The following is a 102,221-nucleotide window of genomic DNA, read 5'->3' as shown; positions in this document are numbered from 1 at the left end:
CGCGATGACCCTGGCCCCGATGGCGGCCTGGATCGGCACCTCGAACTGCTGCCGCGGGATCAGCTCGCGCAGCTTCTTGGCCATGTCGACGCCGTAGGCGTAGGCCTTGTCCTTGTGGACGATGGCGCTGAAGGCGTCGACCGGCTCGCCCTGCAGCAGGATGTCCACCTTGACCAGCTCGGCCTCCTGCTCGCCGGCGGGCTCGTAGTCGAGCGAGGCGTAGCCCCTGGTGCGCGACTTGAGCTGGTCGAAGAAGTCGAAGATGATCTCGCCGAGCGGCAGCGTGTAGCGGATCTCGACCCGGTCTTCCGACAGGTAGTCCATGCCCAGGAGCTGGCCGCGCCGCCCCTGGCAGATCTCCATGATCGCGCCGATGAACTCGGCCGGCGCCAGGATCGTGGACTTGGTGACCGGTTCGAAGACCTGCGCGATCTTGCCCCCGGTCGGGAACTCCGACGGGTTGGTGACCGTGAGCTCCTTGCCGTCCTCCATGACCACGCGGTAGACCACGTTGGGCGCGGTCGAGATCAGCGACAGCCCGAACTCCCGCTCCAGCCGCTCGCGCACGATCTCCATGTGGAGCAGCCCGAGGAAGCCGACGCGGAAGCCGAACCCGAGCGCGGCCGAGGTCTCCGGCTCGTAGACCAGCGCGGCGTCGTTGAGCTGGAGCTTGTCGAGCGCCTCGCGCAGCTCGGGGTATTCGTCGCCGTCGATCGGATAGAGCCCGGAGAACACCATCGGCTTCGGGTGCTCGTAACCGGCCAGCGCCTGCTGGGCGGACTTGACGACGGAGGTGACCGTGTCACCGACCCGCGACTGCCGCACGTCCTTCACGCCGGTGATCAGATAGCCCACCTCGCCGACGCCCAGGCCCCGCTCGGAGATCTTCGGCTCGGGCGAGATGACGCCGATCTCCAGCGTCTCGTGGGTGGCGCTGGTGGACATCATCAGGATGCGCTCGCGCTTGCCCAGGTGGCCGTCCACGACCCGGACGTAGGTCACCACGCCGCGGTAGGTGTCGTAGACGGAGTCGAAGATCAGCGCCCGGGCGGGGGCGTCGGCGACGCCGACCGGCGGGGGCACCGAGGCCACCACGTGGTCGAGCAGCTCGCGGACGCCGTCGCCGGTCTTGCCCGACACCCTGAGCACGTCGGACGGGTCGCACCCGATCAGCCCCGCCAGCTCTTCGGCGAACTTCTCCGGCTGCGCCGCCGGCAGGTCGATCTTGTTGAGGACCGGGATGATGTGCAGGTCGGCGCTCATGGCCAGATAGAGATTGGCCAGCGTCTGCGCCTCGATGCCCTGGGCCGCGTCGACCAGCAGGATCGCGCCCTCGCACGCCTGCAGCGACCTGGAGACCTCGTAGGTGAAGTCGACGTGCCCGGGGGTGTCGATCATGTTGAGCACATGGCCGTCCCACGGCAGCCGCACGGCCTGCGACTTGATCGTGATGCCGCGCTCGCGCTCGATGTCCATCCTGTCGAGGTATTGGGCGCGCATGGAGCGGTCGTCGACCACGCCGGTGATCTGCAGCATCCGGTCGGCAAGGGTCGACTTGCCATGGTCGATGTGCGCGATGATGCAGAAGTTGCGGATCAACGCGGGGTCGGTCTGGCCAGGCTGAGTGCGCACCGAAGTCCGTTTCGACAGGGTTGAGGTCGAGCAGTCTTTCATGGTGACATGCCCGGGTGATTGCCCGAACCGTCATCCGCCGCGGCTTACGCCTGCTCGCGCTTGCCTTGGCCGTCGTGGTGGCGCTGGTCGGCCTTCTCGCCGCCGCGCTCCGCCTTCAGTTTACCGGTGCCCCGGCGGCCTGGGCGAAGAGCACGGGCAGCGACGCCCTCTGGATGGGCCACGCCTGGGTGGACGGCCGCCGTACGGAGCGCGATGTCGAACGGCTCGCGGTGCGGCTGCGGAGCACCGGAATCAAGGACGTGTACGTCCACTCCGGACCTTTCGAGTGGGACGGCCGCCTGGATCCCGCCAAATACCCCAACGCCGGAAATTTCATCCAATGGATGCGCAAGCACCTGCCCGGCATCCGCGTCTCCGCCTGGCTCGGCCAGGCCGTCAAGGACGGGCTCGACCTCGACGACCCGAAATCCCGCGAGAACGTCCTGGCCGGCGTCGCCGCCATCATGAAGACCGGCTACGACGGCATCCACTACAACTTCGAGCCGATCGGCGACGGCGACACGGAGTTCCTCGACCTGCTCGAGCGGACCAGGCGGCACACCAGGCTCCTGTCGGCCTCCAGCCCGCAGATCGAGCCGTACCCCGCCATGCGCCTGACCGCGCGGGCGATCCTGGGCCACGACAAATACTGGTCCCCCGGCTACTTCCGGCAGGTCGTCAACCGCCTGGACCAGGTCGCCATCATGACCTACGACTCCTTCGCCCCGCTCCAGTCCCTGTACGGCGGCTACGTGGCCCGCCAGGCCGGCCTGGCACTCGACCTGGTCCCGCCCGCCAAGGCCCTCTACATCGGCGCGCCCGCCTACCACGACCACGGAGTACCCTGGCTCGACAACGCCGAGAGCGTCGCGATGGCGGCAGAGGGCACCCGGCTGGCCCTGACCGCCCACGGCCGTCGCGCATTCTTCGGCCTCGCGCTCTACGTGGACTTCGCCGCGACGGAAGAAGATTGGCGCGAGTACATGACTCGGTGGCGTTGATTTGAGCAGCCGCCTGAGTTATTGGTACCCTGAGCAACTGCGTGTGGCGCGCCCTCTCTCGAGCCCGCGCGCCCCATCCATCACTCAGACTTTCACCGAGGCTTCTTCGTGGCGAACATCAAGTCCCAGATCAAGCGCAACAAGCAGAACGAGAAGGCCCGCCTGCGCAACAAGGCGGTCAAGTCCTCCCTGAAGACGGCCGTTCGCAAGTTCCGCGAGGCCGCCGAGCAGGGCGACGTCGAGCAGGCCGTCGCCGCGCAGCGCGTCGCCGCCCGTCAGCTCGACAAGGCCGTCAGCAAGGGCGTCATCCACAAGAACCAGGCCGCCAACCGCAAGTCCGCGATCGCCAAGCAGGCCGCGGCTCTCGCCGCCAAGTAAAGCCTGGTCACAGATCCGGCCACAGATGCGCCGCACTCCGCTGGGAGTGCGGCGTTTCTCGTTTTCGTAGCGCTTCTGTCACGGTTTCGATATCACACTGCCGTATCGGGTCCGTCACCGTTGCAAAGATCGCCTTGCCCCTGCCCGGAACTCTGCCCGAAGGTGCACTAAACGGGCGAAGGGGGACACATGCGGGGGCCGTTGGTCGTCAAAAGGGCGTTCAGCGAGCCGCTGCTCCTCCTGGCGGCGTTCGGCTCGATCCTGCTGGCCACCACCACGCTGGTGGCGCTGACCATGTACGCCTCCTCCATCGCCGAAGCGGGTGTCCGCAGGACGATGGAGACAGCCTCGTACCAGCAGACCGCCGCGACCGTCAGCGCGCCCGTCACGGCCGAGACCTTCCCCCGCTACGACCAGGCCGTACGCGCCGAGCTGGGCCGGGCCTACACCCGGCCGCCCGCCGTCACCACCAGCCTGCGCTCCGACTCCTACACCATGCCGGGCCAGGAGCGGCAGAAGCTGCCCGAGCTGCTCAGGTTCGGCAGCTACGACGGTCTCGACCGGCAGGCCAGGCTCGTCTCCGGCGCCTGGCCGAAGCCCGGCGAGGCGCCGGTCGAGGCGGCGATCTCGCTGTCGGCGGCCTCGGCGACCGGGTTCAAGGTCGGGCAGGAGTTCATCACCCGGGGACGGCTCGACCCCCGCCCGGTCACGGTGCGCGTCTCCGGGATCTTCCAGCTCAACGACCCCTTCGGCGCGCGCTGGGCCGGCGAGACGCTGCTCAGCCGGGGTGTCGAGCGCGGCGAGTTCACCACGTACGGGCCGCTGATGGTGCCGCGTGAGACGTTCATCGCCCGCTTCGCGACCAGCGTGAACGCCACCTGGACCGCCGTGCCGGACCTGCGCGCGCTGACGCCGGAGCAGCTCAGGCCGCTGGCCGGGGCGGTCGCGGAGGTGGGCCGGCGGCTGAAGGCGGACGGGTGCCCCGGCTGCGTGGCCGCCAGCCGCCTGCCCGAGATGCTCACCCAGCTCGACACCGCCTCGCTGGTGGCACGCTCCACCATGCTGATCCCGGTGCTGCAGTTGCTGCTGCTGGCCGCGTACGCGCTGATGCTCACCGCGCGGCTGCTCGCCGACCACCGCCGGATGGAGGTGGCGCTGCTGCGCTCGCGCGGCGCGGGCACCACGCGGCTGGCGGCGCTGGCGGGCGGGGAGGCGCTGCTGGTGGCGCTGCCGTGCGCGATCGTGGCGCCCTTCCTGGGGCCGCCGCTACTCGCGCTGGTCAACCAGATCCCCTGGATCAGGGCGTCCGGGGTGCGGCTGGCTCCGGAGGCGGACCTGGGCACGTTCCTCGTCTCGTTCGGGGTGGCGCTGGCCGCGGCCGTGCTGCTGATGTCACCGGCCCTGGCGGGGGCGCGGCGGACGTACGTGGAGGAGCAGTCGGCGCGGGGCCGCAGCGGCGGGCGGGGGCTCATCGAGCGGGCCGGCGCCGACCTGGCGCTGCTCGTCGTGGCCGGCCTGGCGATCTGGCAGCTCCAGCGCTACGGCGCGCCCGTCACCGCCACCGCCGCGGGCGGGCTCGGCATCGACCCGCTCATCATCTCCGGGCCCGCGCTGGCCCTGCTCACCGGCGGCATGCTGGGGCTGCGGCTGGTGCCGCGGGTCTCGAGGCTGGCCGAGCGGGTGACCTCCAGGCGGCCCACGCTGGCCCCCGCGCTCGGGGCGTGGCAGGTGAGCCGGCGACCGCTCAAGTACGCCGGGCCCGCGCTGCTGCTGACCATGGCGATCGCGATCGGCATCGTGTCGATGGCCACCGCCTCCACCTGGCGGACCTCACAGCTCGACCAGGCCCGCCACCAGGCCGGAGCCGACCTGCGGCTGTCGGGCCCGCCGGACGGGCCCGAGCTGGGGGCTCTCGGCCGCGGCACGGTGTTCGCGGCGCTGCCCGGCGTCACCGCGGCCTCCCCCGTCTACCGCGGGCAGAGCGAGGTGAGCGGCGAGCTCTCGGTGCTGCTCGCGGTCGACGCGGGCAAGCTGGGCGAGCTGTTCCAGCTCCGTCCCGACCTGTCGGCCCAGTCGATCGGCGAGATGTCGCGGGGGCTGGCGGGCGACCAGGCGGGCAAGCTGGACCTGCCGGGCCGGCCGGACCGGCTCGAACTGCGGGCCAGGGTCAGCGCCGACCTGCCGCTGCGGCTGGTGCTGTCCGACGCGCTGGGGGTCTGGCGCGACGTGCCGCTCGGCGTGCTGCGCGAGGGCGAGAACCGGGTCGAGGTGGACCTGCGGTCGCTGGCCGGGCGGACGGGCGCGATCACGTACCCGGTGGCGCTGCGCGGCCTGGTCGCGGGCGCGCCGGAGGGCACCGCCGACCTGACCCTGACCGGGCTGAGCGCGGGCGGCCAGGAGGTGGCGGCACCACGGCTCACGATGAAGGTGAGCGGGACGCGGCCGACCATGGCCTCCTTCGCCCCCCAGGCCGAGCCGGGGCCGCTGCCCGTCGTGCTCACCGCCGACCTGGCCGCCTCGCTCAAGCTGGGCGTGGGGCAGACCGGACGGGCCAGCGTCGATCGCCGGGTGCTGCCGGTCAAGGTCGTGGGCGTGGTGGACACGATGCCGACGACCTCGGCGGGGCAGAAGGCGGTGCTCGTCGACTGGGGGACGCTGCAGGCGTACGAGCTGGGCGCGGCGCAGTTGCCCAGGCCCGCGACCGAGTGGTGGCTCGCCACCGGCGGCGGCTCGGCCGCGACGGCGGCGCTCAAGGGCCGTCCCGAGTGGGACGTCACCGCGCTCGACCAGCGCGAGCTGGCCGCCGGGCTGCGGGACGACCCGCTGGCCAGCGGGCTGCAGGGCGCGCTGATGCTGGGGTTCCTGGCGGCGCTGGTGTTCGCGGTGCTCGGGTTCCTGGTGAACGCGGCCGTGGCCACCAGGGAGCGGACGGCCGAGTTCGCGATCCTGCGGGCGCTCGGGGTGAGCTCCGGACAGGTGTTCAAGCTGCTGGCGATGGAGCAGGCGTTCGTCATCGGGCTGTCGCTGGTGGCCGGCACCGGGCTCGCGGTGGTCGTCGGCGTGCTGGTGGTGCCGCACATCGTCCTGACCGGGCAGGCCTCGGCCGTCACGCCGGGCGTGGTGCTCGACATTCCGTGGGCGGCCACCGGCGCGATGCTGGTGCTGGTGGCCGGGGTGCTGTTCGCGATCGTCGCGGGGCTGGCCCGCAACCTGCGCGGGCAGGGGCTCGCGCTTCGGGAGGAACAGTGAGGATCTGGCTGCTCGCCCGGGTGCACCTGGGCACGGTGGCCGTGCTCTTCGTGCTGACGTTGAGCGCCTGCCTGCTGGTCTCGGGCCTGCCCAGGGCGATGCAGGCGTCGTACGACGAGGCGCTGCGCCGCGCGCTGGCCGCCGCGCCCGCCGTGCAGGCCGACCTGACGGTGACCGTGGAGTCCCGCTCGCAGGAGGAGGACCTGCACGAACGCGGCCAGTTCGACTCCCGCGACCGCAACTGGCGCGAGATCGTGCCCCCGGCGCTGCGCCCGCTCGTGGCGCGCACGGGCCACATGTCGGCCAAGACCACCCTGACGCCGATCACCGGCACCGGCGGCCAGTCGTACCTCAACCTGGGCTGGCTCTCCGACGCCGACCGGCGCGTGGAGTGGATCCGGGGACGTCCGCCCGGCGCGCCGTCCACGGCACGGTACGAGGGCGAGACCATCCCCCTGTTCGAGGTGGGGGTCCCCGAAGAGGCCCTGCGCGAGATGAGCCTGAAAGTCGGCGAGACGAAGACGATCGGCGAGAACGACTACGCCGCCGTGAAGATCGTCGGCACCTACGAGGCCAGGAACGCCGCCGACCGCTACTGGTCGCACAACTCCGACCTCCTGCACGTCTTCAAGGTGCAGCCGCCCGGCTCGCTGGAGATGGAGAAGCACATCACGGCGCTGATCTCCGACGCCGGCCTGACCGCGCTCAGCGGCGAGGGGCGCAACCTGTCCTACCGCTGGGTCCTGCCGCTCGAGGCGACGGCGGCGACCGCTCTGGGCACGTCCGGCCTGCGGGCGGGGGTCGCCGAGTTCGACCGGCTCGTGGCGTTGCAGTCCACGGGCTCGGCCAGCCCGTACCACCTCGAAACCGGGCTGCCCAAGCTGCTCGACGACTTCATGGCCGCGCTGTCCACCGCGCAGACCGTGATGTACCTGGTGCTCGGCGGGCTGCTGACGGTGGCGCTCGGCGTGATCGTGCTGGCCGTGCAGTTGCTGGCCGACCGGCTGGACCACACGCTGACCCTCACGCGGGCGCGCGGCGGCGGGCTGCGGCAGGTGGCAGGAGCGACGGCGGCGCTGGCCGGGCTCGCGGTGGCGCCGGCCGCCCTGGCCGGGTACGCGCTCTCCTATCTCGTGCCGGGGCCCGTGCTGCCGATCGTGCACGCGGGGCCGGTGCTCGTGCTGCTCGTCGCCGTCGGGTACGCCGCCGCGCGCACGGCCGTCACCCACCGCACGCCGCTGCACGAGCGCCGCGACGACGTGGCCGCCGCCCGGCCCACCGCCAAGCGGATCACGCTGGAGGCGCTGGTCATCGTGCTCGCGCTGGCGGGGGCGTACCTGCTGCGGGCGCGTGGCCTGAGCGCCTCGGCGGGGCAGGATCCGTTCCTGCTGCTGGTGCCGATCGCCCTGACGCTCGCGGCCGCCCTGATCACGTTGCGGTGTTACCCGTACCCGCTGCGGCTGTTCGTCCGGCTGGCCGCGCGCGGGCGGGCGGCGGTGCCGTTCCTCGGGCTGACCAGGGCGGCCAGGGCCCGCTCCGCCAGCGTGCTGCCGGTGCTGATCCTGCTGCCCGCGCTGGGGGTGTCGGTGTTCGCGGCGGTGGTCACCGACGGGATCGCGAGCACGCAGCGGCTGGCGTCATGGCAGCAGGTGGGCGCGCCGATCAAGCTGACCTCCGACCTCGAGATCCCGGCCGCCGCCATCGACCGGGTGCGGGGGCTCGCCGGGGTGGAGCGGGTGGTGCCCGCCCAGACGGGCCGGGTCCAGGTCGGGTACGGCGCCGAACGGGCCGAGGCCATCGCCGTGGACGTGGCGCAGTGGCTGGCGATCCTGGAGGGCGCGCCCGTCGGCCTGCCCGCCCTGTCCGACGGGGCCCTGGTCTCCCCCGAACTGCAGGGGCGGGGGACGTTCGAGATCGGGTGGCAGTCGCGGGTGAAGCTGGCCACGCGGGGCGTCATCGCCTCGGTGCCCGGCTTCTACAGCAAGGGCAAATTCCTGGTGGTACCGCTCGACGTGCAGACGCGGCCTGCCGTGAACACGTTGCTGATCCAAGGGGACCCGTCCCTGGCCGAGCTGGCACGGCTGGTCCCGTCGGCGGCCGTCGCCTCGCAGGCGCAGACCCTGCGGGGCATCCAGGACGACCCGCTGACGAGCACGGTGCGCTGGACGCTGATGGTGGTGACGGTCGCGCTGGCCGCGTACGCGCTGGCCGCCGTCGTCCTGTCGCTGGTGATCGGGGTGCCCGACCGGGCCAGGGCGCTGTCGTTCCTGCGTACGCTCGGGTTGTCGGACCGGCAGGCGCAGCGGCTGACCGTGCTGGAGATCCTGCCCATGATCCTCGTCACCGCGCTGGTCGGGCTCGGCCTGGGGCTCGTCCTCCCGGCCGCGCTCGGGCCCGGCGTGGACCTGTCCTCGTACGCCGGTGACCTGCCCGTCGGCGACTACGCGCTCGACCCGCTGCTCCCGAGCGCGCTGGCCGCCGGGCTGGCCGCCGTCGCCGTGCTCGGCGCGTACGCGCACATCGCCATCGGCCGCCGCCGCAACCTCGGCGCCGTCCTTCGAGTGGGGGACCTCACATGAACCCGACCCTGTCCGAGCTGGAAGCCAAGGCCACGCGGAAGAAGGCCGCGTTCGGCGGCGACGCGCACATCGTGTGCGACAACCTCGTGCGCATCTACAAGACCGAGGGCGTCGAGGTCGTCGCGTTGCAGGGCCTGGACCTGGCGATCGACAAGGGCGAGCTGGTGGCCATCGTCGGGGCGTCGGGGTCGGGCAAGTCGACGCTGCTGAACGTGCTGTCCGGGCTGGACGTGCCGACGGCCGGGGTGGCCAGGGTGGCGGGGACGGACCTGCTGTCGATGAGCGCCAAGGACCGGCTGCGGTACCGGCGGTCGGTGGTGGGGTTCATCTGGCAGCAGACGGCCAGGAACCTGCTGCCGTACCTGACGGCCAGGGAGAACGTCGAACTGCCGATGAAGCTGGCCGGGGGCGGCGGTCGTCAGGCGGGCGCCGGTGCCGGCGGCCCTCAGGGCCGTGCCGGTGCCGGTGCCGGTGCCGGTGCCGGTGCCGGTGGTGGGCGGGAGCGGCGGGAGCGGGCGGGTGAGTTGCTGGAGTTGCTCGGTGTCGGTTCCTGCGCAAACCGGAAACCTTCCGAAATGTCGGGCGGCGAGCAGCAACGCGTGGCCATCGCCGTCGCCCTCGCCAACTCCCCGCAGCTCATCCTGGCCGACGAGCCCACCGGCGAGCTGGACAGCGAGACGTCGGAGCAGGTCTTCGACGCGCTGCGCAAGGCCAACAGGGAGCTCGGGGTGACCGTGGTCATCGTGACGCACGACCCGCTGGTGTCGGAGCAGGTGGACCGGACCGTGGGCATCCGGGACGGGCGTACCAGTAGCGAGACGCTGCGGCGCGAGGACGCCGAGGGGCAGATCATCGCCGAGGAGTACGCCGTACTGGATCGGGTGGGGCGGCTGCAACTCCCGCGCGACTTCATGAACGCCCTCGAGATGGAGCGGCGGGTACGCCTCGAACTCGAATCCGACCACATCGGCGTGTGGCCCGCCCGAGAGGAGCCCTCAAGTGACTGAATCACCCCTGGTCGTGGTGGAGGGCCTGCGGAAGGTGTACCGGACCGGGCCCAAGGAGGTGGTGGCGCTGCGGGACGTGTCGTTCTCGGTGCGCCCCGGAGAGCTCGTCGCGGTGCGCGGCCGGTCGGGGTCGGGCAAGACGACCCTGCTCAACCAGATCGGCGGCCTGGACAAACCAGACGCCGGGCGCGTGGTGGTGGACGGCCACGAGGTCTCCGCCCTGTCGGAGGACGCCCTGCTGGCGCTGCGCAGAGACGTGGTGGGGTTCGTGTTCCAGTCGTTCGGCCTGATCCCGGTGCTGTCGGCGGCCGAGAACGTGGGGGTGCCCATGCGGCTGCTGCGGATGCCGGTGGAGGAGCGGGAGGCTCGCGTACGGATGCTGCTGTCGCTGGTGGGGCTGGAACAGCACGTGAATCAGCGGCCGTACGAGCTGTCCGGGGGGCAGCGGCAGCGGGTGGCGATCGCCAGGTCATTGGCGAACCGGCCACGGTTGCTGGTGGCGGACGAGCCTACGGGGCAGCTCGACTCGCAGACGGGGCGGCAGATCATGGAGCTGTTGCGGGCCGTCGTACGGAGTGAGGGGGTCACGGCGCTGGTGGCCACGCATGACCCAAGCTTGATAACGCTGGCGGACCGCGTACTGGAGATCAGCGACGGCGTCGTACGCGAAACAGCCCTCACCTGACCTTCCCTCATCCCCTTCACCCCCACCCACCGAGCTCGCCCCACCCACCGAGCTGAAACCTGCCACCACCACCAACCTGACTTCAGCACCACCACCCATGACCGTGACCCGCACGACCGTCACCCGCACGACCGTCACCGCACGACCACCGACCGCTGGGCCCCCGCACCTGCCGATCACCTTTACCCTCCGCGCCCCGCCGCGCCTTTCACTTTCCGCGTCCTGCCGCGCCTTCACTTTCCGCGTCCTGCCGCGCTTTCACCCTCCGCGTCCTGCCGCCGCTGACGCCGGCGATGGCCTTCCGCACCGTAATCGGGTTGAGCCGGACAACCCACCAGTGCTAATCAGGACCGGATCCCCGCTGACCGCCGAAGGAGCCACCGCGTGACCTATTCACCATTCCGCATCGAGCTGACCGACGAGGTCCTCGACGACCTCCAGGCCCGGCTCCGGCGGACCCGCTTCACCACCCGCACCGGAACGGAGCCCTGGAAGGGCGGCGCCGACCCCGGCTACCTGCGGGACCTGGTGAATTACTGGGCCGACGACTTCGATTGGCGAGCCCAAGAAGCCGAACTCAACAAGCTCGCTCATTTCCGAGCACAGGGCATGCACTTCATTCGCATCCCCGGATCCGGCCCCGCCCCCATACCCATCCTGCTCTGCCACGGCTGGCCGAGCACGTTCCTCGAGATGCTCCCCCTGGCGACCCGCCTGGCCGACCCCGCCGGCCATGGAGGCGACCCCGCCGACGCGTTCGACGTCATCATCCCGTCCATGCCCGGCTTCCTGTACTCCGACCTGCCCCCGGAGCCTCTCACCCGGGCGGCCATGGCCCGCACGCTGCACACCCTGATGACCGAAACGCTGGGCTACGACCGCTACGCCGCTTTCGGAGGCGACATCGGCGGCGTGGCGATCCAGTGGCTGAGCACCCTCCACCCCCAAGAGGTCATCGGCCTCCACCTGATCCACCCGCCGTTCCCCGCCTCGTTCGACGATCCGCCGATGTCGCCCGAGGAGGAGGCGTTCGTGGCGGCGGAAGAGGCGTACGACGAGGCCGACGGCGGCTACAGCGCCATCATGGGCACCCGCCCCGACACCATCGCCGCCGCCCTCGTCGACTCACCGGTCGGCCTGGCCGCCTGGATCATCGACAAGTACCGTGACTGGAGCGACTGCGGCGGAGACGTGGAATCCCGCTTCGACCGCGACACCCTGCTGACGGCCGTGACGCTGTACTGGGCGACCGGCTCGATCGGCACCTCGTTCAGGCAGTACTACGACTGGGAGCACAACACCCCGCGCCCCCGCATCACGGTCCCGACAGCCATCACTCTGAGCCACGAGCCCTCGATATCCGGTCTCCCCCGCTCGATAGCTGAACGCGCCTGCACCGACCTCCGCCACTGGAACGAACCCGGCCGAGGCGGCCACTTCCTGGCGTTCGAAGAGCCGGAGCTGATGCACGAGGAGCTGACCACGTTCTTCCGCCCCCTCCGCGCCACCTGACACCGGCCCCGGCCTCGGCGAAGACCCGGATCCTGATCAGCGCGCCCACTGCCCCGGCACAGATCACAGACCAGAAACCGGTAATGCGCACCCGAGCCCGATCACTCTCCTGGCCCAGTTGGCAAGAAGCCAGGCGACGCCGCCGCGGACAAGGGCCAGTGCCAAGAACCGCCGCGAATTCGTGAAGCCACGAGACGCCGTACCTCCGAACCTGCGTGTACGACAGGAGGCCGGCTTCCGTCGTAGGCTGCATCTCCCGTGTGATGACAGGAGGCTGAGGTGGCCGAGACGACGCTGCCCGAGACAACGGTGGCCGAGGTGATGGCCGAGCTGTCCAGGCTCGAGGACCCGAAGGCACGCGAGGTGAACGAGAAGCACGGTGACGATCACGGTGTGAACCTCAGCAAGCTGCGTGCGCTCGCGAAGCGGCTGAAGACACAGCAGGACCTCGCGTACCGGCTCTGGGAGACGGATGACACCGCGGCCAGACTGCTGGCGATGCTGATCTGCCGCCCGAAGGCGTTCCAGCGAGACGAGTTGGACGTCATGGTGCGGGAGGCGCGCACACCCAAGGTGCACGACTGGCTCGTGAACTACGTGGTGAAGAAGAACCCGCACGCCGAAGATCTGCGCCTGACCTGGTTCACCGATCCGGATCCAGCGGTCGCGAGCGCCGGCTGGGCCCTGACCACCGAACGTGTGGCGAAGAAGCCCGAGGGCCTCGACCTCGCAGGACTGCTCGACATCATCGAGGCGGAGATGAAAGACGCTCCGAAACGCCTGCAGTGGGCGATGAACCACTGCCTGGCCCAGATCGGGATCGAGCACGCCGAGCACCGCACCCGCGCCATCGGCATCGGTGAGCGCCTGGAGGTCCTCAAGGACTACCCGACCTCCCCCGGCTGCACGTCTCCGTTCGCGCCGATCTGGATCACCGAAATGGTACGCCGACAGCACGGTTAGCCGCCGAGCCGGGAGTGCCCAATGAGGGCTTCGGCGACGACGACAAAGACCGCCGCGCCCACGAACACACAATCCAACGATCAACCCCAAATGACCCACGTCCTACGGATGAGGCCCCCACCCACAACGCTCCTGCCACCACCACCCGAAGCCGCCCTCACACCCCGAAGCCGCCCCACACCCCGAACAACCTCCACCACCAGCCGCCCGCCACGGCGTGCGACCACCGCGCAAGACCGTCCATCACGACACCTGACTCGCACCAGGGGCTTGGGCACCCCGCCCCAATCTCAGCAGCATCCCCACACCCCCTACCCCGTCACAAGATCGGCCCGCACCACCAGCCACTGACCCAACATGTACGACAACAAACCAACTGACCAACTGACCGCCAGACCGGCCGACCGGCCGACTGACCGGCCCGACCGACCGCTGGCCGACCGGTTGACCGCTGGCCGACTGACCAACCCGACTGGCTGACCGCTTGACTGACCCAACCACCTGACTGGCCAACCGATTGACCGCTGACCAGGTGACCAACCACCTGACTGGCCGACCGACCGGCTGACCGACCGGCTTGCTACTAGCGCCCGGTGCGGCTCGCCACAATGACCTGCACCGTATGCTCCAGCGCGTAAGCCGGGTCGGCTCCCCCACCCTTGACCTGCTCGTCCGCACGGGCCACAGCCTGGATGGCCCTCGACAACCCCTCCGGCCCCCACCCGTTGAGCTGCCGCTTCACCCGATCCACCTTCCACGGCGGCATCCCGACATGGCTGGCCAACTGCCCTCCCCGGAGGTTGCGCGGCGCACTCCCCACTTTGGCCAGCGACCGCAGCCCTCCAGCCAGAGCACTCACCAGCAGCACCGGAGCGACCCCCGTGCCCAACGCCCACCTCACCTGCTCCAGCGCATCGGCCAGCCGCCCCTCGATCGCCGAATCCGCCACGTTGAACCCGGTGACCTCAGCCCGCCCCTTGTGATAGCGAGCCACGGCCGCCACGCTGATGGTCTTCTCATCGGTGTCGAACACGAGCTGATTGCACGCCGCCGCCAACTCCCGAAGATCGTTGCCCACGGCATCGAGCAACGCCACCGCCGCGTCACCCGAGATGTTGCGCCCGGTCCGCTTGACCTCTCCCTTGATGAACTCCAGCCGCTCCCCCGCCTTGGTGACCTTGTTGATCGTGATCACCTTGGCCCCGGCCTTCTTCACCCCGTCGACCAGCGCCTTCCCCTTCACCCCACCCGGATGCGCCAGAACGAGCACGGCGTCGTCAGCGGGCTGCTTGGCGTATGTCACCAGCTCGGTGATGACGTCCTTCCCCAGATCCTGCGCCGACCGGATCACGATCACGGACCGGTCACCGAAGAGCGAGGGGGAAGTCAGCTGCGTCAACTCCCCGACAGCGACCTTGCCCCCCACCAGATCATGCACCTCGGCACCCGAATCACCCGCCCGAGCCGCCGCGACAACACCACTCACCGCCCGCTCGGCCAGCAACTCCTCATCGCCGACGACCAAGGTCACAAGTGCTGGATCGGTTCCCGCCATGTCAGGCAGCATGCCATGCACCACCGACAACCCGGTACTCAACAACCCGACCTCCCCAACCCCTACAGCGCAAACAGAATGCAGACCCCCAAGAGGCCGGCATGCCACTCCCCGTCCACAGACAACCCCGCCCACATCGACCCACCAACAACACGAGCCGGCAAAACGCCGCCCTACTCACCTCCACCGCTCCGACCCACAGACAACGCCCCCACACTGACCCACCAACAGCACGAGGACACAGACGCCGCCCCTACTCACCTCCACCTCCATCACCCCCGCCCCCAGACAACTCCCCCGACATTGAGCCGCCAACGGCATGGGCGTGCAAACGCTGCCCTGCTTGCCTTCCCTGGCGTCCAGCAACCCCGACAGGGACGGCAACACAGCACCCCCCACCGCGTACCGCCCCCGTGGAACCACCGCTTATGGTCCGCGTGGAATCACTGCCATGCCCTTGCCTTCCAGCTCCACCACCGCGAGGTCACCGGACTGGTCGGTTCGGTGGACGGTGAGCCCCAGCCGCCGCAGGAGCCCGAGCGTGGACGTCGCGGGATGGCCGTAGTCGTTGTCGGCCCCCACGCTGATCAGCGCTGCCCGTGCCCCAAGAGAGGCAAGGAAGGCCGGGGACTGCCTATTCGATCCGTGGTGCGGGGTTTTGAGGATGTCGGCCCGCACGGCGAGTCGGCGCGACAGATCGTCCTGCGCCTCCGTTTCCAGATCGCCGCTGAGCAGGGCAGAGCCGGATCGCCAGCGCACGTGCAGGACGACGCTGGAGTTGTTGAGGACGCTGCCCTCGCTCTGCCCGTTCAGCCCGCCCAGAGCCGGATCAGGAGCGAGGACGGTCAACTCCGACGGCCCGAATCGCCAACGCGTCCCCGGGGCGGCCGTCCATTCAGGTATTCGGCGGTGCACCAGTGTGGCCGTGATGCGGGCGCTGGCTCGCCCGCCATCGCTCCGCTGAGGGCTCACGACCACCGCGCCAACGCGCCGGTTCCGCAGAACCCCCGGCAGACCGTCCACGTGATCGGCATGAGGGTGGGTGAGAACGAGCAGCGGTACGTCCTCAACGCCCACTCTTCGGAGGCACCGGTCCATGGCCACCGGATCGGGCCCTGTGTCGACCACCACCCCTCGACCCGGTCCGGCCGAGAGAACGAGACCATCGCCCTGGCCCACGTCGCACATCACCATCAACCATCCCTTGGGCGGCCAAGAACCGGCGATCGGCCGTACCAGCAGGACGGCGACCAAGGCCGCGCCGGCGACCGTCGCCGCCATGGCCCGCCAGGTGCTGCGCCGCAGGATCGGAACCGCCACGACCACGGCGAGCATCAGCAGAGCGAGTCCCGGCATGCCCGCCGGCCACGGCACGGTGGCGAACGGCAGAGTCACCGCCCAGCGAGCCACCGTGATGATCCACCCAACGGCATAACCGGCCGGGACGACCAGCAACTGCGCGCCAGTGGGCCACAGGGGCGCCACCAGAGCGGCACCGAAGCCGAGCAGGGTCGCCGGGGCGACTGCTGGTGCCACGAGGAGATTGGCGGCCACCGCGACGGGGGTCAACTGCCCCGCCATCAGCACCAGCACCGGTGTCACGGCGATCTGCGCGGCCATCGGCACGGCCAGAGCCTCAGCCATCCATCGAGGCAACCTTCGAGAAGACTTCGCGACGCCCTGCCGCACCCCCTCTGCGTTCTGTGCCCTCTCCGTATCCCGCGCCCTCTCCGTATCCCGCGCCCTCTCCGCGTCCCGCACCCCCTCCGTGTCCCGCACCCCCTCCGCGTCCCGCGCCCTCTCCGCGTCCCACATCCCCTCTGCGTTCCGTGCCCCCTCTCCGTTCTCCTCTGCGTTCTGTGCCTCCGAAGGGTTCTCCGCCTTCTCCTCGCCTTCCTCCTCTGCACCCGAGAGTTTGTCTCGCCAGCGTGGAGCGAAGATGAGGATGCCTGCGGTGGCGACGACCGACAGGGCGAAGCCGTAGGAGCGGGCCAGGTCAGGCGAGAACAGCACCAGGAAGAGGACTGTCGCCGACAGAGCGGCCAGGCCGTCCTTGGACCGGCCCGTGCCGAGGGCGACGGCGGCCGCCAGGCCCATCAGCAGAGCCCGGAGAACGCTTGGCGAGGGGCGGGCGACCACGGTGAAAGCGAGCATCGCAAGTGCGGCGAAAACGGCTCGTACGGGCAGAGAAAGGCCTAGCAGGCGAGAGAGTGCGAGAGCCGCGCCAGCCACGATCGCCAGGTTCGCGCCGCTCACCGCGTTGAGATGGCTCAGGCCGGCTTCCCTGAGGTCGGCCGCGACCTGCGGGTCCATGCGAGAGACATCTCCGACGACCAACCCGGGCAGGAGGCCGCGTTGATCTGGAGGGAGGACGTCGGCGGCCGAACGGAGGCCGGACCGGAGGGCACCTGCTGCCGTTTGGAGGCCGGATGGTGGCGTCAGGACTCGCGGCGGGCCTCTGACCAGGAGGATGGCGGCTACGAGTTCGCCCGGGGTCGGCTTCGCCAGACGGCCGGTCACTTCGAGGTGCTGGCTGGGGAGGAGGTCGCCCCAGACCCGTCCGGTGGCGAAGACGGTGATGGGGATATCGACGGTTTGGCGGGTGGCGGGGGTTTGGATGAGTGTGAGTGTGGCGGGGGTGACGTAGCTTTCCTGGTTGAAGTGGCCGCTTCTGTTGGATCTGCGCTTGGGATCGCCGCTCAGGGCGATTTGGACGGTGACTGGGGCGTTCTGATCGGCGAGGCGGGCCACCGGGCCTGTGGTCAGAGCGTGAATTCGGAACGCGACCGATGCCGAGGCCGCTGCTGTGCAGATGAGCGTGGCTATTGCGATGTTGCGCCATGCGGTTCGTGGGATGGCTTCAAGACGTCCTGAGGTTCGTGCTGTGGCCTCAGGGCTTCGAGCCCTCTGTGGGGTGACCTCATGGTTCCCCGCAGCCTGAGGAGCGACCTCAAGGCTCGCTACGGCCTGTGGGGCAACCTCAAGCCCCCCTACGGTCCGTGCGATGACCTCATGATTCTCCGCAACCTGCGCGGCAACTCCAAAGCTCCGTGCGGTCTCTGCGGCGGCCCCAAAGCTCCCCGCCGTTTGTGCAGCGACTCCAGGGTTCCCAACAGTCTGCGCAGCGGCTCCAGGGTTCCCAGCAGTCTGTGCAGCGGCTCCAGGATTCCCAACGGTCTGTGCGGTCGGCGCTTTGCGCCCTTGAGCCTGTGCGGTGGCCTCATCGCCTTTCGCAACCTGTGTGATGGCGTCCTTGCGTCCCGTCGGTCGTGGGGCGACGTCATGGCGCCCTGTCACGGGCTGGGTGGGCGGGCGAGTCAGCCATGCCGTCGCGGAGGCGGCCAGAGCTGCGACTGCGGCGACGATCGTTCCAGTGAAAGCTGAGCAGCCGAGCAGGATGAGAGCGCTCGCCCATGCAGCTATGGCGGGGAGAACAAGGGGCCAGGCGTACTCGCGTCTCTCGGGGCCTGGGTCGACCTGTGATTCATGAGCACGAACTCCCAGACCATCGTCCTCGCCGCTGAGGTGTACATGGTGAGGGTCGGGGTCGGTCCGGGACTCGTGAGCGCTGCCGTCCCAACCGTGGCTCTTGCCCGGACGTGCTGAGTCGGCCCGAGATCCGTGAACGACTCCGTCCCGACCGTAGTCCCCATCAAGACGTGCCGGGCCGGCCCAAGGTTCGTGAACGCTCCCGTACCGACTGTGGCTCTCGCGGAGCCGAGTCGGGTCAGCCCGAGGATCGGGACTCCTCCCGCTTTGGGCTCGACTCTCGCTCAGGCGTGCCGGGTGAGCCCGAGGCTCGTGATTGATCCCGTCCCCAGCGCAACCCTCACCAAGGCGCGCTGGGGGGATGGTGGGGTTCGTTCTGACCTGTGGGATGTACGTACGTGGTGCGTGAGCGCCCTCGGTGAGTTCGTCGGGCATGTCAGACGCGAACCTTTGGCTTGATTTCCTCGAACTTTCTTGGGCCCAAGGCGAAGAGGTGAAATCAAGACAATGCGTGACAACGGACGGAGAGCACCAAACCGCCCGCGCCCTGGTCGGTTACTCCGCTCGCGGCACCACAAAGGTGCCTTTGCCGGAAATCGCCCTCAAATAGCCGTCTTCTTTCAGCTTGCCCAGAACCTTCCGCACCGTGCCCCGGGCGACCCCGAACTCCTGCTCTAGGTGCGTTATTGACGGAATCGGGTTCCGAGGTTGGTAGGCGCCGCTTTCAATGCGTTCGCGCAGGATGTCGTACATCTGCTGCCACACCGTCTCGTCCGGCGCCCACTCGATCATGCGGCCGACCGTAGAAGGGTAGAGCACCACCTGGTTTGCCGAGACAGGGCATGCCAGGGCATGCCCTAGCGTGCCCTGGCTAACGATCGAATATGGAACGGCATCTCAGTCTCTCGGCTCTCCCGCCGCCGGCCGGGCGGCCACGAACGTCCCCACCCCTCGCACCGCATAGGCGTAGCCCTGCTCCTGCAGACGCGTGATCACCTTCTGGGCGGTGTTGGGCGCGACGTCGAACTCGGCCACCAGTTGGTGCTGCGACGGCAGTTGAGTGTCCGGCGGGTAGGTGCCGTTCGCGATCCTCTCCTTCAGGACCTCGGCCACCTGAGCCCACTTCGGCGCATTGGGCCGCCACTCGATCATCACGTGGTTGACCGTACGCAACCATGCTTACCTGCAGAAACTCATGCAGTACCGTGGTAGACCATGGTTAACCATGGTTATCCTGATTACGCTTACGGCCATCAGGCAGAGAACGGGCCCGGCCAACGGCGTTCACGCGCCAGGACGGGCCCTTGATCGGACGGTGGAGGTCCGACCCATGGCACAGCCTATGAGGCGAGCGCTGCGATGAGCAGCCCGAAACCGCCACCAGCAGAGGACGATCTCCCCGAGATTCCCGAGTGCCAAGTCACGCGCGGCGCCGACGGGCTTCTACGCCTCACGCACACCACCGGCCGGACCGCCACCGCCTCAACGGCCCGCGGCGCGATCCTCGTCGGGGTGGCACTGCGCACGCTCGCAACCCTTGGTGACGCTTCCTCGGCCGGCGACGATTCGCCATGAGATCCCGGCCCGCGCCACTCAAGTGGGAGCCGCACATTCCTCGATGCCCAACCCGCGTGCACGACACGTCGTGCTGCGGCGAATACGAATGGGCATCCGAAGGAGGCGAATACCTTGTGCTCCGCTGGACCGGCGACGGCCAGCAGCAAGAGGAGACAGGCCGCGGCCTCTACGCGACGGCACGGGCGGTGTGGGAAGACCTCATCGACCGCCACCGCCACCGCGTACGCAAGGCGCTCTACTGACTCATCGGCTCGCCAGAGAGCGCTGCAGCAATCAGGCTGTAGCCCTTTTGCGCGAGTCACACATCTATGTCCAGAACATCACCTTTTACAGATCTTGCCGACAGTGGGCGGATCGTTAAGCGTGGAGGTCGCCGAGACATGGCTTGACGACGGCGAGGGAGACGAGCCATGGGCAGAGACGACTCCAAGGCAGCCGTGTTGGGCCGCACCGAGGACGTGTGGCCCGAAATCTTCGGCGCGCTCAGGGCCGGCATCGACATCGCCGCCCATCTGCACAGCACCGCCGGTTGGGATCCCCAGGACGACAAGCACCTGTACCAGCACATGATCCGCCGGAAGGCGGTCGAGGCCTTCAAGGGGCTCAGCACGGAGTTCGACGAGGACGACGACCAGAGCGACGCCGCACTATCCATGAGCGGCCTCATGCTCCGCCTCGAACACGACGTAATCCGGATCTGGCACATCACCCCATTGGAGATTCCAAAGCCCGGCAGCAAGACCAAGCGCGAGTTTATCGCCCAACCGCCGAGCGGCCAGACAGCGTTATTCGATGTCCGCGATCTCATGCATAGGCTGCGCCGGGACGACCGGAACCATCTCATCCTGCGGTGGACTATCCAACATCACACCATCACGAGGTTCGATCTTGTCCGGCCATCTGGCGTCAAGAAGGGAAAGGTCGTCGTGGACTGGCAGCACGACCTACGTCCGCTATGTATGCCACCGCCGGTTGGGGCCAGTCCGCCAGCCTGACAGTGCGGAGACGAGTTCGATAGCCGCTTGTGGCGGAATGGAGCCGTGACGCGGCTGTCCTCAACGAGGAGAGCCCTCAACCAGGTCACCGACCTGCTCTGATGACCAGTACTCTCGAAGAGCGGCGATCTTCCGCCCCTCAAAGTCGAGGACGGCGATCTCGCGCATTCGCTTGCGGACCCGCTGGACCACGTCGTCGAACTCGGCTTCCCACTCGGCGATCGCGGTAGTCCCATCCAAATAGAGGTTGAGCAGCTCGCATTTGATATTTGCCTGCGCCGCGACAACCTTGCTTTCCCAATACGCCCGGATTGCCTCGCGGTTTGGGATCGGCGCCTCCAGGACGCGCTCGTGATACGTGGCATCTTCGGTGAAAATTGTGACGATGAGGTCTGGGTCCTGCCCCTCCCATGCGCGGATATAAACATCGAGGACTTCTCGAACGTCGTGCTTGGTCAGCTCCATTAGGACTCCTCTGCGATGTCGGCCAGCGTGAGTGGCGCGTCGTTCTGCGTGTGATCTTCCAGGAGAGCACCGAGGCGAAGTGGGTCACGGAGACGTATCTGGGGCAGATCCGCGTCGGCGATTGACTCCTCACCGAGGCGGACCCATTTCCAGGGGCCTGTGGAGACCTCGATGTCGCTTCCGAAGCCCGAGTAGTAGCCGGCCATGACAGTCTCGCCAGGAAGAACGGCTAACTGGAACATCCCGAAGTACCGAGTGTCATTGCTGTTCCTCCAATGACCGACAAGATGGCGGTTGGCCAACTGGGCTTCGAGCTCGTTACGGAAGGGAGACGCACGCCCCTCACTGCGTGGTGTCGGCGGATGGTTGGAGATCCTCATGAGGCGATCAGATTCCAGCGAGATCTTCGCGATGTCAACATGAGCCTTTCGCGTCGGCCCGGGACCGAATCGGAAACTGGTGACCCAAAGACCGCAGAGCGCCTCGGCCTCGAAGCTGGGAGGTATCGAACTCAGGACGCCCCCGATGTACTGATCTCCGCCGTCTGGGAGCTCAGCCGGCGTGACGGTGCCAGCAGCGACGAGCACGTCTCCTGGCGGAACCGATTCGGTCTCCCAGGCATCAACAGCTTCGCCGCTCACCGGCCAGCCAACGAGCGGCGTCAACATGGTTGCAAATTCCGCGACCGACACATTGAGCGCTCGTCGGGCGGCGATCAGCCGGCGGCGTGCCAGCGTAGCGAAGTCCGGCGGATTCTCTGACCGCGTTCGTAGGTCGACGACCCTGCCCATCTCGGTCACCGGCTCCTCTTGGGGTGACTATGCGCCTGAGTTGCGGCGTCTCGGCTTCATGTCGTTCTTGCTGTGTGGGTACGGCTGGCCCAGTCGGTCGTACAAGTGGCGGAGATCTGCTTGGAGCTTGCCCACCTCGGATCGAAGCTCCTCAATCTTCGTGATCACCTCAGATGGCTGAAGGTCGGCCAGCCGTCCGACTTCCTGGCGAAGCTCGGCGACCTCGGTCGCCACGGCTTTTAGCGTCGCGCGCTCTTCACCAACCCTTTGGGGCGTTGCCCGTACGTAGACGGCCTTGCCAGGTTGACCATAGACAAGACCCTCCTGGCGCAGGAGATCCACCGCATTGCGGACGACGTTGTTCGAAGCGTCGTGAATCTCCATCAGTCTTCGGGTGGACGGCAATGGGTCGCCCACCGTCAACTCGCCCGAGTCAATCTGTGATCGGAGCGCGGCAGCGATCCGCTGATAGATGGGCTGGCCCATTACCTCGGTCAAGTGAGCGCTCCTTGTTGACAAGGTCCAACGATGTGCACTCAGTTCAGCACAGGTCCGAGGTAGCAATCCACTCACCTTCCCAACGAAGCGCCTTGACCACTGTACGCGTATGGTCCATCCTAACGCGTATGGAAGAGATAGAGCCGAGCCAGACGATGACGGCGATGCAGGCGGTCCCGTGCCTCTGTCGGACGAAGCTGTTTATGACCGTCGAAGCAGCCGCGCTGATCCTTGACATGAGCGTCGACTACCTGCATGTCGGCATCCGCGAAGGGCGGATCCCCGCGCATCGCTTCGGCCGTGCCTACCGGCTCCGGCGGGATTTCATCTACGGCTTCGTCACTACGCCGTCCGGCGCAAAGTTCGAAGACTACGCCGCCGCTTGGTTCACCCGTCACAACGCAGAGGTTGCGGTCTGATGTTCGCGATCTCCCTAGACACGCGAAGAGCGGCCCCTATCCGCCAAGACGAGAGCCGCTCTTTCGCTGTCCTCCCAGACAGGTCAACGTTCGGAAGGACCTCCATAATGACACAGCCCGCCCCAGCGACCGTAACGATCTCAGTTGACGAGTTGCTGGCGCTTCAGCAGGACGCCTCCGCCCTGGCTGTTCTGGCCGGCGCCATCCTCGAAGACTGCGGCATCGACCTGACCCGCCCCACGCCCACGCGGATCACACCGCTGGACGAGAAGGTCACCGATCTTGCCGCCTACCGCTCTCGTAGGGCGGTGTCTCGATGACGAACGCTGAGATGCGAGCTCTCGAGGCTGACCTGACCTGGCGGATGACAATCCCGCCGGCTCAGCTCGCCCACACGATCGTCACTGGATGCTGCACTGACCCCCGCTGCACTGATCCCCGCTGCGCTGGATGCGGGAGGCCGCGATGACCGCCCTCCTCACCCACAACCGAGCCGACGAACTCACCTACTGGGACGAGCTTCGCTGGGATGACCGGCAGGCGAACATCGCCGCCTTCTGGTCCGTGTTGGACCCGAGGGTGGCCCGAGCCCGCTTCACGGTCGTGGAGACGCTGCTCGCCGTCGTCGACATTGAGCTCGGCGAGATGCAGGACGGCATCGACCGGCTTCTGGCCGAACAGGACCCCCGCTACGCCGAGGCGCAGCGGTGACCGGGGCCCGGCTGTCTGTCCACAGCCGCTCAGACAGCCGGGCCCTCATATGCCCCCGCCCGTGGACCTGTCGGTCCCGGGCGGGGGCCCACAAGCCTTTGGAGATCGCCATGACCGAGTACGAGGTCCGCTCCATGGACCTGGTAGACGACGAGATCGTCTACGAGCGCAAGACGTTCCCGGCCGCTGTCGCCACCGCACGCCACATCCGCGACGAGCTCGGCACGAAAGCTCATGTGTGGCAGCGCGAGAACGACGGCGAATGGGTCCACGTGTGGCCCAAACGCCGCTGGTGGCTGCCCTGGATCCGCTGAAATCTCACCCCTTCTACTCCCCCGTCCGTGGCGGTCGTGTCCATCAGGAATCCACCGCGCCGCACGGACGGGGGCTCACCACCCAGCCTCCGACTCGAAGGAGATCGACATGTTCAAGTTCTCGCCCGGCGACATGTGGGACCTGCTGATCAAAGAGTGTCCCGCGTGCTTGGCCTCGCCCCTGACCGTGACGCCCGAAGGCGACGGCCACCACATCGTCGACTGCGGCACCTGCAAGTTCCAGTTCAGCGTCACCTCCGAGAACGGCGAAGAGGGGATCGTCTTCGACATCCTCCACGCCGCCACCCAGCGCACCTGCGGGTTCGAGTTCGCGGACGCCTCCGGGTGACCGGTGAACAACGAAGAGCGGCGCCGTAGACGCCTCGACCGGATCATCGCCGAGATTAACCGTCAGGCGCCCGGCATGTACGCCGCCCTGCAGCCCGTGACCGAAGACGACGAAGCCGAGGACGACGAGCCCGGCGCCCCGACCAGGAGTACGACGTGAACATCACTGAGCCGGCCGAGCGGGTCGAGCACGTCAACGGCTCCGCTCTCCAGAAGCCGCCCCGGCCGACGCGCGCCGAACGGAAGACCGCCGCTGCGGCCGAAGAGCTGCGCCGCCTCGACCTGCAAGCCGAGATCGCCCGCAAGCGGGACGAGGCCGCCGAAGCCCAGCAGGACCGCCGAGACCAGCGCGAGCAGCGACGAAAGACCCGCAAGAGCATCGAACGCTCCCAGACGTGGAAGAAGTGGGCCGCACGGCTGAAAGTGTGGCGGCACACCTTCGTCCTCGTGGGCGCGATCGTCGGCGTCAACATCGTCGCCGTCGCCGGCCAGGTCACCGCTTTCCAGGCAGCCCCCTTCGACTGGACTTTGATGGGGGCGCTCGGCGCCGCCGCCGTGGTCGAGTCGATCGCCATCTTCGTCGGCTGGCACGCCCACGTGGCCCTGCGCGAGGGCGACTCGGTGTTCCGGTTGCGTGCCTCGTCTTACGGCATCGCCACCGCGGTGGCCGTCCTCAACTACCACCACTACTCCCCCGACTGGCGACTCGACGACCAGGCCGCCATGTTCGGCGCCGCCTCGCTGCTGTCGCCGTGGCTGTGGGCGATCCACTCCCGGCACCTGCACCGCCAAGACCTGCGCAAGGCCGGGCTGATCGACCCGCGCGCCCCGAAGTTCTCGGCGCTGCGCTGGCTCCTGCACCGCCCGGAGACGTGGCAGGCGCTGAAGTGGGCTGTCCGCCACGGCGAGCAGTCCCCCACCGCCGCGATCCTTGCCGTGCAGGGCGAGAACGGAATGTCAGACGCGACCCTGTTCGTGGACCGCGCTCATATCGCTCTCGCCGCCGGCCGTAACGCTCTCATCGAGGCCCAGGCCGCCGCTCTGGCTGCCACCGAAATGTACGTGACGGTGCTCGAACGCGCCCCCGCCGATGTGTCACCGCAGCCCGCGATCGAAGCGCCCCCCGCGGACCCCGGGCCTGACACCCCCACGGATGATCTCCCTGACACTTCGGATGTCAGCGAAGTGGCAGACGAACCCGAGCGGGAACGCCCCGACGCCGAGGACAACCGCGAAGCCGAACGCTGGATCCGCGAGCGCATGAGGGCCGGCCGCACCCCCAAGCAGGCTGACATCGCCACCAAGTACGGCTTCTCCAACGGCTGGGCGTCGCTCCGTGTCAAAGCCGCCCGCGCTGATCTGTCAGCGAAGGGCTACCGATTCCTGCCCGGCAACGTCGTCCAGCCGCCCACCGACCCTGACACTTCCGCCACCGACGTGGATGTCAGCGACACGGCCGACGAAATGGCCGCCGCACCGACTGGAGACCAGTCATGAGATCCGCCCTCGTCGCATTCCTGTGCTTCCTCAGTTGGACCATCGACCTGGCCATGTGGGCCGGCCTAGCGCTGCTCTGCTGGCACTTCGCGCCCGACCCGCTCGGGCCGTTCCTCGCCGTCTCCGTCTCCGTCGTGTGGGGCGGCATCTGGCTGCTAGACACCGCCCTCCTGGCCATCGACATGGCCGGCGCGGCCCGCCGTCGGAATGACAGGAAGGCGGCACGGTCATGACCATCGCCGAATTCGCGGTCTGGTTCCTGGCCGTTTTCGCCCTCATCCGGGCGTCGATCATCGAGCCTCCCGAGTCCGCCAAGACCGCCCGGGAGTACGTCTCCACCGTGCGGCAGATGAAGCCGTGGCACCCCGTCTACTGGGTGGTCGCCGTCGTGCTGGTCGTCCCCGTGTTCACAGCCTGGAGCGCCTGCCGCTACGCCCTTCATCTGGCCTCACTGTGGCTGGCCAAGGGCCTGGAGAAGGTCTCGGAGATCACCGCGATGAAGCCGCGTGAGTCCGTCGCCGTCTTCCAACCGGTCGTGTGGAGGGAGATTCGTCCGTGACCGAGAACCCGCGCCCTGACCTTCGGCTGGTCCGCCACACCGAGGACGCCCCGCCGCTGCCCGGCGAGCATAAGGCGCTGGAGAAGCGGCCCGACGGTGACGTCGAGGAGGTCGTCTACGAAGGCGAAGTGATCTCCGACAAGCCCGAACGCACCTCGCTGCCGTCCGTGGTCGTCGACAAGGTCACGGTGCTGCGGGACTCCGACAAGGCCATCGTGCTGGCCGGGCACGGCGTGACCGTGCTGCAGGGCTGGCATTCGTGGCTGGTGCGGGCGTGGGACGGCCTCACCGGCGGCGTCTACCGCCGCCAGATCCGCGGCGCCGAAGCGGCAGGGGATCGGGAGGCGCTCGCCCACTGGCTGAGCCTCCGCCGAGACGCCATCAAAGACAGAAGGGAACGGCTCATGGAACTACCCAAGCTTGGTCTGCAGGTGCTCATCTTCACCGGCGGCGGCTGCCTCGCCTTCGTCGTCCTGCTGGTCGTCGTCTCCACGCTGGTCATGGCCACCGGAGCGGGCGAGTTCTTCGACGTGTTCTTGTGGGTGGGCGACGTCCTGCGCTGGCTGTTCGGCGCGGCTGCCTTCCTGTGGATGCCGTCCCTGATCGCGCTGCCGTTCGTGTTGGCCATCGCGGGCTGGCGGGAGGGCCGGCGCAGAGGAGAGACGCCGCGCTGGCTTGCGGTCGGCGGCACTTCTGAAGCCGAGCGGCGTAATGTCGTCCCTGACGAGAGCGCCATCTTGCAGGCGTTGCAGAACCTGGGGATCGCGCCGCTGAACAAGGCGTTCAAGGCGGGCTGGCGTCCCCGTGTCGTGCTGGGGACGGGCCGGGACGGCAAGGGCTACCGCACCCAGTTGGAGTTGCCGCAGGGCGTCACCGTCGACATGATCAACCAGAAGAAGGCGGTGCTCGCCCACAACCTGGTCCGGCTGCCCGTCGAGGTGTGGCCGACCGAGCCGAAGAGCCAGCCCGGCGTGCTGGACCTGTGGGTGGCCGACCAGGGCTCCCTCACCGGGAAGGTGCCCGACTGGCCGCTGCTGAAGGACGGCGTCGGCGACTACTTCGCGGGCGTGCCCGTCTCCATCAACATCCAGGGCCGGACCGTCGTCGGCCTGCTGTTCCAGAAGAACTACGCGCTCGCGGGCACGATGGGCTCCGGCAAATCCACGATGATCATCACGTTGTTGCTGGGCGCCATCCTGGACTACCTGGTCGAAGTCGACGTGTTCGTGTTCGCCACCAACGCCGACTACGACCCGATGAAGCCCCGCCTGCGGACCCTGCTCACCGGCCCCGGCGACGAGGTCGTCCAAGCGTGCCTGTTCCGGCTGCGCGACCTGTACGCCGAGCTCACCATCCGCGGGCAGGCGTTGAAGGAGCACAAGGCGCCGGCCGTGACCCGCGAGCTCGCCGAGAAGGACGAGCGGCTCCGCCCCCGCATCGTCGTCATCGACGAATGCCAGGCCCTCTTCCTGAACGCGGAGCTGGGCGAAGAGGCCGAGGACCTGTGCGTGAAGCTGATGGGCGCGGCCCGCAAGTACGCCATCACGCTGATCTTCGCCACGCCGGAGCCGTCGTCGGACTCGCTGCCGCGCAAGCTCATGGCCGTCATCGCCAACAAGGCGTGCTTCGCCATCGGCGACCAGACCAGCAACGACGCCGTCCTCGGCACCGGCTCCTACAAGAGCGGGGTGTCCGCGGTCAGCCTGGAGCCGAAGACCGAAGAGGGCCCCGGCGACATCGGCACGTGCATGGCGCGCGGCTTCCAGGCCAAGCCCGGCCTGCTGCGCACCTACTACGTGCCCTACGACCAGATGAAGTCCGTGGTCGCGCGGGCGCTGATGCTGCGCGACAAGGCCGGCATGGCACCCGCGGGGGCGCTCACCGCCCCGCGCTCGCGTGACCTTCTGGAAGACCTGGCCGCCGTCATGGGCGGGGAGACGATACGCGCCGCGGACCTGCCCGCCCTGCTGGCCCGGTACGCCCCAACGTGGCAGCCGTACAAGACGCTGACCGGCAAGCAGTTGGTGGAAGACCTGACGGCCCTCGGGGTGAAGGTGCCGACCACCGGCAACCGCTGGCCGGTCAACCCCGACGACGTCCGAGCGGCCCTGACGCGGAGCCAGAACGACGACGAGGAAGCCGAGTAGTTAGGTCGTCCCCCTCCCTCGAAACATGCCCCCGAAGGCCGTTTCGAGGGGCCGACCTAACTCGGTCTAACCACCTAACTCACCTAACTTTCCGCAGGTCAGAGACGAGTTAGGCCCCAGATGGGCGCTGGTTAGAAACCTAACTCGCTTTCGCCGACCTAACTCAAGATCTAACTCACCTCAGCGGTGGTTGCGGAGGCTCTCCCGGACCTTCCGGGAGACGTCCGGAGCACCCGCTCCACACTCACCAAAGGAACCGATCATGAACAAGAAGCAGTTGGTCGCCTCCGTCGCCAAGAACACCGGCCACTCCCAGGCGGTCGTCGCCGAGATCCTCGACGGCATCACCAACACCATCCGGGTAGCCGTCTCCGACGGCGGCGACGTCTCCGTCCAGTACTTCGGCAAGTTCGAGCGGACCCACCGGCCGGCCCGGGTCGGCCGTCACCCGCAGACGGGCGCCGAGCTCCAGATCGAGGAGTCGTGGGGCGTCCGTTTCTCCCCCGCCGCCGGGCTGAAGGACTCGGTTCGTGGCCGTGCCCGCGCCGGCCTGAGCCCTGTGTCCGCGGTGGCCTGACGCGGCTGCTGCGGGTGCACGCCCGGCTGATCCGGTCGGGCGTGTGCCCGGAGGTTCCGCTCCCTTCAACCGGAAGGAGGGTCCGCTGTGGCCCTCACCCTGAAGTTGCTCGCCTTAGGCGCTCTGATCCTGGTCGGGTTCGGGGCCGAACTGTGGCTGGCCATCGTCAACCCGGCGCTCGCCAAGCCTGGCCTGTTCGTGCTCGCGATCGTCGTCATCGCGGCGATCTGGCGGTTCGTCCGCAGCGAGAACTCCCCGACTCGACCACCCGAGTAATCCCCTGAAGCGCCACCCGCTCTACAGCCACACCGCGATACCCGACTATGCCGATCGATAAAGAGGAGAGTCATGTTCGACCGGATGCCGCCCAACAAGCTCGCCCGAGCGAAGGGCCAGACCAACAAGACCAACGAACTCAACGCCCTCGCCCACCTCGCCAACGGCTACGGAGGCAACGGCCAGGGCTGCACCGGCGCAGAGAGCCGCATCGCGCAGGAGCTGCTGATCGACAGGGTCGGCCTGCGCAAGGCGAAGAGGTTAATGGACCAGTCCGTCAAGCGGGTCATCAAGGACACGTTCTGATGCCCGCCACACCGGACACGCGGCAACTGCACGCCGCGGCGAATGAGGCCGCCGAGAAGTTCGCTGCCCGCGGCGAGGCCGACGAGTGGGCGGTCAGCCGGCTCATGGCCGACCGGTACGCCCAACAACTCGACGCCGAGGAGAAGCGATGAGGTCCGACCCGTTTTCGCCCCGCACGCACCTGGTGCGCTGGCGCGGCACCACCCCGACCGTCCCGTACCCGTGCTCGTGCGGCCAGACGGTCGATGTGGAGGGCGTCACCACGATCGACGGCGCGATCGCCGCTCTGGCCCGTTCTGGCCAGCACCAGCACTAGCGGCGGTTGCGGGTGTCCGCCCGGCACTTCCCCGGCCGGGCGGACGCCTGGAGCTTCCGCTCCCCCACCTTCCGAAAGGGATCAGGTCATGCGACTCAACATCAAGAAAGTGATCACGTACGTGGGCGTCGGGTTCGTGGTCTTCTTCCTGTTCACCCGCCCGGCGAAGGCCGCTGACGCCGTCAACGGCATCTTCGACGGGATCCTGCAGGGCGCCGACCAGCTCGCCATCTTCGCGACCCGTCTTCTGTGACGTGGCTGTTGCGGGTGCTCGCCATGTACGGGGGTCGTGGCGGGTGCCCGGAGCAGCCAGCTCCACTACACCGAGAGGGGAAACCCGTCATGGGCTGGTTCAGCAGCAAGACCACGAGCAGCCCCGACCCGTCGCCAGTGCGGCGCAACCAGGTGCGCAATCTACTCAAGCTCGGCATGGAGTGGTACGAGGGCGACCCTGATGGCGACGATTTCGAGGCGAAACGGGACCGGTATTACGCGGCGCAGGAGAAGAGCACGCAAGCGGAGATCGACTTCGTGGAGGCCGCGCTTGAGCGGCACGGCTACCCGCCATGAAGGCCGCCACCCACCATCCGTATCCCCTCCGACTCCACAGGAGATCGCCATGAAGGATGAGATCAAGTTCAAGACCGCTGGCGGCAACACCGTCATCTGGAAGCGCACCGCGGGCGCGAACAGCGCCGACGACCCGTGGGGCTCCTACACGTGCGGAGGCTGCGGCAAGGAGAAGCCCACCTACCTCTCGGCCGCCGACAAGCACGCGCGCGAGTGCCGGGCGCTATGAACTGCCGCCCCCGCTGGCAGGACGAGCGCCGATAAGAGAGGAGAGCTACATGCCCAAGATGACGCACGTCATTCGCGGACTCGACGACGACAGCCCCTTCGCCGGGTCCGGCATCGGCGCGTACGGGGCCGATGACCTCAAGAAGCATCTGGCCCAGGCCGAAGAGGCGGGCTTGAGCGTCCGCGTCTACGAAGTCACCGAGGAGGACTGATGCTCCCCGGCAGCACGCACTGGGAGGACGACAACCCGGCCCCTGCCCCGACTGTCCTGGCGCCGACCACGACTTCTGCGGCGGCCTGGGGATCATCCCTCGCTGGGTCGTCGAGCAGCGGGCGGAGGGGTCGTGAGCGACGACAACACGTGCGGAACCAAGTTCATCGACGAGGAGACGTACGAGACCACCACCTGCAACCGGGAGGGACCGCACATCGTCCACCGCGAGTCCGCCTCCGGCACAAGGTTCGTCCGGGCCCCGGGCGGGGCCGCCTTCAGTAAGCCGAGCCACAAGAAGGAGCAGAGCACGTGAGGAAACCCAAAGCCAGCCAGGAAGCGACGACGACGCTGCCCGCTCGTTCCGTCCGCGTGGGCCACAGATACGTGTCCTCACCCACAGGCGGCCGAGCGCGGCAACGCAACGGCTCCTGGCCCGCCGTGACCAAGGCTTCGTTCCTGCAGAAGGGCGAGGACGACCAGCCCACCGTCTACATCGAGACGTCCGACAAGCCGGGGTGGACGTACTGCCTCTCCCCGGACGAGCAGGTGACCGTCGTCAGCTCGTAGCCGACCGCGCCCCGGTCTCCTGGTGAGGCCGGGGCTCTTCTATGCCCGACCTCTCATCGGCTCTCTCATCCGGTTTCTGCCGGCGCCGGTCACGCTGGACGGAAACCACCGACAGAGGGAGGACGTCATGGAGGACCAGCGCCGATTACCTGCGGATTGGGAGGTGTGGCTGCGTATCGTGGCTGCTGTCGTGGATGTGCTGCGGGCGTTGATCGCTTAGGCCAGCGTGGTGACGTCCCGGCCGCTTCCCCTTCGGGCCGGGACGTCTGGGAACAGGGCAATCGATCCCGCCCCCCATCTACCCGCAGATCCCACTTGTACGCTTTTGTCCGTTTTGCGTACATTCTGGGTGTGACGACATGGCGAGGACCCGGCGGCATCACAGTCGAAATCATCACCCTCAACCAGGCGACGCTCTACCGCGTCAGCCAATGGATCAACAACCGCCGCTACCACATCGCCTACGCGGCCACCATCCACGAGGTCGCACGCCACGTAGACCTGGCCGACCTCGTAGAAGTCCTGGAGTTCCCCGGGAGCCGTCAGGACGCGTCCTGAGAGTCGCCACCCCGGGCAACCTTCTGTACGGCCTGTTCCACCTTCACAGGGTCGCCGCCTATCTTCGCCCGCCCGGCACGCAACACGTGAAGCGCCTCAAGGCGGGCGTCGCGCGCCTGCTGCACCTCCGCCCGCTCTTCGTCGCTGATCTCCGCCTCTCCGGCGGCGACGGCAACGCCGGACGGCAGTCGGTCGACGAGCCGGCGCACCTCAGCATCGGCAGCGTCGAACGCTCGTTGGGCTGCTATCGCTTCGTCTGAGATCTCAATGTCGGCCACGACCCGGATCTTACGGACACTCCTGCGGGCGATCACTGAGCGGGTCCACGATGAGGGCCATGCGCGAGGACGACGTTGACGAGATCGTGGCTCAGGTGCGACTACGGGCCGCCCTGGAGGCTCACATAGAGGCGACGGAGCCGGTACCGCCTGAGGTGGGTCAGGCCGTACGGGAGATGTACCGGGAACGCCCGACGCGCTGACCAGGGAATACCCGACGTCTCAATCTTGCCCTTATAGTTTTCCTCCCTCATTTGAGGGAGGAAAACAAGAAGATCACGAGGACGGGCCACCATCTCGGCGGGTTGAAAAAGTCCCGTTCCCCTCGAAGGGAACGGGACTACGTCTTGGGTGCCACGAAGTCAACGGGGGCGGAACTGGGTCACGTTGTTCTGGGCGGCTGGCAAGGCCAATTCTGGCGACTTCACCTCGGGCGTCGGCGCGATAGACCGGAGTACCGTCGCCGGGATCGCCAGGTCTTCGGCTGCCGCCCGGTATGGGCGCCGCCCGTACCGGCGCGCGAGTAGCTTCCAGAGGAGGAGAGGGTTCTCGCGGCCCACCTCCACCGGCTCGCTCTTCTTCCATCCACGCTGGTTGAGTTGCACGAACAGCGACCGCTTCCGGGTGTCCCCGATGTTGCCGACAGCGGCGCCTCTCATGATGAGGGCTGCGATCGACACGCCCCACGTCGCTTTGAGGCGCGCGAAGTCGTTCGGCGAAAGCCTCTCCGTGAGATCCTCCTCCGCCCGCGACCGGGGTACGAGCAGGGCGCCAGCGAACCGGTGCGCCTCCTTCTCTGGGTCTGCTGCGCGAGGCCTGAAGGTGTGCAACACCAGATGTGCGACTTCGTGCGCCAATGTGAACCTGTCGCGATCACCGGAGCCGCGGAAGAACCCAATGAGGGCCGTCTCTCCGATGCCTCCCCAGTACGACACGCCGAAGTGCTCTCCTGTCGGGGTGTTGACCTCGCCGTCCACGTCCGTCAGCACGAACGGGGCGACTGCAACGCCCGCCCGTTCGAGCACGCGCGTCAGGTGGGGGATCGGTTTGTCCGGCGCCAGGCCGAGCGCTTCCCGGGTCGCCATGGCGAGATCTTCGATGTCGGCTTGGGACAACTCCTCTGCAGTGGTGTACGGCAGAGGTGGCCGCGGATACTTCTCGTGAGTCAGCAGGTCCTCGGTAGCGCGGTAGCTCTCCGAATAGAAGGCGTGGATCCGTTTGGTGGTCTTCTTGCTCGCCGACGCCAGCTTCCGGAAGCGCAGCGAGTCCAGCGGAACCGTCGACGGTCGGACAAAGAAGAACTTCAGGGGCGTGCCGGTGGCGGCGGCAACCGCCTCCAGCCCGTCCTCACTTGCCTCACGCTCGCCGGTCTCGGCCATGGACACCCAGCTCTGGGCAACCCCGGACAGGTCAGCGAGTTGTTTCTGTGTCAACCCGAGAAGCTCGCGGAGGGTTCGCAGGCGCTCACCCGGAGATTCCGCCAGCATCCTCCACACCGCCCTCCTCTGCGGGAAGTTCGAGCTCAAGTTCATCGTCTGCCGGCTCGAAGCGTAGGGCCGCCAGGTCGACGGCCTCCTTCGGAAGAGGGAAGTCCAGGTCGGTTTTTTCCTTGCTGCCGAACTTCCACGCGCCGATGGTCCGCACCACGCGGAACGCAGGGGCGGCTGTCTTCGGGTCGATTCGCCACAGGACGAGCAGCCGGTCATTGTGCGGGCCCCAGATCACGCCTTGCTGCAGGATCGGGATGTTGGCGTAGAAGGCGCGCCTGTTGCCGTTCGTCCCAGGCGGGGGGACCTGCTCATCGTTGAGCCCGTGGAGCACGCGGATGCGGAAGTCATTGTCGGTCAACCACAGTTCTCCGTTTCGGCCGTGGTTGCCGTAGAGCTTCCAGATCCCGAGGTCCATGGTGCTGAGCCCGTGGTGGGCAAGCCCGCGGATCGTGTGGGTGTGAAGCCATCGGTACTGCGGATGATCCAGCATCGGCAATCGTGCGCGGCGCTCTGCCTCCGCCGTGGTGAACACATCGTGGAGCGGTTCACAGAGCGGTAGGAGCGCGTCCCGGACGCGCTCTGCCTCTTCCTCAACCTTTCGCATGGCCGTGATTTTATCACGCTTGATCTTTAGGTTGGCAAGAGGGCGCGCGAGAGACAACACGAAGAAGCCCGCCCCTCCCGAAGGAGGAGCGGGCTTCTCGTTTGCAGGGCGACGGTCCAGTGGAGACCTGGACGCAACGATACGTCTGATCAGTTCGTTTCGGTAGCTGCAGGGCTCATCAACACGTTCGGCAGTGCCGACGTCGGGCAGGTGGTGACGCCCTGCTCTGCGGCCTCGAAGATGGCCAGCAGTTCGTTCGGGTCTTCGTCGTCTTCGTAGAAATCCAGGGCGGTACGCATGTGGGGCTACTCCTCCTGCTTCACGTCCGGGTCGTCGAGCGGGATGTCGAGCAGCTCGGCGACGTGGCGGGAGATCGGCGGCCCTGTGTACTCGTCGCTCACCGCGCCTCCCGCAACTCGGACCAGTCGAGGATCTCTCCACCGCCGGACGTGTCGAACTCTACGGGGCCGCCCTCCCACTGCCAGCGCCGCCGGTCGTCGCGGCCTTTCGGGGTGATCGTGTACTCGAAGTCGGACATCACGCCTCCCTTCGAAGATCCGCGAGCCTCGTACGCAGCGCGTCGAGGTCGTCCATTCGTAGCGGCTGTCTGCTCCGCTCCTCCGCCGGCCAGTATCGCGGCGATGTGGGCGTCCCACCCGGCCCACGCCGTCTCGGGGCGCAGCGACGGCCAGTCCACCGCCAGGATGACGAGCCGTCTAACCCGGTCGACCTCGACGACTGTCCCGTCCCCTCGCAGCGCGGCTTCGGGCTCGTACACGGTGAGCACCTCGCCAACGTGGAGGGTGGCAGGGTCGAGGCCCTCGACGTCCTCGAAGGACGCCAGCGTGTGGCCGCCACGCACGCGGACGTTCGGATCAATCCGGACCCGCACCACGCCTCCAAGATAGTTGGGGGAAACGGCGACGACTGCACATAGAAGAGGCCGAGCGGCCCGTACAACAGCATGAGAAAGGGGCCGAGCGGCCATGCCTGGCGACTCGACCCCGTACAAGGTCAACGGTACCCGGAAACGAGATAGAGGGCCGGGCCACCCGAAGGTGACCCGGCCCCGTACGTGTAGCCGCCAAGGTCCCCTCCGCTGCCCGACACCGTACGGTACGCGTCCCGTACGGCCGACATGCTCAGGTTCGCCGCCTTACTGGCCTGCGCCCGTCGGCGCTGCATTCAGACGACCGGGCCGAAGCCCGCCTCGCGGCGTACCTGCACCAGGACTCGAACCTGGGAAACCTCCACATTATGAGTGTGGCGCTCTCGCCAACTGAGCTATGCAGGCACCCCGACTATCCCAGAACGGAAGAGATGATCTCCACCTCTTATCGCCGAGTTGCGGTCGGAGCCGCATTCCAGACGGCACCCGAGAGCGCCCCTGGCTGGTAGTAGGGAGGTGGTGCGCTGCGGTTTGAGAAGAGGCCCACAGCAGCCTCAGGTGGATCAGGCGGACGTGACCGCCGTCTCCTTCGGCTCCTGATTCTGCCGGAGCATCAACGCCAGGACCGCCGTCAGAGCGGCGATGAGGACGCCCTGCTGCTCCGTGGAGAACGTCAGGCCCGGGATGCCGAACGCCACGATCCCCGTCAGGATGGTCGAAGCCGCACCCGTGATGGCAGCCACCACGAACGGGCGCGTGGTCAGCGCCACAATGAGCGCCATCACACCGTTCGCGACCACCATCGTGTAGTCGGCGACAGCCCCGGAGAACATCCCGAAAGCGACCAGGACCGCCAGCAGGGACTGCAGGCCGTACAGGATGGCCGCAGGGTCACGGCCGAACAGCTTGAACTGCATGACGCCCCCTACGAGACCCAGTAGCCGAAGCTGAAGTTGTAGCTCTTGGACTCGGTGGCGGCGCCGACCTTCACCCACACGGTGTCCCACGGGGCGCGAGAGCTGGAGCCGGGACCGTTGTTGAAGATGTGGCCGTTGTAGCCGCACCTGGTCGGCGAGTCCATGAACACGTCGTGACGGGTGCCGAACACGCGCGGGCTGCCGGCGCCGACGTACACGCGCAGGGTGTGGCCGGCGGGCAGCTCCTCGCCGTCCCGGCCACCGTCAGGGATGGTGGTAACCGTGTACCGGTTACAGCGGCCGGTGTAGCTGTCGGGCTGCCCGTGCCGCCACGCGTCCTCCACGACCAGGCCCTTCACGTTGAGAGCGTCGGTCGCGTGCGTGTTCTTGATGTCGATGTACTCGGCGTTGCGGTTCGCCGCGGTGTCGGCGCCGTAGGCGTTGTAGCCGAACGCGCCCAGCTCCAGGTTCGAGATGTCCGCCGTGCTCGCCGAAGCGGTGCCGGTGGTCAGGGTCGCGGCGATGAGAACGCCGGCGAAGAGAGTCGCGCTCTTGTTGAGACGCATTTCGAGGATGCTCCTTGATGCGGTGACATAGAGAGAGCGCCACCCTCGGGGCAGCGCTCCGGTGAGCCGTCAGGGCTCGTCAGTTGGCCTCGTCGAGGAGGCCAGGGATAGGGCCATCGGCCCACGCGACGCCGACCGAGCGTTCGGCGAACTCCAACAGCTCGCCCTCGTCGATCGCGTCGAACTCCTGCGCAGGCTCGGGAAGCCACGGAGGAGATGTCTGGTACGGCCAACGCCCCAGCCACAGGCCGTCGCTCACGACAGCCGCGACAGGGCACGCCAGGTGTTGGGTCCGATGAGCTCGTCAGCGTCGAGCTTCTTCAGCTTCTGGAAGCCCTTGATCAGCTTGGCGAACTCGTCGTCGTACTTCGTCCGGTCCAGCCACTCCTTCAAGCCCGCCGCGGCGTAGACGGCCTCGGGCAGGTAGCCGCGGGCGTGCAGCAGGCCGCGGGCGGTCTTGACGTCGTAGTTGTCGTCGCCCGGCTTGAGGAGGGGCAGGTCCTTCAACAGCTTCTCCGTCCATGAGGTGTCGGCCGGCGCCGCAGGCTCGCCCTTGAGGAGGGCGGCGACGTCCTTCCGGAACGCGTTCATGTTGATCGAGTGCGGGTCCGGCTTGGAGGAGTTGACCTCCTTGTGGCCCTTCACCGTGGACACGGGTAGGCCGAACTCGCGGCACAGCTCAGCGCACAACTTCTTGTACGAGTCGAGCTGTGCGGCAGGCCACGCCGTTCGTCCGTCGTTCTCCGCCTCGATGCCGATCGACCGGCTGTTCGTGTGGCCCAGCGACAGGCTGGGTGCGTTGTGCCAGCAGCGGCCCGCGGCGACGATGAAGATGTGGCCGTCCCGCCGTAGCCAGATCTGCGACAGCGGCCCGTCCAAACCGGGACGCCCGTCCCGCACCACATGCATGTCGTTCCAGCCCGCTGTGTGGTGACAAACGACACCATCGACCTCCGGCTGGGGGCCGTGGCCGCGCGTCTTCCACCCGGCCACCTCGGTCACCGGATGGCCGGTGCGGCGGGCCACCTTGGCAAGCTGCGTCAGGTACGGCATCACTGGCCCTCCATCATCTGAGGTCGCGCGGGAGAGGTCCGGTACTCGTTGAGGGTCCGCTCCAGCAGATCCAATTGCGCCTGCATGGTGCGGACCTGGTTGCGGAGCGCGTTCGACACGTCCTGCTCCTGCGCCAACTGGGCGTTGACCCGATCAACCGATGTCCGAAACCGCTCGACGTCCTTCTCAAGATTCGCGATCAACTTCTCGTAGTAGACGATGTTGCGGTCGTACGCCTCCATGTCGACCTTGCGGTCGGCCAACTGGTTCGCCTTCGTGCTCGCCCGGTAGGCGAACCACGCCCCGACCACCGCGGCCAAACCGGCCACTATGGCGGCAAGCACAGACGGGTCGCTCACCTTTCACCTCCAGGCTCCGGCCATTGAGAGATGACCTGCACGAACCCGGCGAAAGCGAGCCAGATGGCCGCGGCAACGTAGCCGCGCGGCAGGTCGACGGCTATCCAGCCGATCAGATGGACGAGCCCCCACCCGACCTTGAGCGCGGACGCGCACGCGAACGCCAGCCGGTCCGACCTCATGAACGCCTGCACCAGGCAGACCGCGCCGACGCCCAGCCAGATGGCCCCCCACGTCGGGACGGGCAGCAGTCGGGCAAGGAACACGTACGCCGGCGTGGCGAGCGTCTCCGCGGGCGCGAGGACCATGCTGGCGCCGTACACGAAGTCGAGCAGGCAGAAGAACAACAGCGCGGTGCCGCGGTGCCCGATCGTGCGGCTCGGCACGGACCAGGCGAGGCGGGCTGCCGATCTCAGTCGTTCTCTCACGGCCAGCAGGCGGGATCGCACGCGGCTACCTCCAAGTTCAGGGCTGGTCGCGGGCGTTGGGGTGCCGTCCCGCGCGCATCCTCAAGGGCGGGACGGCACGACGTGGGATGGCCGCCGCGCCTCCCAGAGCGGCGGCCACGATCAGGGTCAGGCCATGAGGTCGACGGCCTGCAGCTCGGCCAGAATGGAGTTGACCGTGCTGACGACGGTGTTCAAGATGTTCTGCTCCAGCGCGGTGTAGGAGGCGCCCGCGGTGCCGAGAAGGATGGAGGCGACGTGTCCGGCCGTCGGGGTGGCCGTCAACGTCACTTCGGTCCCGTTTCCGGCGGGCCTGTACCTCACCAGGCTGCCCCGGCCGTAGAGCTGCAGAGCGCCTGCCGGGAGCGCCGACGTGTCGGGCGCGGCCAGGCTCGGCAGGATCCACCCTTGGCTGGCTGTGGTCCGGCCTGGCTGCGCGCGCACGATCGCTTCCAGGTCGGCGACGCGCTGCTTCAACTCGCGAATCTCCTGCAGGAGGTCTCCGGGGTAGAGGTCAGGCACCGGGCGCCTCCTGTCCTTCGAGCACGAGCTGGGCTTCTTCTTTGCCGCCGTCTCGGCTGGTGGGCGTGACTCGCATGCCGATCACTCGGCGCAGGCGTGACTCGCTGACATGCCATTCGTTGTTGAGCTTGAACATGGCGACATCGCCGAGATGGTTCGGTGTGAGCGTCGGTCGGGCTCCAAGCGCGATCGTCACCTGGTCGACGCGCAGCGCTCCGGGCGCTTTGGCTGCCCAGAAGGCCGCGTATTCGTTCAGAGTGGTCTGGACGGTCGCGGTCGGATAGCTGAGCGTCCGGTCGATGCGCGGCCAGCCTGCGTTCAAATGAGCGGTCGCGGGCGCGATGGTGGACACGAGCGGCGTGGACGTCGTGGAGGCGTCAGTGGAGATGCTCGAGCCTCTCGCCCGCCACCGGGTGGCGCCGCGGCCGGCGTCGATGTCCTCGTGCCACTCCAGGATGTCGCCGCCGTTCGCGGAGTCCACGAACACGTGCTGGTGCTCGGACTCGCCGAGCGTCGGGTACCCCCACCGCCAGGTGCGCTGCAGCACCCCGTCGACCAGGGCGAAGTCGAGCACCCACTCGAAGCCGCCGTCGACCTGCGCCAGTTCGACCAGCCGGCCACCGTACGTGCCGCCCTCGCTGTCGAGGTATGTCCTGTCGCGGGCCACGCCGGAGCTACCCGACTGCAGGGTCAGCCCGATGTTCGCGTTGGCCTGCGCCATCAGGTGATTCAGCAGTTCGCGGGCGATGTCGATCTGGTCGAAGTCGTTGTAGAACAGATCCGTCTGGATCTGTACCTGGTTGAGGTAGAAGTCCAGGGTGGAGCCCCGGAGCTGGATTTGCGGGATCCCTCGCCGTGACCTCGAGATGGACGCTGTTGTGATCCAGTATTCGCCCCAGGGTTCGCCGTCCCGCAGGATCTGGACGGTGATGACGCCGGGGCCGCGGTCCAGCACGCCGTCGTTCAGCGGGATGATGTCCGCGACCCGGCTGCGCTCGTCCCGGTTCGGGATCGGGATCGTCGCGGAGAAACTGCCTGGCTGCAGGATCTTCTTGTCGAAGCTGACGCCCTTCAAATCCAGGTCGCCGAGATACTCCCGGCTCAGCAGCCTGGTGAACACGTACCGGTACTCGGCGGTGCCGGCGCCCGGCGTGAACGGCTGCACAACCGGCGGGTCCGGCACTTCAGCGGTGGACGCCTCGATGACCACGACCAGCGCCGCAGCTCGCTGCAGAGTCGCGTTCGCGAGGTGGAACTGCTGGTTGATCGACGCCGTGGAGACGACCTGACGCGAGATCAGCGAGCCGCCGACCTCGTCCTCGGACTGGAAGTCGGCGAGCTCCGTGTAGCCGACAGGTGTCGACCAGGAGAAGAACACGCCCTCGGACGGGATGCCGGCCGCCCAGCGGAACTCCAGCCCCGACGAGGTGGCCGGCGTGATAGCGGGGCTGATCGCCGCTTGCGAGTTGGTGAAGACGCTGCCGAGCCCGACCTGCGGCCGGGTGGTGACCGCGCCGGAGATGGCGACGACCACGACCGCGCCGTCCGCGCTGCCGGCCTGGTTGACGGTGTACTGGGCGGGCTCGGCGTTCGTGCCGACACGCCACCACACGTCGACCGCGGACAGGATGCTGGTGTCGGATTCGATGTGGCCGATCCGCGTCCACGTGCCGCCGCCCGAGATGGACGCCGTCCCGCCGGAGTCGACCGCGAGGAACGCCAGCAGGCACATCCCGGACCCGACGCCCTGGGGTGCGTTGACGTTGAAGGCTCCGCCGTTGGGTCCGATCGCGCGAGAGAGGGAGCGGATGACGGCGGCCACGTTCACCGCCCCACGTCAGCTACAGGTGTGCGTCCCGCCAGAAGAAGTCCGCGCCCTCAGCGCCACCCGAGGTGGCGGTGTAGAGGATCGTGTTGGGGCCGGGCGCGAGCACGAAGTCCTGCACAGGCGCGCTGCCGCCGGTCAGCGACGGCATCTGCGACTCGTCGTCCATCGTGATCGTGCCCCGGTTGGTGTCGATCACCAGCAGGTCGCCGCTGCCCAGCGTGATGTTGAGCTCAAGCGTCCGGTCTGTCGTCTGGTTCACCAGGACCGGGTCAGTGAGCGGCCCTTCGAGCCTGATCAGTGGATGGCTCGCGACGTTGCCGGCGTTCCCGAGCCCGGTCGGTGAGCCGAGCGGGACGGTGATGCCGTACTGGTCGAGTGAATACCTGCGCGGGTCCGCGCACGCGATCAACAGGCTGACCGTGGGGAGGCCGACGTTGTAGTCCTCGTCCATGTCGATGTCGCGGCCGATGATCTGCCCGTACGCCAGCCTGGGAGCCCCATACGCCTTGATCACCAACGGCAGCGGTGTTTCGGTGTCCGGGATGCCGGTGACGGCGGCGATCTCGTCGAGCATCGTGTCGATCTGCGTCGGGTCGCTCGCGCTGTTCGGCTGGAGCCTGACCGTGACGAGCCGCTGCTGAGCCAGCTTGCGGGCGTCCCAGGAGCCGTGCCGGTTCGGGCGCTCCTCGTTGAGATTGTCGATCGCCGGTGTACCGAGCCAGCCGTCCACCGGGATCCGCACGGCGATGTCCGTCGAGGGACCCCACAGGGTCCCGTTCCATTCGACTTCGCCGTTCGCGCCGGTCAGGCTGTCGCCGGGCACGATCGGGACATCGACGTCGAGCGCCGGCCATTCGCTGCTCGACTCGAACGCGCCGAGCATGAACACCTGGTCGCGTTCGAACGCCAGATCAGGCCACTCGGAGATGGACTCGAAGGCGGGCAGGAAGACGTTCGCGTTCGGGGTGCTGACCTCGAGTTCAGGCCATTCGGAGACGCTCTCGAACGGGGCGAGGGCGAGCATCCGATCCGCCATGCGCGGATGGCGGACGATGACCGTGCGGTTGGCGTATGAGCGTCCCGAGCGGGCCACCAGCTACCCCCTCACCAGGATGAGGCGCGGTGTACGGCGGCCGGCTGCGTCGAGATGCGGGGACGCTGGAACGGCAACGTCGGCACCAACTCCACTGCGATCCACGTCCACGCCGCGGCGGCAGCGCCGGCAGCGTCCAGGTTGAACGTGACCGTCGTCCCGCTCGTCGCCGTGTTCGCCGACTTGGTGATCGACATGGCGGCGATATTGAGCAGCCCGGCCCAGGCACGTTCATCGTCCGTGGACGTCGGGGTGCCGCCGGCGCTGGTGTCGCGGGCGATGGCCAGCCCTCTCGAGCCATCCTTCGTTGAGCTGTAGCCGTTGACGGTCACGTTGTTCGTGGTGGACGTGCCGTTACCGTCGGCACCCACCGGCGCGGACAGCTCCACCCCGGTGAACACGTACACGCTCAGGGCGCCCTGGAACGAGCCGCCGGCCTGCGCCACCGCGGTCACGGTCAGGCCGGTCCGCTCAGCGACGACCGGGGCCGTCCAGACGGACGCCCTGTCGTCGGTCATCACCTTGCGGGACGTCCACGTCAGCGCGGCGTCGCTGTTGCTGATCGTCGGAATCTGGCCGATGATGCTGCACGCCACCACCACCGAGTTGTCCGGAGCGGTGAAACTGGCCGTCGTGAGACTGCTGCCGTTGGTCGTGCTGACGAGCGACGGGGACGACTCGAGAACGATCGCCACGCTAGGCCCTCTCGAAGCCCATCGAGGCCCGCACGTTCACCGTCGCGGGCGCCGTGCATCTGATGACGAACCCCTCGCCGAGCGGGCTGTCGTAGCTCGTGCCGAGCGGCCAGTCGTAGAAGACGGTGCCGCCGTTCGGCGTCAGCCAGAACACGTCAACGACGGAGATCGTTGTTGGCTCCGCCGTCCAGTTCCGGGCCGCGCTGAAGCCGGTGGAGGCGAGCTTCCCGTACGCCTGCACAATGCCGGGCGTGCTCAGCGACGTGCTGTTCGTCCCGGGCGGGTTGGCGCCGAACGTGCACAGGCAGATCTCGACGAGCACGGGCACGGCGGAAGCGGTGACGCCGTCGAAGCTGACCTTGAAGCGGGTCAGATCGACGCCGTGGTTCGCGGTGGTCGCGCCACTCTTGACCCCGAGGATGCTCTTGGCGGTGGCGGCCGACAAGGCGACCGACCCCTCGGTGTGGATCGAATATCCGGACTTGGCCACGAAACGGCCTCCTTACATGCGAAAACCCGCCACATTGGGCGGGCGAGAAGGTCGAATCAGGTCAGGCGGCGTTGCGCAGCACGGTGCGCCAAATGCCCGTTGTGTCCGGAGTTACGGCGAACGTGCCGTCGGTCGAGTCGTAGGTCTGGGTGAACCACCTGAGCAGGAACGCTCTGTTGCTCAGGCCGGGCGCGTACACCAACAACCCGTCGGCGGACATGGTGGCAGACGTCCAGCTCGTGGCGCTGAACCGCCAGCCGACCTTGTTGGCCACGCCGGACAGTTCCGCGAACGACACCACCGTCAAGTCGTTGCCGCCCGCCGTGTAGCCCGGCCCGGACGTCTCGCCGGAGTTCCATGGCGACGACCCGTAGGCGGGGTTCGTCTGCGAGAAGTCGGGCGTGACCGATCCCGTCCACAAGGCGCCCTTGAAGACGCCCGGAGTAGTACTGCCAACATCAATGGTGACGCTCTGGCGAAACACCTTCGTGAAGGTGTCGTTGAACCAGCCGTCCTGCGTGATAGCCATTCAGCGCCCCTTCAGCCCAGGTGGATGGCGACGTGCTTGCGCTGACGGCCGGACGGGGTGGTCTCCTCGGTGACGACGTTGCCGCCCTGGTCGCGGACGGCCTTGAACCGACCGCCGTCCGGGGTGCGCCCCTCCACCACCTGGTCACGGGTGAGATACGTCCTCTCCCCTGTGACCACGTCCGTGGTGCGGCCCTCGCCGAGCGGTTCCCCGCCCCGCATGTACTCGCCGAACGTCTCGGCGCTTGGATCCCAAGGCATGGCGGAGCCCGCCCTCCTCACGTGTTGATGTTGAAAGGGCGGGCTCAGCGGCTGTTCAGAGACAGCGCCGCCTGCTTGAACAGGACATCGGCGTCGGCTTCCTTGGTGATGGTCTGGCCGCCGTAGAAGTTGACGTTCTTCGTCACCGAGTTCCCGCCACCGCCTGTGCTCGTGATCGCGGCGGACACGGCCTCCGTCACCATCTGCTGCAGGCCCGGTGTCGAGGTCATCTGCTGCGGCGCCGACATCTTCGAGTAGTGCGGCGGCACCGCGGCCAGAGAGCTTTCGCCGATCGTCTGCGCCGCCGACACCGCGTCATGCCCAGCGATCAGCCCGCCGGATGTCCCTCCCGACTTCCCGCCAGGCCAGTCCAGGCCCATCTTGTCGAGCAGGCCCTTGGCACCAGACAAGGCCAAACTCGCGGCCGACGACTTCGACGAGCCTTTGGCCTTGCTCCCGGCCTTGCCCTTCGAGCCGCCGCTGAGCAGCTCCTTGATGACTTCCTGGCCGGCGGCGATCGCCTCGGACAACGTGTCGACGCTGCCCGCCATCGCGGTCGTGGAATCTGCGGTGGTCGCGCCGAGCAGCGACACCGTGTCCCCGAGCACCGAAGAGCCGGCCAGCCACGCCTCACCGAGCTGATCCGCGGAGGAGCCGACCTGAGCGATCGACCCCGTCAGCGAACCGGCCTGGCCCATCGTGGCCTCGAGCGAGCCCATGACGCTGGTCAGACCGTCCGCGATCTGCAGGCCCGACTGGTCGATGGTGACCGTCAGGTCCGACAAACCCTGCGCGGCGGCCTGGTTGTTGAGCTGCAGGCCGAAATCGTTCGCGACCTGGCTCAGCAGGCCGATGGCCCGCTCTCTGTACCGGGCCTCATATGGGATGAAGGCTTCCTGGTCAGCACCCTCGCCGTACAAGATCGTCGGCCCGGTCGCCATGTTCGGCGGAGTGGACCGGCCACCGGCGGCGAACTTCTGCAGGCCGCCCGCCTCGTACGCGAAGATGCCGCCCGACCTGGCCTTCATCTCCTGCTTGGCCGTCAACGCGATCGCGAGCGACCGGTCTCCGACCTTCTTCACGAACCGCTCGAAAGCTGCGATCGCCTCGGAGGTGTCCAAGCCCAACTTGATGTAGATGTTCTTGTTCTTGAACTTGTCCAGGACCTCCTGGAAGTCCTTCGCCGACCGCATCGCCTTATCAGCGTCGGCCCGGGAGATCCCGTACGCCTCGGCCAGTTTCAGAACGCGTTCGCGGGCCTCGCCGGACTTGCCGGCCAGCGCGCCGAGTTGGGGAAGCTGCCGGAGGATCGCTTCCTTCGCCTCGTCGCTCTTGGCCGCCGCCTCGCCGGTCTTGCCGGCCATCTCGCCGGCAGCCGTCGCCGCGGCCTGCACCTTTTCGATGTAGCCGATGAACTGCTCGCGGGCTTTGATGACCGCTTCGCGCTGCTTGTCCGTCATCTGCGAGCTGAAGTCGAGCTTTCCGCCCGCGTCAGCGATGGCGTCCTTCGCCTCCTTGAAGGCGTCTCGCAGCTCGAGCGTCAACCTGGCCGTGTCCGTTTTGGCGTTGTACGCGTCGAGTGACTCGTTCAGCGACTGCATGGCCGTGACGGTCGGATCGACCTCGACCTTCAGCGTGGACATGGCCGACGCCATCTCGCCGGTCCGCGGGATCGAGCCGTCCAGGCTCTCGGCGTATTTCGGGAACAGCTCACGCAGCCGATCAACGGGGGTCCCCGCGGCGACCGCCTGGCTGGCAAGCCGGTTGAACGCGCCTGCCGCCTGGTCGCCGTTGCCGCTGGAGGCCATCGCCGCCAGCGCCTGGTCGAGGTTGTTGATCGACTGCTTGCCGTTGTCCAAGGTGATCAGGTCGAAGCTGTCGATGAAGCCGGCCACCTGGTTGCCGAGAACCATGAACGGGTTGTCGGACACGAGCCGGGCAGCGGAATCGCCGAACGTCTCCATCTGCGAGCCGAGGCCGGTCATCTTCGGCCCGAGCTGATCAAGCAGTTCCTCGGCCGGGGCGCCTCCCTTGCCGAAATCGGACAGCCCCTGGGAGAGCTTGTCCAGCGAGGGGTTCAGCCCGTAGATGGCATCGCCCAGCGAATCCATCGCCAGCGCGGTCCCGGCGACAGCGGCGGCGATCAGGCCGCCCTTGCCGAACACGCCGCCCAGCGCGGCCAGCTTGCCCTTGGCTCCGTCTGCGCTCTTGCCCGCCCCGTCGATCGACCCCGACAGGTTCTGGAAGAAGCCGACGGCGCCGCTGACGGCCTGGTAGCCCTTGACTGCGGCGATGGTCAGCCCGATGGCTACAGCCAGCGCCTGGATCTGGCCAGGGCTCATGTCGCCGATCACCTGCGCCAGCAGAACGAGGGCGCCGATCTTCAGTGAAGCTCCGAGTTTCACCGCCGCGAAGATCAAGGCGACGCCCTTGGCGATGGCCTCGATCTGCTGCGGGTCCATGTCCGCGAGCTCCTCGGACAGGATGACCATGAAGTCCAGCACGCCAGAACCGAGGCCGGCCCCCGCTTCGACGATGTTGCCGACGAAGGTGGCGACATTTCCGAAGATTTCAGCGACCTTCGGACCGTTCTCGGCCGCGTATGCCAGGAACTCCTTAAGCTCGGGCGACCCCTTGAGGTTCTCCCCCCAGTTTTCGAACTCTTGGGTGCTGTCCTCGAGGAAGTCCATGATCCGGTCGGTGTACGGCAGGAACGCTTCGATGATGCCGCGCACGCCGGAGGCGATGTTCATCGCCGAGTCCGTCAAGCCGTCGATGGCGCGCGGCGCCTTGTCCGCCAGATCGTCGAAGAACGACGTCCACTGGTCGCCCTTCAGCTCCTTGTTGGCCTGCTTCAGGAAGTCGTCGAACGCGCCCGCGCTCGCCTTGATGATCGGAGTTCCGATCTTCATGCCGGTCGTCATCAGGTCCATGCCGCTGCGGATCACCGGGAACACGTCCGGTTGCAGCGACCGCTGCCAATCGAGGTAGCGGTCCTGGAACTTCTTGATGTCCTCGGCCAGCTCTCGCTCAGCCTTGGACAGTTGGCTCATCTTCGACGCGGCCCCGCCGGCAGCGCCGCCCGCGCTCTCCATGGCGGCCTTCTGCTGCAACTGCAGGACGGTCAGCGCTTTCTGCGCCTCCGCGAGATCGGCCTGCGACTTCAGCAGTTTGTCCTGGGCGGCGCGGACGGCGTCCGACCCTTCAACGCCCTTCTTGTCCGCCTCGGCCTTGTCCTGCTTGAGGCGCTTGGTCCGGACGGTCTGCTCGTCCAGCCGCTGCATGGCCAGCCGGTGGTTGAGCTCGGCCCGCCGAATGTCCAAATCGTCGGAGTCTTCGTCGGCCAACACCTCAGCCAGACGCTGCCCAGCCTCCTCCACGGCCAGAGCGGCGTCCTCTTCGGATAGAGCGGCGCCCTTCACGGACAGGACGTAGTCCTCAAGTGCCCGCTTGGCGTCTCGGCGGGCTCTCGTCAGGTCCTCTTGCGCCTGCCTGACGCCCTTCTGGGCGTCCGAGACTCGGCGTTCGGCTTGCTCGAGCTGGAGGGCTTGGGAAGCGGCTTCGGCAGCAGACTGGCCGGCAGACTTCGTCGCGCCGCCGGCGCTGCCCGCCGCGCTCGCCTGCTCCTTCAGCGCCTCGTTGATCCGCCCCAGGCTCGGCCCGGCAACCGCGGCGAAGCCCGCAGCTCCCGCGCCCGCGGCGGCGAACGCCCCGCCGAGCGCGCCCACGCCGACAGCGATCGACGTCACCGCAGGCAGGCTGGCCAGGGCCGCACCCACGAGCGCGATACTCGCCAGCGCGCTGCCCACGTCCGCGCTCACGCTGACACGCGCGCTGCGGTTGCTCACCGACGACAGAGACGACTCCAGCGCTCGCAGGTCAGCGAGCGCCTTGGTCGTGTCCAACCGGATGTCGATGTCCGTCGACGACGCGTTGAGCTGCTGAAGCTCCCGCTCGATCGCGGCGATCTCCGCCTTCGCGGCGCCGGCGTCGAGGTCAATGCCGATCGTCCGCCCCGACAGTTCCGCCATGCGGGCCTGCAGGTCGGCGAGAGCCTGCCGAGCCGGGTCAATGTCGATCTGCGGTTGGACCGGCTCGCTCAGCTTGTCGATCTCACGCTGCAACACCTGCAGTTCCGCGAGCGCTGCCATCGTGTCGGCTCGGACATCGATGTCGGCGTCGGTGCTCAGCCGGTCCAACTCCATGCGAAGCGTCGCCAGTTGGGTGAGCGCTGATGCGGCGTCGATGTCGACGTTGAACTGCTTGCCTGACAGGGTTTGCAGGCTGGAGCGGACCTCCTGCAGTTTCTGCTGCGCCTCGGAGGCGTCGGTGTCGACCTTCGCCTTGGGCAGGTTCTTGAACGCCGCCTCCAGGCGGCGGGAGAACGCGCGAGCGAAGGCGCCCGCGATCTCGTCGCCTTCCTTTGGCGCCCGCTTGCGGCGCTTCTGCTGCTCCTCATCCCAAGGCTCGAACGGGTCTGGCATGCCCTTGCCGAGCCCGTCGCGGAACTTCTTCGCCGCGGCTTCCGCCTTGGACAGGGCGGTGATGAACGGCTTGACGTCGGCATCGAGGCGAACGGTTACGGAGCGGTCGGCCATGCGGGGCGCCTCCTCGTGGAAGGGGCCCAAAACGGCCGGTATCAGGGATGGATCAGTGGGGGGCGTGGGATCGTGCCAACCGGCACCTCAAGCGGCGCGTCCTACCGCGCCATCTCTTTCTCCTCAGGAGTCCCACATGACGCCTTACGGCCCTCAGGACGGCCAGCCGTACCCGCAGCAGCCACCGAACCCGTACCAGCAGCACGTGCCGCCGCAGCAGCCATACCCGCCGCCCGGCCAGCAGCCCGCGTACGTGCCCGCCTCGCACGCGGCCCCACGGCCGAGTCAGGGGTTAGCGATCGTCACGCTGATACTCGGCCTGTTCGCCGCCGTACTCGCGTTCACCCCGTTGCGGGGCGTCGGGCTCGTGCTCGGGTTCGTCGCCGTGGTACTCGCCATCGTGGTGTTCGTGGCGAAAACCCAGGGCGGCACGCTGTTCGCCGCCGGCGGCCTGGCACTCGGGATGGTGTCGCTGCCGATCGCGTTCTTCATGTGGACGTGGGCCACCGAGTCCGCCAAGACGGACGTGGAGCGGCAGAAGGCCCTGGAGGAGTGCATCACGAAGAACCCGGAGAAGGTTCTCGAGTGCGCCGGCTGGAACTAGGTCTTGGCCAGCGACTTCTTGACTTTCAGGTAGACCCGGAACAGCAGTCCAGGCGGAGATTCGGTGTACTCCGACTTTCTGTGCTCCAGCGGAGTGCAGGCGTGGCACCGCATCGGGGGCGGCGCCTCATATCGGCCCTCGTTGTCTGGGTTCGTCGTCTCGCTCAGTGGCAGACCGCACCCCGGGCACTTGTCCAGCTCGTTACGGTGGTGCGCCTTCGCGTACCCGAGATCTTCCTCTGTCCATTCCGGGTCGTGCGTGACCACCTCGCGCACCAGACGGCCCGCCTCGTCGTACTCCCGCACCGTGACGGACGTGCGCTGCCTGCCGAGTAGCACCGACCGCGGCACCCGGTAGGCCGCGGCCAGCGCTACTTCTTCGGCGAGTTCCGCAGAGCTTCTGAGGCTTTCCTGGATTTTGGGACGTCAGCACCGGTCCGGTTCAGCCCCCACAGCGTGGTGAACAGGTCGTTCCATTGGCCGTGCGACAGGCTGTCGACCAGCTTCCCGGCCTGGTCCTCGCTCATCGCAGGATCGACCGCGCACGACGCGAGCAGGCCCACCCCGAACGTCAGGGAGTTGAACGCGCCGTCGTCGGCGTTGCCCTCCCTTGGAGGGTGCTTGGCCAGCAGGTCCGACCATGCCTTGTGGGTGACGGCGCGCAGCTTCAGCGGGACCGTGTGCTCCGCCATCTCCGCTTCGAGGTCCTGGATGTGGGAGGCGATCTGCCGCACTTCGCTCGAGTTGCCCGCGAGAGAGTCCCGCGACTGCACCTCAGCGCGGGCGAGCTGCTGTTCCGCCTGCTCCCACTCGCCCTGAAGATCGGCCCGTGTGCACAGGTTCCATGTCCGCTCGGGCAGGCGGATCCGCCCGAGCAGGTCGTCGATGCTCGTCACTACGCGGCCACCACGGCGTCCGTGTCGGCAGTCGTGTGGTTGAACAGCTTGGAGACGAACCGCTGGGCCGCGTTCAGCTCGGGCGGCTGCATGTTCGGCCGGCCACACCGGACCGGATACACCTCGACGGACTGGCTGGCCGCGTACGCGGTCTCGTGCGCCATGTTCCGGCGCACGACCAGGTAGCCGAGCTGCCGGTCCGTGAGGGTGTCCCAGCCGACGTCCTCGAGCGCGACCTCCTTGCGCTTGACGGTTAGCTCGATGCTGTACTTGACCGTTCCGGCGTCTTCAGTCTCGTCCCTGCTGGCCAGAGCGGTGTTGTCCACCGCGGCCTGCTCAGGGCTGATGCCCAGGCCGTCCTTGGTGATGTACTCCTGCAGATCCACGCCCGCGTTCAGCTCGGCGGCCGTCGGCGCGGACACATTGGCGATGGTGAGGCAGAACGTCGCCTTGACGTTGCCATCACCGAGAAGGTCGGCAGCCATGGGTCACTCCTTGTCGGGGGTCTTGGCCGCCGTGGTGCGGCTCGTGCTGGGCTTGGGTGTGGCGGACTCGGCGGACGGGGCAGGCTCGACGAACACCGCTTCTGGGGCGTCGATCCGCTCGTAGTCGGGGAAGTGCCGGAGGGCCTGAGGTGCGACCTCGGCGACCTGGCCGTTGATCCGGGACCGGACGAAAACCTTGCGGGCGGCCATCAGATGCGCACCGCCGCGAACGTCACCGACGTGACCGATGAGCAGATGAACGTGACCAGCCGGCCGTCCGCGGGGTCGCCGTACTCGGGGAGCATCGGGATCCACATCTCGGCGCCGGTGCCGATCGTGTACGCCTTGTCGGGGTTGTCCACCAGGTAGGCGGTCTGGCCGGCGCCGGAGATGGTGCAGGTGATGGACCCACCGGAGCCGTTCTTGACGTGGATGAACGTCCGGCTCTTGGCGAGGACCTTGTCTCCGGTGGTCGCCGTCGCGGCGTGGTAAGTGGGCGTGACACCGGCGACGGTGACCGCCTGAGCTGTGCGGGTAGCCATGCGAGGCTCCTCCAGGGCATGCCAAAGAGCCCGCACACCTCAGGTGCCGGGCTAGGTCAGATGAAGGGGGTTAGACCGACTCGGATCGCACCAGGTATTGGGCGGTGGCCAGCCAGAGAGCGGTGGATTCGTCATCCCGGCGAACCGGCTGGGCGGCTTCCTGCCGGATCGGCCGCACCCGGCGTCCTGGCACGCTTGGGGTGCCGGTGAGCAGTGCAGTGTTCGCCTTATCGGCCACGAGGAGGGCCTGTTCGGCGCTCGCCCCTACGGACGTGATTTGGAATCGCAGATCGTTGGGCACGTCATCGGACAGCGCCCTGTCGGTCGTGGACTCCATGCCAATGTCCGGGTACAGCACCGCGAACGGTGGTTGGCGAGTTTGTGGCGCGCCTCCCCAGTAGATGCCGACGTCGTTCGGCAGGGCCGCGTCGAGCATCACGACGAGTGCCAGCACAAGGGGCCTGGACTCCAGTGGTGTCGTGGTCACAGGAGCTTCTCCGACCACTGCTTGACCGCCGACTCCAGCCGTTCAGGCACCGCGACGATGGCCTGTCCCATGTCGTTGTGGGGCGGCTGGTTGACGCTGCCCCACTCGAAACCGGCGCCCATGCCGCCCTGCGGCAGAGCAGAGTCGGGGCCGATCTCCCACGCTGCGTCTCCGACCTTCTCTGCCGTGATCGAGCTCGGGTAGTGCTTGCCATGTGCGCCAGCCGACTGCCTGGCGTTGTCGCGCCAGTCGTTGCGGAACCTGAGTGCCTGGTCTTTGACCACGTCGGAAGACCCAAGATGCGCTTCGATGGCAGCCTTGAGAAGAACCTCGTTCTCGTAGTGTTCGAGCTCGGAGGCGTCCCAGCCGTTGGCCATCAGCCCTCCCGATCTTCGACGAGGACCCTCCGGGCCGTTGCGGTCCCGGCGAGAGAGATGGCGATCACTTCAAGGTTCCGGCCGACCAGCCACACGTCATCGGAGACGGTCACGCGCAGCCGGTCGCCGCGCTGGATTTCCGGTGTGGCGTTCCACGGGAGCACGGCCACGTAGGAGTGCAAGGCGACTTCGCGCTCGCCCCACTCCGTCTCGCTGCTGGAGCGCGGCTTGACCCGGCAGACGCCGGTGTGGACCGCCGCCCAGGGTTGTTCGAGCAGGCCGGTGTCCTCGTTGAGGACCGGTTCGCCGTCCGTGCGCTCCACCACGCACGTGTCACGCATGAGCATGAGCGCTGCCGTACGGCCCGCGGCCAGGATGGCTTCGACGCTCATGCCTGCCTCACCGAGAACGCCCCGATCCGGTAGACGCGGAGCACCTCTTTGTGGTCAGGAGTCAGCGTGGCGCCGCCGACCGTCTCGGTTGCGTAGGTGCGGGAGTAGTCGTCGATGGATTCGCTGCGGAGCCCCTCGACGTTGGTGACGTTCACCGTGGCCAGTTCCAAGACGATGTCCACGATGTCGTCCGGGATGGTGGTGTAGCCGTGGCTGTAGGTGAGCCGCACCTTGGGCGCCCACACTCCGAGGTTGCGGTTCCACGGCCACCCCTGCAGCCGGGTGAGCGGGTAGAAGGGGTAGCCGCGGGTGAGTTCGTTGCCGATCCGCTCGAAGTCCGTTCCCTCAGCCAGGGGCAGGTCGGGCGCTCCGAACTCGCCGACCTCGACCACGGTGAGCGGGTGCGCCGCGTCGACCACGAGTGGCCGTTGTGGCACGCGCAGAATGCGGTCCCCGCCGGGCACCTCGATGGTGTCGTTCGCGCGGAAGGTGATCTGCTGCCGGGTGTAGGAGCGCACCCGGCCGGACGCCCGCCTGATCGCCAACTCTGCGGCGGCAGGCGTGAGCGAGCGGCCCAGATGCGCCTCAAGGTCCGCCGTAGAGGCGAGCGGAGGCAGGGACATGGAGCCCTCCGCTCAGCCCTTGGCGGCGATCTCGTCGAGCGCCTTCAGCAGCGTGGAGCGGGGCTTGTCCTGTCCGGCCTCGGCATCGCGTGCTTCGGCCGCCCTGCCGGGGTCGTCGCCGACCCAGGCCAGGACTTCCTTGGCGGTGCCGGAGATATCGAGCCCGTCGGGTGTGTCGGGCTCTTGCGGCGGCACCGCATCTTCGATGCCGGCCGAGTCGAGTACCCGGACCGGTGCCCCCGCGGCGTAGGCGTGGGCGGCGAGGCTGCCCTTGAATTCGAGGCCCTCCGGGATCCGGAGAAGCCGCATCTCGAAGTACGTCTCGAATGCCTTTTCGGCAATGACGCGCATCGATCGAACTCCTCTCTTCGGTCAAGCCCAGACCTCGCTGTGAGGTCTGGGCGGACGGGGATCCGTCAGGAGGCGGAGTGTTCGATGACCACGCCGCGCTTGAACAGCGCCGCGTCGTTGTTGGCCAGCGAGTCGGAGGGGACGCCGTAGTCGCCGATCCATGACCATGACGTGGACAGGGTCTGCTGGAGGCGGTCCGTCGGCGGGCGGACGATCAGCGCGACGTCCACGCCGGCCGCCGGGCTGACCATGCTGATCTCCGGGACGTCCTCGACGCCGGTGCCGCCGAGCAGCGCGCCCATGTTCTCGAACGGTGCCGCCACGAGAGCGCCGCCGCCGAGAACGATCGCGCGGTGCGTCTCGACCGTGGTTCCGTCGGTGCCGGTCGCCAGGACCGGGCACTCGTTGTTGCGCACCCAGTCGATGCCGCCGAACCGCCCGATGGACAGGTCCCGGTAGATCGTCGAGTCGACGCGGCCCTGCAGCGCGGACTTGAAGTCGGAGTCGTCGAACAACTGCGACTCGGTGTCCGGGTCGATGTGGGCCACGTAGTAGCCGCCGAGCGTCGGCACGTTCATCTTCCGCAGTCTGGCCACGGCCGCCCGGAACAGGGCGAAGGTGGCCTTGTCGCCGGCGCCCAGGTCGAACGCGGAGTCGTTGCCGGTGCCGCCGCGGATGGAGAACGGGGCGTTCGCCGCCACCACGTAGTCGCCCTGCACGTCCACGCGGGTGGTGCCCAGGGTGAGCGTCCGCGTGCCGGTATCGACGCCGGTGACGGTGTTGGCGACGCCTTCGATGGACACCGTCAGCGGGTTCGACGCTGACACCGGCGTGGGGACGCCGTTGACGAGCACGTGGGTGAAGCCGTTGACGGACTGCACCTGCATGCTGGTGTCGGTCGTCGCGCCGGTACGGACCCACGTCCGGCCGCCCGCATAGGCGGCGTACAGCTTGTTGCGGGCGATCTGGTTGAGCGACTGGCCGGCGTTGATGCCGAGCGTCTGGACGTCGGCGATGTACTTGGACTGCAGTGCCATCGCCGAGTACAGCATGTTGGTGTCGACGGCCTGGCCGTACTGGTCCATGACGACGTTCCACTGCTCGATGCCGTACGTGGCAGCGGAGGTGTCCGAACCGGTGATCGCGGTCGTCGCCGGGGCGAGCAGGCCCTTACGGGTGAACGTCTTGGTGTCACCCATGTTCGCCATCCACGGCTCGCTGTCGGCGATGGCCGGGAAGATGAATTCCGGGATGAGGGCGTCAAGGAACGTCCGGTCCAGGATGCCGTTCTGCATCATCGCGCGGATCGGCGCGGGCACGTTCGACCGCACGTCGTGGCGGTCCAGCTTGAACCAGGCCCGCGGCCGGGCGGTCAGCGTGGTCATGTGGTTACTCCTGTGTGATTTCGACGGACATGAGGTCCGGATGCTGTCGGGCGATTTCTTCGAGACCGAGCAGCGCGGTTTGGGTGATGGCCGACACGGCAGCGCACACGCGGCCGTCCAAGACGTGGCCCTCGTGTCCGTCGACCTCGATGGAGGTGTGTCCGTCGCCCAGGCGGGCGCGGATGCGGATCACCTGCGGACCCGCACACCTAGCCGGGTGAGTTCGGCGTCCACGGTGGCCTTGTCTGCGGTCCGGAAGTCCACAGGGCCCGGCTCTTTGCGGGATCCCTGCGAGGGGTCGGGCTTGGGCTTCGGCTTCTTCTGCTCCTCGGCCGCAGGTGCGGCCTTACGCAGGTGCGGCTTGCGCTCCAGCAACGCTTCGAGGTCGGCTCTGATCGACTCGACGTCGACCTCGCCGTCCTCGCTGGCATAGTCGGCTAGGCTGAGGAAGACGTGCGCGTCCTCCGGGTCGGCGAACTGGCCGGCGGCCATGGCCTTCACTTCGGCCTGTACGGCGCGGGCCAGCGCCGCCTTGATTCGCTCCTCGGCCGCTTCGGCGCGCTTGTGGGCTTCGTCGGCACGCTTGGTGAGTTTTTCGGTCTCGGACTTGTCCTTGTCCTCGAACTCCGCGAGCCGCTTCTCTTTTTCGGCCAGAGCCTTGCGTTCCGCGGCGAGAGCCTTCTTCAGGTCCGCCGCTTCCTTCTTGGCCCGGTTGCGTTCGGCCCGGGTCTCAGCGAGCGCCTTCTTGCCAGCGTCGCCAAGGTCGGCCTTGTCGTCGTCCGCGTCGGTCTCGGCCGTGGTGGTCGAGTCGGCTGTGGCGTCGTCGGCCTCCGCGGTGTCGGTGTCGCCGGGCTCCTCGGACGTCGCGTCCTCGTCGTGCCGGAACAGGTCGAACCACGGGTGGAGCATGGTGGACGTCGCGTCCATCGGGGCGGATGCCATCGCGGCGATCCCTCTCGTTGGTGACATGAGAAAGGGCGCGCCGCGTGGCACGCCCGTGTTCCCCTCACGCGTGCGCGCGAGGAAGCTACAGAATGTAGGAGAAGCGCTTGAGCAACTCGATAGCGCGGTCGCGGTCTCCGCCGGCGTCCTTGTAGATCTGCTCGGTGGTGGGCCGCGGGATCTGGGAACGCCGGTAGCGTTCGCCCTTCTGCCTCTTCAGGTTGCCGAGCCGCTTACCTGCGATGCCCCTTACGGTGGTGCCGACCGTCGTCACCGATCGGCCGCCCGCGGTGGACAGGCCCAGCCGGGCGTTGATCACCTGGCCCAGGTCGGCGCCGTCCCTGATGGCTTCGGCCCCCGCGTTGGTGAACGCCTTGTTCTGCTCGGCTGGCGTCATCTGTGCGAACAGTTCTTTTGGGCTCGCCGGCGCGGGCCGGTCGTAGCCCTGGCCCGGCGTGTACACCATCGCGATGTGCTGGCAATCGCAGCGGGGATGGCGTTCGAAGCCGTCCGACCAGGCGTATGTTCTCCCCGCGAGGATGATGCACCGCCCGCACGCGGGCAACGTCACCTGCCGGACGTACATGACGAACGACTTGTTGGCCGCGATGCCTGCCCCAACCGCCGTGCGGCCGGCGTCGGCCGTCTCGGTGGCGAGGATCCTGGTCAGCGACGCGAGACCGGACGCCATCGCCTCCCGCTTGTCGGCCCCGCCCGCGAGCAGGCCGAGCGCCCGCAATGCCGGCTGCATGAGCAGCGAAGTCAAGGTCCGCCCGTCCGCGCCAAGTCCAGCGAACGCCGCAGGGCTGACGATCCCTTCAGGAACCGGTGTGACGCCCTGTTCGCGGGCGAGCGCGTTCACATACGGCTGCGCGAGTCTCGCCGCAGCGATCTGGGCTCCGGTGAGCAGCGCGATGACCGCCTGGAGGAGAGCGAGCCACGAGTCGAGGACCGACGCGGGCTCAACCTCCCGCCACAACGCCTGCCCTTGCACGGCGACCTCTCGGGCGATTGCCTGCTCGGCCTGGTAGTGGGCGGCTGCCACTTGCTCGACGGCCACCCGCTACCCCACCGGGACGGGTTCGCCCGCGGGAACGTCTTCGATCGGCATGTCGTCGGGACGCGGCGGCTTGGGGCCGGCGAAGGCCGCGAGGTCGCCTGCCATGACGCGCTCGAAGGCGGAGGAGGCGACCTTCTCGTCTTCCTCTTCCATGCGCTCGATCTGGACCTGGGTGTAGCCGAGGTCCTCGCGCGTCTGCCGAAGCGGGATGATCTTCGCCGTGTGAAGCTTGACCGCGGCATCGGCCTTCTGGGCGATCGTCGGCGTGGACGCGTCCCGCCACAGCGTTTCGAGGCTCATCGCCTCCCCCGGGACGTCTCCGTCGCGGACGAGCAGCACGAGCCGCATCACCCGCTCCCACGAGCCGCCGAACCCCCGCTGCTTTCGCTCAGAACGCTTCACCAGGCGGGACTCGTCCGACCTGATCGCATCCGCGGACGCCGGATTATCGGTGGCGTGGCCCAGGAACCTGGACGGCAGACCAGCCAGGGAGGCGACTATCATCGCCAGCAGCTTCAGCGTTTCGTGGAAGTTCGACAGCGACGCCTCCTCGAACTGCCCCAGCTCGACGCCGTCGTCCTTCTTGTTCTTCGCGATCGCCCAGATCCGGCCCGCGATCCGCTTCAACGCGGAGATCGGGCGTCCCTGCTCGTCCTCGAAGTCCTCGGGTCCGACACCGATCGCGTACCGGCGCGGGATCGCGTGGAACTCGCCGCTGATCATCATGTCCGTGGCGATCTTGCATGCGGCGTCCGAGATCGGGATGATCGGCTTCAATTCCGAAACGCCCATCCGCTTCAGCCGTGGGCGGTTGACGATCGGCTCGACCAGCACCTCATCGAGATCATGGTCGTCGCGAGGGTTGTCGGGGTCCTCGATCCACTCGCCGTCCCGCTTGACGTACCAGATGGTCGCGTTCGGCAGATACAGCGTCGCGAAGTCGGTCTTGGACTGCTCCTCTTCCTCACACCACCGCTTGACCGCCGCCGCAATCTTCCGCGTGCGCGGGTCCCGCTCGGCGTACACCTCCAGCGGCGACTCCACCGTGATGATCGGTGTCTCGCCGTCATTGTCGTTCGTCCCGACGATCGCGTACGCCCTCTTCATCACCAGAGCATCAACATGGGCCTGCTGGGACTGCTCGTCCATGTCGTTGGCCTGCCAGATCCGCCACAATTCGGCGTCCGCCTCGGCTTGCGACCCGAACCGGAACCCCTCCACGTCGAGGCGCTCCTCCACCGAGTCCACGACCAGCCGCGGCCACTCGATCACAACCTGCCGGACCCGCTCGTCCAACTCCTGAATCAGCTCCGGCGCCATGTACGACAAGGGCTGTTCGCCCTCGTAGTACTCATCCAGCCGGCGGAGTTCCTTCAGCTCCTTGTCGTGGCACTTGATGAGGTGCTTCAGCCACTCCATCTCTGAGCGGGCCATGCTCACCTCATCTCATAACGATCACCTTGGAGGAGCGGTTGCGTTTCTGCGCGCCCGCCGCGATGGCGTCGCGCCGGGCTTCCCAAGACAGGTCGCCCGCCATTGCGGCGTCGATCTTGAATGGGGAGTCGGGACGCTCTTTGCGGATCACCCAGAACGGCTGGCCGCGATCGTCTCGCTGGTTGATGAAGTGCTTACGCGAGTTGCCAATGTGCCGCTTGAACCGGCCATCGCCGTTGTTCGTCACGGCGCCGGACGTCATCGCGCCGGCGTACGCGCGCAGAGAGTGCGCCATCTGCAAGGGCCTGTTCGTCCACCATTCGATGACGACCTTCGACCCGTACTTACCGCGCCACGCGTTGATCGTCCCGTCCCAGTAGGGCGGGTCAGCGTAGACGCGCCACACCTGGAAGCGATCCATAGCTTCCGCGAGAGCGGCATTGACCTCTTCCTCCGGGCACTCCCAGTCGGTGACGTCTGGTGGACACTCCCAGATGCCCAACGGCCACTGAAAGCCCGACTGTACATCGGTGGCAACCAGTGCCGTGGCGTCGTGGAACTGGGACCCATCGAACCCGACGACGATCAACTCGCCGTCTGGGATGACAATCTCCGGCCGGGCCAGCGCTTCCCACCGCTTGACGTCGAAAGCCTGCTTGCCTGCCTGAACCCGTCGATTCAGCCACACGCGCTCCCAGTACGCCTTGTCGGTGTCGGGCTGGTTTCGAAGCGAGACGATCGCCTCTACCTGGCCTTCAAAGTCGGGCCATGTCGCGATCGACGGACCGGAGGCTTCGATCACCGCCGCAGCGGCCTGATCGAAGTCGTCCAGGTCTTCATCTGGCTTCGGAGTCGCATCGCGGTGAAAGAAGAACAGGGTCTTGTCCTTGGACTTGCCCTCGGCGACCAGCTCCGCGTATTCGTGTGTCCCCTCAGCGACGGACGCTTCGCCAGGCGTGTAGGTCGTCGTCGTCTCCAAGGACCACGGATCGGCCATCATTCGCTTCGGGATGTTGGCAAGCATCGTCTGATGCGTTTCCTTCAGCCGCCGCAGCGTGAACCGGTGAGTTTCGTCGAAATGCTGGAATGTCGTCCGGGCGCCGTCGCGAGAATCGGGAGCCGCGGCAAGAGCGACAGCCTTACCGTCGCCGCCGCCGCGCATGATGCGCTCCAGGCCGGCGTCGAACAGGTCGGCGTCTTCGCCCTCGGTCACCATCACGAGCAGAGCCGCGTAGGCGAGGTCTTCGGTCTGCTCTTCGGTGTAGGCGACCATCGGGATGTACGGGTCGGTCACCGGCCTGCCGACCGGCACCCACAAGCCGCTCTCTTTCCGGAAGCCGTCACAGCGGACGGGGCCATCGGGATGGAGCTCGGCGAACGCAACCGCGGCAGCCAGCTCGGTCTTCGCGGTACCCTTCCGGACCGACAGGCCGACCCTCTTGAAGCGGCGCTTACCAGCCCGCGGATGCCCCCTCGGGTACACCTCGTACCAGCGGTAGATCAGGGCCCGCTTCTCATCGTCCAGCGTGTAGTCACGGCCCCGCAGGTCCCCGGGGCCGTGCACGCACCGCTCTTCCAGAAGCTGACAGACCTGCGGGCCAAGCGTCGGCCACTGCTCCGAGTCCGGCGTGGGGACTATGAGGAGCCCCACCGCCTACACCGCGTGCAGAATCGACCTCGGGTCGGCCGGCGGCTCACCCTTGGCTACCGGCTTCGCGCGACGCTTCTTCGTCCGCTCGCTCGCCTCGTCGCCACGCTCTATCTCCCACTGGAGCCGTCGCCGATCGATCGGCGACAAGCCGAACGACTGTCTCTGCAACCGGATCTCGGCCGCGAGCTCTTTCGACGGCGACAACCAGAACTCGTCGATCAGCACCGCCAGCAGGAAGAGGCCGTGCCGGTCGGAGTCGTCATACTCGGGGGCCATCGGCGACGACCACACGTCCTGCCACCAGGCGAGCGTCATCGAATGCCACAGCCGATCAGGCAGTTCAGGGGCCTTCAATTTCGGGTCAGCGACCAGCTTCGCGCTGGTAGAGACCCGGTTCCGTCGCTGCCGCATGTGCGCGGGCTTCGGAGTTGGGGGCATAACGGGTACCTCATCCCATCGCGGGGTGACAGCCCATCGCGGGCAGCGTCACAGAGGGTTGGAGAAAGTGATCAGAAAGTCAGGGGATGCGTACGCGGGAAAATCACCCTCTCCCGCGGTCTCCAATCGGGTGATCATGGGGGGTGGCCCCCACCCTCTGACCTGCGGAAACGCGGACAGGGCCTCTGACCTGCGGAAACGTTGTTTGTTCCGGATGTCCGATTTGGTGAATGTCGACATGGCTCAGAGGACTATGCATTCGCCCTCGATGCCGTGAATCGTTGATCACTACTCGCGTGCTTCGCGTCCATCGAATGAGTGATGCACGAGCATCCATCCCATCGACCCGTCATCCCTCTGCACTGGCCGCACCTCAGGACCGCACGCACAGTCGGGTTGGTCTGTTGAGGTGTCGTGCTCTACCAGGTCTGAGGTGGGGTGGACGTGCAGGGTGTCAGCCATCTGCCGTGCGCACCGCCTCGGGTTGGTGTGCGCCGGCCAGGTGATCCACTGCTTTCGCCCACAGGCTGGGGATGGCCGAGACGTTGGCCACCTCAGGGTCGGGGTAGGCGCTGCCTGTGCGGTCGTAGTAGGCGAGCGGCCTGCCGCCGTCATGGTGGGTGCGGCAGTGGATCCCTACTCCTCCGTCCTCATCGCCCATCAGGTAGAGATCGGGGTGAGTGAGGGCTTCGATGAGGAGATCGACGGCGTTCACGTCTCCTCGCTCAGGCCGAACCGCTGGCGTGCTGCGAGGCCTTCGGGAGAGCCGGGCTCGTGGTTCTCAATGCGTACCCGTGGCCGGGCAAGGTCAGCGAGGAAGTCGCCCATCACCTTGTTGTGCCGGGCGTCAGCGAGGGCGTTGTGTACGCCGTCCGCCTGCTCGGGCATCTGCGGGTCGCCGAGCCTCATCGCTTCCTGCTTGAGGTCGTTGGTCCACATGGGTACGCCCTTGGGCAGGTCGATCATGCGGCCGAAGAGCTGGGCGAGGCAGACGTGGTCGTACGCGCCGTACCAGGCCCACAACTCAGGGTCGGGTACGCCGAGGATGAACTCGCGTACCTCGTTAGCTATCACCCAGTGTGGCTTGACCCTGATATCTCGCAGGTCGAGGTTGATGTCGAACAGCGGCTTGGGGTAACTGTTCGACGGGTGCGCGAGGTAGGTGTCCAGGGATTGTCTGGACGTGAGCGGCAGCGACGGAACAACGTTGCGGACCAGCCAGTCGTTCGCCTTGATCTCGTTCCACGGGGCGTCGCTGTTGACGGCGTAGTACTCGTGGCCGATCTCGGTGACGATGCCGATCGAGATCAGGTCGATCGTGGAGCCGTTCTCCAGGAACTCGCAGTCGTAGTAGATGCGCATCAGCGGTCACCCGCCGACTTGCACTCCACGGCAACGATGTTGCGGCAGGGCAGGATGATCCTGGTGCCGTCCGGCTGGCTGAACGTGATGGTGCTCAGGTCTTGTGCAGCCATGGCAGCGAGATGCTGATGGCATTCGTCGAGGGACCCGAAGTCGCTGGTGCGCTGCTTGTACTGGCCACCAGAGGTCAGCGTGAACGTTAGGTCGATGCCCATAATTTCTCCCGGGTATGGCGAGAGCCCCGAGTCCGGGAGGTCTCGGGGCTCTCTACCTGCGGTGGCGAACCGCAGGATCTTGTACAAGTCAGGTGTTGATCAGGTCTGCGCCCGCGAGGACGACGAAGAACACGCCCGCGCAGAAGAGCGCCGGAACCCACGACTTGTGGATCACGGCGACGACGGAAGCTGCGAAGAAGCAGGCGAGCGCGAGGAGAGTGAACAGGTCGTTGACGCCCATGGTCGGTCTCCGTTTCCTGCGGCGATTACGGACCGTAGGTATCAGGCCCGACGGATCGGCAAGATTGATCTTCGATTCTCACTCTGGGTATTCACCTGGCGTTCCATCCGCCTGGGGTGGCAACGCCGGTCTTGCGGTTGTGGCAGTCGGTACAGACGCCCCTCATCCGCGCGGGGGCATCCGGGTCAGGCACGCCAGCGGCCACGAGATCACGTCGCTCGCTCGGGTAGTGGTCGGCGACCGTGGACGGCGCCCCGCACGGGACTGCGTGGTCGTGAGCGCTATCGGGGCAAACGCAGCGCGGGTCTCTGGTGAGCACCGCCTTGCGTGCTTTGTCCCACGAGGAGCCTCCGTAGCCGCGCTGTGCGGCACTGCCGCGGGCACGCTCAGCCTGGGAACGGCAACCAGGGCAGCGGCCTCGATCGGTCAGCTCCGGGCACCCGGGACGACTACAGACTTTGAGAGCGGGCATCAGGCGTCCGAGATGGACAGCCATCCCGTGATGGCCGTCTCAGTGATCGTCGAAGCGGTGACGCGAACCTTGTAGTACCAGATCGACGGCGACTCGGTGACAGCGGACGGGAAGTCCAGGCGTACCGTGCCCGCCGCAGCGTCCACGATCGTCACGCCAGACCCTTCGGTCAGCGTGTACACGCCTGAGGCGGCGTCGTCCTCGACATGCTGCGAGGCTTTCACCACGGCGAACACGTCAGCAGAGGCGAGCCCGAGAGCGACTCCGGCGGACGTGATCTGGAAGGTGGCCCGGCCGTCGTCGTCCTCCGTGAGCGTCAGGTTGATCGTGTCCGGCATGGCCACCTCCTCACACCTGGCGTCCGCCCAGATCGCTCGTAGAGAGGCTGGATCCGCCCAAGCCCTGCGAGGCGAGGCGGGATCCTCCGAGAACCGCAGCCGACACCAGGGATCCGCCGAGACGGTCCAGAGTCGGCGGAGGCTCGCCCGTGCTGACCGAGGGCGTCGGAATGGACGCCACCGCTGCCACGACGGGTGGCCGTGCGGTGGTGGAGACCAGGGCCGCGGGGATGGTCGCGAACGCCTGTACGGCTGCCGGGGTGGCAGCGACAAGGACCGTAGTCGTCGGTGTAGGGACTGCGGCTGTGGCGAGGACGACGGCGGGTTGAGCGGTGGTGCTGGTGCTCGTGGCCGGCGCCGGGATGCTCGCCGCGGCAGTGACGACAGCGGGTTGCGCTGTGGCGTTGCCGTCCGCCTCGACCGTGGGTGCGGGGATGCTCGCGCTCGCCTGGACGGTGTCCGGGCTGACGGTCGCTCCCGTACTCGTGTTCGGGGCTGGAATCGACGCTGACGCGCTCACGGTGGCGGGTGAGGCTGTGGAGCCTGCCGACACCTGAGGAGCGCCCACAGACGCTGTAGCGACCACCACGGCAGGTGTTGCGGTTGATCCTGCCGTCACGGTCGTGGACGGGATGGAAGCGACGGCGAGAACGGTGTCCGGTGCTGCGGTGCTCGAACTGCCCGTCTGGACCGCGGGGGCGGGAATCGAAGCAACCGCAGCGACCACGGAAGGCGTGGCCGTCGAGTTGGTGGCCACGTCCGGCGTCGGGATCGCGGCCGTCGCGGTGACGGTGGCGGGCTGAGCGACCTGCCCGGTCGCCACAGTCGGCTCTGGGATGGCTGCTACGGCCTGGACCGCGCCAGCCGAGGCCGTAGCACCCGCTGAGATGGCCGGCGCCGGAACAGACGCCAGCGCAGCCACGACGGAAGGGCTCGCGGTGGAGTCAGCCGTGACCGTGGGGCTTGGGATGGTGGTGGCCGCCGGGACCACGCCAGGTGTCGCAGTCGCCCCGGTGGACGTGGTAGGCGCTGGGATCGTGGACGTGGCCCCGACGACGTTCGGGGAAGCTGTCGAGCTCGTGGAGACGGCGGGGGTCGGCACCGTCGTGGTGGCCGTGACCGTCGAGGGTGAGGCGGTGGTGACAGCGGTGACCGACGGAGCGGGCACGCTGGCCGTCGCCTGCACGGTGGCAGGCGATGCGGACGCGCCGGCGCTCACCGACGCGGCGGGAACAGTGGCGGCAGCCTGTACGGCGGCCGGGCTCGCGGTAGAGCCCGCCGCGACGCTCGGGGCGGGGATGGACGCCACGGCGGAAACCGTGGCCGGAGTCGCGGTGGAGCCCGTTCTCGTGGACGGGGCCGGGATCGACGCCGACACCGCCACCACAGCAGGGCTTGCCGTGGAGCCGGTGGAGACGGACGGGGAAGGGACGGTCGTCGTCGCCGGGACGACAGCCGGGGTGGCGTTCGCATCCCCGGAGCTGGTAGCGGAGCCGATGCCGATCGTGTAGCCGGCGCCATACGCCTGGGTGGCGCTCGCCGTGAACGTCTCCGTGCCGGTGGGGTCGCCAGAGGAGAGAGTCCGGACGGCCGCCACCGTGGACGTGTAGTCGGTCGACTGCAGGTCCACCTGCTCGGCCAGCGGCGCCGGGGTGGTCCACGTGGTCGCGCCGGCCACGGCGGGGACGCCGGACGCGAACCGCAACTCCACGCTGCTGCTGGTGGTCGGGGTGATGCCGGGGGTGGGGACGCTGGTGGTGCCGGTGGCCTCGTCGCGGTCGATCGTGGGCGTGCTGGTCGAGGCGTTGCGGTAGGCGACGATCACGGCGACGCCGTCGGCGTTGTCCGCCTGGTCGAAGTCCCATCCAGACGGCTCGGACGCGCCGGCGATCCGCCACCAGAGTTTGACCTGGATGAGGTCGTCGCCCGCCGAATACTCATCCAGCAGCGTCCACGGGTCGCCGCCCGAGGGGGCGCCCATCGAGGCCAGCGTCCCGACGTCGGCCGCGTGGTGGGCGATCAGCAGGTCACCTGCTTGGAGGCCGAGAGGCTGGTCGACGGGGAGCGGGGTGGCGCGGCCTGCGGCGGCGACCAGGTCGACCAGGACCGGTTCGCTGCCGGTGGACACGTCCGGGGTGGGGATGGTCGCGGTGGCGGAGACGACGGCCGGAGCGGCGGTCATCGACGCGTGCACGGTCGGCGCCGGAATCGACGCCGTTGCCGCGACTACACCAGGTGTAGCTGTCGACCCGGTCCGGGTGGTGGGTGCCGGGATGCTGGCCACCGCAGCGACAACTGACGGGGAGGCCGTCGTGACGGCGGTGACGGTCGGACCAGGGATCGACGCGGTAGCCGCGACCACGGACGGGGTCGGGTTCGCGTCCGAACTGCCACCGGCGGGCACGATCTCCAGAGCCGCCCACGCCCAGTCGGTCGTGGTCGCGCCGGGACCGTTGACGTTGAAGCTGACCGCAGTGCCCGACGAGGTTGTGTTGGCGGCCTTGCGGACAGCCGCGCCGCCCCACGTGGTGGCGCCGTTGCTGGCCGTCCACGGGGACGCGTCATCAGTTGACGTGGGGGCGGCGAGGCCGGACTCCAGCGCGGAGAAGAAGCCCCGACTGTCGGCGACGCTGGAGGTATAGCCGGTCGGGGTGATGTTGTTGGCGTTGAGCGTGCCGCCGCCGGACTGCCCGATCGGGTTGGACGCGTGCTGGCCGGTGACGACGTCGATCTTCAGCGCGACCACGCGGAACGTCCCGGTCACCGTGAGCGTCGCCGTCATCGCCGACGACGACGCGACCGGCGCGGTCCACACTTCGGCGTACGACCCGGACCGGATCTGCTGGATCTGCCGGGTCCACGTCAGGCCGCCGCCGCTCACGACGGGGTTGGCGCTGCTGGTGGACATCGCCATCGCTACCAGCAGACTGCCCGCCGGTGGGGTGAACGTAGCGGTGGTGACCGAGGTGACCGCCGAGCCGCCGTTGCTGACGATCGCTGGGGACGAGCCGTCGATCGCGATCGCCACGCCGACCCCCTGACATGAGAAAACCGCCCGGAGGCGGCAGGGTCAGGCGGCGTTGCTGCAGGCTACGGAACGAGGTCGACGTTGAACCAGCCGCTTGCGGAGACGGTGATCAGGAACGTCCCGTTGGAGGTCGAGTAGTCGGCGCCTAGGTTGGATAGGACAACGGCGCTCTTGGGGCTGAGAACGTTGTTGTAGATGAGCGCGCCACGAGCGTTCGTGATCGTGGACGACGACCAGGACGGGTCAGCGGAGTCGAACGTCATCACGCCGGAGCTGCCGGTCAGCGTGGTCGTGGTGATGACCAGGCCGCCCGCACTGTAGCCGGTGCCGCTGACTTCGTTGGCATTGAAGACACCAGCGCCGTAGGCGGCGTTCGCGGTCGAGGCGTCGAAATCCGCTGTGATCGAGTTCGTGAAGAGGGCGACCTTGAGTTCAGTCTCGCTCTCCAGATCCAGATCCAGGTTCGCGGTGCCCAGAGCGGCGATGATGTTGTTGACGAAAATGCCCGCAGCGACAGCCATCGATCAGCCCTCCTCGGGGTTGCTGACGAAGGCGTCGCCGCCGACGGACATGCCCTTGGGGCGGGTCTGGGAGCGCGCCTCGCGCAGCGTTTCGGCGGCTTCCTGGATCGCGGTTCTGTCACCCGACGCCTTCGCGTCGAGCAGTTCCTTTTCGAGTACGGCCTGCCTGCGTAGCGCATCTACCTGCGCTTGCAGTTCGTCAGCGCGGTCATCGCTCGCGGACATCGGTGCTCTCCCTCTTGATCGCTGAGGCTGGGATTTGTGCGGTGACCGTCTGAGGGCGGGCCACAACGGACTGCTGGTCTCGGCCGTGCTGGATCACCCGGTTGCCGAGCTGGTCGGTGGTGTCCTTCACACGCCGGCCGTCTTTGCCCACGTACTCGCGGTGCTGGTCTCGGGTGTGGTGGGTCCATCCGCCGGCGCGGGTGTGGACGCCCTTGTTCTTCAGCCAGTCGGCGTAGGACATGCCGGTGGACTCGTACGACCACTCCGATGGGGACAGCGGCACGCGACCACCTCCGAAACGAGAAAGGCCCGCTCGGGGCGGGCTCGCTGGTCGTAGCCGAACGGGTCTCGGTAGGCGTGTCGATCCTCGGCAAGTACAGACCAGCCGTGCACGCCCGGTTACGTTGCGGTCATGGCGAAGAACGACGACGAAGCCGCCCCGGTCTGCGGCACCTGCCTAGGGGCGCAAGGCGAGTGGATGGAGATGAACGGCGAGGAGAACAAGCAGCGCAAGTGGGTGCCGTGCTCCACGTGCGGCGGGACGGGCCGGACGTGACCGACCCCATCACGTGCCCCGCGTGCCAGGGCCGCAGAGGTGAATGGTTCGTCGACCTGTTCCTCGCCTGCCGGTTCTGTAGCGGTCTCGGCTGGGTCGGTGGCGACAACGAGCCGCTTGAGCGGTGCGAGAAGCCGCCGCCGCCTGAGCCGACCGCGTCCGACCACAAGGTGTGGTCGGATCCGCTGATCGCCGCCGCGTTCCCGTGCCGCCTGTGCCTCGGCTCCCGTCAGGTCGCGCACCTCGACAAGGAGGCGGGGACGCTGGTGACGGTGCCCTGCCAGTGCGTGGCCGACGACGCTGACTGACCGGCTCAAGCGTAAGTGCGTGGCACCCGGGAGTAGTTCTCGCCCTTGACCGGCTCAACGCTCTGGGCGGGGAACCACGTCTGGCGGGGTTCGAGATCGCCGCGATAGCCGGGGACGTCCTCCACCCATTCGACGAGGGCTTCCCACTGGCCGTCAGGCTTCTGCCGCCACTGCATGATGCTTCCGGCTTCGGTCTGATGGCCGGGCAGGCGTACGACGGGCAGGCGGTCCACGCAGGCCACACTACCCAGAGGGTCGAACGGCTATTCGAGCCGGTCTAGCTGTCCGCGATCAGCGCGAGCGCTTCCGGTGTCAGGTGCTCGCGGAGGCGCGGCAGGTCGCACGTCAGGATTGCGCTCACGCACCACCGGGTTGACATGCTCCCAGCCGCCTTCGGTCTGGACTTGCTCCAGACGGGCCACGATCGTGGCGAGGTCGACGTTCCATCTCTTCGTCTCGTACCGCGAGCGCTACATCAGCAAGGTCGTACTCGGTCGCCCCGAAGACGGAGGCCATGCCCGGCATGTACGGGTCGGGGATCACGGACTGCTTGATGCGGGCAATCAGCGCCTCGGCGTACCGCTGGCGGAGGTCATCGGGCATCGGCTTCCTCCGGCTCGGTGATCTCACGTAGCAGCTTGGCGATCTCTTCCGGCGTGTCCGCGCTGACGTACACATCCCAACCGCAAGGGCATCTGCCTTGGACGGAGACGCTGAGCGACGGGTCCTCCCACGTGTACGACGACCACGCGCCGCCGTTCTCTCCCTCGCTGTCCACCTTCTCCGGGCGGAAGCCGTGATCATAATGCGCAGCGGCGAGCGCGCGAGCCACCCTGCGGACGAACTCCTGCTCCCACGACAGCCTCTCGTCGAGGGTGTTCTCTTTGTCGGCCACGGAGGCTCCTGAGGGGTGAGGGGTTGTGGTCCGGGCGGGCGGAAGCGTGCGGCGTGCGGCTAGGACCGCCCGCCCGGAGGTCTACGGGATCAGGCGTAAGCCTTCTCGCGGTTGCAGCGCTTGTGCGCCAACCTCAGGTTGTTGACGTGGTTGGTGCCGCCCTTCGCGAGCGGCTTGTCGTGGTCGATCTCCCACGGATCGTTCGGAACGTAGCCCTGTTCGCAGACGTGACACTTCCACTGGTCGCGCTCAGCGATGCGCAGCAGAATCGCAGGCGGGACCTGCAGTCGCGGCGATCTCTTCACTCTTCGCCCTCCGCCTCGGACTCCGCCGCTTCGAGTTCCTTCTTGCGCTCCGCGAGCGAGGCTCGCGTGTTCGACCAGGCAGCGCCATCTGCGGCGTCAGCGACCAGTTCGAGGTCCTTCGTCGCCCTCTTGAACCTGAGCCGCTGGGTGCTGTGGTGCTGGAGTCCTTCGCGTGTCCACTGGCGCACGTGGCCAGTGTCGGCGAGTTCCCTGGGAACGAGCAGATCGCCATCAGTGGGTGTCGTGACCGCTATCACGATGGGGATATCGAACAGCGTGCCATCGTCATCGGGCAGGTTGTAGGTCGCCTTGCGGATGCCCTTCATGGTCCCCGCGCTGAGCGAAGCCGCGTACGCCGTGATGGCAGCGATGTCGTCGCCGAACTTCTCCCGGAGCGCTTGCGTGACTGCGTCCTGGAGACTGATCGACACGGGGCTCTTGCTGATGATCTCCTGCGTGCGGATCTGGATGCTGCGGTCCACGGCCATCAGGCATCCCACCCCTGCGCGATCTCCAGCAGCGACTCGGCACGCTCTGCGAAGTCTGCCACGGAGACGTAGTTTTCCGGGATACCGATTGGCGGCTTGTAGGTCTTGGCGTAGGACAGGGCGCGAGTCAGCCCGTCCACGGCCCCGCTCCAGGCGTTGAGCGCTTCTTGGCGAGATGCCGCGTAGGTGGACACCCACGTCTGAGCAGTGGACCGATCGAGTTCGGGCGTGATCTCGCCAGCCTCGATCCGCTTGGGGATCTCGCCAGGTGGCAACTGCGCAAGCACATACAACGTGGACCACGACGCGGGCAAATCGTTCCCGTGAGAACGATTTGCAAGGTCGGGGTGGGTGGAGATCGCCATGAGTTTTCGGGCGGTCGCCTCGCTGAAGGGCAGCATTTCGACGGTCGGCAACCAGTTGCCGTGGCCTACGCGCTGCTTCGCCTCTATGAGCCTGCGGCCGGTCTCCACGATGGAGTCCACGGCGTTCTGCCACGCCTCCCTGACGTGACTCGCCGCCTGCTGAGGCGTCCATGCGTCGGCTGGTACGACCAGCCCTTCCAAAGTCTCTGACACCAGAGTCCTTCCGATGGGGAGATGTAGTCCCGACCGGCACGTCTCCGCATCTCCCCAGACGGAAGACGTGCCAGGTCGGGACGGGGAACGCGGCTCAGCGCCTGGGGATGCGCGCCGCAAGATCAGGGGGCATGCGAAAGCCGCCGACCAGACGGTCAGCGGCTCGGGTGCTGTCATCCCGGCAGCAGGGCAATCCGCTCTATCGCGGAAGGTTCAGTTGCCGCGCTTCTCGGCGCGGCGGCGGTTCATCTCTTGGGCGACGAGCGGCATGCCCCGGAACGTGATCTCGTACGTCGAGACCTTCTCCTTCAGCGCCTTGTTCTCCGCCCGTGCTTCGTCCCGCTGACGCACATACAGCAGCACGAAGTACGCCCACCACGCATCGATCAGCCGATGCAGCGGAGGCAGGGACGACACGTCCACGAGGCCCGTGAGAGCGAAGCGCAGCAGGATCATCGCCAGCCGGACCGCGATCACGATCCGGAGGACGGACGCACTCGTGCTCTTCGGCGGGGCCGCGTACACCCGCCACAAGAAGCGGAAGACGTTCACGTGATCAGGCGTACCAGCGAGTGACGTCCCACTCGCTGGCTTCGAGTACCACGGCCGCGAAGTCCGCCGCTTGCGGATGCCCCTCGACGATCAGGCAGAGCACGCGCCGCAACAGGGCGTCTTCCATGCCGTGACCGGCCTCGGGGTCGCCTTCGTAGGCGTCGCGGAGCCTGCCCATGAGGGTGCGGAGGTCGTCGAGGTCGCTCACGTTCCACGCTTGGAGCGTGCTGCCAGCAGACATCAGCCCCGCCCCTCGTCGTCGCCGAGTCCTTCAACAGGTACAAGCCTGTAGTGCTCATCGACGTGTCCGGCCTTGTCCACGGAAAACCGGCAGCCCGAGCACATGGCGCCCGGTTCCCAGTAGCCGTGGTTCAGGGTGCCGCAGTGGTGCAGCCAGGCGAAGTGCTCACGCGCCTCATCGGCTTGCCGGCGCATCGCGTGAGCGTCCTGCGGCGTGGGCGGGAGCAGGTCCCGCTTCCGGATCTCCTCCATCAGGAGGTCGAAGCGGTCCGCGACGGACCGGATGAGGTCCCGGAGATCAGGGTCGTCGTAGGCCATCAGCCCTGCTCCTCGTTCGGCACCTCGTACAGGTGCCAGACGAACCCGTCTTCGGTGCGGGCGGTGGTCCCCCACCAGCGGGCGCCCTCAGGCAGAGGATGGCCGGTGCCGAACACCTGGAGCCACACGCCGACGACAGGCCCGTCAAGGTCGCCCTCAGCCCAGAACTCCACGATGTGCTGGGCGTTCGGCCCGACGCCGAGCCGTGAGGCTTCTACGCGGGCAGGCGACAGCCAACCTTCGCCGATCTCAATTCGCTTCGGGCGGTCGCCCACCACCACCTGGTAGCGGAGCATGCGGCGGGCCATCAGCCGCTCACCTCCCTCAACGGAGGCAGCGACGACAGGGTGACGATGTCCGTGTAGGTGACCATCTCTTCGGTGACCTCGTCGTAGATCCTGACGCCCTTGTCGCCCAGCTCGTACATGGTCAGGACGGCGTAGGGCGGCTTCCCGTCGCAGGCGTCGAAGACTTCGCAGCGCCTCGCGTTCTCCGGGGTTATCCCTTCGGAGCGCGTCCATGCGAGGAACGCCTGGTATTCGGGCGTGTCGATCCGGTGCCTAAGGTCTTTGTCGTCGGAGTCGACGACCAGGTACGGCTTCACGGTGTCGGTCATGACGCCACCCACTCAGGCTCGAAGTCAGCATGTCGTCGGAGGCCATCAGGCGACCGTCCCGTCAGGCCACGCGATCACGCCGTCCGCTGTGGCGACCAGCCAGTCATCCGCAAGCAAGTCGTCCCCGGTCGCCTGCCACAGCAACGCCACCTTGCCCACCCTCGTGGGCTGGACCAGGCATAGGCCGATGTCCAGGACGGCCAGGTGCTGGCCGTACGGCTGCCACGCGTTGCGGGTGGCCTTGCCGCCGTCCTTCAGCCACTTCAGGGCTTCGCCGAAGTCCATCAGGCATCCTCGTCGGCGCACGACTCGAACTGCTCAGCCGTCCCGCTGCGCAGGAGTTCAAGAGCGGCCTGCGCCTCCACGAGGAACTTCTCCAGCTCCTCGATCGCCTTCGGCCGGGTCGAATGCCGGGCTATCTCCCAGTAGTCGCACTGGTGCGGGAGGTGGACGTACCACTCGTCGTCTCCGCCCCACGTGCCGACTTCGAACTCGAAAGTGCCGGGAATCGTCTTGCTCAACATCGCTGTCTCCAGGGGTTTCAGGGGTTTGAGGTGGCAGCCCGGCCAAACCCCTCAGAAAAGCGGGGCTGCCACGATCACGGGTGTGACGGCAGCCCCCGGCCCCTCGCCAGGACCAGAGGGCCGCCACCAGCTCGACACTCCTCGCTCACGGGGGCGAAACGAGAAAGCGGAGCAGACGCGCTCCTACTATCAGCACCGGAGCGCGCGTCTCAGGATGTCTAGCGGAATCTAGGCCGCGACATGGTCGGAGCGCCGGGCGTGCTTACGGGTCGCATATTCGGCCTTCGCGACAGCAAGCTGGGTGAACAGCATCTGCCCGCGCTCGTTACGCCCAACAGGTTCGAGATGGCCACGGCGCACCCACTGACGAACCGCCGGCGGCTGAACACCGCACAAAGCGGCGGCTTCGCTCGTGGTGACGTACACCTCTTCGGGGTCGTATTCGGCCACGGACAACCTCCCCCGCGCACGAAAAAGCCCCGGCCGGGAATCTCTCCTGACCGGGGCATACGTCTCCGAAAACCGAGAGTAACGCGTCACGCCATTTCGGACAAGTCGGCGCGCTGGTCAGAACGGCCAGTCGGCGTTACGGCCAGCTTCGAGTAGCGGAATGAGCTTGAACGTGGAGTCGGAGAACCCTCCAAGTTCGTGCCTGTTTCCGCTTCCGGTCGGCATTGCGGCGTGCTGGTATCCCTGCAGATTGAACCCGTACATCGGGACGTGCTTCGGTGCTGCGTCGGTGACGCTGCCCGCGTAGTAGCCGGACATGGTCTGCATGTCCGACAGGATGATGACCCGGTCGTGCCCCTGGTAGGTGTTACGCACCGACGCGGCGATCTGCGTGCCGTGACCCACCTCGCCGATCCGCTTGCAGAACCGCTCCATCTCCTTCAGCACCGACCCACCCGCCGGGATCGGGTGCCGGAACGTCCCGTCAGCGAAGCCGTACAGGTCCACCTGATCCCCGCGGGTCGCGAGGGTGACACCGAACAGCGCCGCAGCCTGCACGGGCGTGACCGACGAACGCGCCGAGATGGAGCCGCTGCTCATGGATGCGGACGTGTCCACAAGGATGAGCGTCCGGCCCCTGAACGACGGCACGTTCGCGGTCGCCAAGGTCAGCGCCTTATCCAGCGCGTAACCCCAACGCAGCGACGGAGCCGTCCGGTACGCGGAGTAGAACCGGAACGGAAGCTGCCGCGACCGGGCCACCTCATCCGCGCTGGTGAGCTTCGCGGCGATCCCGGCGGCCACCTCATCAGAGACGCCGGCCTCATCGAAGTTACGGAGGTTGCGGAGCAACGCCATGTAACCCATGGAGGGGATGACGGACGTCCACGCCTGCGCATCCATCGGGCCCTGCAGCCAGCCCGCGAGCGCCTCCCACGTCATGCCCGCGTCGGCGAGCGTCGCCGCCACAGCGTCGGGGACCCCGCCCACGATCGCGCGGCGTTCCGCGACCGGGATGGACATGAGGTGCGCGCGGCGCCTGAGCATGGCCAGCGCCTCGGGAATCTCCTTGTCGCGGTTGTGGCGCCGGTCAAGGGCGTGCTGGAACAGGCCTCCCTGCCACGGCTTGCCCGCGTGCGGGGCCGGGTGGACGAGGTCGATGACGTCGCCGAACCGGTAGCCGCGCGAGTCGGTGTCGTACTTGAGCAGGTTCCGCTCGTTGTAGAGCCGCTGCACCGCGTCGGCCACGCCGCGCTTGATGGGCTTCGGGATCGCCCGGCCGTACGTGGACGTCCAGTAGGCGAGCGCCTCGCCGGGCTCGTCGGCGCGCTGGATCACACTGTTGACGAGCTGCCGGTTGAGGCCCTGCTGTCCAGCGGCGAGACGCGCCTTGACCGCTTCGAGCGCGGCGACGATCGGCGCGGACCGCATGTTCGCCTCGCCGCGCAGCCACGGCAGGAAGCGGCCCAGCCACTCGCCGTCCTCGACGGCGACCTGGTGGACGAGGTTCCGGAACCGGTCGTCGCGGTCGCCGGCCTTCTCGTAGAAGGTGTCCTCACCCACCATGTTCGAGACCGCGAGCAGGAACAGCTCCCCCTTGGCGTCACGGGCGTATCCGGGAGCGCCCTCATGGGTGCGGCCGGACGGCGTCCGCTCCGTCTTCACCGGGCTGGACACCGCGGTCCGGGTGGTCGTGCTGTTGAACTTGGCCATGACGCGACGAGGCCCCTCTCGAAGGTTGGTGAGAGGGGCCTCGTTCAAGAGTCACGCCCGAGATCAAGTCGGCTACGGTGACGGACTTGTCCCACGACACCCGGCCGGAGCCGGGTACAGGAGTCGAACCTGCCTATGTCTCATTAGCAGTGAGAAGTAACCGTGTGCCTGCGCACCGGGCGCGCTCTGAAGTTGTATCCCTCCCGAGATCAAGGCGGCGACGGCTAGTGCCCTAGCCACAGGGCGTCAGAGGCGAACCTTGCGGGGCCTCCGCTCGGATTCGAACCGAAATCGTGTCAGCGAAGTAACCGTCACCTGCGCACCGGGAAGGTGCTTATCCAGTTGTGTTCTTCCCCGAGATCAAGAGTCGGCGGCGGGCTTGTACGAGCGCTCTGCCGGACTGAGCTACCACCCGGTAAATCTGGTCGGGTGGGCAGGACTTGAACCTGCGACCAATCGTTCCCATTGAAGTATCCGCAGCCTGCGCACCGGGGAAGGGAGTATCCAGTTGTGAGCCTCAGAGGTCTGAAGCGGCATCCGGCGTAGTTTCACCAAAAGAAGTAGCCGGTCGCCATTCGCACCTGAAGCACGCCCCACGCTACAGGTGTCCGTGACGCGTCACACCTATATTTCCGGCGCTTTCGGAAATGTCAGTGGATGTCCACGAGCGATGCGCTGACACGTTCTCGCCGCGCTCGCTGCGCCACCGCATCCCGGCAGGATTTGGAGCAGTAGACGGCGTCCGTGCGCGGGTGGTCGCGTTCCCGTCCGTCGTCCTGCCACGCGAACTCGCGGCCACAGTCGGGCCGGGCGCACACCTTCACAGCGGGCACCTTTCCCCTGCCTCGGCAGGTAGGGCACTGGGCAGTCATGATGCGCCTCTGCCGCTGGCAATCAGCGCGCCCTCGGCGAGGCCGGCGTACTCGTCGAGGGTGAGCACCGCGGGCCCGCCCCGGTTGGCTCCGCAGTCCCGGTTATGGCATTCGATCCGGTCTTCGCCGTCGAGTTTCGACAAGGTGGCGAGGTGGCATTGCGGGCAGCGCATCTGCATGGCGATGCGCCGTCGTTTCGTTTTCGCCGCGGCGGAGATCTCCGCATGCCAGGACAGGACCCCGGACCCGAACGCCACCGACAGGTCCGGGTGGGCGAGGAGGCCGTCCAGGTGCGCTGCGAGCCACGCTACGCACGAGGTGAGCGCTGGGGCCGACTCGCCCCGGTACGGCGCAGGCGGCCAGCCCTGCGTGTCGCGGTAGGCGCGCTCCCAGTCGCGCAGCCAGCGCACGAGTTCGTCGAGCTGGTCATGCGCCGGAGAAGGGGACGGAGGTTCGACGCTCCCGGAGACGCGTTCTTCAAGGTTCAGGCTGCCGTGCCCGTCCGCGGCGAGGAGGCGGAGGGTCATCTGCTCGTCCAGGTCGGTGAGCGCGGCGCGGATGGCGGCGGAGTCGTTCAGGCACCACAGCGGGGTTCCTGCGGTCCAGCGCAACGTCGGCTCGGCGGGCCGGTCGGGCTCAGCACCACGGGTGGTCGGGTCGGCGGCGATCCATTCGGCCATCGCCTTCTGCCAGGCGGTGACGGCGCGGGCGTGTTCCTCGACCTGGCGCCGCGGACGGGCGTTGCATCGCCCTGGGCAGACGTGCTCGGACATTTCGGCCTCCCCGATGAGTACGCTTACGGGCAGACCTACTGGTGCTGGTGGTGTCGGAGAGGTCGGGGCGGTCCCTTGCTGCCGGGCGAGGGGCCGCTTTCGCGTTCAAGATCAGATTAGTGCGGAGAATGCGCAGGTGGCATTCTAGCGACCTGCGCGAACTCGCCGATCTGGCGAGCCCGGCAGATGTCACACGATGGAGGGTTGGCGACTCCTGTGACGCAGATGACGGCGATGGCGGCACCGCACGAGCACATGCCGCACTGCTCCGATGCGCACCAGTGCGTCAGGTGGCCGACGTGATCAGTCTCGATCGAGTCGAGACCGATCCGGGTCTCGCCAGGCAAGGGCGGCATGGCCGCTACGAGGTGGGCGTACTGCTGGCGGAGGCGCTCCCGTTCGGTCTCTTCGCGGGCCGCCTGGCGGGCTTTGGCCCGCTGGGACATGCGCTCTTCCCAGGTAGTTGCCTCGCCGGGCCGATCAACGTCGCTCATGCTCTCCCCCGGATCTCGGCGAGACTCGCCTCCCGCTCCGCCCTCATGCGGGCGATCACGTCCATGTCGGGTGGCTCGTACGGGATCCCCATCAAGTCGTGGAACCTCTGGTAGACGCCCGTTTCCAAGAGCTCGATCTGCATGTCATCCCATCGGGCCGCCTTGCCAAGCGCCCGGGTGAGGACCGCGATGCGGCGGGCGACACTCTCGCAGCCGATCGACCAGCAGCCGTCCCGCGCCCACCGCATCTGCTCGTGGAGGTCGCCCCAAAGGCGCATCAGCTCATCGGAGGCGGCCTGCTCCAAGGTGGTGAACCCGTCCTCGTTGGCGGAGTCGATCGCCTCCTGGAGTTCCTTCGCGCGGTCGGTCACGGCGTCAGGCTCCTCTCGGACAGGTCGGTCATGGTGTCGTCCCTTCGGGAGCCTTAGGCCACGACCCGGTGATGATCTCGACTCCGATCACCTTCCCGTCAGCGTCGAGGTCCAGGTTCACCATGGCGTCCTCGATCGACAGGGTCTTGGCGACTCCGCCTGCGGGGATGTCACCGTTCAGGTAGACGTACGCGGCTCCCGTCTCAGGGTCGTACGTCCACTCTCCAGGGTGGCGTTCCAAGGTCATGCGGTCGTCCCTCTCATGATCTGCTCGGGCTCCATGTCGGCGACGACGTGGAGCGCTTGCTGCCATAGCCAGTTGACCCGCCGCTCGGCGATGTGGGTCATGACGTCGGCCACGACTGGTTCGACGGACACGACTCCTTTGATCATCTCCAGAGCGTCGAGGATCTTCTCCGCGTCGTCGACCCGCAGGTCCTTGTTCAGAGTGACGATGTACGCGGCGTGGCGGTCGGTCATCCCTGCTCCAGTGGCTCTCTGAGATGTGGTGCGACGATCTGGTCCAGATTGTCGATAACGAACGCTTCGATCTCGGCCCGCTCTTCTGGGTCCGCCGTGGTGACGCCTCGCATGAGCACGTCCATCAGGAAGGCGTCCACGAGCTTGGCCCGGCCCGCGTGCACCTCCCGCATCGGCTCGTCAGCTCCACGGTCGCGGCACAGGCCGCACCACATGCTGGCCTGGCGCAGGCTCAACCTGACGTGGGTTGCGCACAGGGGCGCGGTGACGATGTGCTCGTGGTCGCACCTCATGACGCTCACTCGGCAGGCGTCTTGTCTACACGGGCCGGATCGGACCCACGGCTCGTCGGGCACGTCGTCCACGACGCCGGCGCACGCGAGTTCGATGTGCAGCGGGCCGACCATCTCGTCCATGTCGGGCACGTAGTCGATGTGGACGCCGAGACGTTGGGCGATCTGCTGGCGGGTGGTGATGCCGAGCGCTTCGAGGGCTTGGGCGGTGTCGCGGAACGAGATGAAACGGAACGCGTCGAGGCTCGTCAACGGGAAGCTCAGGACTGGCACGGCTCCTCCTCGGTTGAGGTGTCGAGGTCGAGGAGGCTCACGACCGGTTCCGCTCGTTCCGCTCCTCGGCAAGAACGGTCAGCACGAGACTGGCGAGCGACACCACAATCGCCGCGATGCCTAGGCCGATGGCAATCCAGTCATGCTCCATCGGTCGCCTCCTCCTCCGGCCACCACCGGGTGACGATCTCGACTCCGATCATCCGCCCGTCCTTGTCGAGATCGATGTTCACCGTCGCGTCCACGGGCAGGGTGGCGTCCACTCCTCCGCGCGGGATAGGGCCTCGGAGGGTGACGTACATGGCGTTGGCCTTCGGGTCGAAGGTCCACTCTCCGGGATGGCGTTCGAGGGTCAACGGTCCTCCCCGTGGTGCTGGTCCCACACCTTCCCGCACATGGCGAGGAAGCTTTCACGGTCCCCACCCGTCAGGACTTCGATCTCGGTCACCTTGCTGGTTTTGATGGGGAGCCGGTTCAAGGTCACGCTGTGGTCGTCGCAGTCGGCGATCTTAAGTTCAACGCTGATCATCGGCCGTCTCCTCATGGTGTAGGGCTGGCGTCTCAGGGGGCAGGCCGGCGGCTTTGGCCCTGCGTGCCCTCCACACCCTCACGCACCAGCCGCAGCAGTCGCCTGCTTCCGGGTACAGCCTGCCCAGCCCGCGCTGTAGCGGGTGACCAGAGCGCTTCAGGGCGGGACAGGTCGCGTACACGTGGTCGTCGAGGTGGCCGACGTACCACTCGTCTATGCCCTCGTACGCTGCCGAGAGTTCAGCGTCGGCGGCGTTCAGGGCGGCGACGAACGGCGCGTCAGCCACGGTCGGGCTCCGTGGTGTCGTCGAGAGCGGCGAGGACCTGTTCGGCCACAAGCCACATGCCGGGAGCGTTCTTCCTCTTCTTGGCCTTCTGGCAGACGTGACGTACCTGCTCGATCGCGCCGTACCGCTTCGAGTAGAGGTCTCGGAAGCGTTCCGCGCGCTGCTCGGCCCTCTCGGCGCGTTCCCGCCACTCGTCGCGTTCGGCAACAGCTCGGCCAACATCGTTGTAGAACTTCGTGGCGCGCTGGCGGACGTGCTCCAGCTCCTCGTCTCGTACGGCAGCGACCACCTCGCCGAGTTCGGCGCAGCTCGGCGTCCAGAACGACCGGTGCCCATCTCCTGCGGTGACCATGACGTACGGCGTCTGGTCGATGCGGTCGGCGGGCTCGGGGTTTTCCACCCACTCGTTCTCGCCGTCCCGGTCGGAGCGGTAGACCGGTTCGGTGAACCTGGCGGCTATCGCTTCGGCGTAGCGCCGTGCACGGTCGCCCTTGGGGTCTCGCGTCATGCAGGTGTCGGGGTCGATGCCCTCGCAGTTGCCGCAGCGGTGGCGGAGGTCGTCACCCACGGCGCACCTGCTCTTCTGTGATCCACAGGCAGCCCTCGTCATCGGGCTCCTCGCCGCGCTCGTGCACCGCCCATGTGGTCGCGTCGTCCGTTCCGAGCGCGCTCGTCGTCTCCGTGGCCACCAGGTCGCCGCCGAAGATGTCGTGGGCGCGGAGGACGTTCAGAGCGGCGTCGAGGCTGGCACCTACGGCGACGCGCTTCCGCCCGTCCACAGGGTTCTCGCTGAACCAGATCACTTCGGCGATGTAGACAGCGGCGATCTCAGGCATTCTCGGTCCTTTCGGGTAGGGCGGCGGGCTTGCGGTTCGTCACGCGTTCTCCTCCCACCAGAACGGGTCCTGGATGGCGCAGTTCACGAACAGCGGCGGCCGGAGGAGACCCGCCAGCAGGTCCTCACGGTGGTCGTCGAGTACGTGGTCGATCCCGGCCCGCATGGTCTTCCTGCTGAGCTTCCAGGTGCCGAGGACGATGGCGCCGCACGAGGTGCAGCGCATGATCTCGATGTCCTGCAAGACCAGCGGCAGATGGTGAGGGACGGACACGGTTTCGATCTCAGGCACCCTCGGTCCTCTCGGGTAGGGCGGCACGGAGGCGGTTGACGCGCTGACAGTGAACGACGCTGCAGTCCTCGCCGAAGCACACGTCCTCACGCTCGCAGAGGGCATCGATGGCGTCGTCAAGGTCGTCAGCGGAGACGACGACCATGCCCGCAGTGTGCTGCTCTTCGGCTACCTTGCGGCGTTCGTCTGCTCGGATCCCCTCCTCCGGCAGGAAAGGCTCATCCTTGATCGCAGCGAAGAACCCCTCCACCTCCTCTGGGGTGAAGTCCAGATCGGTGTGAAGGTCTTCGATCCGCTGAGGTCCTGTTACGCCCTGGGCGGCGGCTTGCTCGTCGAGCGTCACCTCGCCTGCGATCACGTCTCGTAATGCCTCTGCTCGGGCTTGGGCGGCGATGACAGGAGCAGCAGCAACGAGGGCAGCGCGGGCGGTGCTGGTGAAGTCCCGCCACGACAGATGGTCAGCGCCGAACTCGCTGTCGTACTCGCGATACAGGACCTCGGCGGCGGCTTGTACGGCTTCCTCGGGAAGGTCAGACACGGAGGTCTCCCTTGATGGCCTCGATGAGTTCTGCTGCGTCGTGCGTCGGCTGGCAGCCGCGCGGCACCAGGGTGGCGCGTACGAGGCGGACTGCTCGGCGGCGTTCCTGGACCAGCGCCTGAGCGGCGATGAACGGCGCTGCCGCCTCTACCACGATGCGGGCGATCTCCCGGTGAGGGACTCCCGTCTGGAAAGCGCAGGCGTAGGCAGCCTCAGCGGCGGCTACAGCCGCCTCGGGAAGGTCAGGCATCGGCTTCCTCCTCATCGCCTACGGGCGGTCTGCTCGGGATCTCAGCGAGGAGCGCAGCGACCTGACGCCTCACGATGGCGATGTCCACTGGGCCACCCGTGACGAACCGTTCCAGGACGGCGCGCTCCCAGTACGTTCCGGGCTCGGCTTCTGCTGGGATGGGGTCAGGCATCGAAACCTCCGTTAGCGATCTCACGGGCTCGGATCTTGTCCGCCCAATCAGCGGCAGCGAGGAACGCCATCCCGATACGGCGCGCCTCGGACGGGTCCAGCGGGATGACGTCGTCGTCGAAGCAGTGCGGATGGTTCACGAACACGCTCGCGGCGGTCTCGTCAGGGTCGATGACACGGACCGTCCACCGGTCAGCGGACTGCCAGACCGGGCCCGGCAGGTGTTTGCCCTCCACGATCCGGTCGGGTCGCGGCTTGATCCTGGTGTCGATGTCGCCGAGCAGTCCCGCTGTCTCCTGGCGGAGTTCAGCGAGGCGTGCGAGGAGCGTCGGGTGAGCGGCTGGGGTCGTCTCTGGTGCTGTCACCGGTCCCCCTTGGCTTTGGCTGCACGCTGCTGCGCCCTGGCTTCCGCCAGTTCGCCGAACCTCGCGATTTCCTGCGGGCACGCCGGTTTCCAGTCTCGGCCGCTGACCGTCCGCGCCAGGTAGTACAACTCGCGGTGCTCCATGTCGTACTTCACGCCGGGGTCGTCCAGCAGAGCCGTGGCCAGCGCGACCGTGGGCGACACGTACTTGCCGTCGATCATCGTGGCGGTGTATGCGCCGTCGATCAGCTTCTCGATGGAGTTCTCGCCGTGCACCTGGCAGATGACCGACTCCTCAATGACCTCGTCATCGTCCTCGGTGTAGTCGTAGTCGTCGATGACGCCCTCGGCGTTGACGGGGCCGTGGGCGATCACGTGCGTCCAGGCGCGCAGTCGGGCACCGTGGCCGCATTCGGCGCATCTGAAGACGCTGGCCTTCAGCGGGTCATGCTGGTCTGCGTCGTACGGCCGGTCGATCTCTGGTGCTGTCACCGGTCCACCTCAGCTCGTTGAGGGCAGCGCTCCTCATGGTCGGCAGGGTCCGGGTAGCAGCCGCACCCGAGCGCCCTCAACCGATACAGCAGGGAAGCGAGCGTCGCCACAGTCGGGCAGTCCAGGCCCGACACCCACACCACAATGTCTTCGTCGTAGGCGCCCAACTCGACGCCGGCGAGCGCGTCACGGAGGACCTTCTCGTAGACGGGCTGGTTCGGCTCCAGTAGTTCCGTCTTGATCGCGCCCCAAGGGGCTGAGTGGATCGGCCCTAACGGGATACGGGTGGCCATCGGTCAGCCCTCCTCGGTCTGGGAGGCGGCGAGCCTGCCTCGCAGCGTCTCAATCCAGGCACCGAACGCGGCAGGCGGTGCGGCCATGTCGTCGAGGATGCGACGTGCGGCCTCAACGGGCTTCCAGCCAGTCGCCTCAAAGTGGGCTTTGTCCTTGAGCACCCACGCGACGGCGAGTTGCTCGCCGGTGGACCATGCGGGGTTCGGGTGGCCGTCGTTGTGCTTCTGCGCCCACTGGGAGCGGCGAAGGATGTCCTCGGTGAAGTCGTCGAGGGTCATCGGGTCAGCCCTCCTGTCCGAGTTTGCGGCCCTCGTCGGTGAGGCCGACCTTGTGAGCCCCTCGCCCCGTGGTGGGCCTGGCGTAGTTGTAGGCGGGCTGCTGGTCCTGCCGCTCCATCGTGATGAACCCGGAGGCGCGCAACTTGTCGAGCAGGTAGGCGCTCACACCCGACTGGCGGGAAAGCGGGCAGCCCGCCATCATCGACGGCACCACGAGGGCGAACGCACCGCCCGGTTCCGGGACCGCCCACGACTGGCCGAGGCTCTCCCGGAAGGCCAGGATGTTCAAGATCTGCCGCTCACGCTTCGTCGGCATCGGGCCTCTCCTGTCGTTGATGGGTGTCGGGTCTCAGCGCCCTCTCCGCGCTCTGAACGCTGTGCCCGGCCGTACCGGGAGAAGAGGGCCGAACGTCAGGCGCGGAAGGGCGGTAAACCGTCGATGCGGTTGATCTCGTCAGCGAGCAGTCCGCATGCGCGGTGCAGATCGGCGCGCTCTCCTGGCAGCATTTCCTCAACGAGTTCTCGGAGCGTCTCCTTGTCGCCCATCTGGGCAGCGAGCAGGGCTTCCGTCTCGGCGAACTTGGTTCCGTAGCTCATCGGTCAGACCTCCTCGTAGCTGGTGCCGTCGGCCACACAGTCGGCCGCCAGGCTCTCCATGAAGGGCTTCATGTAGGCGTCCCGGTCTTCCTGGCTCCACGCCTCCCACTTGGCGCGAGGGACCCGCAGGGTCTCCGTAGCGTCCGCCTGAACGGTGTAGCGGATGGTCACGGTCTCTTCGCTCATGGCCGGTTCTCCAGGGGGTTGGGGCGTCCCGACGGAAGACCGGGACACCAGGTCAGGAGTAGTAGGCGCAGAGCAGCCAGGACGGCTTCTCCTGGACGGGCGTGATCCCGAGCGTCTTCACGGCGTCGAACAGGGCGGCGTCCCACTTCGGCCGGTCCGGGTGCGCCACCAGCTCGGCGAGGTCCACCACCAGGGCGGTGCCGTCGTCCACGTCGATCACCTTGGCGGCGAGGACATGCATCGGGTATTCGCCGTAGCTGTACGTCTCGAACACGACGCCGAGACGTTCCTTCGCCGCACGCTCAGCGGCGTAGAAGTTGCCCTCCTCGGACCAGGTCTCCCACGTCTCGGTGAAGCCTGCGATCTCGGCGAGCAGGCGGCGTCCCGCCTGGTCGATGAAGTCCGGGGCGTCATCATCGTCGTCGTGCCAGGCGAACTTTGCGGAGTCGAGGTAGCCGTACTCGTCGGTCTCGCGGAACTTCCAGCTCTCGCCACTGCCGAGGTCGTAGCCGTAGGCGAGGAAAGCGCTCGGGGATGAGCCCATGTCGGTTCTCCTTGGTCGTCGAGGGGGTCGAGAGCCCCCGGGTCTCCCCGGGGGCGGAGAAGGAAGGTCAGGTGCGGCGTTCCACTTTCAGCACCTGAGCACTGTGAGGCACCGCTTCGGTCAGTACGTGCCCGTCCTGATCGGCGGCGGTGACCTTGCCGCCGTCACGGGAGACAAGGCGCCAGACAGTCCCATCGGGTCGCTCCCAGCCGTGACCATGAACCGTGCCGTCCGAAGCGGCGGTGTAGGTGATGAAGGCGGCCAGGACAAACCACTGGTCGCCTTCCTGTAGTTCGCCAGCAGGGCGGCGGCGCAGGTCCTGCCAAGAGATCGCGGTGGGCATCGAGTCTCCTACGTGAGGTCGTCGTCGAGCATGTGCGGCAGACCAGCGGCCAGGAGCACGTTCTGTGCGCGCTTGTACGCCCCGTAGAGCGCAGTCGGGTTGGCGTCCATGTCGAACGCCCGAAGGTGGTCAGCCAGGGCGGCGGGGTTGGTGCGCCACTCGTTGCTGAGCCTGATGATCGGATCGGAGACCAGTAGGTGGACAACCTCGCCGTGAGGTGTGCTGTCTAGGTAGGCGACGGCGCGAGCGATCAAGGCGAGGCGAGCTTCGCGGACGGGAGTGTTCATCGTGAACTCCTGGAGTCGCAGGGCTAACGTGAACGGATGGCGCGGATCTCCTGCGCAAGCCGCTCATTCTCTTTCCGGAGCCGCTTGATCTCATCCGCCATGGCGCGCGAGATGCCGCCAAGGTCGATGCTGTTCGACCCTTCCCAGCCCATCGCGGCGAGCATGGCCTGGCGGGCCCGCTCCAGTCGGTGGGTGGCGTAATCCTCGCGCAGGACGGGAAGCTGACCGGCGTTTCCGGCGGCCTTCCGCAGTAGTTCCACGGCCTCCTCCTGGGCGCCGTGCCAGTGCTGGAGTTGAGCAACGCCCACCATGTGCTGTAGCTGCTCGGAGGCCGGGCCGGTGACAAGATCCCAGACCACCATGTGCAGAGCGGACCACAGGTTGGGCCCGCCTACGAAGTTGTGGTAGACGCGGCTCTCAATGTGGTCAGCCGCCATCTCGAAGATGTCGGCGAGGTCAACGGTGGCGTCGGGCTTCTCGGTGAGCATCGGGTCTCCTGCGTCAGGGGGTCTTGGGGGTGGCTCCAGGAGTTACCTGGAGCCGGGAAGGTCTACTGCTGGCGTGCGCGCTCTTCTCGGATGGCCCGCCAGAACAGGTCCTGGTCCCGCTCTGACAGGAAGCTGGCCTGGTCTTGGAGGGACACATCGGACTGCTGGGCGAGGATCTCGATCGGAGTGGGCTTCGACATGTCGTTCTCCCTGATCGATTTGAGGTGAAGGCCCGGGTCTCCCCGGGCCGGAGGGGCTACGAGCAGTGCGCGCACTGGCCGCCGTACTCGCCGCACCCGAAGGCGGCGAGGTTGTTCACGAAGAACCGGCTGCGGTGCTGGCTGCACAAGATGACGCCGGTCTTGTCCGCGCTGTCCTGGTAGACGCGGAGAGCGTCGCTGGTCGTGCCGGTGGTGGCCTGGCTGTCCAGAAGTTCGACGGCCTTCGTGAAGGTCAGACTCGCGGCCTGCTTGTAGGCGAGACCCTTGATGGACTCGGCGAGCATCTGGAGAACGTGGAGGCCGATGTTCGCCTTGCTGACGTCGCGGCGGCGGTTGTAGACGCTGGTGCCGTAGATGCGGACGTCCCAGCAGTCGCCGACCTGCCTGCGGACCTCGACCTTGCAGCCGAGCGATTCGGCGATCTGGGTGGCCTGGCTCTGTCGGTCGATGCTGGCGGTGGCGGTCATCTCGTTCTCCCTGGCGTCTCGCTTATCTGCGTAGCTACACAGTAATCCGAAACCTTGTAGCTACGCAATGGGTGTGCGAAGATTTCTGTAGCTACACGAAAGGACGACCGTGGACGACCGCGCCGAAACCCCCACCACGCCCATCCGCATGCCCCGGACCATGCGAAAGGCGTACGACAACGTGTGCAAGAGACTCGGCGTGACCCGCACCGACGACCTGCTCGCCCACGTACGGAGCCAGATCAACCGGCACGGCACCGAGGAAGACCTGAACCTGCTCGCCGAGGCCGAAGAGGAGCTGAAGATCCGCCGCGCCCGCAAGGGAGGACGCCCCCGCAAGCAGCCTGCCGGCGAGTAGCCCGTCACACCGGCCCCCGCGACGCCACCCGAGGATCCGGGGTGGCGCGCACCCTGAGCATCTCGGCGAACCGTGCGAGCTCGTACACGTCGTCGTGGGTGAGAGGCCCGTCCGACATGGCGCACACCAGCGACCCTGTGACGTCCGGGCCAGCCTGGAGGTGCGCGCCGTGCAGCCGGCCTGGTGTGGTGCCGCAGATCCACGCGATCGCCGCGATCTGGGCGCCGGACGGCACCGCCTGGCCAGCCTCGAACGCCTCGTACTCGCCGATCATCACGCCGAGCTCTTCCGCCATCCGGTCGGGTGGGAAGTTCAGGTACTCCCGCCCTTCGCGGATGCGGTCGGAGAGGACACTCACGACGCCTCCCCAGACTGGTCGGCGGGCTCGTTCGCGTCGATGCCCAGTTCGTCACGCAGGCGTCGCAGCCGCTCCCGCGACCAGTGGCGTAAAGCGCTGTGATTCAGGCTGCTCTCGACAGCCAGCATCGCGGTCTGCTCGTCCCCGATCCGGTAGACGGCGGCGAGGATGCGCAGCCATGCCACGTCAACCCATTCCGTCACGGAGTGGGGGTAGCAGCGGTGCTGGCCAGTGCGTTGAGCGCCGGTGTTGGGCGGGCAGCCGACCTCGATCAGCGGGTACGAGTAGCGGCCGATCAGCAGGTCACAGTCCGCGTGGCCGTCGATGCCCGAACCGATCGCGGCGATGGCCGGTTCGGGGCGGCTGTACTCGGCGTCGGCGGTGATGGCCGGGTCATGGGAGAGGCAGAGAATCCGGTAGATGCTGCTCACTGGGACGCCTCCCCAGACTGGTCCGTGGGGAGCACCGCGACGCGGACGACCAGCGTGGTTCGCTCGTGCGACCGTTGCAACTCGCGGCACACCTCGTGCAGGTGAAGGCAGCAGCTCCAGGACACGACGGCGTCGCCGCGACGCTCAATGCTCCAGACGGGCAGGTCGCCGCAATCGCCGCATCGATACGCCTTCACCGGGATGCCTCCCCAGACTGCTGGGAGGCGCGCTCCACGGCTCGGTTCGCGATGTGCTCGATGACCTTCTTCGCGAGGTCGGGCACCCATTCGGCGTTCTTGTCGTTGGGGTCCACCATGTCGAGGCCGTAGTTCCAGAACGGGAAGTCCCGGATGCCGTCCTCGATGGCCGCCTGAAGGTCCGGGCCGGGCAGTCGGTCGTCTTCGTTCATCGGGATTCCTCGCCGTCCTGCTCGGCAGCCAGACGGCGACGCTCGGCCACGGCAGCCTTCCCGGCCTCCTTGATGCGGCGCTGCATGAGGTCGGGCACGGCCCGGATGTCGTCCACGGTGAACTTGTCCTGGTCGTTCTCAGGCGCGAGGACCATCACGTCAGCGGGCCGGTTTGGAGCGCGCCAGCCCCGGCGACCGGCGGCGTCCAGCGCTTTGACCTCGTCGTATCGGCCAGCCGTCCAGACGTCGCTGGTGTAGCCAGAGAAGTTCGGCCCCCACCATGCGCGGTGCTCGTTCGACCAGACGAGCCACACCTTCACGGGTGGCACTTGAATGTCTCGCATCGTTCGGATCTCCTATCGAACATGGATCTTGATTGGTCATATGTGGATCTTGTCTCGATCTAGAGTTCGCTCCGCGCGGCTGTAGAGGCCCCAGGAGACGCGCGGAGCGCACGAGCCTTAGCGGGAGACCTGAGCGGCCCCAGAAGTCGCGAGAACCGCCTCAGCGCCCCGCATACGACCCTCGACGCTCGGAGCGACGGCCAGGGATTGCAGGGTTCCTAGATCGAATTCGCCGTCCCGGACGCCCGCCACGAATGCAGCCCACTCGGACGGCCCGAACACCAAGATCGGCGAATCGGGGTCCTTCGAGTCCCTCAGCGCTACGCCACCGTCCGGGAGAGGAGACACCTCCACACACGTTGAGGCGCCGTTGCAGAAGGTGCTCTTGCGCCAGGCGGTAGCGCTCGCGTCGGCGTACACGATCAAGCCCTCTCACCGGTCGGAGCGAACGCCAGCGACGCCGCCGTCCACGGGTCGTTGGAGACCGTCAACGCGGCCAGATCACCCAAAGCGGCCTCTTCCGCGTCCGCGTGGACCGGCGTGAACGCCTCGCCCATCCGGGGCGGCGTCACCGGCGGGCGAGGCGCCACCTCGGCCCACTCCTCAAGCGTGGGATTCACCCACTCCTGCGTAGCCGACGCGGCGGCGCAGGTGCACACGTCGCACAGGTAGCCGCCATCCGGCAAGACCGTCCACCGGTTCCACTCGGTGCACTCGCCGATCGCAGCGTGTGCTTCCTCAACGGACCCGAAGTGGATGGTGGAGTCGCCGTCGAAGGTGTCCAGGCAGCCGCCACAGGTGACGATCACGCATGGCTGGTCCAGTTGGCGGGGAGCGACAGGAGCCGTCGGGTTGATCCGGGCGATCCCGTCCCGGGCTGCCCGCTCGCTCGGGTAGTGCGCGACGAACGCTCCCGGCATCGCCACAGCCTTCGTCCCGTCTGCGAACGACGGAACCCAGCAGGGAGTGTCAGCCACGGTCCACCTCCTGCGAGGTGCCGTTCAGAACCCGAGCCACGGCCAGAGCGTGATCGACGAACGCGACGCAGGTCGTCTCCTCGTCGTTGCATTCGGTGCAGAACTTCGTCTCCGGCAGGCCCGCATAGTCCGGGTCCTGAGGGTGTTCCCGCGCGACCCAGGCGGCGGACTCCAGCCAGGAGGCGAGAGGCTCGTCCACGGGCCGCTGCGGATTCGCACGCAGCCCCGCTGCAGCCTCTCGGAGTTCTTCGGCGACGGTCTTCTCGGTGGTGTCAGCCATGGATGCCCACCTCCCGGGCGGTCTCGGACTCCGGCAGGGGCTCCCAGTCGTCCTCGACGGGCTCGATCAGACCTGCCTTCTCCAGGCAGGTCCGCAGCCAGCCTTCGACCTGACCGGTCGTGTGGAGAAAGATCTCCTCGCCTTGGTGGCGGATCGGCGAGCCCGGCAGTTCGCCGTTCTCGATGCTGTCGAGGAGGGTCCGCGCCAGCAGCGCGGCGGTGATGATGTTGACGGGCCGGATGTCGCTCATCGGGTGAACACCTCGCCCCCGTGCTCGGTCCCGCGAGTCGGCCACCACTCGTCGTGCATCTCCTGGCGGCATAGAGCGCACAGCTCGCCCTGGCTGGAGTCGCCGCTACAGTCTCGGCACGCCTGACAGGGCAGGGAGCTGATGTGCTGCTCGCCTTCGGTGGCCGCCTTGACGCAGACCGGGCACATGCCTTCGGGCAGGCGACCCGCCGCCATCTCGTCGATGACGTCGCGCGGCGTGCTCTCCGCCACCACGGCCATCCGTCGGCAGCCTGTGACGGTCAGCACGCCCGGGTCCGGCAGTGCGCCGAAGAACGACGGGTAGGCGTGCCGCAGGTTCGGATCTGCGTTGGCGTACGGGCTGTACGGGTTCGGGGCGATCTTGGTGTCAGCCATTCGGGGTCTCCTACGGGATGGTCTCGGGCGGGACGTTGGACGGGTCGGCTTCGCTGACGAAGTTCTCGTCGGCGACCATGAGGATCAGCACCCAACGGCGCATCCCGATCAGCCGGTACCAGTGGGAGCGGTTCTCGTTTCGGCGGGCCGTGTTGGCGAGTTCGAAGCCCTGTCGTCTACGCAGGTCGATCTTCAGCACGGTCGGTCTCCTTGAGGTCAGGTAAGACGGGGACGGGAAGACAGGTCACGCCGGCTCGGCCGTCTCGGTGACGGGCTCCGGTTCGGGCACGGCCGCGTTGACGCCGGACTCGCGGTAGCGGGCGAACACCTGCCTGAGGGCGTCGAGGGCGTTGGGCGTGAACACGCTGGCGTCCCGGACGGTCATCCAGTTGACCTGCGGCAGCACCCGGCCGATCGCGGACAGGGCCGCGGCTGCCGTGTCACGGCCGAAGAACCCGGACGCCACCCGGAAGCCGGAGCCGGTGACGATCTCCCACTCCTCACCGAAGAAGCCGGACGCGGACACCCGCAGGTACAGGCCGTGCACGTCGGACTTGTAGGCGATCCGCCACAACTTCAACGGCCGGGCGGCGTCGCGCGGCTCGGCGTTGTGGGCGTGCATCATCACCGGGACCGCCCCGGAGTCGTCCGGGTCGAGCCTCAGGTCCAGCAGGCACACCATCGCCGCCGCCGCCACCCGGTCGCGGTCCTTCGCCTCCAGCTCCTCGAACGGCCTGCCGCACAGCAGGCGGGCGAGCGGATCCTGCAACGGCCCGATCGGCAGCAGCCGGTCCTCCTGCGCTTTGGGCGAATGCCGGAACGGCCGGTACCCGTCCGGGTCGTCGTCGGGCCGCGGCGTCAGCCAGTCCCGCAGGGCGGCCTGCGCGTCGTGCAGTTCCTCGTACTCGGCCGGGTCCACGATGACCGCGGCCAGGCCGGAGTCGTCCGGCCGGGCGATGTTGCGGGCGATCCGCCGGCCGTCACGGTCCCGGCCGTCGTCGTCGCCGGACAGGAACTGCTCCAGCGCCTCCTGGGCGTCGCCGTGGGCGAAGGTGATGTACGTCATCGCGGGGTCTCCTGTGCTTCCAGAGGGGTAGAGAGCCGGGTTGTTGCATGGCCGAGTAGCGCCTTGAGCAGAGTCCGATCCCGCGGCGCCAGCACCGCCGCGTTCCACCGGTCGCTATCGACCGCGTGCGCCGCACCGTCGGCGGCGACGAACACCAACGCGGGCCCGTTGGCGAGAGCCACGAAGGCTGAGGACTCGTCGAAGCGATCGAACGCGCCGTCGATCTGTGCGGCCGTGGACGCGTACGGCCGCATGCCGCCTTCGATGTTGCGGATGGTGCCGCGGCTCACGCCGGCGAGATCGGCCAACTGCTGCTGGGTCAGGCCGCGCTCACGGCGGCGGCGGCGCACCAACACGGCGAACGGCTCGGTCACGGCACCTCCTCGCCGGACATCGCCCGCCGCACCAGTTCGGCACCGCGCGACTCGGTTCCCGGCTCCGGCGGGCGAGACACCTTGAGCGGGTTCCTCGACGCCTCGCGCAGGTCCCGGGGCGAACCGTCCGGGTCGACCAGCAGGCGAACCACCTCGACCAGGACCCGCGGCCAGTCCCAGCCCGCGGTGGCCGCGGCCACGATGGCGCTCTGCAGGTCGCTCTCGTTCCAGTCAGGGCGGACGTTGGCGGCTAAGGCGATCAGGGCGGGCACCGCCCGTCGGATCTCGGGCGGGTTCTCCAACTTGGACGTGGGCATCGGTCACGACACCTCCTTCGAAGCGAACGGGTCTTTGGCGTCCGGGTTGCAGGCCGGGCATTTGGCCCAGCGGTCGTCGGCGAGTAGCAGCCAGCGGTAGGCGTCGCTCTCGCAATGGCCGCACCAGGCCGGTCGGTCGGGCACGAGCCGCAGGTGAGAGCCTTCGTCCGCCCCCTCTTCCTGGCGGTTCGGCATGAACTTGTTGGGGTCGTTCACGATGGCTGCGGCCACGTAAGAGGACCGACTGGTGCGGATCTCACGGACGCCGAGAATCCGCCGCCGGATCGCGGCGGCGTCAAGGATGGAGATCTGCCGGCCCGTCAACTCCGCCAGGAGTTCGACGATGCCGAGATCAATGGAGTCGTCGTCTTCTGCCCACGCGGGCGCATTACGGCGGGAAGAAGACTGACCAGTTGTATTCGTCCCTGTCCCTTCGGGACGGGACGGGACGGGGGGATTCGGCCCCGATTCGGATGCCTCATCGGTTATGCGATCGGATCGCGATCGGTTACCCGATGGTTGTTTGCCCTGGCAGTAAGGGCATTCGGGGTCCAGAACTCCTCTGCTGACGTGCCAGCGGCGATGATTCCCGATGCGACCACCCGATGACTTTTTCTCCTTCGCCGCAGTCGCTTCTTCCTTGCTTGGCTGGAAACTGGTCCAGTCGTGAAACTGGTAGCCGCCCTTCGCTCGCCGCCACAGCCCGCGGTCAACGAGTTCCCTGACCGCCGTCTCGGGGTCGTCGCAGAGCCGCGCGGGCATTTTGGTCGGCACGTGACCATCGGTCAGGTTGCGTGCAGACCAAGAGCCGGCGCGGACCCACAACGCCACGGCGCAGTCGGGGGCGTCGAAGACTTTCGGGTGGTCGTAGAACGAGTCGTCCACCTTGAACCAGGTCATCTATTCGTCGTCCAGTTCCTTGAACGCGCGCGCGGTGAGCCGCTCGCCTTGCCGGTTGAAGTGGTTGCCGTCGACCATGAGCGCCATGTGGTGCTCGCAGAGCCGGTGGCCCTGGTGAGTCGCTTCGAGATCGGGCGCGCAGCAATCCAGTTCGGCGATGTAGACCCTGTACTGGGCCGCCCGCGGACACACGCGGATGTGCTCGCCATGGCTGCCGCACATATTGACGTGACGGTAATCGCTGTCGCCGAGCATCTCGGCGCAGGTTGCAGCGTGGATGATGGCTGTATCGGCCTCAATCTCGCTGTACCAACCGTCGCGAGGGTGAGTGTCATGCAGTGCCCTGGCGTACGCGATCCACTCGCCACGGGCCTCCGGAGTGACGGAGCTGAGGCTGCGTTCTGCATCTCGCACCTGCAAGAGGCGGGAGGCGTATCCCATGGCCATGTCGGCAAAGCGCTGTCGGGTGAAGTTCGCGAGTTCGTACTGGTCGTAGAGCCGAAACCGAGCGATCTTCATGGCGTATTCGCCGATACCGTCAGGGAGGTTTTCGAGCAGTTCGATCGCTGATGATGCAAGCCATGCCGTATCCGCCCGCAGACTCCTGAGGACGGCGTCGACCACCTCAACGATCTGGTCTTCGCCGTCCTCGGAGAGGCTAGCCATCTCCCTTTCGTCGAGGCCGACGTCCTCCTTCTCATCATCGGAGAGAAGAGAAAGGATGCCGCTCACGATCTCGTCGCGGCCGGGCAACTCAGAGACGATGTCCGCCGGGGCGACCTTCTGGGAGCCTTCGGTGCCCACGACAATCCGCGCCGCCGAGTGCAGCTTTCGCACCTCTTTCCAGGCGACCCCGCACATGTACTTGAACACCCCTGCGGCTGGGATGTGCCGTTTAGACATGGCGATGTCAATGCAGTCGAGCAGGACCGGCAGCGGCAACCCGGCCCTGATGAAGTCGTCTACCGACCCCTCCCAATCGGATGGGCGAGGAAGCGGAGGTCGACCCTCGCTCCACCCAGTCCATTTGGCGTCAAAGGCAGTCCGTGCTTCGAGTCGGATCCGATGCTCGTCAGTCAGATTGTCGGCCGCGACCTGCATCGCCTGTGCCCACCGCTCGGCGTCGCCAGCGACCTTCGCCACTGTTGAGGCGTCTGGAGGAGTAGCGGACTTACCGCCGTTGCAGTCCTCGCAAAGGGTCTGCAGATTGGACGGATCGTCGGAGCCGCCGAGCGCGACAGGGACGACGTGGTCGGGTTGGAGTTTCACGTCGGGCGCCTTGGCCCCGCAGCTCTGGCAGGTGTGGTTGTCCCTGCGGAAGATCTCGTGACGCAGGCGCTTGCTGACGGCCACTTGGGCTCCTGAGGTTGATGGGGAGGTGCCTGGTTCGCCCATCTTATGCCAACTCTTTTGAGGCATATCAGCTTGAGGCTTGAACGATTGGGGCCTCTGATATGTTGGCCTCAACAGAGGTGCGATTATGGAAAGGTGTCCGACCCCATGACCGGCATCCGACATGCGAAGACCGCTCTCGACGACGCCAAAGCCCAGGCCAAGAAGCTGATCGCCGACGCCCAAGCGCAACTCGGCCGAGAGATTCTGCTCGCCCGCAACGCCGGCACCGTCCAACAGAAGGACGTCGCCGCCGAACTGAAGCTGACGCGCGAGCAGATCCGGCGCTTCCAGGTCGCCGCCCGCGACGCCGGCATCGCGCCGCCCGAGCCCGCGGACTCCTGACCTTTTGCCGGCTACCGGCCAGGAAGACGCCCGGCCGGTCACCGCTTCCTCCGGCCTCGACGGTGACCCACATGCCAGGACAAGCAGCCGCGACACCGGTACACATGCATCAGCGCTGGGGAAGCTCCCTTGTTCAGCAACTGGTGCAGGTGCTCCAGGGCGTGGGAGCGGGACGGGTGGCGGACCTTCGTGCCGCACTCGCGGGCCTTGGTCCGGGTCATGACGCCACCCGCCGAACGCCCCGGGGCTTCTCGGCCGGGTTGTCGATGTCGTCCCACGCCAGCGGAGACAGCCACCCCTTGGCCGCCGCGAGGCCCCGCAGCCGGGCCACCGTCGCGGCAGGCACGCCGGCGGCGGCCGGGTCGACCTTCCACAGCCGTTTGAACACCTCAGCCACCTTGCGGGCCGTCTCCACCTCCATGCGTGTCTGCGAGGACGAGCTGGTCAGCCGCTGCAGGGTGTCCACCGACATGCCGCCCTCCGCGGCGAGGACATGCACAGGCCAGCCCTTCAGGCACAGCGCCTGCAGCCTCCGCCGTGAACCCGCGACCGGCACATAGCCTGCGGGCGGCAACTGGCCGTGGCGGACGGCCAGCAGACGGGCTGCATTCCGAGGACGCAGCCGTCGAGTCGGAGGCAGCCCAATTGAGGGCACCCCGTACAGCAACGCCCTGACCACCTGGTGGCTCACCCCGGCAAGTTGGGCGATCCGCAGGGTGCCCATGCCGGCCGCCTGCAGCTTGCGGACGTGCCGACGTACCGGCTTGGCGTCAACGTCACGCTGGTGCCGTCCGGTGGCGAGCGCCAGCCGGTACATGTTCATCGACCGCGTGTTCGCTGCCGTGCACGAGCGGCAGCGGCAGCCCTTCCCAGGCTGGTCGTTCTCGTCGGGGCCGTACCGGTACCGGTTCGGGTTGCCGTGCGGGTGATCGGCCATCACGCCACCGCCTGCGCCGCGGCACGCTGCCGGTCCCGGTTCGCCTTGCCGGCCTTGTTGGCGCACTCCTTGCACGTCCGGTTGAGGCCGTCCGTCTGGCGGCGGTCCTTCGGGAAGTCGGCGGCCGGTTTCGTCGTCCCGCATCCCGCGCAGCGCTTGTCGGCCGGGGTGTTCACGGTCTGGCTGTCGGCTCGCTTGCCGTAGGCGGCCGACCGTAGCCAGGAGCGCCTCCTCAAGGCGCGCTCCGCCTCGCCGAGCCCGCCCCAAACGCCCGTGTCCTCCTTACGTTCGAACGCGGCAAGCAGGCACGACCGGACCACCGGGCAGCCCTCGCAGATGGCGATCGCCTTCTGCTCGCGCACCATCCGGGCGCCGTACTTTTCGCCGTCGCGGCCGAAGAAAAGGTGCAGGTCCTCGCCCCGGCAGGCGGCATCCCGCTGCCAACTCCACTCAACGCCGGCCATCGGGCATCACCTCTCGGGCGTGGAGTGTGAACGTGGCCGTCGACCCCTGGAAGGGGTGCTTCTCCCAGTGCAGGACGTCGTAGCGGCGGCCGTCGATGTCGACCGTGCGGGTCTCCGAGGGGGTGACCATCGAGGCTTCGAACCGCCACCCCTCGTACCGGATCGTGGTGATGTAGATGGGGTGCTGGGCGTCGTCACCGAGTTCGCGGCGCAGCCTGACCAACGTGGTGGTCAGCGACTTGCGCAGGCCCATCCACTCGGTCCGCCACACCCCTGCCAGGATCTGTTTCATCGACACGACTTGGCCGGCGCGCTCGGTCAGGAAGACGAGGAGCTTGAACTCCATCGAGGTCAGCGACAGGAGTTTGCTTCCCTGCCATGCCTGCTGGGCGTCGCGATCTACTCTGATGAGGTCAGCCACGGTGCTCTGCTCCTCTCCGTGGGGGAAGCGACAGGGGGATCTCAGGCATGGGCCACCTCCGTGTCGAACAGCGAAGGAGTGGTGTTCGGGAAAGGACGGTTCGACCAGAGGACTTCAGTACGGGACTGGTAGCCGGTGGACTGGCCGGTGAAGGCCTCGAGTTCGACCCGATGCCAGCCGTCGTACAGCTCGTCGTACAGCGGCGAGTGGTAACCGGACAGCACCACCGCCGCGGCGCAGGCGTCGAGGTGCGCGGCCAGGTCTCGGTGCTCTGCTTCGCCACCGAGCTCGTGCCGGTAGTTGCGCGCCCTCGTCGACCCCAAGTAGGGCGGATCCACATACAGGAGCACCTCGGCGTGCTTGCCGTAGGCCGCGAGCAGATCGGCGGCCGGGCGGCATTCGAGCGTCACCATGGCCAGACGTTCAGCGGCGGCCGCCATCCGCTCGACGTAGCCCGCCAGGTATCGGGGCATCGACGAGGACGACCCGCCGGGGTCGACGTAGTAGCGCCAGCCTGTCTTGCGCAGGGTTCCGGCACGGCCTTGGCTCAGCCGCACCCAGACGCGGCGGGCGCGCTCCAACTCGTCGCAGGCGTCGAGGTCGTAGGAGGCTTCGTGCTCTTGCCGTCCGTGTGGAGTGAGGGCGCACACCCGCTCAAGTTCCAGCGGCCTGTCCCGCAGGATCTGCCAGAAGTTCATGAGTTCGCCGTCCAAGTCGTTGACGGTTTCCATCCGGGACGGCGGCTTGGCCAGCAGCACCGCCAGTGACCCGGCGAACGGCTCCACGTAGTGCTCGTGGGCAGGCAGCAGGCGCACGATCTTGTCGGCGAGCGTGGTCTTACCGCCGTAGTAGGTGAGAGGAGGCTTAGGCATCTCGGTCACCGCCTGTCCGTGTGGGACCGTCCAGGAGGGTGGGGGCGGGCGTGAACGGGTCGAACAACGCCTCGGTCTGCGGGTCCTCATCGCGGGCTGTACAGCGAGGGAAGTGCTCCTCGGGCGTCTCCCGGTCGATGAACGCCTTCTGGCAGCAGGAGCGGAGGTCAGTCACGGCTTCTCTCCGTCCTCGAACGCGGCGATGTCGTCGTGCAACGCCTTGAACGTGGCGGGGTCGAGCGCGGGAAGGTCCGAGTTCGGCAGCGGCCTGTCGCGGGTTACGCGGACCTTGGCCGACCCCAGGAGCAGCAGGATCGTGAGCGCCGCGGCCAGCGCCACGACGAAGGCGCCGATGGCGGCGAGTGCGTACAGGACGAAGTCACCCACGGTCGTCCTCCTGCTTGCGGCGCCACGCGGCTTCCCAGCGGTCCAGGTCCGGGTTGTGGGCCGGTTCCGCCATCTCCTGCACGGAGCGGAGCCGGCAGAACCGGCTCCAGGTCCACGGGACTGCGACGCCGACCAGGATGACCACGATCACGGCGGCGGCGAGGAGCCACGAGGATCCGGCGGCGCCGTTCAGAAACGCGGCGAAAAGCTCAAGGTTCTCCCAGGCGTTCACGGAGCCACCGCCTTGCGAGCGGCGGCCACCACAGCCTCGGTGTCGCCTTCTTCGAGCGCGGCCTTCAACGCATCTCTGAGCGCTCCGAGGTCGGCCTCGAGCGTGTCAGCCTTCTCGTGTGCGCCCTTCAGTTCCAGGTCCAGGTGGAGTGCGTCCTCACGAACCTCGGCGAGCAGGGTGTTGAGGCGGTCCACCTCGGCGCCCTGCTCGCGGTGGGCGCGGATGAGAGCGAAGGTGCGCCACGCGACCTCTTTCACCACGGGGTCGGTCTCGGTGGCCGCGTGGAGGGCGGCACACATCGTGTCCAGCCCGCGCAGTTCGCCCGGAGGCGGAGGAGTGCGAAGGCGCTCCACCTCGGCCTCGGCAGCCATGCACGCGGCGGTGATCTCGGAGATCATGCGTGCCTGGTTGTGCGCCACCGACGTGAGGCGATCAACCTCCTGCTTCCAGTCAGCGTCAGCCACCTCGTTGAGCCGGTCGATCGAGTCGATGTACTTGTTGAGGCGACCCACCTCAGCGGCGAGGTCCTCAGCGCCCTTCAGCGCCTCGGAGATGACGAGGTCGGTGTCCCTGCTTGGATCGGCCGGGACGTGCATCCGCCAGCGGTTGTGGGGGCCTTGCTCGGCGACCTCTCCGATCTCGATGTGGGCTCGTTCGATGAGCGCCTTGATCTCGGTGAGGTGCTGCGGGGAGATCTGGTCGGAGGAGGTCACCAGGCACCGCCCTGACGCTCGTCCTCAGCAGCGCGGCGGCCCTTCTTGCGGGAGGACACCGTCAGCGCGGTGAGGACAGCCGTCGTGGCGGCCCCGAAAGCGACAGTCAGCACGGGCTGCCACGAGAACGGGCGCGACAGCACGTCGATGACGGCCCACAGCGTGGCACCGAAGCACACCAGAGCGGCGGCAGCGAAAGCAGCGGCGAAAGCGAAGTGGTCGCGGGCGTTCACGGTGTACCCCCGGACTGCTCAGCCCGAACGGCCTCGGTCACCTGGGCGGGGTCGATGCCGAGCTCCTGAAGGGCAGCCCACGTCCACTCGGTGAGAGGCGCGTCCTCCCAGCTCCGCCACACAGCGCGAGCCATCTCGTCCGCCAGGGCGGGGGCGATCTCAGCCAGGCGCGTCAGGAAGAGCGAGGCGGCGTATCCGGCCGTCGCCGAGGCGTTCGCGTAGTGGTAGGCGCTCGCCTCCGCCGGTGCCGGCTCAGCCACCTGGTGGTAGGAGGCGGCCCGGACCCGGTCGGCGTGGGCTTCCACCATCAGGCGGCGGGCCAGACCGTCAGCGGTCACGTCCTGCTCGGCTCTGGGGTAGGGAGGCATCAGGTCGTTGAGGGCGGTCATGACTGGCCGCCGTTCTGGCCTGCCTGCTCGGCCTCGTCAGCGGCTTCCCTCGCCGCGTAGTACTCGGAGAGCTTGACCGGCTCCCAGATCGTGAGGTCCACTCCGTGACTCTCCGAGATGCGGCACGGCCACTCGGCGTACAGGGCTCCGTCGCCCATCAGCCGCGCCGTAACCCGGACCAGCCCGCCTTCAGTCAGGTGGACGTACGGCATGCCCGGCAGTTCGTCAGCAGGCATGGGCCGCTTCAGGCCGTCCAGGACCATTGCCAGACGGCGTCCAGCGGGCGTCCTCAGCGCGGGCATCAGCAGGCCCTCGCGCTTGTCGTAGCGCCACCCATCCGGGATCGGGTCGCCGACGGTGTGGCGGACGCCCTTGATGCGCCCGCTCCACGTGTTGGCGATCACCTGAGTCAGGTCAATGCCGAGGCTCACGCAGCCTGCGTCGAAGCGTGTCCGCCAGTCGGCGACCTGCCGTTCGGCGTCGCGCCAGGCGGACAGGACGCTCTCGTCACGGGTGCGGTAGACGGTCTGGTCGATCACTGGGCACCGCCTGTCTGAGCCTGAGCGGCCAGGCGGTCAGCCTCGTCAGCGAGCGCGGCGTAGTGGGCGGCCAGCGAGCGAGCCTCCTCGGGCGTCCACGACCAGTGGAGTTCCACATCGCAGGCGGGGCACTCATCGTCGATGACGACCATGCCCGGTTCGGCTCTACCGCCGATATCGTTGCCGGGCTCGGCGGGGCGCTCCAGCACGATCGGGTCCGTCTCGCCCTCGACGACGACCGCCCGGAAGTGGTCCTTGTCCCCGTCGCGATGTGTGAGGTCGATGTGCAGGACCTCGTCCAGGACGTTCGCGCCGATCACGCCACCCTCGTTGGTCTGTGTACGGTCGAGGAGCACGCCGATCACGTGGGCGATGTCGTACGGGGCGATGTCGCTCATGCCGCACCAGCCGTGTCGTCGTCCGAGCAGAACACGCCATCGCTGTGGGCCGGATCGTCGAGGAGCAACAGACCCATCGGCTCGGCGAACTCGGTCCCGAGGTCGATGTGCACCGGGCCGTCAGTGGTGTCGATGTTGAGGACGACCTGGCCTGTGTCCTCCGTGGTCGTGGTGCCGAAGCCGGTCGCCGTGTACTTGGCGGGCACCTTGCTGAGGTCCGGGCCGCCGTGTGCGGCCAGCAGCCTGAGTGCTGCCTTGCCGCCGCTGTGGCGCTTCACCTGGCGGAGGATCTCCTCCGACACGCCGACGTGCTCGCACAGCGCCAACCGGCTACCGGCCAGCAAGTTCACCAGGCGGGACACATCGTGGGTACCAGTCGTAATGAGCACCACCACGGGGTCGCCGTGCTCGTTGTCGTAGGCGCGGCTCTCGTAGCTCATGCCGCACCGCCCGTCCCGGCCTGAGTGCCGGCCTGCGGGTTGACGTCCGTAACCTGCCCGGCGATCTCGCCGATCGCCTTCGGGTCGATGCCGTACTCCTCCAGCCAGCCCCACAGGTTCACGCCGACGCCCATGCCGTCGTCCCACGTCTCCCACAGCTCCTTGGCGACCCGGTCTCCGTCGCGTGCGGGCATCTCCCGCAGCAGGTAGGCGAGCCCGTAATAGGCGATGGTCATGTTCATGGACTGGCGGGCCTGGTCGGCGTCGGGGTGGTCGGCCGCGAGCCGCCAGTGAAGCTGGGCGAAGGCGGTGAAGTGGCGGGCCATCGCGTCGGCGGTGGCGTCCTTCCCGTTCATGGGATAGGGGACGATCTTGTCGAGGGGCCTCATGCGGCATCCTTCGGGGAGTAGGAGGGGTAGTCAGGGGCGGCCATCGGGAAGATCCCGAGAGGGGCGCTGCGAGTCCGAGAGAAGTCGTCGAACGCCTCGCGGCGGATACGGGCCTGGCACGACCAGCCCGTCAGCGAACCTGCCGGATGCCGGGACGGGATCAGCCCCAGGAAGCGGGCCACCCGATGTATCGCGGTCACCGTGCGCCCTCTCGCGCGTTCTGGGCGTCGTGCAGTTCGCTGAGCCGCTCCAGGTTCGCGTCCGGGTCCGGCGACAAGTCCGGGCTCGCCGCGAACCCGTCCCAGGTCCCCTGATGCACGCGAGGGTCGCCCGGCCCGCCCTCCAGCGGCGGCACCGACCCCGCCGGGAGCTGGGCGATGACGTCGCCGCGCATCTTCGCCTGACGCCGGCCGATCGTCTCGTGCAGGTCCGCCATCACCTCATCGACGGAGGAGATTTCGGCGGAGAGCCGGGCGCGTTCGGTGCGCAGCAGGTCCAGTTCCTTCTCGTCGCGTTCGTTCAGCTTGCGGTAGTGGGCGATGCCAGAGTCGGTGAGGGTGCGGAGGTTGGCCTGGTCTACGGCGGGAAACGGGTTGGTCACTGGTTCTCCTGCGTCAGACGTTCGGTTCGGTGGAGCACCGCCCACCCGGAGGTGGGCGGGGGAACTGCTACGGGGCCTGCTCGACGTGCTCGTGAGCGGTCCGCCAGCCGTCGTGCAGACGGTCCAGGTGGGCGATCGCGTCAGCCCGAGCCGCGAGCGCGTTGTCTTCGTGGTCGGTCCATGTGCCGGAGTGCCGGTGCTCGGCGCAACGCCAGTGCGCGCCGGGCTCCCCGTGCGAACCCTGCGTCGCATCGACGGTCACGCCCTCAGGCAGCGGCAGACTGTCGGCTGAGGAGGCGATGACGTCGGCGTTCATCGCCTCGAAGTCGCCGTTCATGAGGATCTCGTCAGCCTCGAACGCCAGATCGTGGGCGACGTGGGCCCCATATTTGCGGGCGTAGCCGATGATCGCGGAGAGGGTGTAGCTGTACGAGCCCGCCATCAGGGCTGCCGCGAACGCCGTCGTCTCCGCCTTGCCGGACCTGCCCGCGTACTCGTCGACGACCTTCTCCCAGCGGGCGCTGCCCTTCATCAGGTCGCCGCGCAGGTGGTTCACGGAGTCGTGGTAGTTCGCTTCCGGTCCGGCAGGCTCAGGGAGGGGCTCGACGCGGGAGCGGAACGACGGGTCGTCCCAGACGAAGACGTGGCCGTCGCCTCCCTTGACCAGCCAGTCGCCGTGCCGGGCGGTCGCGTGGCCGCCGTCGCCGGACTCGAAATGCAGGACCGAGTGGTCCGTCTCATCCGCCCAGTCGTCGTGGTTCAGGCCGGCGAACGCGAACACTTCGGCGCAGTTGTCCTCGCCCATCCAGCGAATCGCCTCGACTTCGTGAGGCTGCCAGCGGTAGCGGTCGGCCATCACGCACCGCCTTCCAGGGGAAGCTCAGGCCAGCCGGGAGGGTCCATGCGCAACGCGCTCTGAGCGGCCATCTCCAGGCGCAGTTTCGTGGACTCGTAGATGTGGTAGAGCGGCGCGATGGTGTGCTCGAACACCTCGTAGGTGCCGTTCTTCTTCAGCCAGAACAGGTGACTGAAGTCGGCGGATGGCCGGCCGTCCTGGCGTAGGACGCTGCCCGCTCGCAGGATTCGGGTCAGGTCATTCAGGTGGACACGGACACCGAACCGCTGCCGCATGAGGACGATCACGTCAACGAGCGGGTACGTGGTCGGCTCAACAGGTTCGGGCGCAGGCAAGGCGGCGACCTTCTCGGCGGCGGCCAGTGCAGAAGCCTGCGCCGCTTCGGCCTCACGGGTCTTGACCGCGAAGTACGTCTGAGCCTGAGCAATCTCGACCTTGCGCGGGTCGCCGTTCATCGCCACCAGGTAGCAGCCGTAGCGGCTGAGGCAGTAGTCCACCCTGGCGCCGCCGCTTTGTCCGATTTCCCGGAGCCGGGAAATCGCCTGGTCAGGGTCAAGGCCGGAGTTCTGGGCGGCGAGGTAGGCCCGCTCGATGGAAGCGGCGAAGCGCTCCCACTTGGTGTAGCCGAGCAGCTTCATGAGGTCGCGGGCGAGCCAGTACTCGCCCTGCACGCCTTCACGGCGGATCTTGTCGAACGGTGATTCGTCGTCCGGCGGCTGCATCAGGGTCACGCTCATTTGAGGACGCTCCTCTTGTTCGTTGAGGGTTTGCCGCCGCTGGCCTCGCCCCCGATAGGTCGGGGCCAGCGGCGGAGGGACGATCAGAACGGGGCGTCGGTGTCGATCTGCTCCCACGGGTGGACGGAGAATTTCCGCCGCCACG

At 67.6% G+C, this 102,221-nt stretch carries 171 protein-coding genes and 2 tRNA genes (2 of these 173 running past the window's edge); 43 read left to right on the top strand and 130 right to left on the bottom strand.

Annotated features, from left to right (window positions below):
- Positions 1–1,674 carry the 5' portion of a translation elongation factor 4 gene (lepA, locus tag AB0I15_RS20875; RefSeq protein WP_358097679.1) on the bottom strand. The gene continues 201 nt to the left of window position 1, outside the view, so 1,674 of the gene's 1,875 nt are visible here — the first part of the coding sequence; it begins with the start codon at positions 1,672–1,674; its stop codon lies beyond the left edge, outside the window.
- Between the two features lie 14 nt (positions 1,675–1,688).
- Between lepA and AB0I15_RS20870 the strand changes: the two genes are divergently transcribed.
- The 8 genes from AB0I15_RS20870 to AB0I15_RS20835 all read left to right on the top strand — a co-directional run bounded on the left by AB0I15_RS20870 (position 1,689) and on the right by AB0I15_RS20835 (position 13,048).
- On the top strand, positions 1,689–2,675 hold the full coding sequence (locus AB0I15_RS20870; RefSeq protein WP_358097676.1) for a glycoside hydrolase family 18 protein: 987 nt from the start codon (positions 1,689–1,691) through the stop codon (positions 2,673–2,675).
- Between the two features lie 108 nt (positions 2,676–2,783).
- Positions 2,784–3,053 carry a 30S ribosomal protein S20 gene (gene rpsT, locus AB0I15_RS20865; RefSeq protein ID WP_358097673.1) on the top strand — a complete coding sequence of 90 codons (270 nt, stop codon included), beginning with the start codon at positions 2,784–2,786 and terminating at the stop codon, positions 3,051–3,053.
- Positions 3,054–3,242: 189 nt separating this feature from the next.
- Positions 3,243–6,302 carry an ABC transporter permease gene (locus AB0I15_RS20860; RefSeq protein WP_358097670.1) on the top strand — a complete coding sequence of 1,020 codons (3,060 nt, stop codon included), beginning with the start codon at positions 3,243–3,245 and terminating at the stop codon, positions 6,300–6,302.
- A complete protein-coding gene (locus AB0I15_RS20855; protein WP_358097667.1) occupies positions 6,299–8,881 on the top strand; it encodes an FtsX-like permease family protein in 2,583 nt (860 codons plus the stop codon). Before AB0I15_RS20860 ends, AB0I15_RS20855 begins: the two co-directional genes overlap by 4 nt.
- The gene (locus tag AB0I15_RS20850) at positions 8,878–9,888 is read left to right on the top strand and encodes an ABC transporter ATP-binding protein (RefSeq protein WP_358097664.1); all 1,011 of its coding nucleotides are present in this window, start codon (positions 8,878–8,880) and stop codon (positions 9,886–9,888) included. Before AB0I15_RS20855 ends, AB0I15_RS20850 begins: the two co-directional genes overlap by 4 nt.
- A complete protein-coding gene (locus AB0I15_RS20845; RefSeq protein ID WP_358097661.1) occupies positions 9,881–10,573 on the top strand; it encodes an ABC transporter ATP-binding protein in 693 nt (230 codons plus the stop codon). The genes AB0I15_RS20850 and AB0I15_RS20845 overlap by 8 nt, the downstream gene beginning before the upstream one ends.
- A 384-nt stretch (positions 10,574–10,957) precedes the next feature.
- Positions 10,958–12,085, top strand: a complete 1,128-nt coding sequence (locus AB0I15_RS20840) for an epoxide hydrolase family protein (protein WP_358097658.1) — start codon at positions 10,958–10,960, stop codon at positions 12,083–12,085.
- Between the two features lie 321 nt (positions 12,086–12,406).
- Positions 12,407–13,048, top strand: coding sequence for a DNA alkylation repair protein (locus AB0I15_RS20835; RefSeq protein ID WP_358097911.1), 642 nt, complete (start codon positions 12,407–12,409; stop codon positions 13,046–13,048).
- Positions 13,049–13,631: 583 nt separating this feature from the next.
- Here the strand turns inward: AB0I15_RS20835 and holA are convergent.
- From holA to AB0I15_RS20815, 4 genes are all read right to left on the bottom strand, one after another.
- Complete coding sequence (gene holA / locus AB0I15_RS20830) at positions 13,632–14,615, bottom strand: DNA polymerase III subunit delta (protein WP_358097655.1); 984 nt, start codon at positions 14,613–14,615, stop codon at positions 13,632–13,634.
- A gap of 414 nt (positions 14,616–15,029) precedes the next feature.
- Entirely contained in the window at positions 15,030–17,354 is a 2,325-nt protein-coding gene (locus AB0I15_RS20825) for a ComEC/Rec2 family competence protein (RefSeq protein ID WP_358097653.1), read from the bottom strand.
- Positions 17,355–18,647: 1,293 nt separating this feature from the next.
- Positions 18,648–18,884, bottom strand: a complete 237-nt coding sequence (locus tag AB0I15_RS20820; protein ID WP_358097650.1) for a GntR family transcriptional regulator — start codon at positions 18,882–18,884, stop codon at positions 18,648–18,650.
- Positions 18,885–18,989: 105 nt separating this feature from the next.
- Positions 18,990–19,244 (bottom strand): winged helix-turn-helix domain-containing protein, encoded by a 255-nt coding sequence (locus AB0I15_RS20815; protein WP_358097908.1) that lies wholly within the window; start codon positions 19,242–19,244, stop codon positions 18,990–18,992.
- A 539-nt stretch (positions 19,245–19,783) separates the two neighbouring features.
- Here AB0I15_RS20815 and AB0I15_RS20810 point away from each other — a divergent pair.
- Both AB0I15_RS20810 and AB0I15_RS20805 read left to right on the top strand, forming a co-directional pair.
- On the top strand, positions 19,784–19,912 hold the full coding sequence (locus AB0I15_RS20810) for a hypothetical protein (protein ID WP_358097647.1): 129 nt from the start codon (positions 19,784–19,786) through the stop codon (positions 19,910–19,912).
- A gap of 168 nt (positions 19,913–20,080) precedes the next feature.
- Positions 20,081–20,665, top strand: a complete 585-nt coding sequence (locus AB0I15_RS20805) for a hypothetical protein (RefSeq protein WP_358097643.1) — start codon at positions 20,081–20,083, stop codon at positions 20,663–20,665.
- Positions 20,666–20,725: 60 nt separating this feature from the next.
- Here the strand turns inward: AB0I15_RS20805 and AB0I15_RS20800 are convergent, their stop codons facing one another.
- From AB0I15_RS20800 to AB0I15_RS20790, 3 genes are read right to left on the bottom strand one after another with little or no spacing between them, the layout of a single operon-like run.
- Positions 20,726–21,130, bottom strand: coding sequence for a nuclear transport factor 2 family protein (locus AB0I15_RS20800; protein WP_358097640.1), 405 nt, complete (start codon positions 21,128–21,130; stop codon positions 20,726–20,728).
- Entirely contained in the window at positions 21,130–21,930 is an 801-nt protein-coding gene (locus AB0I15_RS20795) for a hypothetical protein (protein WP_358097637.1), read from the bottom strand. Before AB0I15_RS20795 ends, AB0I15_RS20800 begins: the two co-directional genes overlap by 1 nt.
- 18 nt (positions 21,931–21,948) lie before the next feature.
- The gene (locus tag AB0I15_RS20790; RefSeq protein WP_358097635.1) at positions 21,949–22,419 is read right to left on the bottom strand and encodes a GntR family transcriptional regulator; all 471 of its coding nucleotides are present in this window, start codon (positions 22,417–22,419) and stop codon (positions 21,949–21,951) included.
- A 128-nt stretch (positions 22,420–22,547) separates the two neighbouring features.
- Here AB0I15_RS20790 and AB0I15_RS20785 point away from each other — a divergent pair, with 128 nt between their 5' ends.
- The 22 genes from AB0I15_RS20785 (at position 22,548) to AB0I15_RS20680 (ending at position 32,026) form a co-directional block, all read left to right on the top strand.
- Positions 22,548–22,838, top strand: coding sequence for a helix-turn-helix domain-containing protein (locus AB0I15_RS20785; protein WP_358097632.1), 291 nt, complete (start codon positions 22,548–22,550; stop codon positions 22,836–22,838).
- A 107-nt stretch (positions 22,839–22,945) separates the two neighbouring features.
- Complete coding sequence (locus AB0I15_RS20780) at positions 22,946–23,158, top strand: hypothetical protein (protein WP_358097629.1); 213 nt, start codon at positions 22,946–22,948, stop codon at positions 23,156–23,158.
- Between the two features lie 145 nt (positions 23,159–23,303).
- On the top strand, positions 23,304–23,549 hold the full coding sequence (locus AB0I15_RS20775; protein WP_358097626.1) for a hypothetical protein: 246 nt from the start codon (positions 23,304–23,306) through the stop codon (positions 23,547–23,549).
- 110 nt (positions 23,550–23,659) lie between these two features.
- Positions 23,660–23,863, top strand: coding sequence for a hypothetical protein (locus AB0I15_RS20770; RefSeq protein ID WP_358097624.1), 204 nt, complete (start codon positions 23,660–23,662; stop codon positions 23,861–23,863).
- A 109-nt stretch (positions 23,864–23,972) separates the two neighbouring features.
- The gene (locus AB0I15_RS20765) at positions 23,973–24,212 is read left to right on the top strand and encodes a hypothetical protein (protein WP_358097621.1); all 240 of its coding nucleotides are present in this window, start codon (positions 23,973–23,975) and stop codon (positions 24,210–24,212) included.
- 3 nt (positions 24,213–24,215) lie between these two features.
- The gene (locus AB0I15_RS20760) at positions 24,216–24,371 is read left to right on the top strand and encodes a hypothetical protein (RefSeq protein WP_358097618.1); all 156 of its coding nucleotides are present in this window, start codon (positions 24,216–24,218) and stop codon (positions 24,369–24,371) included.
- The gene (locus AB0I15_RS20755; protein WP_358097615.1) at positions 24,368–25,708 is read left to right on the top strand and encodes a hypothetical protein; all 1,341 of its coding nucleotides are present in this window, start codon (positions 24,368–24,370) and stop codon (positions 25,706–25,708) included. Before AB0I15_RS20760 ends, AB0I15_RS20755 begins: the two co-directional genes overlap by 4 nt.
- Positions 25,705–25,941, top strand: a complete 237-nt coding sequence (locus tag AB0I15_RS20750) for a hypothetical protein (RefSeq protein WP_358097613.1) — start codon at positions 25,705–25,707, stop codon at positions 25,939–25,941. Before AB0I15_RS20755 ends, AB0I15_RS20750 begins: the two co-directional genes overlap by 4 nt.
- Positions 25,938–26,267 (top strand): hypothetical protein, encoded by a 330-nt coding sequence (locus tag AB0I15_RS20745; RefSeq protein ID WP_358097611.1) that lies wholly within the window; start codon positions 25,938–25,940, stop codon positions 26,265–26,267. The genes AB0I15_RS20750 and AB0I15_RS20745 overlap by 4 nt, the downstream gene beginning before the upstream one ends.
- Positions 26,264–28,414: a hypothetical protein gene (locus tag AB0I15_RS20740; RefSeq protein ID WP_358097609.1), complete on the top strand. Its 2,151-nt coding sequence runs from the start codon at positions 26,264–26,266 to the stop codon at positions 28,412–28,414. The genes AB0I15_RS20745 and AB0I15_RS20740 overlap by 4 nt, the downstream gene beginning before the upstream one ends.
- 262 nt (positions 28,415–28,676) lie before the next feature.
- Positions 28,677–28,991 (top strand): HU family DNA-binding protein, encoded by a 315-nt coding sequence (locus tag AB0I15_RS20735; protein WP_358097607.1) that lies wholly within the window; start codon positions 28,677–28,679, stop codon positions 28,989–28,991.
- Positions 28,992–29,078: 87 nt separating this feature from the next.
- Complete coding sequence (locus AB0I15_RS20730) at positions 29,079–29,267, top strand: hypothetical protein (protein ID WP_358097604.1); 189 nt, start codon at positions 29,079–29,081, stop codon at positions 29,265–29,267.
- A 72-nt stretch (positions 29,268–29,339) separates the two neighbouring features.
- Positions 29,340–29,573 (top strand): hypothetical protein, encoded by a 234-nt coding sequence (locus tag AB0I15_RS20725; protein WP_358097602.1) that lies wholly within the window; start codon positions 29,340–29,342, stop codon positions 29,571–29,573.
- Positions 29,573–29,725, top strand: coding sequence for a hypothetical protein (locus tag AB0I15_RS20720; protein ID WP_358097599.1), 153 nt, complete (start codon positions 29,573–29,575; stop codon positions 29,723–29,725). The genes AB0I15_RS20725 and AB0I15_RS20720 overlap by 1 nt, the downstream gene beginning before the upstream one ends.
- A complete protein-coding gene (locus AB0I15_RS20715) occupies positions 29,722–29,889 on the top strand; it encodes a hypothetical protein (RefSeq protein ID WP_358097597.1) in 168 nt (55 codons plus the stop codon). The genes AB0I15_RS20720 and AB0I15_RS20715 overlap by 4 nt, the downstream gene beginning before the upstream one ends.
- 88 nt (positions 29,890–29,977) lie before the next feature.
- Positions 29,978–30,142 (top strand): hypothetical protein, encoded by a 165-nt coding sequence (locus AB0I15_RS20710; protein WP_358097595.1) that lies wholly within the window; start codon positions 29,978–29,980, stop codon positions 30,140–30,142.
- An 89-nt stretch (positions 30,143–30,231) separates the two neighbouring features.
- Entirely contained in the window at positions 30,232–30,459 is a 228-nt protein-coding gene (locus AB0I15_RS20705) for a hypothetical protein (protein ID WP_358097593.1), read from the top strand.
- A gap of 49 nt (positions 30,460–30,508) precedes the next feature.
- Positions 30,509–30,688: a hypothetical protein gene (locus AB0I15_RS20700; protein ID WP_358097591.1), complete on the top strand. Its 180-nt coding sequence runs from the start codon at positions 30,509–30,511 to the stop codon at positions 30,686–30,688.
- A gap of 49 nt (positions 30,689–30,737) precedes the next feature.
- The gene (locus AB0I15_RS20695) at positions 30,738–30,899 is read left to right on the top strand and encodes a hypothetical protein (protein WP_358097589.1); all 162 of its coding nucleotides are present in this window, start codon (positions 30,738–30,740) and stop codon (positions 30,897–30,899) included.
- Positions 30,900–31,031: 132 nt separating this feature from the next.
- A complete protein-coding gene (locus tag AB0I15_RS20690; RefSeq protein WP_358097587.1) occupies positions 31,032–31,214 on the top strand; it encodes a hypothetical protein in 183 nt (60 codons plus the stop codon).
- Complete coding sequence (locus tag AB0I15_RS20685; RefSeq protein WP_358097584.1) at positions 31,211–31,468, top strand: hypothetical protein; 258 nt, start codon at positions 31,211–31,213, stop codon at positions 31,466–31,468. Before AB0I15_RS20690 ends, AB0I15_RS20685 begins: the two co-directional genes overlap by 4 nt.
- A gap of 351 nt (positions 31,469–31,819) precedes the next feature.
- Positions 31,820–32,026: a hypothetical protein gene (locus AB0I15_RS20680; RefSeq protein WP_358097581.1), complete on the top strand. Its 207-nt coding sequence runs from the start codon at positions 31,820–31,822 to the stop codon at positions 32,024–32,026.
- Here AB0I15_RS20680 and AB0I15_RS20675 read toward each other — a convergent pair.
- The 20 genes from AB0I15_RS20675 to AB0I15_RS20580 form a co-directional block, all read right to left on the bottom strand.
- Positions 32,011–32,304, bottom strand: a complete 294-nt coding sequence (locus AB0I15_RS20675) for a hypothetical protein (RefSeq protein ID WP_358097578.1) — start codon at positions 32,302–32,304, stop codon at positions 32,011–32,013. The genes AB0I15_RS20680 and AB0I15_RS20675 overlap by 16 nt on opposite strands.
- 362 nt (positions 32,305–32,666) lie before the next feature.
- Entirely contained in the window at positions 32,667–33,791 is a 1,125-nt protein-coding gene (locus AB0I15_RS20670; protein ID WP_358097905.1) for an XRE family transcriptional regulator, read from the bottom strand.
- Positions 33,769–34,398, bottom strand: coding sequence for a hypothetical protein (locus AB0I15_RS20665; RefSeq protein ID WP_358097575.1), 630 nt, complete (start codon positions 34,396–34,398; stop codon positions 33,769–33,771). The genes AB0I15_RS20670 and AB0I15_RS20665 overlap by 23 nt, the downstream gene beginning before the upstream one ends.
- Before the next feature lie 149 nt (positions 34,399–34,547).
- Positions 34,548–34,697 (bottom strand): hypothetical protein, encoded by a 150-nt coding sequence (locus tag AB0I15_RS20660; protein WP_358097572.1) that lies wholly within the window; start codon positions 34,695–34,697, stop codon positions 34,548–34,550.
- A 98-nt stretch (positions 34,698–34,795) separates the two neighbouring features.
- The gene (locus AB0I15_RS20655) at positions 34,796–35,290 is read right to left on the bottom strand and encodes a hypothetical protein (protein ID WP_358097569.1); all 495 of its coding nucleotides are present in this window, start codon (positions 35,288–35,290) and stop codon (positions 34,796–34,798) included.
- A gap of 326 nt (positions 35,291–35,616) precedes the next feature.
- Positions 35,617–35,692 (bottom strand) — tRNA-Met (locus AB0I15_RS20650).
- Between the two features lie 158 nt (positions 35,693–35,850).
- The gene (locus tag AB0I15_RS20645) at positions 35,851–36,204 is read right to left on the bottom strand and encodes a hypothetical protein (RefSeq protein ID WP_358097566.1); all 354 of its coding nucleotides are present in this window, start codon (positions 36,202–36,204) and stop codon (positions 35,851–35,853) included.
- Between the two features lie 8 nt (positions 36,205–36,212).
- A complete protein-coding gene (locus AB0I15_RS20640) occupies positions 36,213–36,770 on the bottom strand; it encodes a hypothetical protein (protein ID WP_358097563.1) in 558 nt (185 codons plus the stop codon).
- A 79-nt stretch (positions 36,771–36,849) separates the two neighbouring features.
- Positions 36,850–37,029: a hypothetical protein gene (locus tag AB0I15_RS20635; RefSeq protein ID WP_358097560.1), complete on the bottom strand. Its 180-nt coding sequence runs from the start codon at positions 37,027–37,029 to the stop codon at positions 36,850–36,852.
- Positions 37,026–37,823 carry an N-acetylmuramoyl-L-alanine amidase gene (locus AB0I15_RS20630; RefSeq protein WP_358097558.1) on the bottom strand — a complete coding sequence of 266 codons (798 nt, stop codon included), beginning with the start codon at positions 37,821–37,823 and terminating at the stop codon, positions 37,026–37,028. Before AB0I15_RS20630 ends, AB0I15_RS20635 begins: the two co-directional genes overlap by 4 nt.
- Positions 37,823–38,182, bottom strand: coding sequence for a hypothetical protein (locus AB0I15_RS20625; protein ID WP_358097555.1), 360 nt, complete (start codon positions 38,180–38,182; stop codon positions 37,823–37,825). Before AB0I15_RS20625 ends, AB0I15_RS20630 begins: the two co-directional genes overlap by 1 nt.
- Positions 38,179–38,610, bottom strand: a complete 432-nt coding sequence (locus tag AB0I15_RS20620; protein ID WP_358097552.1) for a hypothetical protein — start codon at positions 38,608–38,610, stop codon at positions 38,179–38,181. Before AB0I15_RS20620 ends, AB0I15_RS20625 begins: the two co-directional genes overlap by 4 nt.
- Before the next feature lie 147 nt (positions 38,611–38,757).
- The gene (locus AB0I15_RS20615) at positions 38,758–39,150 is read right to left on the bottom strand and encodes a hypothetical protein (protein WP_358097550.1); all 393 of its coding nucleotides are present in this window, start codon (positions 39,148–39,150) and stop codon (positions 38,758–38,760) included.
- Positions 39,143–40,978, bottom strand: a complete 1,836-nt coding sequence (locus AB0I15_RS20610) for a hypothetical protein (RefSeq protein WP_358097547.1) — start codon at positions 40,976–40,978, stop codon at positions 39,143–39,145. Before AB0I15_RS20610 ends, AB0I15_RS20615 begins: the two co-directional genes overlap by 8 nt.
- Before the next feature lie 13 nt (positions 40,979–40,991).
- Complete coding sequence (locus tag AB0I15_RS20605; protein ID WP_358097544.1) at positions 40,992–42,071, bottom strand: hypothetical protein; 1,080 nt, start codon at positions 42,069–42,071, stop codon at positions 40,992–40,994.
- 11 nt (positions 42,072–42,082) lie between these two features.
- Positions 42,083–42,766 (bottom strand): hypothetical protein, encoded by a 684-nt coding sequence (locus AB0I15_RS20600; RefSeq protein WP_358097541.1) that lies wholly within the window; start codon positions 42,764–42,766, stop codon positions 42,083–42,085.
- A gap of 1 nt (position 42,767) precedes the next feature.
- Positions 42,768–43,256, bottom strand: coding sequence for a hypothetical protein (locus AB0I15_RS20595; RefSeq protein ID WP_358097538.1), 489 nt, complete (start codon positions 43,254–43,256; stop codon positions 42,768–42,770).
- A 61-nt stretch (positions 43,257–43,317) separates the two neighbouring features.
- The gene (locus AB0I15_RS20590; RefSeq protein WP_358097535.1) at positions 43,318–43,785 is read right to left on the bottom strand and encodes a hypothetical protein; all 468 of its coding nucleotides are present in this window, start codon (positions 43,783–43,785) and stop codon (positions 43,318–43,320) included.
- A gap of 11 nt (positions 43,786–43,796) precedes the next feature.
- Entirely contained in the window at positions 43,797–44,045 is a 249-nt protein-coding gene (locus AB0I15_RS20585; protein ID WP_358097532.1) for a hypothetical protein, read from the bottom strand.
- 44 nt (positions 44,046–44,089) lie between these two features.
- Positions 44,090–48,643, bottom strand: a complete 4,554-nt coding sequence (locus AB0I15_RS20580) for a hypothetical protein (RefSeq protein ID WP_358097529.1) — start codon at positions 48,641–48,643, stop codon at positions 44,090–44,092.
- Between the two features lie 136 nt (positions 48,644–48,779).
- Between AB0I15_RS20580 and AB0I15_RS20575 the strand changes: the two genes are divergently transcribed.
- Positions 48,780–49,247 carry a hypothetical protein gene (locus AB0I15_RS20575; protein WP_358097526.1) on the top strand — a complete coding sequence of 156 codons (468 nt, stop codon included), beginning with the start codon at positions 48,780–48,782 and terminating at the stop codon, positions 49,245–49,247.
- Here the strand turns inward: AB0I15_RS20575 and AB0I15_RS20570 are convergent.
- The 22 genes from AB0I15_RS20570 to AB0I15_RS20465 form a co-directional block, all read right to left on the bottom strand.
- Positions 49,244–49,585 carry a hypothetical protein gene (locus AB0I15_RS20570; protein ID WP_358097523.1) on the bottom strand — a complete coding sequence of 114 codons (342 nt, stop codon included), beginning with the start codon at positions 49,583–49,585 and terminating at the stop codon, positions 49,244–49,246. The genes AB0I15_RS20575 and AB0I15_RS20570 overlap by 4 nt on opposite strands.
- A 32-nt stretch (positions 49,586–49,617) precedes the next feature.
- Complete coding sequence (locus AB0I15_RS20565; RefSeq protein WP_358097520.1) at positions 49,618–50,142, bottom strand: hypothetical protein; 525 nt, start codon at positions 50,140–50,142, stop codon at positions 49,618–49,620.
- The gene (locus tag AB0I15_RS20560; RefSeq protein WP_358097517.1) at positions 50,142–50,627 is read right to left on the bottom strand and encodes a hypothetical protein; all 486 of its coding nucleotides are present in this window, start codon (positions 50,625–50,627) and stop codon (positions 50,142–50,144) included. The genes AB0I15_RS20565 and AB0I15_RS20560 overlap by 1 nt, the downstream gene beginning before the upstream one ends.
- Before the next feature lie 3 nt (positions 50,628–50,630).
- Positions 50,631–50,837 (bottom strand): hypothetical protein, encoded by a 207-nt coding sequence (locus AB0I15_RS20555; RefSeq protein ID WP_358097514.1) that lies wholly within the window; start codon positions 50,835–50,837, stop codon positions 50,631–50,633.
- Entirely contained in the window at positions 50,837–51,169 is a 333-nt protein-coding gene (locus AB0I15_RS20550; RefSeq protein ID WP_358097512.1) for a hypothetical protein, read from the bottom strand. The genes AB0I15_RS20555 and AB0I15_RS20550 overlap by 1 nt, the downstream gene beginning before the upstream one ends.
- 70 nt (positions 51,170–51,239) lie before the next feature.
- Entirely contained in the window at positions 51,240–51,656 is a 417-nt protein-coding gene (locus AB0I15_RS20545; protein WP_358097509.1) for a hypothetical protein, read from the bottom strand.
- Positions 51,653–52,033 (bottom strand): hypothetical protein, encoded by a 381-nt coding sequence (locus AB0I15_RS20540; RefSeq protein WP_358097507.1) that lies wholly within the window; start codon positions 52,031–52,033, stop codon positions 51,653–51,655. The genes AB0I15_RS20545 and AB0I15_RS20540 overlap by 4 nt, the downstream gene beginning before the upstream one ends.
- The gene (locus tag AB0I15_RS20535; RefSeq protein WP_358097505.1) at positions 52,033–52,425 is read right to left on the bottom strand and encodes a DUF6093 family protein; all 393 of its coding nucleotides are present in this window, start codon (positions 52,423–52,425) and stop codon (positions 52,033–52,035) included. Before AB0I15_RS20535 ends, AB0I15_RS20540 begins: the two co-directional genes overlap by 1 nt.
- Positions 52,422–53,048, bottom strand: a complete 627-nt coding sequence (locus AB0I15_RS20530) for a hypothetical protein (protein WP_358097502.1) — start codon at positions 53,046–53,048, stop codon at positions 52,422–52,424. Before AB0I15_RS20530 ends, AB0I15_RS20535 begins: the two co-directional genes overlap by 4 nt.
- 12 nt (positions 53,049–53,060) lie before the next feature.
- Positions 53,061–53,399 (bottom strand): hypothetical protein, encoded by a 339-nt coding sequence (locus AB0I15_RS20525; RefSeq protein WP_358097499.1) that lies wholly within the window; start codon positions 53,397–53,399, stop codon positions 53,061–53,063.
- 65 nt (positions 53,400–53,464) lie between these two features.
- Entirely contained in the window at positions 53,465–54,784 is a 1,320-nt protein-coding gene (locus AB0I15_RS20520) for a hypothetical protein (protein ID WP_358097497.1), read from the bottom strand.
- A 4-nt stretch (positions 54,785–54,788) separates the two neighbouring features.
- Positions 54,789–54,977 (bottom strand): ribosomal-processing cysteine protease Prp, encoded by a 189-nt coding sequence (locus AB0I15_RS20515; protein WP_358097494.1) that lies wholly within the window; start codon positions 54,975–54,977, stop codon positions 54,789–54,791.
- Positions 54,974–55,711 carry a hypothetical protein gene (locus AB0I15_RS20510; RefSeq protein WP_358097491.1) on the bottom strand — a complete coding sequence of 246 codons (738 nt, stop codon included), beginning with the start codon at positions 55,709–55,711 and terminating at the stop codon, positions 54,974–54,976. The genes AB0I15_RS20515 and AB0I15_RS20510 overlap by 4 nt, the downstream gene beginning before the upstream one ends.
- 100 nt (positions 55,712–55,811) lie before the next feature.
- Positions 55,812–56,786: a hypothetical protein gene (locus tag AB0I15_RS20505; RefSeq protein WP_358097488.1), complete on the bottom strand. Its 975-nt coding sequence runs from the start codon at positions 56,784–56,786 to the stop codon at positions 55,812–55,814.
- A 3-nt stretch (positions 56,787–56,789) separates the two neighbouring features.
- A complete protein-coding gene (locus AB0I15_RS20500) occupies positions 56,790–58,220 on the bottom strand; it encodes a phage portal protein (RefSeq protein WP_358097486.1) in 1,431 nt (476 codons plus the stop codon).
- Positions 58,221–58,227: 7 nt separating this feature from the next.
- On the bottom strand, positions 58,228–59,784 hold the full coding sequence (locus AB0I15_RS20495; RefSeq protein ID WP_358097484.1) for a hypothetical protein: 1,557 nt from the start codon (positions 59,782–59,784) through the stop codon (positions 58,228–58,230).
- Between the two features lie 90 nt (positions 59,785–59,874).
- Complete coding sequence (locus AB0I15_RS20490; RefSeq protein WP_358097481.1) at positions 59,875–60,282, bottom strand: hypothetical protein; 408 nt, start codon at positions 60,280–60,282, stop codon at positions 59,875–59,877.
- A gap of 481 nt (positions 60,283–60,763) precedes the next feature.
- Positions 60,764–61,024, bottom strand: a complete 261-nt coding sequence (locus AB0I15_RS20485) for a hypothetical protein (protein ID WP_358097478.1) — start codon at positions 61,022–61,024, stop codon at positions 60,764–60,766.
- Entirely contained in the window at positions 61,021–61,671 is a 651-nt protein-coding gene (locus tag AB0I15_RS20480; RefSeq protein WP_358097476.1) for a hypothetical protein, read from the bottom strand. Before AB0I15_RS20480 ends, AB0I15_RS20485 begins: the two co-directional genes overlap by 4 nt.
- Positions 61,671–61,886, bottom strand: coding sequence for a hypothetical protein (locus AB0I15_RS20475; protein WP_358097473.1), 216 nt, complete (start codon positions 61,884–61,886; stop codon positions 61,671–61,673). Before AB0I15_RS20475 ends, AB0I15_RS20480 begins: the two co-directional genes overlap by 1 nt.
- A gap of 88 nt (positions 61,887–61,974) precedes the next feature.
- Positions 61,975–62,127: a hypothetical protein gene (locus AB0I15_RS20470; RefSeq protein ID WP_358097470.1), complete on the bottom strand. Its 153-nt coding sequence runs from the start codon at positions 62,125–62,127 to the stop codon at positions 61,975–61,977.
- 471 nt (positions 62,128–62,598) lie between these two features.
- Entirely contained in the window at positions 62,599–62,937 is a 339-nt protein-coding gene (locus AB0I15_RS20465; RefSeq protein WP_358097467.1) for a hypothetical protein, read from the bottom strand.
- A 332-nt stretch (positions 62,938–63,269) separates the two neighbouring features.
- On the opposite strand from AB0I15_RS20465, the gene AB0I15_RS20460 reads away from it, so the two are divergent.
- The 6 genes from AB0I15_RS20460 to AB0I15_RS20435 all read left to right on the top strand — a co-directional run bounded on the left by AB0I15_RS20460 (position 63,270) and on the right by AB0I15_RS20435 (position 65,978).
- The gene (locus AB0I15_RS20460) at positions 63,270–63,494 is read left to right on the top strand and encodes a hypothetical protein (protein ID WP_358097464.1); all 225 of its coding nucleotides are present in this window, start codon (positions 63,270–63,272) and stop codon (positions 63,492–63,494) included.
- Between the two features lie 66 nt (positions 63,495–63,560).
- Positions 63,561–63,740 carry a hypothetical protein gene (locus AB0I15_RS20455; protein ID WP_358097461.1) on the top strand — a complete coding sequence of 60 codons (180 nt, stop codon included), beginning with the start codon at positions 63,561–63,563 and terminating at the stop codon, positions 63,738–63,740.
- A gap of 147 nt (positions 63,741–63,887) precedes the next feature.
- Positions 63,888–64,448 (top strand): hypothetical protein, encoded by a 561-nt coding sequence (locus AB0I15_RS20450; RefSeq protein WP_358097458.1) that lies wholly within the window; start codon positions 63,888–63,890, stop codon positions 64,446–64,448.
- Positions 64,449–64,598: 150 nt separating this feature from the next.
- Positions 64,599–64,751, top strand: a complete 153-nt coding sequence (locus AB0I15_RS20445; RefSeq protein WP_358097455.1) for a hypothetical protein — start codon at positions 64,599–64,601, stop codon at positions 64,749–64,751.
- A gap of 336 nt (positions 64,752–65,087) precedes the next feature.
- On the top strand, positions 65,088–65,579 hold the full coding sequence (locus AB0I15_RS20440; protein WP_358097453.1) for a hypothetical protein: 492 nt from the start codon (positions 65,088–65,090) through the stop codon (positions 65,577–65,579).
- 12 nt (positions 65,580–65,591) lie between these two features.
- Positions 65,592–65,978, top strand: a complete 387-nt coding sequence (locus AB0I15_RS20435) for a hypothetical protein (protein ID WP_358097451.1) — start codon at positions 65,592–65,594, stop codon at positions 65,976–65,978.
- A 49-nt stretch (positions 65,979–66,027) separates the two neighbouring features.
- Here the strand turns inward: AB0I15_RS20435 and AB0I15_RS20430 are convergent, their stop codons facing one another.
- From AB0I15_RS20430 to AB0I15_RS20420, 3 genes are read right to left on the bottom strand one after another with little or no spacing between them, the layout of a single operon-like run.
- Entirely contained in the window at positions 66,028–66,486 is a 459-nt protein-coding gene (locus AB0I15_RS20430) for a hypothetical protein (RefSeq protein ID WP_358097448.1), read from the bottom strand.
- A gap of 3 nt (positions 66,487–66,489) precedes the next feature.
- Complete coding sequence (locus AB0I15_RS20425) at positions 66,490–66,711, bottom strand: hypothetical protein (RefSeq protein WP_358097446.1); 222 nt, start codon at positions 66,709–66,711, stop codon at positions 66,490–66,492.
- On the bottom strand, positions 66,695–66,994 hold the full coding sequence (locus AB0I15_RS20420) for a hypothetical protein (RefSeq protein ID WP_358097443.1): 300 nt from the start codon (positions 66,992–66,994) through the stop codon (positions 66,695–66,697). The genes AB0I15_RS20425 and AB0I15_RS20420 overlap by 17 nt, the downstream gene beginning before the upstream one ends.
- 129 nt (positions 66,995–67,123) lie before the next feature.
- On the opposite strand from AB0I15_RS20420, the gene AB0I15_RS20415 reads away from it, so the two are divergent.
- Positions 67,124–67,267 carry a hypothetical protein gene (locus AB0I15_RS20415; protein WP_358097440.1) on the top strand — a complete coding sequence of 48 codons (144 nt, stop codon included), beginning with the start codon at positions 67,124–67,126 and terminating at the stop codon, positions 67,265–67,267.
- Entirely contained in the window at positions 67,225–67,575 is a 351-nt protein-coding gene (locus AB0I15_RS20410; RefSeq protein ID WP_358097438.1) for a hypothetical protein, read from the top strand. Before AB0I15_RS20415 ends, AB0I15_RS20410 begins: the two co-directional genes overlap by 43 nt.
- A 5-nt stretch (positions 67,576–67,580) precedes the next feature.
- Here the strand turns inward: AB0I15_RS20410 and AB0I15_RS20405 are convergent, their stop codons facing one another.
- The 42 genes from AB0I15_RS20405 to AB0I15_RS20200 form a co-directional block, all read right to left on the bottom strand.
- Entirely contained in the window at positions 67,581–67,808 is a 228-nt protein-coding gene (locus tag AB0I15_RS20405; protein ID WP_358097435.1) for a hypothetical protein, read from the bottom strand.
- Positions 67,809–68,167: 359 nt separating this feature from the next.
- The gene (locus tag AB0I15_RS20400; protein WP_358097432.1) at positions 68,168–68,470 is read right to left on the bottom strand and encodes a hypothetical protein; all 303 of its coding nucleotides are present in this window, start codon (positions 68,468–68,470) and stop codon (positions 68,168–68,170) included.
- A gap of 89 nt (positions 68,471–68,559) precedes the next feature.
- Positions 68,560–68,775 carry an HNH endonuclease signature motif containing protein gene (locus AB0I15_RS20395; RefSeq protein ID WP_358097430.1) on the bottom strand — a complete coding sequence of 72 codons (216 nt, stop codon included), beginning with the start codon at positions 68,773–68,775 and terminating at the stop codon, positions 68,560–68,562.
- Complete coding sequence (locus AB0I15_RS20390; RefSeq protein ID WP_358097427.1) at positions 68,772–69,263, bottom strand: hypothetical protein; 492 nt, start codon at positions 69,261–69,263, stop codon at positions 68,772–68,774. Before AB0I15_RS20390 ends, AB0I15_RS20395 begins: the two co-directional genes overlap by 4 nt.
- On the bottom strand, positions 69,263–69,748 hold the full coding sequence (locus tag AB0I15_RS20385; RefSeq protein ID WP_358097424.1) for a DUF3102 domain-containing protein: 486 nt from the start codon (positions 69,746–69,748) through the stop codon (positions 69,263–69,265). The genes AB0I15_RS20390 and AB0I15_RS20385 overlap by 1 nt, the downstream gene beginning before the upstream one ends.
- Before the next feature lie 306 nt (positions 69,749–70,054).
- On the bottom strand, positions 70,055–70,393 hold the full coding sequence (locus tag AB0I15_RS20380; RefSeq protein WP_358097422.1) for a hypothetical protein: 339 nt from the start codon (positions 70,391–70,393) through the stop codon (positions 70,055–70,057).
- Between the two features lie 4 nt (positions 70,394–70,397).
- Complete coding sequence (locus AB0I15_RS20375; protein ID WP_358097419.1) at positions 70,398–70,634, bottom strand: hypothetical protein; 237 nt, start codon at positions 70,632–70,634, stop codon at positions 70,398–70,400.
- Positions 70,634–70,951 (bottom strand): hypothetical protein, encoded by a 318-nt coding sequence (locus tag AB0I15_RS20370; protein ID WP_358097417.1) that lies wholly within the window; start codon positions 70,949–70,951, stop codon positions 70,634–70,636. Before AB0I15_RS20370 ends, AB0I15_RS20375 begins: the two co-directional genes overlap by 1 nt.
- On the bottom strand, positions 70,951–71,259 hold the full coding sequence (locus AB0I15_RS20365; protein ID WP_358097414.1) for a hypothetical protein: 309 nt from the start codon (positions 71,257–71,259) through the stop codon (positions 70,951–70,953). Before AB0I15_RS20365 ends, AB0I15_RS20370 begins: the two co-directional genes overlap by 1 nt.
- Positions 71,259–71,567 (bottom strand): hypothetical protein, encoded by a 309-nt coding sequence (locus tag AB0I15_RS20360; protein WP_358097411.1) that lies wholly within the window; start codon positions 71,565–71,567, stop codon positions 71,259–71,261. Before AB0I15_RS20360 ends, AB0I15_RS20365 begins: the two co-directional genes overlap by 1 nt.
- A 45-nt stretch (positions 71,568–71,612) precedes the next feature.
- Positions 71,613–71,852: an MW1434 family type I TA system toxin gene (locus AB0I15_RS20355; RefSeq protein WP_358097408.1), complete on the bottom strand. Its 240-nt coding sequence runs from the start codon at positions 71,850–71,852 to the stop codon at positions 71,613–71,615.
- Positions 71,852–72,091 (bottom strand): hypothetical protein, encoded by a 240-nt coding sequence (locus AB0I15_RS20350; protein WP_358097405.1) that lies wholly within the window; start codon positions 72,089–72,091, stop codon positions 71,852–71,854. The genes AB0I15_RS20355 and AB0I15_RS20350 overlap by 1 nt, the downstream gene beginning before the upstream one ends.
- 228 nt (positions 72,092–72,319) lie before the next feature.
- Positions 72,320–72,541, bottom strand: a complete 222-nt coding sequence (locus tag AB0I15_RS20345; RefSeq protein ID WP_358097402.1) for a helix-turn-helix domain-containing protein — start codon at positions 72,539–72,541, stop codon at positions 72,320–72,322.
- Positions 72,542–72,658: 117 nt separating this feature from the next.
- The gene (locus AB0I15_RS20340) at positions 72,659–74,254 is read right to left on the bottom strand and encodes a TROVE domain-containing protein (protein ID WP_358097399.1); all 1,596 of its coding nucleotides are present in this window, start codon (positions 74,252–74,254) and stop codon (positions 72,659–72,661) included.
- Positions 74,255–74,362: 108 nt separating this feature from the next.
- A tRNA-Ser gene (locus tag AB0I15_RS20335) sits at positions 74,363–74,435 on the bottom strand.
- A 687-nt stretch (positions 74,436–75,122) separates the two neighbouring features.
- Positions 75,123–75,899: a hypothetical protein gene (locus AB0I15_RS20330; RefSeq protein ID WP_358097396.1), complete on the bottom strand. Its 777-nt coding sequence runs from the start codon at positions 75,897–75,899 to the stop codon at positions 75,123–75,125.
- Between the two features lie 490 nt (positions 75,900–76,389).
- Entirely contained in the window at positions 76,390–76,764 is a 375-nt protein-coding gene (locus AB0I15_RS20325; RefSeq protein WP_358097394.1) for a hypothetical protein, read from the bottom strand.
- A 28-nt stretch (positions 76,765–76,792) separates the two neighbouring features.
- Positions 76,793–77,011, bottom strand: a complete 219-nt coding sequence (locus tag AB0I15_RS20320) for a DUF2283 domain-containing protein (protein WP_358097391.1) — start codon at positions 77,009–77,011, stop codon at positions 76,793–76,795.
- On the bottom strand, positions 77,008–77,244 hold the full coding sequence (locus AB0I15_RS20315; protein WP_358097388.1) for a hypothetical protein: 237 nt from the start codon (positions 77,242–77,244) through the stop codon (positions 77,008–77,010). Before AB0I15_RS20315 ends, AB0I15_RS20320 begins: the two co-directional genes overlap by 4 nt.
- The gene (locus tag AB0I15_RS20310; RefSeq protein WP_358097386.1) at positions 77,241–77,810 is read right to left on the bottom strand and encodes a hypothetical protein; all 570 of its coding nucleotides are present in this window, start codon (positions 77,808–77,810) and stop codon (positions 77,241–77,243) included. The genes AB0I15_RS20315 and AB0I15_RS20310 overlap by 4 nt, the downstream gene beginning before the upstream one ends.
- Positions 77,811–77,950: 140 nt before the next feature.
- Entirely contained in the window at positions 77,951–78,166 is a 216-nt protein-coding gene (locus AB0I15_RS20305) for a DUF2283 domain-containing protein (RefSeq protein ID WP_358097383.1), read from the bottom strand.
- Positions 78,163–78,339, bottom strand: a complete 177-nt coding sequence (locus AB0I15_RS20300) for a hypothetical protein (protein ID WP_358097380.1) — start codon at positions 78,337–78,339, stop codon at positions 78,163–78,165. The genes AB0I15_RS20305 and AB0I15_RS20300 overlap by 4 nt, the downstream gene beginning before the upstream one ends.
- The gene (locus AB0I15_RS20295; protein ID WP_358097377.1) at positions 78,326–78,625 is read right to left on the bottom strand and encodes a hypothetical protein; all 300 of its coding nucleotides are present in this window, start codon (positions 78,623–78,625) and stop codon (positions 78,326–78,328) included. The genes AB0I15_RS20300 and AB0I15_RS20295 overlap by 14 nt, the downstream gene beginning before the upstream one ends.
- Positions 78,618–79,193, bottom strand: a complete 576-nt coding sequence (locus AB0I15_RS20290) for a hypothetical protein (RefSeq protein ID WP_358097374.1) — start codon at positions 79,191–79,193, stop codon at positions 78,618–78,620. Before AB0I15_RS20290 ends, AB0I15_RS20295 begins: the two co-directional genes overlap by 8 nt.
- Positions 79,186–79,461 carry a hypothetical protein gene (locus AB0I15_RS20285; RefSeq protein WP_358097371.1) on the bottom strand — a complete coding sequence of 92 codons (276 nt, stop codon included), beginning with the start codon at positions 79,459–79,461 and terminating at the stop codon, positions 79,186–79,188. The genes AB0I15_RS20290 and AB0I15_RS20285 overlap by 8 nt, the downstream gene beginning before the upstream one ends.
- A 39-nt stretch (positions 79,462–79,500) precedes the next feature.
- On the bottom strand, positions 79,501–79,752 hold the full coding sequence (locus AB0I15_RS20280) for a hypothetical protein (RefSeq protein ID WP_358097369.1): 252 nt from the start codon (positions 79,750–79,752) through the stop codon (positions 79,501–79,503).
- Positions 79,745–80,290 carry a hypothetical protein gene (locus tag AB0I15_RS20275; protein WP_358097367.1) on the bottom strand — a complete coding sequence of 182 codons (546 nt, stop codon included), beginning with the start codon at positions 80,288–80,290 and terminating at the stop codon, positions 79,745–79,747. The genes AB0I15_RS20280 and AB0I15_RS20275 overlap by 8 nt, the downstream gene beginning before the upstream one ends.
- Positions 80,283–80,540 (bottom strand): hypothetical protein, encoded by a 258-nt coding sequence (locus AB0I15_RS20270; protein ID WP_358097364.1) that lies wholly within the window; start codon positions 80,538–80,540, stop codon positions 80,283–80,285. Before AB0I15_RS20270 ends, AB0I15_RS20275 begins: the two co-directional genes overlap by 8 nt.
- Complete coding sequence (locus tag AB0I15_RS20265; RefSeq protein ID WP_358097362.1) at positions 80,533–80,712, bottom strand: hypothetical protein; 180 nt, start codon at positions 80,710–80,712, stop codon at positions 80,533–80,535. The genes AB0I15_RS20270 and AB0I15_RS20265 overlap by 8 nt, the downstream gene beginning before the upstream one ends.
- The gene (locus AB0I15_RS20260; RefSeq protein ID WP_358097359.1) at positions 80,705–81,076 is read right to left on the bottom strand and encodes a hypothetical protein; all 372 of its coding nucleotides are present in this window, start codon (positions 81,074–81,076) and stop codon (positions 80,705–80,707) included. The genes AB0I15_RS20265 and AB0I15_RS20260 overlap by 8 nt, the downstream gene beginning before the upstream one ends.
- Positions 81,073–81,567 carry a hypothetical protein gene (locus tag AB0I15_RS20255; RefSeq protein WP_358097356.1) on the bottom strand — a complete coding sequence of 165 codons (495 nt, stop codon included), beginning with the start codon at positions 81,565–81,567 and terminating at the stop codon, positions 81,073–81,075. Before AB0I15_RS20255 ends, AB0I15_RS20260 begins: the two co-directional genes overlap by 4 nt.
- Entirely contained in the window at positions 81,564–81,860 is a 297-nt protein-coding gene (locus AB0I15_RS20250) for a hypothetical protein (protein ID WP_358097354.1), read from the bottom strand. Before AB0I15_RS20250 ends, AB0I15_RS20255 begins: the two co-directional genes overlap by 4 nt.
- Before the next feature lie 3 nt (positions 81,861–81,863).
- Positions 81,864–82,139, bottom strand: a complete 276-nt coding sequence (locus tag AB0I15_RS20245; protein WP_358097351.1) for a hypothetical protein — start codon at positions 82,137–82,139, stop codon at positions 81,864–81,866.
- A gap of 4 nt (positions 82,140–82,143) precedes the next feature.
- A complete protein-coding gene (locus AB0I15_RS20240; RefSeq protein ID WP_358097348.1) occupies positions 82,144–82,455 on the bottom strand; it encodes a hypothetical protein in 312 nt (103 codons plus the stop codon).
- Positions 82,456–82,550: 95 nt separating this feature from the next.
- A complete protein-coding gene (locus AB0I15_RS20235; protein WP_358097345.1) occupies positions 82,551–82,736 on the bottom strand; it encodes a hypothetical protein in 186 nt (61 codons plus the stop codon).
- A gap of 3 nt (positions 82,737–82,739) precedes the next feature.
- Positions 82,740–82,922, bottom strand: coding sequence for a hypothetical protein (locus tag AB0I15_RS20230; protein ID WP_358097343.1), 183 nt, complete (start codon positions 82,920–82,922; stop codon positions 82,740–82,742).
- Positions 82,923–82,974: 52 nt separating this feature from the next.
- Complete coding sequence (locus AB0I15_RS20225) at positions 82,975–83,466, bottom strand: hypothetical protein (protein ID WP_358097341.1); 492 nt, start codon at positions 83,464–83,466, stop codon at positions 82,975–82,977.
- A 67-nt stretch (positions 83,467–83,533) separates the two neighbouring features.
- The gene (locus tag AB0I15_RS20220; protein ID WP_358097339.1) at positions 83,534–83,809 is read right to left on the bottom strand and encodes a hypothetical protein; all 276 of its coding nucleotides are present in this window, start codon (positions 83,807–83,809) and stop codon (positions 83,534–83,536) included.
- 8 nt (positions 83,810–83,817) lie between these two features.
- Positions 83,818–84,096 (bottom strand): hypothetical protein, encoded by a 279-nt coding sequence (locus tag AB0I15_RS20215; protein ID WP_358097336.1) that lies wholly within the window; start codon positions 84,094–84,096, stop codon positions 83,818–83,820.
- A gap of 23 nt (positions 84,097–84,119) precedes the next feature.
- Complete coding sequence (locus tag AB0I15_RS20210) at positions 84,120–84,584, bottom strand: hypothetical protein (RefSeq protein ID WP_358097334.1); 465 nt, start codon at positions 84,582–84,584, stop codon at positions 84,120–84,122.
- A gap of 62 nt (positions 84,585–84,646) precedes the next feature.
- On the bottom strand, positions 84,647–84,784 hold the full coding sequence (locus AB0I15_RS20205; RefSeq protein WP_358097332.1) for a hypothetical protein: 138 nt from the start codon (positions 84,782–84,784) through the stop codon (positions 84,647–84,649).
- Between the two features lie 56 nt (positions 84,785–84,840).
- On the bottom strand, positions 84,841–85,272 hold the full coding sequence (locus AB0I15_RS20200) for a hypothetical protein (protein WP_358097330.1): 432 nt from the start codon (positions 85,270–85,272) through the stop codon (positions 84,841–84,843).
- 109 nt (positions 85,273–85,381) lie between these two features.
- On the opposite strand from AB0I15_RS20200, the gene AB0I15_RS20195 reads away from it, so the two are divergent.
- Positions 85,382–85,630 (top strand): hypothetical protein, encoded by a 249-nt coding sequence (locus AB0I15_RS20195; protein WP_358097327.1) that lies wholly within the window; start codon positions 85,382–85,384, stop codon positions 85,628–85,630.
- Positions 85,631–85,634: 4 nt separating this feature from the next.
- Here AB0I15_RS20195 and AB0I15_RS20190 read toward each other — a convergent pair whose 3' ends face one another.
- The 16 genes from AB0I15_RS20190 to AB0I15_RS20115 all read right to left on the bottom strand — a co-directional run bounded on the left by AB0I15_RS20190 (position 85,635) and on the right by AB0I15_RS20115 (position 93,084).
- Entirely contained in the window at positions 85,635–85,988 is a 354-nt protein-coding gene (locus tag AB0I15_RS20190) for a hypothetical protein (RefSeq protein WP_358097324.1), read from the bottom strand.
- A complete protein-coding gene (locus AB0I15_RS20185; RefSeq protein ID WP_358097321.1) occupies positions 85,985–86,419 on the bottom strand; it encodes a hypothetical protein in 435 nt (144 codons plus the stop codon). Before AB0I15_RS20185 ends, AB0I15_RS20190 begins: the two co-directional genes overlap by 4 nt.
- Positions 86,416–86,616 carry a hypothetical protein gene (locus AB0I15_RS20180; protein WP_358097318.1) on the bottom strand — a complete coding sequence of 67 codons (201 nt, stop codon included), beginning with the start codon at positions 86,614–86,616 and terminating at the stop codon, positions 86,416–86,418. The genes AB0I15_RS20185 and AB0I15_RS20180 overlap by 4 nt, the downstream gene beginning before the upstream one ends.
- Positions 86,613–86,828: a hypothetical protein gene (locus AB0I15_RS20175; RefSeq protein WP_358097315.1), complete on the bottom strand. Its 216-nt coding sequence runs from the start codon at positions 86,826–86,828 to the stop codon at positions 86,613–86,615. Before AB0I15_RS20175 ends, AB0I15_RS20180 begins: the two co-directional genes overlap by 4 nt.
- Entirely contained in the window at positions 86,825–87,148 is a 324-nt protein-coding gene (locus tag AB0I15_RS20170) for a hypothetical protein (RefSeq protein WP_358097313.1), read from the bottom strand. The genes AB0I15_RS20175 and AB0I15_RS20170 overlap by 4 nt, the downstream gene beginning before the upstream one ends.
- A 141-nt stretch (positions 87,149–87,289) precedes the next feature.
- The gene (locus AB0I15_RS20165; protein WP_358097903.1) at positions 87,290–87,592 is read right to left on the bottom strand and encodes a DUF397 domain-containing protein; all 303 of its coding nucleotides are present in this window, start codon (positions 87,590–87,592) and stop codon (positions 87,290–87,292) included.
- Positions 87,593–87,594: 2 nt separating this feature from the next.
- Positions 87,595–88,149, bottom strand: coding sequence for a hypothetical protein (locus AB0I15_RS20160; protein ID WP_358097310.1), 555 nt, complete (start codon positions 88,147–88,149; stop codon positions 87,595–87,597).
- Complete coding sequence (locus AB0I15_RS20155) at positions 88,142–88,429, bottom strand: hypothetical protein (protein WP_358097307.1); 288 nt, start codon at positions 88,427–88,429, stop codon at positions 88,142–88,144. The genes AB0I15_RS20160 and AB0I15_RS20155 overlap by 8 nt, the downstream gene beginning before the upstream one ends.
- Positions 88,422–88,679 (bottom strand): hypothetical protein, encoded by a 258-nt coding sequence (locus AB0I15_RS20150; protein WP_358097304.1) that lies wholly within the window; start codon positions 88,677–88,679, stop codon positions 88,422–88,424. The genes AB0I15_RS20155 and AB0I15_RS20150 overlap by 8 nt, the downstream gene beginning before the upstream one ends.
- Positions 88,676–89,074: a hypothetical protein gene (locus AB0I15_RS20145; protein ID WP_358097302.1), complete on the bottom strand. Its 399-nt coding sequence runs from the start codon at positions 89,072–89,074 to the stop codon at positions 88,676–88,678. Before AB0I15_RS20145 ends, AB0I15_RS20150 begins: the two co-directional genes overlap by 4 nt.
- Positions 89,075–89,084: 10 nt before the next feature.
- Positions 89,085–89,273: a hypothetical protein gene (locus tag AB0I15_RS20140; protein WP_358097299.1), complete on the bottom strand. Its 189-nt coding sequence runs from the start codon at positions 89,271–89,273 to the stop codon at positions 89,085–89,087.
- Between the two features lie 45 nt (positions 89,274–89,318).
- A complete protein-coding gene (locus AB0I15_RS20135; RefSeq protein ID WP_358097296.1) occupies positions 89,319–90,140 on the bottom strand; it encodes a hypothetical protein in 822 nt (273 codons plus the stop codon).
- A complete protein-coding gene (locus AB0I15_RS20130) occupies positions 90,137–90,514 on the bottom strand; it encodes a helix-turn-helix transcriptional regulator (protein ID WP_358097293.1) in 378 nt (125 codons plus the stop codon). Before AB0I15_RS20130 ends, AB0I15_RS20135 begins: the two co-directional genes overlap by 4 nt.
- On the bottom strand, positions 90,511–90,831 hold the full coding sequence (locus AB0I15_RS20125) for a hypothetical protein (protein ID WP_358097291.1): 321 nt from the start codon (positions 90,829–90,831) through the stop codon (positions 90,511–90,513). The genes AB0I15_RS20130 and AB0I15_RS20125 overlap by 4 nt, the downstream gene beginning before the upstream one ends.
- A gap of 3 nt (positions 90,832–90,834) precedes the next feature.
- On the bottom strand, positions 90,835–91,731 hold the full coding sequence (locus AB0I15_RS20120) for a hypothetical protein (protein ID WP_358097288.1): 897 nt from the start codon (positions 91,729–91,731) through the stop codon (positions 90,835–90,837).
- On the bottom strand, positions 91,732–93,084 hold the full coding sequence (locus tag AB0I15_RS20115) for an HNH endonuclease (RefSeq protein ID WP_358097285.1): 1,353 nt from the start codon (positions 93,082–93,084) through the stop codon (positions 91,732–91,734). It abuts the gene before it with no gap.
- 147 nt (positions 93,085–93,231) lie between these two features.
- On the opposite strand from AB0I15_RS20115, the gene AB0I15_RS20110 reads away from it, so the two are divergent.
- The gene (locus tag AB0I15_RS20110) at positions 93,232–93,468 is read left to right on the top strand and encodes a hypothetical protein (protein WP_358097283.1); all 237 of its coding nucleotides are present in this window, start codon (positions 93,232–93,234) and stop codon (positions 93,466–93,468) included.
- 217 nt (positions 93,469–93,685) lie between these two features.
- Here AB0I15_RS20110 and AB0I15_RS20105 read toward each other — a convergent pair whose 3' ends face one another.
- From AB0I15_RS20105 to AB0I15_RS20015, 19 genes are all read right to left on the bottom strand, one after another.
- Entirely contained in the window at positions 93,686–94,405 is a 720-nt protein-coding gene (locus AB0I15_RS20105) for a hypothetical protein (RefSeq protein WP_358097280.1), read from the bottom strand.
- On the bottom strand, positions 94,405–94,869 hold the full coding sequence (locus tag AB0I15_RS20100) for a WhiB family transcriptional regulator (protein WP_358097277.1): 465 nt from the start codon (positions 94,867–94,869) through the stop codon (positions 94,405–94,407). Before AB0I15_RS20100 ends, AB0I15_RS20105 begins: the two co-directional genes overlap by 1 nt.
- Positions 94,856–95,290, bottom strand: coding sequence for a winged helix-turn-helix domain-containing protein (locus tag AB0I15_RS20095; RefSeq protein ID WP_358097274.1), 435 nt, complete (start codon positions 95,288–95,290; stop codon positions 94,856–94,858). Before AB0I15_RS20095 ends, AB0I15_RS20100 begins: the two co-directional genes overlap by 14 nt.
- A gap of 41 nt (positions 95,291–95,331) precedes the next feature.
- A complete protein-coding gene (locus tag AB0I15_RS20090; protein ID WP_358097271.1) occupies positions 95,332–96,162 on the bottom strand; it encodes a DNA adenine methylase in 831 nt (276 codons plus the stop codon).
- Positions 96,155–96,337 carry a hypothetical protein gene (locus tag AB0I15_RS20085; RefSeq protein WP_358097268.1) on the bottom strand — a complete coding sequence of 61 codons (183 nt, stop codon included), beginning with the start codon at positions 96,335–96,337 and terminating at the stop codon, positions 96,155–96,157. Before AB0I15_RS20085 ends, AB0I15_RS20090 begins: the two co-directional genes overlap by 8 nt.
- Entirely contained in the window at positions 96,334–96,549 is a 216-nt protein-coding gene (locus tag AB0I15_RS20080; RefSeq protein ID WP_358097266.1) for a hypothetical protein, read from the bottom strand. The genes AB0I15_RS20085 and AB0I15_RS20080 overlap by 4 nt, the downstream gene beginning before the upstream one ends.
- The gene (locus tag AB0I15_RS20075; RefSeq protein ID WP_358097264.1) at positions 96,542–96,781 is read right to left on the bottom strand and encodes a hypothetical protein; all 240 of its coding nucleotides are present in this window, start codon (positions 96,779–96,781) and stop codon (positions 96,542–96,544) included. The genes AB0I15_RS20080 and AB0I15_RS20075 overlap by 8 nt, the downstream gene beginning before the upstream one ends.
- Positions 96,778–97,494 carry a hypothetical protein gene (locus tag AB0I15_RS20070; protein ID WP_358097261.1) on the bottom strand — a complete coding sequence of 239 codons (717 nt, stop codon included), beginning with the start codon at positions 97,492–97,494 and terminating at the stop codon, positions 96,778–96,780. The genes AB0I15_RS20075 and AB0I15_RS20070 overlap by 4 nt, the downstream gene beginning before the upstream one ends.
- Positions 97,491–97,727, bottom strand: coding sequence for a hypothetical protein (locus AB0I15_RS20065; RefSeq protein WP_358097258.1), 237 nt, complete (start codon positions 97,725–97,727; stop codon positions 97,491–97,493). Before AB0I15_RS20065 ends, AB0I15_RS20070 begins: the two co-directional genes overlap by 4 nt.
- On the bottom strand, positions 97,724–98,116 hold the full coding sequence (locus AB0I15_RS20060; protein WP_358097256.1) for a hypothetical protein: 393 nt from the start codon (positions 98,114–98,116) through the stop codon (positions 97,724–97,726). Before AB0I15_RS20060 ends, AB0I15_RS20065 begins: the two co-directional genes overlap by 4 nt.
- The gene (locus AB0I15_RS20055) at positions 98,113–98,655 is read right to left on the bottom strand and encodes a hypothetical protein (protein WP_358097253.1); all 543 of its coding nucleotides are present in this window, start codon (positions 98,653–98,655) and stop codon (positions 98,113–98,115) included. The genes AB0I15_RS20060 and AB0I15_RS20055 overlap by 4 nt, the downstream gene beginning before the upstream one ends.
- Entirely contained in the window at positions 98,652–99,053 is a 402-nt protein-coding gene (locus AB0I15_RS20050; protein WP_358097250.1) for a hypothetical protein, read from the bottom strand. The genes AB0I15_RS20055 and AB0I15_RS20050 overlap by 4 nt, the downstream gene beginning before the upstream one ends.
- Entirely contained in the window at positions 99,050–99,493 is a 444-nt protein-coding gene (locus tag AB0I15_RS20045; RefSeq protein WP_358097247.1) for a hypothetical protein, read from the bottom strand. Before AB0I15_RS20045 ends, AB0I15_RS20050 begins: the two co-directional genes overlap by 4 nt.
- Positions 99,490–99,882, bottom strand: a complete 393-nt coding sequence (locus tag AB0I15_RS20040; protein ID WP_358097244.1) for a hypothetical protein — start codon at positions 99,880–99,882, stop codon at positions 99,490–99,492. Before AB0I15_RS20040 ends, AB0I15_RS20045 begins: the two co-directional genes overlap by 4 nt.
- Positions 99,879–100,082, bottom strand: a complete 204-nt coding sequence (locus AB0I15_RS20035) for a hypothetical protein (RefSeq protein WP_358097241.1) — start codon at positions 100,080–100,082, stop codon at positions 99,879–99,881. Before AB0I15_RS20035 ends, AB0I15_RS20040 begins: the two co-directional genes overlap by 4 nt.
- The gene (locus tag AB0I15_RS20030) at positions 100,079–100,483 is read right to left on the bottom strand and encodes a hypothetical protein (protein ID WP_358097239.1); all 405 of its coding nucleotides are present in this window, start codon (positions 100,481–100,483) and stop codon (positions 100,079–100,081) included. The genes AB0I15_RS20035 and AB0I15_RS20030 overlap by 4 nt, the downstream gene beginning before the upstream one ends.
- 67 nt (positions 100,484–100,550) lie before the next feature.
- Entirely contained in the window at positions 100,551–101,339 is a 789-nt protein-coding gene (locus AB0I15_RS20025; RefSeq protein WP_358097237.1) for a hypothetical protein, read from the bottom strand.
- Positions 101,339–102,076: a BRO family protein gene (locus tag AB0I15_RS20020; protein ID WP_358097235.1), complete on the bottom strand. Its 738-nt coding sequence runs from the start codon at positions 102,074–102,076 to the stop codon at positions 101,339–101,341. Before AB0I15_RS20020 ends, AB0I15_RS20025 begins: the two co-directional genes overlap by 1 nt.
- Positions 102,077–102,159: 83 nt before the next feature.
- On the bottom strand, positions 102,160–102,221 hold the final stretch of the coding sequence (locus tag AB0I15_RS20015; protein ID WP_358097232.1) for a hypothetical protein. The gene runs 391 nt beyond the window's last position; 62 of the gene's 453 nt are visible here — the last part of the coding sequence; its start codon lies beyond the right edge, outside the window; it ends in the stop codon at positions 102,160–102,162.

The sequence above is a fragment of the Nonomuraea sp. NPDC050643 genome (genome assembly GCF_040654715.1).
Taxonomy (GTDB): Bacteria; Actinomycetota; Actinomycetes; order Streptosporangiales; family Streptosporangiaceae; genus Nonomuraea.
The sequence above is the reverse complement of the archived record's forward strand: the minus strand, read 5'-3'. Positions and strand labels throughout refer to the sequence as shown.

Bases quoted from the DNA above. Each gene is read 5' to 3' on its own strand.
- AB0I15_RS20860 (WP_358097670.1), top strand. From the start codon at position 3,243: ATGCGGGGGCCGTTGGTCGTCAAAAGGGCGTTCAGCGAGCCGCTGCTC.
- AB0I15_RS20850 (WP_358097664.1), top strand. From the start codon at position 8,878: ATGAACCCGACCCTGTCCGAGCTGGAAGCCAAGGCCACGCGGAAGAAG.
- AB0I15_RS20835 (WP_358097911.1), top strand. From the start codon at position 12,407: ATGGCCGAGCTGTCCAGGCTCGAGGACCCGAAGGCACGCGAGGTGAAC.
- holA (WP_358097655.1), bottom strand. From the start codon at position 14,615: ATGCTGCCTGACATGGCGGGAACCGATCCAGCACTTGTGACCTTGGTC.
- AB0I15_RS20820 (WP_358097650.1), bottom strand. From the start codon at position 18,884: ATGATCGAGTGGGCGCCGGACGAGACGGTGTGGCAGCAGATGTACGAC.
- AB0I15_RS20815 (WP_358097908.1), bottom strand. From the start codon at position 19,244: ATGATCGAGTGGCGGCCCAATGCGCCGAAGTGGGCTCAGGTGGCCGAG.
- AB0I15_RS20805 (WP_358097643.1), top strand. From the start codon at position 20,081: ATGGGCAGAGACGACTCCAAGGCAGCCGTGTTGGGCCGCACCGAGGAC.
- AB0I15_RS20800 (WP_358097640.1), bottom strand. From the start codon at position 21,130: ATGGAGCTGACCAAGCACGACGTTCGAGAAGTCCTCGATGTTTATATC.
- AB0I15_RS20785 (WP_358097632.1), top strand. From the start codon at position 22,548: ATGGAAGAGATAGAGCCGAGCCAGACGATGACGGCGATGCAGGCGGTC.
- AB0I15_RS20780 (WP_358097629.1), top strand. From the start codon at position 22,946: ATGACACAGCCCGCCCCAGCGACCGTAACGATCTCAGTTGACGAGTTG.
- AB0I15_RS20775 (WP_358097626.1), top strand. From the start codon at position 23,304: ATGACCGCCCTCCTCACCCACAACCGAGCCGACGAACTCACCTACTGG.
- AB0I15_RS20770 (WP_358097624.1), top strand. From the start codon at position 23,660: ATGACCGAGTACGAGGTCCGCTCCATGGACCTGGTAGACGACGAGATC.
- AB0I15_RS20765 (WP_358097621.1), top strand. From the start codon at position 23,973: ATGTTCAAGTTCTCGCCCGGCGACATGTGGGACCTGCTGATCAAAGAG.
- AB0I15_RS20750 (WP_358097613.1), top strand. From the start codon at position 25,705: ATGAGATCCGCCCTCGTCGCATTCCTGTGCTTCCTCAGTTGGACCATC.
- AB0I15_RS20745 (WP_358097611.1), top strand. From the start codon at position 25,938: ATGACCATCGCCGAATTCGCGGTCTGGTTCCTGGCCGTTTTCGCCCTC.
- AB0I15_RS20735 (WP_358097607.1), top strand. From the start codon at position 28,677: ATGAACAAGAAGCAGTTGGTCGCCTCCGTCGCCAAGAACACCGGCCAC.
- AB0I15_RS20725 (WP_358097602.1), top strand. From the start codon at position 29,340: ATGTTCGACCGGATGCCGCCCAACAAGCTCGCCCGAGCGAAGGGCCAG.
- AB0I15_RS20720 (WP_358097599.1), top strand. From the start codon at position 29,573: ATGCCCGCCACACCGGACACGCGGCAACTGCACGCCGCGGCGAATGAG.
- AB0I15_RS20715 (WP_358097597.1), top strand. From the start codon at position 29,722: ATGAGGTCCGACCCGTTTTCGCCCCGCACGCACCTGGTGCGCTGGCGC.
- AB0I15_RS20710 (WP_358097595.1), top strand. From the start codon at position 29,978: ATGCGACTCAACATCAAGAAAGTGATCACGTACGTGGGCGTCGGGTTC.
- AB0I15_RS20705 (WP_358097593.1), top strand. From the start codon at position 30,232: ATGGGCTGGTTCAGCAGCAAGACCACGAGCAGCCCCGACCCGTCGCCA.
- AB0I15_RS20700 (WP_358097591.1), top strand. From the start codon at position 30,509: ATGAAGGATGAGATCAAGTTCAAGACCGCTGGCGGCAACACCGTCATC.
- AB0I15_RS20695 (WP_358097589.1), top strand. From the start codon at position 30,738: ATGCCCAAGATGACGCACGTCATTCGCGGACTCGACGACGACAGCCCC.
- AB0I15_RS20670 (WP_358097905.1), bottom strand. From the start codon at position 33,791: ATGCTGGCGGAATCTCCGGGTGAGCGCCTGCGAACCCTCCGCGAGCTT.
- AB0I15_RS20665 (WP_358097575.1), bottom strand. From the start codon at position 34,398: ATGCGAAAGGTTGAGGAAGAGGCAGAGCGCGTCCGGGACGCGCTCCTA.
- AB0I15_RS20660 (WP_358097572.1), bottom strand. From the start codon at position 34,697: ATGCGTACCGCCCTGGATTTCTACGAAGACGACGAAGACCCGAACGAA.
- AB0I15_RS20645 (WP_358097566.1), bottom strand. From the start codon at position 36,204: ATGCAGTTCAAGCTGTTCGGCCGTGACCCTGCGGCCATCCTGTACGGC.
- AB0I15_RS20640 (WP_358097563.1), bottom strand. From the start codon at position 36,770: ATGCGTCTCAACAAGAGCGCGACTCTCTTCGCCGGCGTTCTCATCGCC.
- AB0I15_RS20630 (WP_358097558.1), bottom strand. From the start codon at position 37,823: ATGCCGTACCTGACGCAGCTTGCCAAGGTGGCCCGCCGCACCGGCCAT.
- AB0I15_RS20590 (WP_358097535.1), bottom strand. From the start codon at position 43,785: ATGGCTATCACGCAGGACGGCTGGTTCAACGACACCTTCACGAAGGTG.
- AB0I15_RS20585 (WP_358097532.1), bottom strand. From the start codon at position 44,045: ATGCCTTGGGATCCAAGCGCCGAGACGTTCGGCGAGTACATGCGGGGC.
- AB0I15_RS20580 (WP_358097529.1), bottom strand. From the start codon at position 48,643: ATGGCCGACCGCTCCGTAACCGTTCGCCTCGATGCCGACGTCAAGCCG.
- AB0I15_RS20575 (WP_358097526.1), top strand. From the start codon at position 48,780: ATGACGCCTTACGGCCCTCAGGACGGCCAGCCGTACCCGCAGCAGCCA.
- AB0I15_RS20560 (WP_358097517.1), bottom strand. From the start codon at position 50,627: ATGGCTGCCGACCTTCTCGGTGATGGCAACGTCAAGGCGACGTTCTGC.
- AB0I15_RS20555 (WP_358097514.1), bottom strand. From the start codon at position 50,837: ATGGCCGCCCGCAAGGTTTTCGTCCGGTCCCGGATCAACGGCCAGGTC.
- AB0I15_RS20550 (WP_358097512.1), bottom strand. From the start codon at position 51,169: ATGGCTACCCGCACAGCTCAGGCGGTCACCGTCGCCGGTGTCACGCCC.
- AB0I15_RS20540 (WP_358097507.1), bottom strand. From the start codon at position 52,033: ATGGCCAACGGCTGGGACGCCTCCGAGCTCGAACACTACGAGAACGAG.
- AB0I15_RS20535 (WP_358097505.1), bottom strand. From the start codon at position 52,425: ATGAGCGTCGAAGCCATCCTGGCCGCGGGCCGTACGGCAGCGCTCATG.
- AB0I15_RS20530 (WP_358097502.1), bottom strand. From the start codon at position 53,048: ATGTCCCTGCCTCCGCTCGCCTCTACGGCGGACCTTGAGGCGCATCTG.
- AB0I15_RS20525 (WP_358097499.1), bottom strand. From the start codon at position 53,399: ATGCGCGTCATTGCCGAAAAGGCATTCGAGACGTACTTCGAGATGCGG.
- AB0I15_RS20520 (WP_358097497.1), bottom strand. From the start codon at position 54,784: ATGACCACGCTGACCGCCCGGCCGCGGGCCTGGTTCAAGCTGGACCGC.
- AB0I15_RS20510 (WP_358097491.1), bottom strand. From the start codon at position 55,711: ATGGACGCGACGTCCACCATGCTCCACCCGTGGTTCGACCTGTTCCGG.
- AB0I15_RS20500 (WP_358097486.1), bottom strand. From the start codon at position 58,220: ATGGCCCGCTCAGAGATGGAGTGGCTGAAGCACCTCATCAAGTGCCAC.
- AB0I15_RS20490 (WP_358097481.1), bottom strand. From the start codon at position 60,282: ATGCGGCAGCGACGGAACCGGGTCTCTACCAGCGCGAAGCTGGTCGCT.
- AB0I15_RS20480 (WP_358097476.1), bottom strand. From the start codon at position 61,671: ATGCGCATCTACTACGACTGCGAGTTCCTGGAGAACGGCTCCACGATC.
- AB0I15_RS20475 (WP_358097473.1), bottom strand. From the start codon at position 61,886: ATGGGCATCGACCTAACGTTCACGCTGACCTCTGGTGGCCAGTACAAG.
- AB0I15_RS20470 (WP_358097470.1), bottom strand. From the start codon at position 62,127: ATGGGCGTCAACGACCTGTTCACTCTCCTCGCGCTCGCCTGCTTCTTC.
- AB0I15_RS20465 (WP_358097467.1), bottom strand. From the start codon at position 62,937: ATGCCGGACACGATCAACCTGACGCTCACGGAGGACGACGACGGCCGG.
- AB0I15_RS20435 (WP_358097451.1), top strand. From the start codon at position 65,592: ATGTTGTTGGCGTTGAGCGTGCCGCCGCCGGACTGCCCGATCGGGTTG.
- AB0I15_RS20430 (WP_358097448.1), bottom strand. From the start codon at position 66,486: ATGGCTGTCGCTGCGGGCATTTTCGTCAACAACATCATCGCCGCTCTG.
- AB0I15_RS20425 (WP_358097446.1), bottom strand. From the start codon at position 66,711: ATGTCCGCGAGCGATGACCGCGCTGACGAACTGCAAGCGCAGGTAGAT.
- AB0I15_RS20415 (WP_358097440.1), top strand. From the start codon at position 67,124: ATGGCGAAGAACGACGACGAAGCCGCCCCGGTCTGCGGCACCTGCCTA.
- AB0I15_RS20390 (WP_358097427.1), bottom strand. From the start codon at position 69,263: ATGGCCGTGGACCGCAGCATCCAGATCCGCACGCAGGAGATCATCAGC.
- AB0I15_RS20375 (WP_358097419.1), bottom strand. From the start codon at position 70,634: ATGTCTGCTGGCAGCACGCTCCAAGCGTGGAACGTGAGCGACCTCGAC.
- AB0I15_RS20370 (WP_358097417.1), bottom strand. From the start codon at position 70,951: ATGGCCTACGACGACCCTGATCTCCGGGACCTCATCCGGTCCGTCGCG.
- AB0I15_RS20365 (WP_358097414.1), bottom strand. From the start codon at position 71,259: ATGGCCCGCCGCATGCTCCGCTACCAGGTGGTGGTGGGCGACCGCCCG.
- AB0I15_RS20360 (WP_358097411.1), bottom strand. From the start codon at position 71,567: ATGACCGACACCGTGAAGCCGTACCTGGTCGTCGACTCCGACGACAAA.
- AB0I15_RS20355 (WP_358097408.1), bottom strand. From the start codon at position 71,852: ATGGACTTCGGCGAAGCCCTGAAGTGGCTGAAGGACGGCGGCAAGGCC.
- AB0I15_RS20350 (WP_358097405.1), bottom strand. From the start codon at position 72,091: ATGTTGAGCAAGACGATTCCCGGCACTTTCGAGTTCGAAGTCGGCACG.
- AB0I15_RS20340 (WP_358097399.1), bottom strand. From the start codon at position 74,254: ATGGCCAAGTTCAACAGCACGACCACCCGGACCGCGGTGTCCAGCCCG.
- AB0I15_RS20330 (WP_358097396.1), bottom strand. From the start codon at position 75,899: ATGTCCGAGCACGTCTGCCCAGGGCGATGCAACGCCCGTCCGCGGCGC.
- AB0I15_RS20320 (WP_358097391.1), bottom strand. From the start codon at position 77,011: ATGACCTTGGAACGCCACCCTGGAGAGTGGACGTACGACCCTGAGACG.
- AB0I15_RS20315 (WP_358097388.1), bottom strand. From the start codon at position 77,244: ATGACCGACCGCCACGCCGCGTACATCGTCACTCTGAACAAGGACCTG.
- AB0I15_RS20300 (WP_358097380.1), bottom strand. From the start codon at position 78,339: ATGATCAGCGTTGAACTTAAGATCGCCGACTGCGACGACCACAGCGTG.
- AB0I15_RS20285 (WP_358097371.1), bottom strand. From the start codon at position 79,461: ATGCCTGAGATCGCCGCTGTCTACATCGCCGAAGTGATCTGGTTCAGC.
- AB0I15_RS20270 (WP_358097364.1), bottom strand. From the start codon at position 80,540: ATGCCTGACCTTCCCGAGGCGGCTGTAGCCGCCGCTGAGGCTGCCTAC.
- AB0I15_RS20265 (WP_358097362.1), bottom strand. From the start codon at position 80,712: ATGCCTGACCCCATCCCAGCAGAAGCCGAGCCCGGAACGTACTGGGAG.
- AB0I15_RS20250 (WP_358097354.1), bottom strand. From the start codon at position 81,860: ATGGCCACCCGTATCCCGTTAGGGCCGATCCACTCAGCCCCTTGGGGC.
- AB0I15_RS20245 (WP_358097351.1), bottom strand. From the start codon at position 82,139: ATGACCCTCGACGACTTCACCGAGGACATCCTTCGCCGCTCCCAGTGG.
- AB0I15_RS20240 (WP_358097348.1), bottom strand. From the start codon at position 82,455: ATGCCGACGAAGCGTGAGCGGCAGATCTTGAACATCCTGGCCTTCCGG.
- AB0I15_RS20235 (WP_358097345.1), bottom strand. From the start codon at position 82,736: ATGAGCTACGGAACCAAGTTCGCCGAGACGGAAGCCCTGCTCGCTGCC.
- AB0I15_RS20230 (WP_358097343.1), bottom strand. From the start codon at position 82,922: ATGAGCGAAGAGACCGTGACCATCCGCTACACCGTTCAGGCGGACGCT.
- AB0I15_RS20225 (WP_358097341.1), bottom strand. From the start codon at position 83,466: ATGGGCTCATCCCCGAGCGCTTTCCTCGCCTACGGCTACGACCTCGGC.
- AB0I15_RS20220 (WP_358097339.1), bottom strand. From the start codon at position 83,809: ATGCCCACCGCGATCTCTTGGCAGGACCTGCGCCGCCGCCCTGCTGGC.
- AB0I15_RS20215 (WP_358097336.1), bottom strand. From the start codon at position 84,096: ATGAACACTCCCGTCCGCGAAGCTCGCCTCGCCTTGATCGCTCGCGCC.
- AB0I15_RS20210 (WP_358097334.1), bottom strand. From the start codon at position 84,584: ATGCTCACCGAGAAGCCCGACGCCACCGTTGACCTCGCCGACATCTTC.
- AB0I15_RS20205 (WP_358097332.1), bottom strand. From the start codon at position 84,784: ATGTCGAAGCCCACTCCGATCGAGATCCTCGCCCAGCAGTCCGATGTG.
- AB0I15_RS20200 (WP_358097330.1), bottom strand. From the start codon at position 85,272: ATGACCGCCACCGCCAGCATCGACCGACAGAGCCAGGCCACCCAGATC.
- AB0I15_RS20175 (WP_358097315.1), bottom strand. From the start codon at position 86,828: ATGAACGAAGACGACCGACTGCCCGGCCCGGACCTTCAGGCGGCCATC.
- AB0I15_RS20155 (WP_358097307.1), bottom strand. From the start codon at position 88,429: ATGGCTGACACCACCGAGAAGACCGTCGCCGAAGAACTCCGAGAGGCT.
- AB0I15_RS20150 (WP_358097304.1), bottom strand. From the start codon at position 88,679: ATGAGCGACATCCGGCCCGTCAACATCATCACCGCCGCGCTGCTGGCG.
- AB0I15_RS20145 (WP_358097302.1), bottom strand. From the start codon at position 89,074: ATGGCTGACACCAAGATCGCCCCGAACCCGTACAGCCCGTACGCCAAC.
- AB0I15_RS20135 (WP_358097296.1), bottom strand. From the start codon at position 90,140: ATGACGTACATCACCTTCGCCCACGGCGACGCCCAGGAGGCGCTGGAG.
- AB0I15_RS20125 (WP_358097291.1), bottom strand. From the start codon at position 90,831: ATGCCCACGTCCAAGTTGGAGAACCCGCCCGAGATCCGACGGGCGGTG.
- AB0I15_RS20120 (WP_358097288.1), bottom strand. From the start codon at position 91,731: ATGACCTGGTTCAAGGTGGACGACTCGTTCTACGACCACCCGAAAGTC.
- AB0I15_RS20110 (WP_358097283.1), top strand. From the start codon at position 93,232: ATGACCGGCATCCGACATGCGAAGACCGCTCTCGACGACGCCAAAGCC.
- AB0I15_RS20105 (WP_358097280.1), bottom strand. From the start codon at position 94,405: ATGGCCGATCACCCGCACGGCAACCCGAACCGGTACCGGTACGGCCCC.
- AB0I15_RS20100 (WP_358097277.1), bottom strand. From the start codon at position 94,869: ATGGCCGGCGTTGAGTGGAGTTGGCAGCGGGATGCCGCCTGCCGGGGC.
- AB0I15_RS20090 (WP_358097271.1), bottom strand. From the start codon at position 96,162: ATGCCTAAGCCTCCTCTCACCTACTACGGCGGTAAGACCACGCTCGCC.
- AB0I15_RS20060 (WP_358097256.1), bottom strand. From the start codon at position 98,116: ATGACCGCCCTCAACGACCTGATGCCTCCCTACCCCAGAGCCGAGCAG.
- AB0I15_RS20050 (WP_358097250.1), bottom strand. From the start codon at position 99,053: ATGAGCGACATCGCCCCGTACGACATCGCCCACGTGATCGGCGTGCTC.
- AB0I15_RS20045 (WP_358097247.1), bottom strand. From the start codon at position 99,493: ATGAGCTACGAGAGCCGCGCCTACGACAACGAGCACGGCGACCCCGTG.
- AB0I15_RS20040 (WP_358097244.1), bottom strand. From the start codon at position 99,882: ATGAGGCCCCTCGACAAGATCGTCCCCTATCCCATGAACGGGAAGGAC.
- AB0I15_RS20025 (WP_358097237.1), bottom strand. From the start codon at position 101,339: ATGGCCGACCGCTACCGCTGGCAGCCTCACGAAGTCGAGGCGATTCGC.
- AB0I15_RS20020 (WP_358097235.1), bottom strand. From the start codon at position 102,076: ATGAGCGTGACCCTGATGCAGCCGCCGGACGACGAATCACCGTTCGAC.